Here is a 115343-nt window from a genome sequence, read left to right as displayed (position 1 = left end):
TTTATATCATTTTCTATCATGTATGCTATTCTGTGTGTAAGTACTCTAGTTTTACCAGAACCTGCTCCTGCTAATATAAGTACTTGACCATCAATTGTGGTTGCTGCTTCATATTGTTCTTTATTAAGCAAGCTTTTTAAATCCATTAGATCACTCCTCTTCCTACAATAAAACTAAACTTTATTATACCATATAAATCTATATATTATATTCTATCAAACATATTATTCTTTTACATGATTAATAAAAAATAAATGGCCACATTATAAAATGTGACCATTTATTTCAAATATAATACTCTTACTTTAAATATAATCTTTTAAATTTACCTCTTTAATTTATTTCATATATTTTTTCTTAATTAATATTAGTAAGATTATTTGAAATTTCTCCCTCTCCTAAAGATTTATTTAGCTCATTTTCATTAATATTTTCTTGCTCTAAATTTTCTTCCTTAGGTAAATTCTCTCCTTCTACAGGTGTAGTATTTTCATCTCCACTTTTTGGAGTCTCAATATTTTCAACTTCATTATTAGAATTTTCTATTGAAGATTCTTCTTTAACTTCATTATTAGGTTGATCTATAACCTCCTCTTTAATCTCACTATTAGGTTTAACCCTTTCATCTCCCTTAATCTCATTATTAGATTGACTTTCTTTATTACCATTTTGATCATTAGTTAAACTCCATGTGATGTTTCCATTAGAATCTTCATATAAGTATAAAGTTATTTCTTCTAAATCCTTACCAAATCTATCTTCAAAATTACTATTTAATTTTATACTTGGCAAATTATTTTCTATTCCAACAGGAATTAAAAATTCTCCATCCTTTTTACTTATTATAATTTCCTTTCCCTCTATTGAAATTTCAACATTATCTAAAAAAGTTTCACTTCCAACAATATCACTATTTATATTCTCTCCACTGTAGAAGACTTTTTTAGAAAACTCTAATACAAGAGAGTTTTCTCTAGTGCTTATCTTTGAAATTTCAAAAGGACTTTCCTTAGGATCTAACTCAACTATTTTAACCGTATTTTTTACTGAATACTCTCCACTAAAATAAGCATAACTTCCATAAGTAGCACTTGAAGCAAGTGAAACTCCTAAAATTAATGCTATAATTTTATTCTTACTAATCACTTAAACTCCTCCTCTACTACTTACTATTTTCCTGAGCATACCCTATATTTAAATCAAATTTAAATTCTGCATTAGAATAATTCTCTGGCATATCTCTTTGCATATTTAATGTTAATGTAGCAGTTAAAACTTCACCATCATTTAAAACTACTTCATTACCCTCTGCATCTAATAATTGAATATTTTTATTAAATAGTGAAAGTAATGTCTCTTCTCCATTTCCATACCCTTGTATATTTCTATTTTCACTACTTTCAAAACTTAAGGAATACTTTATTTTCTCTAGTCCATCATTTCCTATTGATGAATTTTTAAAATTTAATGTCATCCTTTGATCTAAAGTTCCATTATTAGTTATTATAAAAGTATCACTAACAGGAACTTCTATGTCCATTTTCTCTATTTTAACTGTTTTTGTAGCCTCAGAACTTAAGGTTCCTAAAGTTAACTTTAAATCACCGTTTACTTTTTCTTTATCTGAAAAATAGGCTACACTTCCTAAACCTCCTGTTATCCCTATAGCTAATACTAATGAAATTATTCTTCTCATCTTAAGGGTTTTCATATTAAATCTCCTCCTTTTTTTGAGGTAACTTTAATATTGATGCTCCTATACCTAAAGCTAGAACTCCAAAAACCATAAAATTGTTATTGCTAAAGCCCCCTGTATTTGGTAAGTTTCCACTTCCATTATTTATTTCATCCTCATATTCATATTGAATACTTAGACTAAATGCATTTTGTATGCCTTGTCCTCTATTATCTAAGTCATTAGAAATCTTTACTTCTAAATCTATAAGTTTACTATTATTAGACTCTACATTTATTCCATCTTTTAATTTAATATTTCCTTCTGAAAAAACCTCTTCAAGAGTTCCTTGAAAAATCAGATCACTACTGTCTTTTACAGTAATAAATGCATTTTCCAAAAAATATTTATACCTTTCATCCCCCTCATCAATATATGAAGAATTTACATAGTCTAAGAGTTTTTCATCATGAAAATTTAGAGTTTTTATAACTATATCTTCACTTAAATTATTAGATATTTTTATTGAGCTTTCTTCTAAATTTCCTGGTTCCCAAATAATTTCTTCATTAAACAAATTATTCTTTTCTTCCACTACATCAATAGTAACGCCAGCTTTTTCTTTAGCAAATATAATATTATCTTTAACTGGCATAAAAGCTAATGTTGCTAAAAGTGTACATAAAAATACGCTTTTAGTTCTCCTCATACTGTTTCCCCCCCTCTTACTAGTATTAACATAATAAATATAATTTAACTTTATATTTATATTCATCAACTATAAAAAAAATAACTCAGTTCATATTTATTTTAGAAAAATATTACATAATATTAAGAATAAACTTAATTTACTTATTGAAAGTATATTTCTAATTCTTTTGGGAACAGTTTTTAGAGCAAGCCTTTTAAATAAATACTTATATATGCTATATCAATATAACAATATTTATTTAAATCATAGTATAAAAAAAGAATTGATACTTTAAAGTATCAACTCTTCATATAAACTGAATATATTATTTCAACAACTAATTTTAAACGCATTTTTTCTTGCATTATTTTGCAAATAAAAAACGCAACCCTTGGGGCTAGGTTGCGTCTCAGCAATAAGCAATAAATAAAAAGGGGGCTATTTATTCCTTTTATTTATCCTCGCACAACTATTATATTAGATGTTTACTTAAATTGCAAGTAATCTAATATTTTTTTTGCAAGTTTTCCTACATGAATTTTCCCTTTACAATCATTACTATTTAAATTTTTAAAAATTTTTGTAAAGTACCGCTAATTCACTTTCTGAAAGCTCTTTATATTCGCCTTCTTCTAAACTTTCATCAAGTGGAAGATTTCCAAAAGAAGTTCTTTTTAAATAAACAACCTTTTTCCCTCTAGCTTCAAACATTCTTTTTACTTGATGATATTTCCCCTCTTGAACTGTAACTTCTACTCTAGATGAATCCTCTAAATTTTCTATAACCTTAAGCTTTGCACTCATACATTTATATCCATCATCTAAAGTTACACCATTTTCGAAAGCTTTAATATCTTTTTCTGTTATAGGAGCATTTATTTCTGCATAATAAACCTTATCAACATGATATTTAGGTGAAATTAATTTATGATTTAAATCTCCATCATTAGTTAATAATAATAATCCCACTGTATCTTTATCAAGTCTTCCTACTGGAAATGGTTCAAAAACTTGATCTTCCATATATAATAAGTCGATAACAGTTTCATCTCTCTTATCATAAGTTGCTGAAATTACTCCAGCTGGCTTATTCATCATTAAATATATGTACTTTTTATACTCTACTTTTTCCCCATTTATAACTATTGTATCTTTCTCAGGATCTATTTGAAGTCCACTATCTTTAACCTTCTCATCATTAACTGTTACAAATCCTTTTTTAACAACTTGCTTTATTTCTTTTCTCGTTCCGTATCCTAAGTTTGATAAAACCTTATCCAATCTTTCCACTAAATAGTCACTCCTTCGTAAAAAATCACATTTATATCTGTGGTTAGTATAAAGCAAAGTTTAACTAATTACAACTTATTATCCTTCTTAAATAATTAAATCTTTAAAAACTAGAAAATCACATTATTAATCATAAAATCCTATCAAATTTATTAAAACAATTAAATATTTAAAAAATCTATTCCAATTTCTTTTTTTAAATTTTCTCTTTTTTCCTTTTAAAAGTTTTATTAAAACTATAAAAATAAATAGGACTCTATTTTAAGTAAATATTAAATTCAAATAATTTAAAACTAATATTAGTCTTAAAAGCTTATCTTAAAATTAATATTATGTAAAACAAAGTCCTAAACATATATTAAACTTTAATATTTTATTCTACCTTAAATTCAAAAGTATCATAGTCCTCATAAGCACATTTTTTATAATAACTTTTAGTTAATACTAAAACTTTATACTTTCCTGGTACATATGGTCTAAAAGAATAATAACTCTTTCTACTATATTTTTGAACTAAAGACCAATTTCCGTTAACCATTATATAATATTCATAGCAAACTCTACTTCCACCTTCACATTTTGTAGAAAAGTTTATCTCTTCATTAATTTTAAAGACTTTATCAGAAGTACTTATTTTAGTGTCTGTAATAGGTAGAGCTTCACTAACATAAAATCTTACTTCTCTTCTTGAATCAAATCCCTCTTTACATTTAATATTTCTAGCAAATATATCAATTGTGTATTTTCCTGGACATTTTGGTGTAACTTTAAACCTCTTATTTTTTACATAATCAGTTTCTTCTACTACTTGTCCATTTACTTTAGTAACATACTTAACCTTTACTTGTCTAGTATTTTGAACTATTACCTCAATATCAATATCATCTCCAACTAAAAAATATTCCTTTGCTGGAACTAATATATGATCAATTTTCCCTTCTGCATACTCCCTAACCTTAAAATTTAAAACAGTATGCACATCATATTCCTTTGTTGAATATTTGTCTTTTACTCTTACATCAAGCTGATAATTTCCTTTTTCACTTGGAATAAACTCTACCCAATTATTACTTCCAAAATCAATACTCTCTATAGTCTTACCATCCTTAATTATTAAGAAGGAATACTTTAAGTCAGTACCACCCTCTGCACTAACCCTAAGTTTTATTACTTCATTTATTAAAGGTGTCTTATCTCTATCAAATATTAATTCTGTTATTTTTATTGGCTTTTTCACCTTTTTTTCTATTTTATAATCTAATTTAGATTCTATTTCATAATCTCCAATAAAGGATTCATCCTTAGCCCAAAGAGTTATTCTATAATTTCCTTCTTTTTTAGCATTCCATTTTAAAGTACTATTTCTTGTATAACCCGTATCCTCAGATATTTCTCCATCTATTTTAAATCTATAGAGGATATCACTTCCTCCATCAATAACAGCTTTTATCTCTATTACCTCTCCTTTTTCTTGAGGTGAGCTTAAATCTGTAGTAAAACTTCTTAATTGTAATGGTTCATATGGTTTTATATCATATACCATAACGGCTCTATCATCAAATTCCTTATTAGAATACATATCTCTTATTAAACATAAAAGCTTATATCTTCCCTCTTTAAATTCTTTAAAAGTTACTATACGGCTTGATGAAAAATCTTGAATGCAAGTTCTACTTCCATCAGGTGAAATTTTTACAAACTTATATAGTGCTGTTCTTTCATCTTCAAAATTTGCTTCCACTTCAAAGGTAAGCTCTGAGTTTACTATTAATTTTTCACTTAAATTAATAAAATTAATTATTTCAGGCTTTACAAATTCTTTTGATGTAAATATAACTGTGGCATAATCATCTGTTGTATTAGTTGAACTTGTTTTTTTGCATTCAATTAAAAACTCAAATTGACCACTTTCATTAATAGTATAATTTAATTTATTTTCTAATGTATAATCCTTTATAAGTTGCCATCCGTTCTTTCCACTTATAAAATATCTATACATAATATTTTCATTGTTACTATCAACCTTTAACTCTGCCTTCTCTCCAACATTAAATACATCTTTATTTAGATAGATTCCTTTTATTAATTTTTCTTCTTTAATTTCATCTTTATTTATTTCATCTTTATTCATTTCATCCTGAAGGCCATGAACTGTTCTTTTCACATTAACCCCCTCAGTAACTTTGTAATCAAAAGGCTTATTTGAATCCTCTTTTCTTCCTTGAACCATAATCATATACTCTCCATCTTCTTTAGGAGTCCATATAAATTCATCTTCTTTTTCAAATTCTCTTAAAGTTTCCCAAATTCCATCCTTTCCTATTAAGATTTTATATCTTAAATTGTCATTAGTGTTATTTATTATTTTTATGTTAACCGGACTATTATGTTCTATTATATCTCTCGTATCTAACTCTAAAAGTAATTCTCCCATAATCACTCCCCCTAAAACCCGAAACATTATAGATAAATAAATTATATTATACTTCTGTTTTTATGTAAATATTTTCTATTTTTCTTACCATAAAACACTCTATTTCTACATTTTTTCTACTTTTATAAAATGTATAAAAAGTTTAAAACTGTCTATAATATAGGTAGTGTTACTTAACACTGTAAATCTCCTAATTTTATTATATCCATATAATCAAACCATTAAAGAAATCTCAGCCACTCTGAGATTTCTTTTTAATATCATTTAAATATTATCTACATTATTTATTAAGTTTATCTTCTAATTCTACAAAGTTTATTTTTTAATTTTCCAAACTTATTTTTTAATTTTTCAAACCTTATTTTATTATATCTAATTTAAAATAGCCTTTACCTTTTCTATCAAAACTTCTAAATTATAATAAAGTCTATCATCATCTTCCTTATTTCTTTTATGATTTCCTTTTGATTTCCCACCAGCTCTTCTATTTTTTTGACTTAAATGTCTTTCAAAAAGTAATCTATCAATATTATCATTGTCATAAATATATCCTCTAGGGCTAATGGCTAAAGCTCCTTTTCCTAAAGCCATAGCTGCAACTCCATAATCTTGAGTTATTACAATATCATTTTCACAAGTATTATTAGCCACATACATATCTACGCTTTGAAATCCACCATCAACCATTCTCACCTCAGAGTAATCTGAATTTATCATATGATTTATTGTGCAATAAATTAATATTTTAACTGAATGCTTTTTACCAACCTCTTCAATTATATCTCTTCCTGCACATCCATCACCATCAATAATTATTTTCACCTTTATAATCCTCCCATAATATATTCTCTATTATCTTTTTTTGAATATTAAATAATTATCCATTAATAAAATTATACACATTCTTATTAATTTACTAATACTCTTAAAATAATAAATAATTTATATATTAATAAAATTATACTCTTAAAACAAAAAAGAAGCTCTAAAAAGAGCTCCTTTTTATAATTAAATTTATATTATTTTAATCTTTCTTCTAACTCAGCTTTTAAATCTTCAAAGCCTGGTTTTCCAAGTAAAGCAAACATGTTTTTCTTGTAAGCTTCAACACCTGGTTGGTCAAATGGATTTATTCCTAAAACATATCCACTGATTCCACAAGCTTTTTCGAAGAAGTAAACTAATCTTCCGAAGTAGTATGGAGTTAATTCTGGAACATTAACAACTACGTTTGGAACTTCTCCATCATTGTGAGCAAGTAAAGTTCCTCTGAATGCTTGTTTGTTAACATAGTCCATAGTTTTTCCAGCTAAGAAGTTTAATCCATCTATGTTTTCATCGTTAGCTTCGATTACTATTTCTTCTCTTGGAGATCCTACATTAATAACTGTTTCGAAGATATCTCTTCTACCTTCTTGGATGTATTGTCCCATTGAGTGTAAATCAGTTGAGAAATCAACAGCAGCTGGGAATAATCCTTTGTTGTCTTTTCCTTCTGATTCTCCATATAATTGTTTCCACCATTCATTGAAGTAATGAACTGATGGCTCATAGTTAACTAATATTTCTATAGCTTTACCTTTATTGTATAAAGCATTTCTAGCAGCTGCATATTTGTAACATTCGTTATCAGCTAATGAAGGATTGGCATATTCTTCTCTAGCATCAGCAGCTCCTTCCATCATTTCATCTATGTTTATTCCAGCTGCAGCTATTGGTAATAATCCAACTGCTGTTAATACTGAGAATCTTCCTCCAACATTATCTGGAATTACGAAAGTTTCATATCCTTCAGCATCAGCTAAAGTTTTTAAAGCACCTTTCTTAGCGTCTGTTGTAGCATATATTCTCTTCTTAGCTTCTTCTTTTCCGTATTTCTTTTCCATGTAATCTTTTAAGATTCTGAAAGCTATAGCAGGTTCTGTAGTAGTACCTGATTTTGATATAACATTTAAGCTTACATCTAATCCATCAATAGCTTTTAATAAATCAGCCATGTAGCTTGAGCTTATGTTATTTCCTGCGTAGAATATAGCTGGAGTTTTTCTCTTATCTTTAGACATAGAGTTATAGAAGTTATTAGTTAACATTTCTATAGCAGCTCTTGCTCCTAAGTAAGAACCACCTATTCCTATAACAACTAATACATCTGAATCACTTTGTATTTTCTTAGCAGCTTCTTTTATTCTAGCAAACTCATCTTTATCATAATTAACTGGTAGGTCAACCCATCCTAAAAAGTCATTTCCTGCACCTGTTCCATTATGTAACTTATTGTGTGCTTGGTTTATAGTTTCTTGCATGTAAGCAACTTCGTGAGATTTTAAATATGGAGCTGCTTTTGATAAATCAACAACTAATCCTTTTTTCATTATTACTACCTCCATTAGCGTTTATAAATTTATTTTAACCACGCCATTAATATATATAATATAATCGCAAAAATAATTAAGCCTCCAAAAACCATTGGAAGTATTATTGCGTATTGCGCTAACATTATAGCAACCAAATCCTTAAAAGTTGGCTTTTCTTTATTTTTAACTTCTTCCATTAATTTCTCATATTCTTCTTTTTCTTTTCTTCTAGTTATTTCATCTTTAAACCAAAACAAACTTAATTCCCCCTGTTTACCACACGTTAATATTTTATCATTTATTATTTATGGATTACAATACAATATAGAACTTTTTATATATTTAATGAAATTTTATTATATATAGTTATAGTGTAGGAGAATTTAATCCCCTACACTACATAAAATTTAATTTTTTAATTCAATTTTTACATTTTAATAAATAAAACCCAATTTTAATTAAACTAAGTGACATGCAACAAAGTGATCTTTTCCAACACACTTATATTCTGGCGCTTCCTTCTTACATTTATCCATAGCATATGGACATCTAGTATGGAACTTACATCCACTTGGTGGATTAGCTGGTGAAGGAATATCACCCTTTAATATTATTCTCTCCCTCTTAATTGTAGGGTCTGGTATTGGAACTGCTGATAATAATGCCTTTGTATATGGATGCAATGGATTATCATAAAGTTCATTTTTAGGAGCTAATTCAACTAAGCTACCTAAGTACATTACACCTATTTTATGACAAATATGCTTTACTATACTTAAATCATGAGATATGAAAAGATATGAAAATCCCATTTCTTCTTGTAAATCCATCATTAAGTTTACAATCTGTGATTGTATAGAAACATCTAGTGCTGAAACAGGTTCATCTGCAACTATAAAACTTGGATTTAAAATTAAGGCTCTTGCTATACCTATTCTTTGTCTTTGTCCACCTGAGAATTCATGTGGATATCTTTTCATATGATATCTAGCAAGTCCACATCTTTCTATAGTTTTAGCTACTCTTTCAGGCAATTCATCTTTACTACATAACTTATGACTTAAAAGAGCCTCTCCTACTAAAGAATCTACTGATAATCTAGGATTTAATGATGAATATGGATCTTGGAATATCATTTGCATTTTTGGTCTTAAATCTCTAAGTTCTTTCTTTTTAAGAGCAAAAATATCTTTTCCTTCAAAATATACATTTCCATCTGTTTTTTCAAATAATCTTAAAATTGCTCTTCCTGTTGTTGATTTTCCACAACCTGATTCTCCAACTAATCCTAAAGTCTCACCCTTATCTATAGTAAAACTTACTCCATCAACAGCTTTTACATTTCCAACTGTCTTAGAAAAAACTCCTGCTTTAATCGGAAAGTATTTTTTCAAATTTTCAACTTTTAAAACTGTATTATCTGCCATCTACTTTCCCTCCTTATATAACCAGCATGAAACTTTATGTCTATTTCCTACATCAACAAGAGTAGGTTGAACATCCTTACATTTTTCCATACATCTATCACATCTCTCATTGAAGTAACAATTATCTGGCATACCTACCGGATTAGGAACTTGTCCTGGTATTGAATAAAGTCTAGTTTCATTTCCATTAACTGATGGCTTAGATTTAAGTAAACCTTGTGTATATGGATGAAGAGGATTTTTAAAAAGCTCTAAAACTGGAGCTTCCTCAATAACCTTACCAGCATACATTACAACAACATAGTCAGCCATTTCAGCAACTACTCCTAAGTCATGTGTTATTAATAATATTGATGTATTTAATTTCTCTTTAATATCTCTCATAAGATCTAGAATTTGTGCTTGAATTGTAACATCAAGGGCAGTTGTAGGCTCGTCAGCTATTAAAAGCTTAGGATTACAACAAACTGCCATAGCAATCATAATTCTTTGTCTCATTCCTCCTGATAATTCGTGAGGATAAGATTTCATTATTTCTTCTGCTCTAGCTATACCAATTATTTTTAAAACTTCTATAGCTTTCTTTTCAGCTTCTTCTTTTGATAAATGCTGATGAAGAATTATTGCTTCACAAATTTGATCTCCTATTTTAAATACTGGGTTTAATGATGTCATAGGTTCTTGGAAGATAACTGATATATCATTTCCTCTCATATCCATAAGTTCTTGTTCTGTGAACTTTAAAACATCTTTTCCCTCAAAAAGAATTTCTCCTCCAACTATTTTTCCAGGAGGACTTGGTATTAATCTCATAAGAGACATGGCAGTAACAGATTTTCCGCATCCAGATTCTCCAACTACACAAACTGTCTCCCCTTCTTTTATTTTAAAACTAACGTTATTTACTGCTTTAACAATTCCCTCACCTGTATGAAAGTGAGTTTCAAGATTTTTAAATTCTACTAATGTTTTTCCCATTACACTCGCCCCCTTAGACCTTTAGCTTAGGATCTAGAGCATCTCTTAATCCATCTCCAAAAATATTTATAGATATAACAGTTAAGAATATACATACTCCTGGAGGTATCCATAACCACCATCTATTTGTTAATGTATAGTAATCTTGAGCTGTTTGTATCATATTCCCCCAAGTTGGTGTAGGAGGTGTAACTCCAAGACCTAAGAAACTTAAAGATGATTCTGTTAATATAGCTCCACCAATTCCCAATGTAGCTGAAACTATAATAACTGCTAATGTATTAGGTAATAAGTGTAAAAACATTTTTCTAGCATCTGATAGACCTAAAGCTTCTGCCGCTTGCATAAATTCTTGTTCTCTTAAAGATAAGACCATACCTCTAACCATACGACAGGTACCAGTCCAACTCAGTGCCCCTATAATAAACATAACTACAAAAATTCTATACTCTGGTGGTATTTTTAAATCTGACATTATAGCAGATACCATTATTAATAATGATAAGAATGGAAAACACATAAATACGTCAACAATTCTCATAATTAAACTATCTATAAATCCTCCATAATATCCTGCTAATATCCCCAAAGTTGTTCCTATAATTATAGAAATTCCTACCGCAACTATACCTATTGAAAGTGAATATCTTCCCCCGTACATAAGTCTAGCTAAAACATCTCTTCCAGATTCATCAGTTCCTAGCCAATGCTGTGCTGATGGTGGTTGATTAGTTCTTACTAAATCTATGGTTAAATGATCATGTGGATATAACATTGGTCCTAATATTGAAATTAAAACTAATACCAACAATATAAATAAGCCACCTAAAGCTAACTTATTTTTTTTCAATCTTTTAAAAGCTACAGTCCAAGGGCTTTCTATTTTCTCTTTTTTCACTTTAACTTCTTTATTTAATTCTGTTTGCATATAAAAAGCACCTCCTACTTAAGCCTTATTCTTGGATCTACTAATGCATATATAATATCAGCAAGTAAGTTTCCTATTAAAACTAATATAGCCAAAGTAAGGTTTATACCCATAAGTAGATAGTAATCTCTGTTATTAACTGCACTTAACTGTACTGGACCTATTCCTGGCCAGTTAAATATTTTTTCTGTTAATGTAGCACCTGAGAATAATCCTGGAATTGACATTCCTAATAGTGTTACAACTGGTATAAGTGCATTTCTTAAAGCATGTTTATATATAACTACCTTCTCTTTTAATCCTTTTGCCCTAGCAGTTCTTATATAATCTTGTCTAACTACCTCAAGCATACTTGATCTTGTGTATCTCATCCATCCACCTACACTTCCAAGAGTTAAAACTATAAGTGGTAAAATCATATGTTTTAATACATCTAGAACATATTGCATTCCTGTATATGCACTTCCTGGAGTAGTCATACCCGATATTGGAAATAAATTAAGTTGAACTCCTAAATATTTAATTAATATAAGTCCAAAGAAAAATGATGGCATTGATATTCCCATAAGGGCAAATACCGTAAAAAATTTATCAAAAAATGAATATTGCTTTGTTGCTGAAACTATACCTATTGGCACCGCAATTATAAGCCCCAAAATTAGTGATGCCGCTCCTAAAATAAAGGAATTTGGTATAAAGTCTTTCATTACTTCTGAAACTGGTCTTTTATAGTAAAAAGATTCTCCTAAAGACCCTTCTGTTACAACGCCTTTTAACCAATACATGTACTGTGTTGTTTTTGGCTCATCTAAATGATATTTTTCTCTTATTGCTTGTTTTGTTTCTACACTCATATTTGGATCCATATTTGCTGTAATAGCATCTCCTGGAGCCATAGCAAATATGAAGAAAAGTACTAATGATACACCAACAATAGTCGGTATTATTAATAGTATTCTTCTAGTGATATACTGTAGCATATTGCTGTTCCCCCCATTTTTCAAAATTAGCCTGGATTTTTTGTCCAGGCTAATTTCTTAATTTATTTTAAATTTTATTTATTGTTATCTAATTCAAGTTTATAAACATCGTGAGTCCAATCTATATAAGTTGAAGGGTTATATCCTTTAACTCTTGAATTTGATGCAAACATTTCTTGTGCATTTCCAAGAAGAATATAAGGTACATCTTCAGAGAATTTTAATTGCCATTCAGCATAAGCTTTCTTTCTTTCCTCTTGATTTGTTGTTCCTTTACCTTCTTTTAATAACTTATCTGCTTCTTCATTTCTCCATCCAATATTATTAAATCCGCCTGGTACATCTTGAGAAATTGCAAATATTCCTGATGGATCTGGATCTATTGAAAGGTTCCAAGCACCATTGAATATATCATATTCTCTGTTATTAACTTTATCCATCATTGTTCCAAATTCCATAAGTTCTGGAGTAACTTTAACACCTATTTGTTCCCAAGATTGTTGAACTATTGGGATTAAAGCATCAACATATTTAGAACCAGTATAAGTTAACCATTGAAGTTCTAATTCAACTCCATCCTTATCTCTAACTCCATTTCCATTTGTATCTTTCCAACCAGCTTCATCAAGTAATTCTTTAGCTTTTTCTGGATTGTATTCATACTTAGGAACATCTGGGTTATATGCCCATGAAGTAGGAAGAATATGTGAATTATAAACTTGACCATATCCTTGGTAGTAAGATTGCATGAATCCATCTCTATTTAATCCATAAAGTAACGCTTGTCTTACTTTAGGGTCTTTAACCTTATCACTTCCATAGTTAAGCCCTATATATCCATAACCATTTTGCATATATAAATCTAAATTTAAGAATCCAGCTTGTTTTAATGGATCTATATTTTCTGGTTTAGCACCAACTCTATCTATATCAACTGTTCCAGCCATTAATTCTTGTAATAATGTTTGTGCATTTGTAACTTTCATTACTATATAAGGAATCTTCGGCTCCCCTTTCCAGTAATCAGCATTTTTTTCAAACTTAACTTCTTGTCCTGGTTTAAAGTGAACAAATTTATAAGCACCTGAACCTACTGGCTCTAATAATTTATCCTTAACAGCTTGGAAGTTTCCTTTTTCAAATTTATAAACACTTTCAGGCATAATTCCATATTCAAAATTCCATATACCAGCTGCATCAGTATTCTTGTTAGTGAATGATATTGTATAATCATCAATAACCTTTATACCTTCAACACTACTAGCATCGCCCTTATTGTACTCTTCATATCCAACTAAATTATTTACAGCATCCATTCTTGGTCCATCATATCCTGGATCACAAATAGAAGTAAATGTAAATGCTACATCCTTTGCTGTTAATTCTTGACCATTAGTAAATTTAATACCCTTATTTAATTTAAATGTATAAGTTTTTCCATCTTCAGAAACTTCATAACTTTCTGCTACATTTGGAATTGGTTCTCCCTTTTCATTATTAGTAATCAATCCATCAAATACTAACTTGTTAACCCATGAATCATAAAGAGTAGAAGAATATATTGGAACAAATTCACCCTTTGGATCTGTAGTTCCTACTATTAAAGTATCAGTTCTATTTTTTGCAGCATCTGGAAGTGCACTAGGATTTGATGCCTCTATTCTCTCTGGCTTTGATAAATCCTTAGTAGTTCCTCCTGATTCTGAACCATTACCATTTCCTTGAGCTGTATTGTTAGCTCCTCCTCCACATGCTACAAATAACATTGAAGCTGCTAACCCTGCCGTTAATAATGCAACTAATTTTCTTTTTTTCATTTAATCTGCCCCCTTTTAATATATTTATTGCTGTTATGTAACAAAATTTAAATGCCCCATATAAAAAATATTGTTACAATAACATACATTTAATGTGATTTTTAAAATAAAATTTTATTAGGTATTTTTCTTCATTTTCATGTGAACACTTATATAGTTTGTAATTTATTTTTAAGCACATACTTAAATTAATAAATTATTAAAATAAACATTAATATATAATTACTTTATCAAAAACTCAAGTGTATATCATAGAAAAACACACGTCTTTTAAAATTATATTATTTGTATTTTAAATTATTTCCAATATTTTTGCAATATTGTAAAATTATTTTTTCATTATAAATATTTTCTCAAAAAGATTATTAATTACAATTAATGAATCTAAGGACTAAATAATAAGTTATTTTAAATATATGCCTAATATGTATTAAATTATTAATTTTAAAGATAATAATATATATAATATGAAATTCTAGTAATTTGTTACTATAAAATTATTTTTATTTTCGTGATAAAAGTTACAGTTTATTCTTTTATTTGATGATATACTTTCAAAGTATTTATTAGATAATTATAAATTTCAGAGTTAAAAAATTAACAATCAAAGAAAAAACGGAGTGAATGAGATGAAAAACTTAAATCTTAAAGGTAATCCAAATCGTGGATTAATAGGAGCTACATTAGGTTTCTTCATAGGTTTTGCAGCAGTTTCTCTTTATGGACCAACTTCTGCAGTATTTAAAGAAGCTTTCGTAAACCTTAATCCAGTATTATTAGCATTACTTATTGCAGCCCCTAACTTATCAGGTTCTTTACTTAGAATACCTTTTTCAGCATGGGTTGACACAACTGGTGGGAGAAAGCCACTTATAGTTTTACTACTTTTATCAATAATAGGTATGGGTGGTTTATACATAGTATTAGCTTTCTTTAGTGATAACTTAAATCAATATTATTATTTATTATTTGCACTTGGACTATTATCTGGATGTGGTATAGCAACATTCTCTGTTGGTGTCAGCCAAGCATCATATTGGTTCCCAAAAAGCAAACAAGGTGTAGCTTTAGGAATATATGGTGGTGTTGGTAACTTAGCACCTGGAATATTTGCATTATTAATTCCAAACTTAGCACTTCCTCTATTAGGATTACCTGGTTCTTACTTAGCTTGGTTAATATTCTTAATAGTTGGTACTGTAATTTACATAAAAATAGGTCAAAATGCTTGGTACTTCCAACTTGTTGACAAAGGAATAAATAAAGATGAAGCTAAGGAAATAGCATCAAAAGAGTATGGTCAAGAATTATTCCCTAAGGGAAAAGCAAGTGAAACACTTTTAATATCAGCTAAGTCATGGAAAACTTGGGCTTTAGTATTTATCTATTTCACAACTTTTGGTGGATTCTTAGCATTAACAGGTTGGTTCCCTAACTACTGGATGACTTATTTCGGATTAAATATGAAAGTTGCAGGTCTTTTAACAGCTTTATATTCTATATTAACTTCATTAACTAGAATATATGGTGGAAAAGTTGCTGATAAAAATGGTGGAGAAATAACTACTATAGTTTCTCTAGGAATAGCACTTATAGGTGCAATTTGTATGACTTTTGCTTCAACTATGACTTTAGCAATAATAGGTATAATCTTACTTGCTATTGGTATGGGAGTTGCAAACGCAGCAGTATTTAAAATAGTTCCTAATGCAGTTCCAGAGGCAATGGGTGGAGCTTCAGGATGGATTGGTGGATTAGGTGCTTTAGGTGGATTCTTAATACCTCCTGTAATGGCATCATTCCTAAACAGATCAGGATTTGCTGGATATTCACAAGGATTTTCAGTATTTATAGTTTTAATAATTGTAGCAATTGGAGTAATAGCTTTATTCCAAGCTTTACAAAAGAAATCAGCAAAATAAAACATTTATATAAAACAAAAGTAGCTATGAAATTTCATAGCTACTTTTTTATTTTAAATTATAAGTAATTTATAAATATAAAATTATCCACCAAAATTAAAACTCTAAATTATCCACAAAATATTATTATAATCTAATAAAAAAGCATATATTTTTATTGATTATAACAAGATAAATAGACAATCATACTAAAATGACTGCCTATTTATCCGTAATAAAAATTTATATATCTTTTGATTAGTTTGGATACTTAAATTTTATCTGATTTAGACCTATTAAGAATTTTTAACCAGATAAATTATATTAAAATTCAGATAGGATTAATACCTATCTGAATTAATTATTTATATTATTCCCACTCAATAGTTGCTGGTGGTTTTGAAGTTACATCGTAAACAATTCTGTTAACTCCCTTAACTTCATTTACAATTCTTCTTGAAACCTTATCTATAACTTCATATGGTATATGAGCCCAGTTTGAAGTCATTCCGTCTGATGATGTAACTGCTCTTAATCCTACAGTGTGGCAGTAAGTTCTTTCGTCTCCCATAACACCAACTGATTGAATGTTAGGTAATACTGCGAAGTATTGCCATATTTCACTTTCAAGACCTGCTAAAGCTATTTCTTCTCTAAATATAGCATCAGCTTCTCTAACAACTTCTAATTTATCTTCAGTTACTTCTCCTAGAACTCTTATAGCTAATCCTGGTCCTGGGAATGGCTGTCTCCATACTAAGTGGTGAGGAATTCCTAATTCTTCTCCTACAGCTCTTACTTCATCTTTGAATAATTCTCTTAATGGCTCTATTAATGAGAATTCCATATCTTCTGGAAGTCCTCCAACGTTGTGGTGACTCTTAATTACTGCTGAAGTATCTGTTCCACTTTCAACAACGTCTGGATAAATTGTTCCTTGAACTAAGAATTTAATGTCTCCTAATTTTCCAGCTTCTTCTTCAAATACTCTTATGAATTCTTCTCCGATTATCTTTCTCTTAGTTTCTGGATCTGAAACTCCTTTTAATTTACCTAAGAATCTATCTTGAGCGTTAACCCTGATAAGGTTCATATCAAAACCTTCTTTGAAGATTTTTTCTACTTGATCTCCCTCATCTTTTCTTAATAGACCGTGGTCAACAAAGATACAAGTTAATTGCTTACCTACAGCCTTGTGAACCATAACTGCTGCAACTGATGAATCAACTCCACCTGATAATGCACATATTAATTTTTTATCTCCAACTATTTTCTTGATTTCAGCTATTTTTTCTTCTGCGAAAGAAGCCATTGACCAAGAATTTTCTAATCCACATATATTGTAAAGGAAATTTCTCATCATGTTTTGACCAAATGGAGTGTGCTCAACTTCTGGATGGAATTGAACTCCATAAAGTCTTCTTTCTTCGTTTTCCATAGCCGCTACTGGACAAACATCTGTATGAGCTATTATTTTGAATCCTTCTGGTGCTTCTGCTATGTAATCAGTGTGACTCATCCAACAAGTTTCATCTGCTTCTATTCCAGCAAATAATTTTGATGAATTATCTAAAGTTACATTAGTTTTTCCATATTCTCTTACTGGAGCAGTATCAACTTTTCCACCTAAAAGATGTGCCATTAATTGATCTCCATAACATATTCCTAATACAGGAACATTTAAGTTGAATATTTCTTTATCTAATGTAGGAGTGTTTTCTCCATAAACTGAGTTTGGTCCACCAGTGAATATTATTCCCTTTGGATTCTTTTCTTTTATTTTTTCTATGCTATATGTGTAAGGTATTATTTCGCAATAAACTCCACATTCTCTAACTCTTCTAGCTATTAATTGATTATATTGTCCACCAAAGTCGACAACTAAAACTAAATCTCTCATTTGCTTTCCTCCACAATTTCATTTTCCGTTTATGTATAAAATATATTCAACAAAATGTTAAAACTTAATATATATTTTAACATTTTGCTGAAGCTTTTAATCTAATTATTGGTTAACACTGTAGTTTGGTGCTTCCTTAGTTATGTTTATATCATGAGGGTGACTTTCTCTAAATCCTGCTGAAGTTTGAACAACAAAATTAGCATTTTCATATAAATTTTCTAAAGTTGGTGCTCCTAAGTAACCCATTCCTGATTTTATTCCACCTATTAGTTGGTAGATAGTATCTGCTAAATGTCCTTTGTAAGCAATTCTTCCTTCTACACCTTCTGGAACGAATTTCTTAGTACCATTTTGGAAATATCTATCACTTGATCCTTTAGCCATAGCTCCAAGTGAACCCATTCCTCTGTAAACTTTATAGCTTCTACCTTGATATATTTCTATAGCTCCTGGTGCTTCTTCACATCCTGCAAAGATTGATCCCATCATAGCTGCACAAGCTCCAGCTGCTAAAGCCTTAACTATATCCCCTGAATATTTTAATCCACCGTCAGCTATTACTGGTATTCCTAATTTTTTACCTTCTTCAGCACAATCCATAACTGCTGTTAATTGAGGAACCCCAACACCTGCAACTATTCTTGTAGTACATATTGATCCAGGGCCTATACCTACTTTAACACAATCTGCACCTGCTTCTGCTAAATCTCTTACAGCCTCTGGTGTAGCTATGTTACCAGCTATTACTTGAAGTTCAGGATATTTAGCTTTTATTCTCTTAACTCCTTCAATAACTCCTTTTGAATGACCATGAGCTGTATCTAAAACAATAACGTCAACCTTTGCTTTAACTACTGCATCTACTCTTTCCATCATGTCATTAGTTACACCAATTGAAGCTCCACATAAAAGTCTTCCTTTTTCATCTTTAGCTGCATTTGGGAAAGCTTTAGCTTTTTCTATATCTTTTATAGTTATAAGTCCTTTTAGATTATTTTCATCATCAACTAAAGGAAGCTTTTCTATTTTATGTTGCTTTAATATTTCTAATGCTTCAGTTAATGTAGTTCCTTCCTTCGCAGTAACTAATGGACTTTTTGTCATAACTTCTGAAACTTTTTTATCGTAGTTTGTTTCAAATACTATGTCTCTGTTTGTTATGATTCCAACTAGTTTTCCTTCTCTTGTTACAGGAACTCCTGAAATTCTGTATTGAGCCATTAAATCTAAAGCTTCTCTTACTGTGTGATCTTCTGATAAGAATATTGGATCTGTTATTACTCCATTTTCTTGTCTTTTTACTCTATCAACTTCTCTTGCTTGATCTTCTATTGTCATGTTTTTATGGATTATTCCTATTCCACCTTCTCTAGCCATAGCTATTGCCATTTTAGATTCAGTAACTGTATCCATACTTGCACTCATTAATGGAATATTTAATTGAATTTTTTTAGTTAATTGAGTTTTTAAAGAAACCTCATTAGGTAGGACCTCTGATTTGTTTGGTACTAGTAATACATCATCAAATGTATATGCTGTTTTTAATATTCTTGCCATACTATCGCCTCCACACACTATCTTTAAGTTATTTACGTACAATTAAATGTTTTTCCGTATTTCTACCTTTTAAACTTCTACTTATTTTTTGAAAGCAAACTTGCAAATATACACAAAAGATGAAATTTTATTTTCAAAAAAAGCATAATAACTCCCAAGTGAAGTTAATATGCTTATAGTACACCTATAGTATATCAAATTCACTCATAGACGGAAATTTAAGGTTTCCGGTAGAAACGCCTTGCCTTATTCAAAGCTTATACGAGTTTGTTTATATTCCGTTTTGTTTAATTTTTATTTATTATAATCTATGAAAGAAAGCTTGTCAACAAAATGCATAAAATAAATTCCAAAAGTTCACAACTGATTTTTTAACATCATATTATATATTATTTGCAAGAAATAATTCACTTATTTTCATTTAATATAGTATATACTTATTAGTGGTACTTTTCATATTAATACATACATTTTTTATTTTATTATATATATCTTACATATTACTTATAATAATAAAGCTTTTCAATGAAATATTCCCTTTATTTTCCTAGTTATAAATAAATATTCACTTTTTATTAAATAATACTAAAGCATTTCTATATTAATCTTATTTTTAAGTCTTAATTAAATATATTATGCTCTAAAATTTATTAATAAATACAAAAATAAGACCACAAATTAATTTATGATCTTATTTTTCTTTTAGATTAAAATACATCTGGCATTTCTGCATAATCAAGCTTAGCTAAATGTTCTTTATCATTACTATTTTCAACTTTTGTTTTTAATAAGGCACTATTATTAATTTCTATGTTATTAGGAATTAATTCTATAACTATTACTTTTTCTCCAACATCTAAACCTGAAATTTTAATTCCACTATTTAATCCTTCAATTAAGTTTCCTTCTAATTTATCAATAGTAAATTCTTTTTCGCAATTAATTAAATTTCCTTTATTATAAATTTTAATCTTAAATTGCGGCTCTGTATCTTTAGATAATTTTATATTTTGGGAATTAAACCCTAAATCAATAATAGAATTAGGTGATTTAACATCTGCTAATATAGCGATTTTAAGAGGTATGCCATTAACAACTTGTACCCCTTCCCTAGAATCTTTTATATTATCAGATGATGAAGAATCTAAAATACCAAACTTCTCTATTTTAGTTGGTTCACTAGCACTTACTGAAGTTCCTTTAAACTCTTCAAACATAGGGTTAGTTATTTTATATTCATAATTAAGCTTAAACCCAACCTTATTTTCACTTGATTTAAATTCAAATGGTCCATTTGACTCTATATTTACATTTACATCTTTACTCAATTCTGATCCTTTATAAACCCCATTTTCTAAAGTATAAGTTATATCAGTAAGTTTATCAGTAGAGAATCTTCTTTCTCCATCACTTTCAGTTCCTAGATTTATTGAAGGATTATTATTTTCATCAAACTTCATTCCACTTGGAAGCATACCATTAATTTTTATTCCTGTTAATTTTATTTCTTTAGGAAGCGTTCTTCCATCTCTTATAATATCTTCAGCTTTTATCTCATTAGGAACCATTTTATAAATAGCCTTAGCTTTTTCATTTAAATAAATTTCTTTTTTATTGTTAGAACCAACTACACTTATACTAGTGTCTAACAAATCCTTAACTTCAAATTTTCCATATTCACCCGATTGAACATTATCATTTATAACTCGTCCAGATTTGTCACTGCCTTTTTCCCTAGTTATAATCTTATAATGCATTGTATATACACCAGCACCTGTAGGCAATTTAACTCCAGACTTTCCTTCAAAAACTTCATCAGCAATATCACCTGGATCATTACTCTTGGATGGGTACAAAGTAAAACCACCCTTTTTTGATTCTCCCATCCAATTGAATTTAATATTATTTAAATAATCATTAAATATTTCCTTTAAATAATAGTTATAGTTAGGCCAATAACCTTCCCTATAAAAAATATTATAAAAATTAGAATCCCTTTTATAATCATTATTAGCTACTATATTACTTAAATATTCTAAAATATTTTTTTCATTTTGATTCTTTTCATAATTATCTATCTTATAATAACCTAACTTAAAGGAACCACCTCCGCCCCAGTTAAAATATTCTAACTGTATAGGATAGTATTTATCTGAATCTAAATATATAGGAGTAAATGAACTATAAAACGCAGACCCATGCACTTTAAAATTGCTATAATCCTCTTTTATATACCAGTTATTATATTTATCTACATTCAATCCAAACTCACTTTTAGATAATTCATAAGTTTTCCCATCTTTAGTTATACTAAATCTTGACCCATCATCTGAATATGTAGCAAATAGATACCACCCTGATTTTTCTGGTTTTATATATCCCCAATATTTATCTGCTTCCTTATACTGAAATCCTGGATATCTATAACCACACTTATTTCCCAAGTCCATTTGTTCATAGAAAATTGTATTATGTTTAAACGTATATTTTTTATTGTTATTTACATTTATTTTATCAATATTCCATCCTCTATAGTTGTCATACCATTGATTATCTGGATAATAAAAATAAATATCTTTATTTTTATAACTCCATATAGAATATGTGTTATCCGTATATTGATAAATTAAATTATTTCCTTCATAAGTTAATTTAACATCATCATTATTTATATCTAAGTACGCTTTATCATTGTTGTTTTTAGTAAATCCTACATAAGGCTCAGTTGCTATTTTATTTGATGGTAAAATACCTTTGTTTTGCTTTTTAGCAAAAACTATATCTCTATTATTCCAAAGATCCTTATTACCCGTTGCTTGTAAATTATCAACATTATATGATTGATAAGTTAAATTATGAGAGTTATCTAAATCTATATCAGAATTTATATTATTCAATTTAAATTCCTCTTTATTTATTTCTTCATTACTATTTTCCTTAGTAAACCAAGTTTTAATCCAATACTCCTCATCACTTTTTTCTGGCATACCCTTAACAGAAATATTTGCATTTCCATCTCCAATTAATCTTTTTGTATCTTGAATAAAATTAAAGGAATTATTTTCAAGTTTTATATTATTACTATCATATTTTTCCCCAACATTTCCTATAAAATCGTTAACTGTAATTTCAACCTGAAATCCACTTTTAACATTTATGTTTAGATTAGGTAGGTCAGTTTTCTCACCATCTTCTATTGATTTAGAATAAATATCTCCAGTTATAGTGCAGTTTTGATCATGACCACTTGTATTTACTCCTTTTACAGTAATTCCGATTTCCAAAGGCTTACCATTATAAGTATAAGTAGTTTTTCCTTCATTAAGTTCATAACTTAAATTATCTATTGGTAATTCATATTTTCCATCATTTAAATCTTCTTTATTTATTTTTATTGTTTTTCCTGAATAATTTATAGATTCTATTTCTAAACCTTCAGGTATATTTATAGTTAATTTTGCATCATTAACTGAATAAGAGTCCTTTATATTCTTATCAAGATTTGTAAAAACATCATTTAATGAAGCTGTTATATCATTTGAGTAAACTGTATTTACACTAGTAACACCATCATTCTCATTATTACCGGCAAATTTTGATATTAATTTCATAGTATTCTCTCTAGTATCATTATTCTTTTTATTATTATCAATTCCATCATTATCAAAATATATTGGATAAGTTGATATCCCAAAATCTTTCATTTCTTTTGCCATCTTCAATGAATATGCATAACCAATTTCTGAACCCATGTAATAACTTATTATATTTGCTCCATCATCTTTATTAGGCAGTACATTTACAGAATATGTAGACTTACCTCTATAAATTTCATTTATATAATCTTTAGCATTATTTATTCTATACTCATAGTAAATTAAAGGATTAACTTTATCTATTCTTAATCCTCTCTTTTGAAAATTTTGTTCCCCATATTTATCCAAACCTTCTGGATTATAAAAATATTTTTCATAATCTTTTATTTTATTGTTAATTGCATTTTCTTCTTGTTGTAAAGACTCTTTTCCTAATTCCTCTTCACTTCCATTTAAACTTGTTATTTTATATAAATATTGTTCATACCAATTTAATGAAGATATTTTTTCTTTACTTAGAGTACTTTCAGGCCCTTTATAAAATTTTCCTGTATAAGCATTGGGCTTACCATTAGACATAAATATAACAATTTTTTCTTTATTGGCATTAACATCCTTACCTAACATAGATATAGCTAATCTAAAAGCATCACCAACATTAGTTCCAAGATGATTGCCACTATCAATATTGTAATTATCATAACATTTTTTTATATCACTATTAATAGAATTAGCAGAATTATCAAACCTATGTAATATCTCAGCTTTTTCATTATAGGATACTATCCCTATTTTTAAGTTTTTATATCCATTAAGTAACCCTTTAACAAAAGTTTGTGCAGCTTCTGATATCTTCTCATAACTTTTTCCTCTATTAACAGTCTGAGATGTATCTAAAACTAAAACAACATCTTTCTCTACATTATCTTTAAACTTAATTGGATTTGGGTTTATTTCATATGTAATTTCCTTTTGTTCTCCATATTTTAATTCACTAAAACTATTCTCTATTCTAACTTTAAATTGCTCTTTATTTAACGCTCCATAAACAAGCATGCTCACCATACTAACTATTAAAATTGTAACTATAACAAAAAAGCTATATTTTTTTGTACTTTTAAATTTTTTCATCTAATTCACCTCCATCCAAAATTAATTTTTATTTCTAAAGGTTAATATATTGCTTACTTTATATGGTGTATTATTTTTAGTATCAAATGTAATTTCAATTTTGATGGCATTAGCATTTTTGAAATTATTGATTACTTCTCCTTGAGATCCTCCTTCTGTTAAAGAAGTTAATTCAATGCTACTAACTAAATCTCCTATTTTAAATTCTTCTGAATCATTCTTCTTCATATATAATGATCTATCTTTTAATATAAATGTTGTATGTTCATTCTTGTTTTCACTGTTATTAAAAGTTAGTTTAAGATAGCCATCTTTTGATTTTAAAGAGTTCTTTTTTAGACTCTCAGTATAATTATTATTTGAAAGAACTTCATTTTTAACATTAGTTAAGCTTTCTATATTAGATGCTTCCATAGCTGAGTCAGTAAAATAATTCATTATGGCCTTTGCTTCCCTTTGAAAATCTATTTGATTGCTTGTCTTATCTAAAGTTACATAATTTGAAATAAAGAATGGACTGACTATCATTAATATTATTGCTATTAAGGATAGTGCCACAACTAATTCTATAAGAGAAAGTCCTCTTTTTTTTAATTTTAAACTTTTCATTTAATCACCAACCTTCTCTTAATAGCTTAATTTACTTTCCAGTTGCTTGTTTTAACTAAATTTAAAGTATTATCACTCATGTTAGTTTGTGATTTTATTGTAATGAAATTATTGCAAACCTGTCCTCTAAATAAATTTTTAAAAGAATCGTAATTTTGAGATATTATTTTTTTTATAATATTGTCATTATATACTAAGTCAATTTTATTACTTCCTTTAACATCTAGATTATCAGCTGTTATAATAGTTCCATTAAACTTTAAATTTTTAGAATCTAATATTACATTTTTCTTTGTAACTATTATTCCTGCACCAATTCCATTTCCTAGATTTATTTCATTATCCCTTACCTCTGTTGATTTTCCATCTTTAATTGTAAGAGTTCCACCCTTATCATTTTTAGAATCTATATAGATTATTGCCTTAGTTAACTTTCCATCACTCTCTTTAATATCCACAATTTTTCTTACTTCCTTATCAGGAAATTCAATTTCTGAATTATCATTATTTTTTGTATTAATTAAGCTCCCTATATAATTAATTGCCTTTTCATACTTCTCAACTTGATTTATGCTAATATCAGTTATATTGTCTAGGGTAGCATTTTTATTGTTTAGCTTTACTTCATTATTGCTTATGGTAGCTCCTATACTAGTTGTATTATCAGGTAAACTTATTCCATCTAAATGTATAGTTCCCTTTGCATTTTTAATATTATCCTTAAAATATTTTGCTTTTTCATCAACAGAATCTAACTTTGCAAGTTGTAGTGGATTATAATATTTAAATTCCACATTTCCATTATCAACTGTATAGGCAATATAATTTCCCTTAACAGAAACAGACTCCCCAGTTTGATAGGCTTCAGGTGTTGTATTTATGTAAGCTGTTCCCATTATAATGGTCTCTTGTCCTATATTTATACTTGATCCACTTCCTATATCATCTGTATTTACTATAATTGCACTAGAATTATTTATTTTACCTGTTAATTCATCTTGAGACCTATTACTATTTATCCCATAAAAACCACCATTTAAATTTATTGATGATTTCTCCCCATTTAATATTAAATCGTTCATTGCATAAACAGGATAATTAGAAATAATATTTCCATTGCTAACCTCTTTATCAAAACCAATCTTATTTCCATTTATCCCTAGATTTCCTGTGTATACACCTAAATTATTATTTAAATTACTATGAGCTTTTTTTGATTCATCATTTAAATTCAAATTACTTTTATTATTTTTATTCTCTTCTGTTTCACAACCAACTTTTAAATTGCTTCCTTCTCCACCAAGTCTTATATCATTCTTACTTACCAAAGAGCCATTATTAACACTAAGTGTTCCTCCATTAATAACAACCCCATCTCCCTCTTTTTTATTAACCATACTTCCAATTGTAAATTTTTTCTCTTTGACAACATTTGCTGATACAAAAATACCCCCATCAACATTTAATGTAGATCCTGTACCAACATTTAAGTTTTCTCCAACAACTAAACCATTTGAACATACATTATATAAAGGAAACTCTTCAATTTTATAAGCTCCATTATAATCTGGAACTTCAATATTAAAAGTTAAAGATACATCTTTATAGTTCTTATCTCCATCTGATTCTTTAACATTAAACTTAGAATCTAATCTTAAACTTATTTCTTCCTTTTTATCATTATCAGATATAGTTTTAAAATTTAAAATTCCACTTAAACTACTTCCATTAGATACTTTTTTATTATTTATATCAATAAGTGTAATATCATAATTACCCTCTTCATTTTTTTCTTTATTTTTATCTTCTTCAGCCATTTTAATTAAATTGTTATTAAACTTAACTTTATTATGTTGTAATAAAAATACTTTTTCATTTTTACTAACTTCACTATTAGGATTTAATTGCTTTATAATATATTCCTTATAAGCCTTCTTGAATATTTTATTCTGACTTTCTTCCTTTTCAGATGATATTTTTTTATAACCATCCTCTGTTTTATTACCACCTGATTTTAAATCTTCTTCTGCTGATAATGATGCATCTTCTTTTGCAACAGCATCATTTCCATAAGTTATAGCCTTAGCAGTAAGAATATCTAAGGCTTTTTGAACTTTATCAAGTCCTGATTCTGACATATATAAATTTTGAGTTTTCTTACCATGGACAATCATTGCCTTATAGTTTGTTAAAGAAAGTGAAACTATAGCAGTACCTATTACAGCAATTATTGCTAATACTACTATTACATAAGCAAGAGTTGCCCCTTTTCTTTTTTTACTATAAAACATGCTATCATCCTCCTATAAACTCAGTTGTATTAAGGTTATAAAGAACCTCATCTTTTTCCTTAACCTTTAAATTAATATTAAATAATTGCCCTCTCAAATCTTCACTATTTCCCTCTATATAATTTTTAAATACACTTATATCACCATGAGGATTTTCAGTTGAAGTATAAATGTTATATCTTATTCCACTTCCTTCATTCTTACATGTATAAATGTTCAATTGACTTCCTAAACACTTATTTGATACTTTTAAATCTATTTTTTTATTTGCATAACTCCTATAAAAATATACCATTATATCAGTTTTTTTCTCTCCATCCTCTAATTCAAAATCATCAGTATATTCATTTAATATTTTAACAAGCCTTTTTCTTTCTTCACTTGGACTATCAGGGGTTGATAGCTCTTCACCCTTATCTTCATTTTCTGCTTTTATATTTATCTCACCATTACTATTCTCATCTATAAAAAGAGTTGTAATTTCATTACCATTATTTTTTAGTTCTTTATTCTTTATAAGCAACCATTGTCTAAGCTTTATACTACTTCCTTTAAAATTTCCATTTACTATTTTAGCTTCTTCCAAGTCATTATCTTTATCATCAATTATTTTAATTGTATTGTTATCTATGTATTTTTTTAAAATATTTTCTTTTGAAACAATTTTATAAACTGTTATAAGGCTTTCTCCTATATATACCACATAATTTTTTTCCGGCTCTTTTTTATCCAAAGTATGTTCCTTATCACTTTCTCCATTATCCTCAAGCTTCCCCTGTGTTATGTCTCCATCTATCTTAAACTTCTTCTTATTATTAGGATCTAAATATTCACCTTCAACTTTATAAATTGGATCATCCTTTGTCTTTATAACATTTAAATTTCCAAGCTTTAATGTAGCTTTATGACTTTCACTATAATTAGCATCTGAGTCTATTTTCTTAAGCTGGCTTAACTTAATTGTTTTTAATTGTTCTAAGGCACCTTGTCCAGCATTTATAGCCTGCTCTTTTGTGGCACTTTTTACTGATGTTTTAACAGCTGTTAAAGTAAAGCTACCTAGGGGTATCATTATTAAAGTAAACAAAACTAAACTAATTATAGCTTCTATTACTGTAAACCCTTTTTTACTTTTTCTTTTTTTGATACCCATAGCTTCACACACCTTTTCTATTAGTTTTTAATCACTTTAACCTTGCCATCTGTGGTTACATTAACTCTTGGACTTTTTTCGTCATCCTTATTTATTATTAAATTAACTTCTTTATCTGAACTATTCACAATTTTTATGTTAGCTCCAGATTTATCATCTTTATTTACTCTCTTCTCTGAGAATATTTCAAAGTTTATATCATTTCCATTTGGTTTAAATTCTTCTCCATTGCCCTCAAATTTTGTTGGGTAACTTTTTCCTTCAACCTTGTATTTGTAATAGTACTTTCCATTGTCACCTGAAATGTACATCTCAATATTACTTACTGAGTTTTCATCATTATTTAAATATGTTTTTTTATCCTTATCATCTGATTTACCTAAAACTATTGTTGGTAAATCTGAATTTATAGGCCTAACAGTCATTAAGAAATCATTCTTAACCTTTGAATTTTCTAATTCATTTTCTATTGTTCCTGTTCCAACTGCACTTGCTCCTGAAAATGGATTTTCTTTACCATACTTCTCATCAGCTGTTGTAAACTCTTCTTTTGAAGCATCTATCTTTGGAATTGCAACAAGTTGTATATTCATATTTGCTGATACATTTCCATCAGTTTGTGCACTTAAATTAAAATTAAGTATATTTATGTGCTTTGGATTCTCTTCAATAGACTTCATAAATTTCATAACATTATCATAAGTACCATTTACACTTAATGAAACTGTCATTTGGCTTAAGTTATATATTTCTTCTTGCTTTTTATCTTTGTTATCTTCATTTTTCTTCTTATCAGTTATATTATTATAATCATTAACTATTCCCTGTATTTGATTTGGATTTTCATCATCCTCACTTTTACTAGAGGAATCTCCCTCTTGCTTGTCCATAACTGGCATAGTTTTTATTTCAGAAAAATTCATAGTTCCTTTAACATTTGCATCATTCATAAGATTATTTAATTCTAATATTATATTGGGCTGTGATATGTTTGAATAAAATCCTGATGTTAAGTTTTGAATTTCTGAATTAAAAATATTTATCTCTTCCTTATTAGGTTCTATGGAATTAACCATTTTCACATCATGATTATATTCTTCTTTTACTTTTAGTTCTTTTGATTTTAAATCCTTTAATTTGTTATATTGATAGTCCCAAACCACTTTATAGTATCCAAAACCAACAACCCCTAGAGCTAGGACAAATAATAAAGTTTTTTCTCTCTTATTAATTTTCATTATTTCCTACCTCCTTTAAAGTACAGCTTATGGAGAATGAATAGTCTCCCTGTGCATTTCTTTCTCCAATTCCACTTATGTATGTATTTTCTATAAAGCCTAAATTATTTAAGTTATATTGAAGATCACTTATAGCACTTCTTGTTTTTGATAATGCTTGTATTGTTAAAGTTTTATTATCTATACTTATTTGAGTAAATACTAAATCCTTAGGAACAGTACTATTTATTATCTTAATTCTTTGAGTAGTTACATAATTATTATCATAAACTTGTTCTGTAGCCACCTTCACATCATTGTAATACTTTTCTAAAGCATCATGCTCCTTTTCAACCTTCGTTGCTACACCTAACTTTTCTTTCATATCTGGGTTATATATTTCCCCTTCATAATAACTTATGTTTTTATCTAAAACATGCCCGTGTATAATATTTATGGAAAAATTAACTACAAATATAAAGACTAAAGCTCCAATTAATCCAAATCCTATGTATTTTCTTTTTGAATCACTTTTTCTTTCCTCAGTTATATGGGAGAAAAAGTTAAAATCTCTCATTATTTATCACCAACCTAAAGTCTTATTAAGGCTCCAATAGCGTTTATGTATTCTGAAATATTCACTTCTTCAACGCCTTTTTTAAATTCTATATTACTATTTCCCTGAACTATCTTTACTTTCATGTTTAGTTTAGTAGATACATATCTTTCTAGTCCCTTTATGTTTGAACTTCCTCCACAAATATATATCTTGTCTATATTATTTTGAGTATTTTTACTTTTATAATATTTAATTATTCTACTAGCTTCATCAAACCAAGAATCTACAACCTCTCTAACAACATGCTCTAAAGGCCCTTCTTCTCTATTCATCAAATTACAATTTTCTCTCTTTTGCATTTCTGCATTTTCTAATGAAATTTCTAATACCTTTGATATTTTACTATTTAAATAATTCCCACCAGATTTTGTAGTTTTTATAAGTATTAACTCATTGTCTTTCATTATTGTTAAAGCTATATTCTCAGCTCCCATATCAATACTTAAAATAGACTCCTTTATTTCAGGATTCATTACGCAATAAGCTTTTCTTTTAGAATTATAATTTAAATCTAAAGCATAGGGTTTTCCACCCATTTTATTAACAAGCTCTGCATAGGAATAAACCATCTTATTTGGATAAACAACAATTAAAACCTCTAGCTTTTCATTTCCCTCAATAACCTTTTCTCCTAAAACATTATATTGAATCATATGATCCTCTAAGTTTATAGGAAGATATTGCTGAACTTCGTACTTAATAACTGATTCTATTTCATCCTCATTAACCTTTGGAATAATAATTGTTCTATTTATAATAGAAGTGCTGTTTGTAGTGAAAATTACATTATCATTCTTAACATTATTAGAATCCAAAGCGTCATTAATAGCCATAGCTAAATTATCTATATCATTAATATGACCATCATCTATACTGCCTTTCGGAGTCTTAAAAGAAAAAGCCTTGTCTATACTAACCTTATTTTTATGATATCTCCCAACAACAACCTTGGTATTCTCACTTCCAACATCAATAGAAATAGCTTTTTTACATATAACAGCCTTAGCTTTTTTCTTACTACCTTTTTTATCATTCTTTTTCTCAGAATTTTTCTTCTTAAGAGACTTAAGTATATCAGAAACATCCATATGCAATATACTCTTCTTCTCTTTATTTTCTATTGCCAAAACTTTCCCTCCTTTACCTTTATAGTTGAAAAGTGTAAGGAACTATTTCCTTACACTTTTAATAATTATATAGTTAATTTAATTTATAAGCCGAATCTGCACTAGTAGCTGGATAAACCAAAATTTTATTACTTTCTGAATTTATATTTTCCTTTGTTGTTCCCTTAGGTACTAAATATACTTCTATTTTAGCTGGTTGAGATGGCTGCTCTACTTTACCTTTCTCACCTATAACCGCATCCTTACCATTTGGATCTACTACAATTGCAAAAACATCATTATTTTTTGACTGCGGAACTGGAACTGTTTGTAAATATTTTTCTACGTCATTATCAGCTTCACTATCTATTATATATGATGTATTTGATGTTATTTTTCCTTCTGCAACTAAAGCTGATGCTGCATCATATATTGTTTTAGCACTTGCTATATCTGCCTTAACTTTTGCTTTTCTTTGTATTGATAAGAAGTTTGGTATTGCTATTGCTGCTAATATTGCTATTATCGCTATTACTATAATTAATTCTATCAAAGTAAAGCCTTTTTTCTTTTTAGTTTGTTTTTTTGACTTCATTTCCTATACTCCTTACTTATTCAAATCATATTCACTATCTTTACCAGTTTCAGGATAAACTTTAATTTCGCTTCCTGTTGTTGGTTTTATATAAACTTCAATTTCAGGTTTAGCTTCCGTATTAGTTATTGAAATTGCAAATGTTGAGTTATCTACTGACTTAGGAGTAGGTATTGTTTGTAAATATCCTTGTAAATCCACAATATCTTTATTGCCTGTCTCAGTTATTGAAGTAACATTATTTAGATCTCCAAAATCAGTTGATCCTGGTACTATCTTCCCTTCTGCAATTAAAGCTGATGTTGCATCATATATTGTTTTTGCACTTGCTATATCAGCCTTAACTCTTGCTTTTCTTTGTATTGATAAGAAATTTGGTATTGCTATTGCTGCTAATATTGCTATGATTGCTATTACTATAATAAGCTCTATTAGCGTAAAACCTTTTTTCTTTTTAGTTTGTTTTTTTGTATTCATTGGTTTTCCTCCTTAAAATGATATGTAATCTATATTAAAAGTCTACTAACTTTTAATTCACTTCAAAAGCTCATTATTTGGATAAGCCTCTCCCTTAGATTTATTATCCGAATTTACAATATCTACTTTAACTATTGGCTTGGTTAAATCGTAGCCATTATTTGAATTATTATCTGAAAAATCAAATGTAACACTTACATAAAAATGACAACCTTTAAATGCCTTAGGTTTTAAATTAGTGCTATTTAATATATACTTTCTTAATTCTTTTGCTCTTTCATCACTCGAACTAGATAAGTCAATACCATATCCATAATAAGTAATCAACTTTCCATCCTTATCTTTTATAGTTGTTTTCTCAGGCATATTAAACCCTTCTTTTCCTTCAGCAATCAACGCTATAGTAGCATCATATATTGTTTTTCCTGTTGCAATATCAGCTTGAATTCGAGCTTTTCTTTGAATAGCTAAAAAGTTTGGTATAGCTATAGCTGCTAATATTCCTATTATTGCTATTACTATAATAAGTTCTATTAAAGTAAAGCCTTTTTTCTTTCTCTCACTTCTAATACTCACTTTTTTCATCTCCTAAAATTTAAACTAACTTATACTGTTATACATTTTAAACATAGGTGTTAATATTGAAATTAGTAGGAATCCTATAATTATTCCCATAAGAACTATCATTGATGGCTCTATTAAGGCTGTTGCTGTTTTTATTTCTCTTTCTAGTTCATCATCATAAAAGTCTGCGGTTTTATCTAATATGCTATCTAGTGAACCAGCTTCCTCTCCAATCTTAACCATGGAAGCAAGCATTGGCGGGAAGATTTTTATATTCATTATTGAATCTCCTAACCCTTCCCCTTTTAAGACCTTTTCTTTTACTTTTAATAATTCATTTTCTGCAATTTTATTTCCAACTACAGAGGCAACTATTTCTATAGAGGTTACTAAAGACATTCCACTTGATGATACTATTCCCATAGTTCTTGTAAATCTAGAAACTATTATTTTTTGAGTTAATTTTTTTATTACTGGAATTTTTAAGTTTATTGAACTTAATTTATATTGACCCTCTTCACTCTTTAAATATTTGCCAAGTAATATAATTGCTGTTGCTAAAATTAAAAAAATTATAATTCCATACTTACCTAACATTTTGCTTGTCCCAAGAACCATCTTAGTCGATATTGGAAGGTCTACATTATTTTCTTCAAACATCTGCACAAAGGTTGGCATTACAAAGGTAAGAATAAAAGTAATAGCAATAATAGCTACCACTCCAAGAACTATAGGATAAATCATAGCACTTTTTATCTTTCCTCTTATCTTTGTCTCTTTTTCGTAGTAATCAGCCATTCTTTTTAAGATTATATCTAAGTTACCACTTCTCTCCCCAGCATCAATCATACTAGTAAGTAAGTTTGGAAAAACATCTTTTCTTTTTCTCATGGAACTTGCTAGGGTTTCTCCTCTTTTCAACTCTCCATTTACTCCAATTAAGGCTTCCCTAAGCTTTGGTTTCTCACATTGTTCTATTAATATATTTAAAGCCTTACCAATAGACAATCCAGAATCTAACATAACATAAAACTGTCTACAAAATACTCCTATATCCTTAAGCTTCACTTTACTATTAAAAGAAAAACTCTTTTTACTTTTACTATTTTCCTTTTCTATACTTAGAGGATAATATTGATTTGATAAAAGCATTTCCCTGATTTGACTTTCAGAATCAGCACTTTGAGAACCTTCTATTCTTTGTCCTTCTGAATTAATAGCTTTATATTTAAAAATTGCCATAATTCATCTCCTTTTCTTTTAGCAAATTACATATCATAAGTTATATTTAACATTTCTTCAACTGTGGTATTTCCCTCTAAGACTAAACTTCTACATGCTTGTCCAAGAGTTCTCATGCCATTTTTAATTGAAATCTCCTTAAGAATATCCGCACTTTTATTTTCTAAAATAGCCTCTCTATGTTCTTTAGTCACTTCCATAATTTCATAAATACCCATTCTACCTACATAACCAGTATTATTACAATAAGCACAACCTTTACCTTTATGAAGTATAAGCTCTTCATTTTTATCTATATTTAATATTTCTTTTTCATATGGTGTAGCATCATATTGTAATTTACACTTTGGACAAATTTTTCTAACAAGTCTTTGAGCTATAACTCCTTTAATAGCATTTGCAATTAAATATCTTTGAACCCCCATATCCTCAAGTCTTAAAATACTAGATGGAGCATTATTAGTATGTAAAGTTGATAAAACTAAATGACCTGTAATAGCAGATCTTATTGCTATTTGAGCCGTTTCAGAATCTCTTATTTCTCCAATCATTATTATATCTGGATCCTGTCTTAATATAGATCTTAATCCCGTTGCAAAAGTTAACCCCACTTTATTATTAACATTAACTTGGTTAATTCCTTCAATTGATACTTCAACAGGATCTTCTATAGTAATAATATTTTTACTATCTGTATTTAGCTCATTTAAAATAGTATAGAGCGTTGTTGTTTTACCACTTCCTGTAGGACCTGTAACAAGAATTATTCCATTAGAATGCTTTGTTATTTTTTCTAATAAATTAAGTTCATAGTCCTTTATTCCAAGCCCTTCCTTAGAAATTATAAAATTTTCCTTGTTTATTATTCTTATAACTATCTTTTCTCCTGTTATCATTGGAAGAATAGATACTCTTAAATCAATTTGTTTATCTCCAAATCTAGTAAGAATTCTTCCATCTTGAGGAAGTCTTTTCTCTGATATGTCTAAGTTTGCTAAAATTTTAATACGAGTAACTAAGGGAGCTAGGGTATCTACTGGCAAAGTAGATATTGTATGTAATTTACCATCTATTCTATATCTAATTCTTAATATATTTTCATAGCTTTCAATATGTATATCACTAGCTCTTTCCTCTACTGCATTTTTCATTACATATTCAATCATTTTTATAATTGGAGCATTATCTAAGTTATCAACTTCTTCAATATTATCTAAAATAAGATTATTTCCTTCATCAACTTCCTTAGTTAATTCTTCCGCTGCTGATAAAACCTTTTGGTTTGAATAATATATATCTATAGCTCTTTGAATAGATTGTTTTACTGCTATATAAGGACGCACATTTAAACCTGTAGAAATCTCAACATCATCTATTGCAACTATATCTAAGGGATCTGCCATTGCAACTTTTATGGTATTATCATCTATTTCATATGGAACTATTAAATGCTTTCTACAAACATTTTCTGAAATCATCTTTATAGCTCTTCTATCTATTCTTATAATTTCAAGATTTACTCTTTCAATATTTAATTGTTTTTCTAAAACTTCTATTATATCCTCTTCAGTAACAAAGTTTTGTTCAACTAAAATTTCTCCAAGCCTCTTTCCAACCTGCTTCTGAATAATCAATGCTTCTTTAAGCTTATCCTCTGTAAGCTTTCCTGATTCAATTAGTATATCTCCTAAACGCTTTTTCTGATAACTAATCAAAGAAAATGCCTCCTTTTCAAGTTAAAAATTTAACTATAAAACTTAATCTAAACTAGTATATTAAATTTTTTACACCCCAAAATATATTGGTATTATTATGTTTCCAAAAAATATTAAAATAATAGTAGATATTCCTATAGCTGGTCCAAAGGCTATATAATCACCTTTTTTCTTTTGTTTAAACAAAATAGCTAATACTGCTATTATTCCCCCAATAATAAATGATAAAAATATATTTATTATTGCTAATTTCCACCCTAAAAAAATTCCTGCTATGGCATGTATCTCTATATCTCCACTCCCCATAGCTCCAGTTAATTTACTAATTAAAAATATTACTAAAGCTGATATTACTAATCCCATAAAATAATTTAATAAGTTTTCTCCAAAATAAAACTTTTCTATTAGGGCAAAAATAATCCCAAGTATTACAGCTGGGTAAGTAGTAACCGCATAAACATCTTGGGTATCGTAATCTATAAATGAAATTACTATGAGAAATGTAATTAAGACTATGTACTTAACTGTCAAAAAAGATATACCATAATATTTATATACACAAAAATATAAAAAACCTGTAAGCAATTCTATTAGTGGATATCTTATAGATATTTTACTCTTACAATATCTACACTTTCCACCTAAAAACAAATAACTAAAAACAGGTACTAAATCTATAGGCTTTAATTGTTTTTTGCATGTACCACAATGTGAAGGCGGAAATGCTATAGATTCCCCTGCAGGAATTCTAAAAATACACACATTTAAAAAACTTCCAATTATTAATCCAAATAAAAAAAATATTATAGACACATTTCCTCCAAAATCATTCAAAAATGAATTATTTATTAATATTTCATAATTATTATAAACATCTTGAAATTTTTTGTAAACATTTTTGATTAAGCTTTTTTTACTCATTATACGAATAATTTAATTTTTTCATTTATTTAATGTTTTGTTAAATATTATTTAATAAATAATTAAATATCATCTTTTTAAATCCTAAAAAATAAGGGCATGTAGTAAAATAAGTTTTATTATTATATTTTATACAGCCCCTATGAAATTACTTTAATTAAAATATATTTATACTATAGACACCGTAACTTTTCTTCCATTTTCTATATCTACATTATAAGATTCTCCACTTTGAGGCTTATCTAAATCTTCAAGTAAATCTTGTAACTTACTTTTACCCATATCATCACTTATTCCTGAAATTTGTACATTTCCATTACTTGAAGTTATTTTTATATTTGTAACACTACTTGAAATAGCATCTTCTGCCAATAACATTTCCACAGATCTTTCAATAGCAGCACAATTTTGTTTATCTACTTTTGCCTTAGCACTATCCTTAACAGATGAAAAATTTGGAGCTATAACCGTTAAAATTATAGCCATAATAGCTAAAACAACAGTTAATTCTATTAATGTGAATCCCCCTTTCTTATTTCTTTTCCCTTCATTTCCTTTTCCACATATTGCACTTGCTTTCAGTAATAACATTTATGGTCCTCCTTTTATATTTTTTAAAGTTAAATATTTTTTAACTTTAGATTTATATTAGGATTATGGACATTTTTACCATTTATATACACAAAAAAAGAGATTCTTTTAAAGAATCTCTTTTAATATATCATTTGTATATTTAATCTCTTATGTTATTTCAAGTCTTAAGTTATTTTAAATCTTTAGTTTTTTTAAATCTTTTGTTTATTCTAACTTATTTAAGTACTCTATAAATTCTTTCGTATCTCTCTAATGTCTTTTGTTTTAATAGCAAAAACTATTTTTAAACTTAACTCATATGTAACTTTAATATCTTTCGTTCTATGAATTCATTTGTTAGTCATTATTTTATCTTTAGTATTTATAATTCTTTTGTTTTTCAAAAATCATTTGTAACTTATGTATTTATAATAACACAGTTTTTCCCAGTTGTCTACAAAATAATACAATATTTCTTATTTTTTTTAATATATATTTTTTATACCAATTAAAAACTTAAAATTAATACTTTTAATTACAATTAATTTCTAAATAACCTGTTTTCATAAACTTTTCAATCACTTTTTCGACATTTAAACCATTTTAATCATATTATGTAATTATTTTCAATAAGAATTACATAAAAAAAGGATGACTTAACTGTCATCCTTTTTATTCTTTTATTAATACATTCCGTCCATTCCCATACCTGCACCTTGAGGCATTTCTTTTTCTGGAATATCTGCTACAGCAGCCTCTGTTGTTAAGAATGTTGATGCTACTGATGCTGCATTTTGAAGAGCTGATCTTGTAACCTTAGTTGGATCAACTATTCCAGCTTTAATCATATCTTTATATTCTCCTCTTAAAGCATCAAATCCTACACCTGCATCACTATTTTTAACTTTCTCTATTATAACTGAACCTTCTAGTCCTGCGTTATGAGCTATTTGTCTCATAGGTTCTTCTAAAGATCTTACAATTATATTTATACCAACTTGTTCATCTTGAATATCAGAAGTTAATTTTGCCACTTCATTTATTACATTTACGTAAGCTGTTCCACCACCTGGAACTATTCCTTCTTCAACAGCTGCCTTTGTAGCTGCTAAAGCATCCTCTATTCTTAACTTACTTTCCTTAAGCTCTGTTTCAGTGGCAGCTCCAACCTTAACTACTGCAACCCCACCTGCTAATTTAGCTAATCTTTCTTGTAATTTTTCTTTATCAAATTCAGAAGTAGTAGCTTCTAATTGTAATTTTATTTGGTTAATTCTATTTTTAATCTCTTCTGAGTTTCCTCTTCCATTAACTATTGTAGTACTTTCTTTAGTTACCTTAACACTTTCAGCTTCTCCAAGCATATCTAATGTAGCTTCTTTTAAATCTCCGCCTACTTCATCAGATATAACAACGCCTCCTGTTAAAGTGGCTATATCTTGTAACATTTCTTTTCTTCTATCACCAAATCCAGGTGCTTTAACTCCAACACAAGTAAATGTTCCTCTTAATTTATTAACAACTAATGTTGTCATAGCTTCGCCTTCTATATCATCAGCTATTATTAAAAGTTTTTTACCTGCTTGAACTATTTGCTCAAGTAATGGTAATAAATCTTGTATATTGCTTATTTTCTTATCTGTTATTAATACTAATGGATTATCTAAAACAGCTTCCATTTTTTCAGTATCAGTAACCATATAAGCTGATACATATCCTCTATCAAATTGCATACCTTCAACAACATCTAACTCAGTTCCCATTGATTTAGATTCTTCTACAGTTATAACGCCTTCATTTCCTACCTTTTCCATAGCATCTGCAATTAGCTTACCAATTTTTTCATCAGCCGCTGAAATTGCAGCAACTCTAGCTATGTCTTCTTTTCCATTTACAGGCTTAGAAATTTTTTGTATTTCCTCTACAGCTTTTTCAACTGCAGTTTTAATTCCATTTCTTATTAATATAGGATTTGCCCCTGCTGTTACATTTTTTAATCCTTCTCTTATAATTGCTTGTGCTAATAAGGTAGCTGTAGTAGTTCCATCTCCTGCCACATCATTAGTCTTTGTAGCTACTTCTTTTACAAGTTGAGCTCCCATATTTTCATAAGCATCTTCAAGTTCAATTTCTCTTGCTATTGTAACCCCATCATTTGTTATTAATGGTGATCCAAATTTTTTATCTAAAATAACATTTCTTCCTTTTGGTCCTAATGTAACCTTAACAGTGTTAGCTAATTTATCTACACCCGCTTGCATAGATCTTCTTGCTTCTTCACCGAATAATAATGTTTTAGCCATATTAATTTACCTCCCAAATATATTATGAATATCTAAATCACTTATATTTTAAAACTATTCAACTATTGCTAGTATATCGTCTTGTCTTAAAATAGTATATTCTTCCCCCTCGAACTTAACTTCTGTTCCTGCATATTTAGAATATAATACTTTATCTCCTATTTTAACTTCCATCTCTGTTCTTTTTCCATCAACTATTGCTCCTGGTCCCACAGCAACAACCTCTGCTTCTTGTGGTCTTTCCTTAGCAGTTCCAGTAACTATTATACCGCTTTTAGTAGTTTCTTCTGCTTCTAATCTTTTAATAACAACCCTGTCTCCAAGTGGTTTAATACTCATTAAAAAACCCTCCTTAAAAATGCTAATTAATTTTTGTTTAGCACTCATTAATATAGAGTGCTAATTCTTACTATTATCATATAATTTACCAGTTGTAAATTCAATAACTAAATTTATTTATTTAGAATATATTATTATTATTTTCCATGTTTAAGGTAATTTATCTTAAGTTTTCTGCTATTCTTTTGAAATTTCTTCAATTTACTTTTTTCATATATATACATCTATTTATTACTTATTTCCATATTATTATCTCTTAATACATTACATACTATAAATTAATACTAAAATTTTTCTTAAAATATGTATTTTTGTTTAATATTTAATAAAAAAGTCTAGAATAAATAAAAATAATTATTTTAAGGAGACATAATGATTAAGATTTTAAAAGATATATTATTTTCATTTTACCTTCTAATAAGTTCAGTAGTATTTTCTGTTATTTTAACATTAAATATTTCTCCTGTGCTCTATTCCCTATTTATTAAACTTAATATAATCCCTAAGTATAAAAACCTTAGCAGTGAAGAAATTTTAAATGACTATAATAATATAATTCATTATTTAAATTCTCCCCAAGAAGAAGTTCTTAAATTTAAAAACTTTAAAATAAGTCCTATAGGAGAATTTCACTTTCTAGAAGTTAAAGAAATTTTTTCTTCAATATATTTAATAGGATTAGCTTGCTTAATTTTAGGAATAATTTTATTTATAATATCAAAAAAATTCAAACTAAAAATATCATTTAAAGCTTTTAATATTTTCTTCTATGAAGTTTTATTTATATTTCTTAGTTTAATCTTAAGTTTTTACTTAAACTTTTCAAAAGTCTTTACCCTATTTCATAAAATATTTTTCAATAATGATTACTGGATATTTGATCCTAAAAAAGATCCAATAATAAATGTTTTGCCTGAATCTTATTTTTTATTTTTAGCAATTTTCATTTTATCTCTAGTAATGATACTTTCAATAATATCTAAAATATTTTATACTCTAAAAAACATAAACATTTAAAATAAAAATAATATTTAAAATAAAATAAAATTTAGCATAAATTCTCTTAAATTTTCAAACTATTAAAGTAACGGCTTTTTTAATTTTAAATACATATATTATAATATTTATAAGTATTTTAATTATTTAAGGTGTGATGAATATGAATAAAGAAACTCATATATGTGCTCTTTGTGAAAGAAAAGTTCCTAAAATCACAGAACATCATCTCATTCCTCGTGAAAAAGGTGGAAGATTTGATGAAACAACCTGGCTTTGTGTTCCTTGTCATAAACAAGTACATGCTTTATATAGTAACTATGAATTGGCTGTTAGGCTTAATTCTCTCCCAAGACTTAAAGATGATGAAAAAATTAAGCGTTACTTAAAATTCATAAAAAAACAACCTGGCGATGCTAATGTTACTATAAAAAAATCAAAAGCTATTCGTAAAAAAGGCCGTTATTAACAAAATGTACTATATCAAAATAAAACTTACAAACAATATAAAGAGAATATCTAAATAAGCTTTAGAACTTTAATCCTTAGCTTAATCTAGTAATCCTCTAAATATGTTTGTAAGTTTTTTTATTAGATCTTTATTCCATTTTCTCTAGCATAATAGAATAGATATTGTTGAGCAAATCCAGAATACTCTCCAAATCTCTCTCTTGCAAAAATTCTTATTTTATTTAATGAAGCATCATCAGCTCCATAAAAATGCATCATTGCTCTCTTAACCCAAACATCTACTGGGAATGCAGAACTTTTTTTCATAGAAAATAGCATTATACAGTCTGCTACCTTTGCTCCTACTCCCATAAATTCTTGAAGTCCTTTATGACATCCATCAGCATCCATATTAGTTATCTTTTCTAAATCATATTTTTCTAATATTTCAACTATATCTTCTTCTGGTGCATCTAGTATTCCCTTTTTAGCTAACTCACAGTTATATATATTTTTAGTTGTATCCCATATATACTTACTTCTAAATGAAGCTCCTGTCTCTCTTATATCATCTATTGAAGCCTTAGATAGACTTTCTGGAGTTGGGAATGAATAATAAGTATTTCCCTTATACTCTATTGGTTCTCCCCATCTTTCACTGATTTTCTTTATTGTCTTTGAAATTACAGGAATACTATTTCTTGCTGATATTATAAATGAAATAACAAGTTCAAAGGGATCTTGATTTAATATTCTTATTCCATATCCAAATTCAACAGCACTCTTTAATGTTTCATCCCAAGATAAAGCTTCTTTTACTTTTGAATAATCTCTTTCTAAATCGAAATAATCAACCCAAATATTTTCAAAATCCTCTTTGTTAGTATTGTATATTATTACATCATGGCCTTCTTGAGCTAACTCTATAACCTTTCCAAAGGCAACTCCTATGTATGAACCACTTTCTGTTCTTTCCCATCTAAAACATTGACCACATTCAAAAACTTGTTTTATATTAAAATTTTTTGCATCTTTTAATATTACTTTGTTCTCTCCATATTCTACACTTTTAAAATCCATTCTTTTCACCTATCTTTCTCTTCTTACGATTTCATCTAAAACCTCAGCTGCAGTCTCTATCATAACTATGCATCTTCTGTCATCATCTTTTTTGTACTTAGCTTTTAAGTCAGTACAATTATAGTATCCCAATTTATCATAAAACTTTTCCATAAATTCCTGTGTTAATGCTCTAGTTTGTGGACTCTGATGACCTCTATCCTCTGTAAACATAAGGCCTAAAACACCTGCTGCCCCAGTTGCTGCTCCACATACATTTCCTATTGCTAATCCTCCACCAAAAGAAGACATTACTTTTAAAGTTTCCTTTGATAAATTTAAATTATATTCTTCATTTGCAGCGTACATTATGCACTCTGCACAATTTAAATCATGTTTCTTATCCCACTTTTCTCTTGCTTTTTCAACTAACATATTATCCTCCTAAATAAAGTTTTATTACTATAAACTTCTATCTTTTAGCTATTATAAATAAAAACTTTATTTTTAAAAATACATATAAATAAGATTAAACTTAAAACATTAATATTTTAAATAATAACCTTATACTAATAATATTATACTAATAAAAGTTATTAATAAATAGTCTTTTCATATAATATAAAAAGAAAAACATGGATAGGTGTTCTTTCGAATCACCCTCCATGTTATTAAGCTAAGCCTTTATTGTTTTTTTCTTATCAACTTTAAAAGTATCCCAAAGTATGCTTATTGCAATTAGGACCATAAGTCCTGATATTACTATTGGCTTTGATAAAAATACTGTAACATATCCTAAGAAAGGCATATGAAATAAAACTTTTCCTATTAAGTCTTCTCCTCTAACTATTTCAGTATCATTAGCATTATTATTATCACCCTTTGTTATAAATCCCTCTTCATTTTTTTCAACAACTCTATGGGTAACTACTTTCCCCTCATATTTAAATGTTATTATATCTCCAACTTTAACATCATCAGCATCAATACTCTTAACAATAGCTAAATCTCCAGTATTAATCTCTGGTTCCATACTTCCACTTAATATTGAATATGTTCTAAATCCAACAGCTTTAAATATTGAATCTGACTTACTCATAAAATTATTTACTAATATTATAACTAACATAGAAATAACTATGTAATATATAGTATTAACAATCTTTTTACTATTCATAAATTCACCCTTGCTAAATATAAAATATAATTCTCCTATTATATGTATATTCAAAGATTATGTAAAGTATTCCTATATAAAAATAAAAACTGTACTAAAAGCAAATAAAATTACTCTTAATACAGTTTTAATTAAACTAAATTATAAATTATGAAGATTACTATAAACACCACCAAGCTTAATAAGCTCTTCATGTGTTCCCCTCTCTTCTATGCCTTTATCCGTTAATACAACTATCTCATCAGAATTTTTAACAGTTGAAAGTCTATGAGCAACTACAAGGGTTGTTCTATCTTTACTTAATTCTTCTAAAGCTTTTTGTATTTCATATTCTGTAACATTATCTAAGGCTGATGTAGCTTCATCTAATATTAATATTGCTGGGTTCTTTAAGAATACTCTAGCTATTGAAATTCTTTGCTTTTGTCCTCCAGAAAGCTTAACCCCTCTTTCACCTATAAATGTATCATATCCATCTTCTAAGCCCATAATAAAATCATGTAGACATGCATTCTTAGCTGCCTCTATAACTTCCTCATCTGTAGCATTAGGATTTCCATACATTATATTTTCTTTTATAGTTCCTGTAAATAAAAATACATCTTGTTGAACTATACCAATATTTTCTCTTAAAGATTTTAAAGTAACAGTACTTATATCCACATCATCAATAAAGATTTGACCACTTTCATAGTCATAGAATCTAGGTATAAGATTACATATTGTTGTCTTTCCTCCACCTGATGGACCAACTAAAGCAACCATTTTGCCTGCTTCAATATCTAAATTGAAATTTTCTAAAATACTCTCTTTATTATCATATCTAAAAGTAACATCTTTTATTGTAATCTTTCCTTTTACATCCTTAAGATCCTTTGCATTAGGAATTTCTTTTTCATTTTCCTCATTCATTATCTCTTCATATCTTTCAAAACCAGACATTCCATTTTGGAACATTTCATTGAAATTTATAAGTTTTCTAATAGGCTGTAAGAACATCTTTATATATAGTAAGTATGCTGCAAAATCCCCTACATTTATTTTTCCTAAGTAAGTAAAATATCCAGCTGCTATTAAAACTATAAGTTCAAGCATATCTACAAGGAAAAACATCCCTGAAAAATATTCAGCCATTGCCTTATAAGCATGTTCTCTAGCTTTCTTAAATATACCATTACTCTTATCAAACTTTTCCATTTCATAAGCCTTATTACCGAAAGATTTAGTTACTCTAACTCCTGAAATACTATTTTCTATAGTAGCATTTACTTCACCAGTTTTAACTCTTGTCTCTTTAAATGCTTTTTTCATTTTATTTCTCTTATGAATAGTATAAAAAAGTAAAAAAGGTATTATAGCAAAAGTAATAATTGTTAAAGGTACATTTATTGTACATAAAATTATAAAGGATCCTACTAACATAACTAATGATATAAATAAATCCTCTGGACCATGGTGAGCTAATTCTGATATATCTAGAAGGTCATTTATAATTCTAGACATAATAACTCCAGTTTTATTATTGTCAAAATACTTATTAGGCATATCCTGTAGTTTATCAAATAAGTCTCTTCTCATATCAGCTTGCATTCTAACTCCAACTACATGTCCCCAATATTGCATAAAATAGTTCAATCCTGCCTTAATTAAGAATATTAGAGTAAGTACAATTGCGAAAACAAACAATAATTTTATCTGTTTATTTGGAATAACATCATTAATTATATTTCTTGTAATCATAGGATAAAATAAGTCACAAGCTGAAACTAAAAATGCCGCTAATAAATCTAAAATAAATAATTTTTTATATGGTTTATAATAACGTATAAATCTTTTTAACATACTACCTCCTTTTAATGATAAAAATTATTAATTAACACCAATTTTCATTCTTTTAATTATAATGAACTTTCTAAATTAAATCAACCTGATAAAATTATTTAAATAAAAAGCTTTTTATAAAAGAAAAAAGAGATTGATAAAATATCAATCTCTTACTTTACTTCAATCTCTTCCTATAATATATACTTTAAAATATTTAATAATATCAGATTTATACTATAGAAAATTTATACCTTATAAACTTTTTAAACTTTCAATATTATGCGTTGTAGTTGTAGAATCCTCTACCAGTTTTTCTACCTAACCATCCTGCTCTAACATATTTTCTTAAAAGACTGTGAGCTCTGTATTTACTGTCTCCAGTTTCTTTAAATAATACGTCCATTATAGCTAAGCAAACATCTAATCCTATTAAATCTCCTAAAGCTAAAGGTCCCATTGGATGATTAGCTCCTAATTTCATTGAAGTATCTATATCTTCAACGGAAGCTATTCCTTCTGCATATATTCCAATAGCTTCGTTTATCATAGGGATAAGTATTCTATTAACTACAAATCCTGGTGCTTCAGCAACTTCTACTGGAGTCTTTCCTATAGCTTCTGACATAGCTTTTACTTTGTCAAAAGTTTCTTGTGAAGTAGCCATACCTCTTATTACTTCAACAAGTTTCATTATTGTTGCAGGGTTAAAGAAATGCATTCCTATAACTCTATCAGGTCTGTTTGTAGCTGATGCTACTTCTGTTATTGATAATGAAGATGTATTTGAAGCTAATATAGTTTCTTCTTTACAGATTTTATCTAATTCAGCGAAAATTTGTTTTTTGATTTCCATATTTTCAACTGCAGCTTCTATAACTAAATCACAGTCAGCAGCTAATCCTAAATCAGTAGTTCCAGTGATTTTTGATAATACTGCTTCTTTATCTTCTTCAGTTATTTTTCCTTTAGAAACTAATTTAGTAAGACCTTTGTTGATTCCAGCTATTCCTCTATCAACAAACTCGTCTTTGATATCTCTAACGATAACTTCATATCCTTTTTGTGCAAATGCTTGAACTATTCCAGCACCCATTGTACCTGCACCAATTACAAAAATCTTTTCCATATTAAGTTCCTCCTAAATACTCTCTTTAATTGGACTTTTCTGACTTAACAGAAAAGTCCTACACCATTAATTGAAAAATTTTATAAGTTTACCCTTGTTATATTATTTATTAATTAAGCTTCTTCCTTCATAGCTTTTAATTGAGCTATGAATTCTGGAACAACTTTATTTACATCCCCAACTATTGCATAATCAGCAATCTTCATTATTGGAGCATTAGCATCTTTATTTATAGCTATTATCATATCTGAATCTTGCATACCAGCGGCATGTTGAATAGCTCCTGATATACCACAAGCTACATATATATTTGGTCTAACAGTTTTTCCTGTTTGTCCAACTTGGTAATCTTTATCTACCCATCCTTTTTCTACTGCTGCTCTTGAAGCTGCTATTGATCCATTCATAACTTCTGCTAATTCCTTAAGCATTTTGAAGTTTTCTTCTGAACCAATACCTCTACCACCTGCAACTAATACGTTAGCTTCTGATATATCAACAATATCTTTATGTTCTTTAATTATTTCAACAATTTTTGTTCTTATATCATTAGAGTTGAATTTTATTTCAACATTTTCTACAGTTGCATCATTTTCTCCTAGTGGAAGTTTTTCAAAAACTCCAGGTCTTACTGTAGCCATTTGTGGTCTATGATCTGGACATACTATTGTAGCCATTAAGTTACCACCAAATGCTGGTCTTGTTGCTAATAAATCCCCACTTTCAACATCAACATCTAAAGATGTACAGTCAGCAGTTAAACCAGTTTCTAATCTTGCAGCAACTCTTGGACCTAAGTCTCTTCCTATGAATGTTGCTCCTATGAAAATTATATTTGGTTTTTTAGCATTAGCTAATTCACATATAGCTTTTGTATATCCATCAGTTGTGTAATGTTCTAATTCTGGAGCATCAACAACTAGTACTTCATCAGCACCATGTCTTGATAAATCTTCAACTAAATTTTGAACTTTATTTCCTATTAATAACGCTGTTAATTTTGATCCTAATTTATCAGCGATTTTTCTACCTTCACCTAATAATTCTAATGAAACTTTTTGTAATTGACCTTCTCTTTGCTCTGCAAAAACCCAAACGCCATTGAAATCTGCTTTATTCATCTTAAATACCTCCCATAATCCTTAGATGTAGTGTTTTTCTTTTAATTTGCCTAGTACATAAGTAACTGAATCTTTAGGTGATTCTTTAACTATTTCTCCTGCACCTTTAGCTTCTTTAGTCATTGATCTCTTAACTTTTGTTGGAGATCCTTTTAACCCTAATTCAGCTTTATCTACATCTATGTCATCAGCTGACCATACTAAGATTTCATCATCAGATGTTTCAAATATATTTTTAACATTCATGTATCTTGGCTCATTTAACTCTTTTATAGCAGTTAAAAGTACTGGAGCCTCAACTTTTATTAATTCATATCCATCTTCTAAAGCTCTATTTACTAATAATCCATCTTCTTCAACTTTAACGCCTTGAACATAAGTTACTTGAGGAATATTTAAATGTTCAGCTATTTCTGGACCAACCTGTGCAGTATCTCCATCGATAGCTTGTCTTCCTGCGAATATTATGTCATATTCTAATTTCTTTAATGCTCCAGCTAAAGCCTTTGAAGTAGCTAATGTATCTGCACCTGCAAATGCTCTATCAGTTATAAGAATTGCTTTATCAGCTCCCATGCATAAAGCTTCTCTTAAAGCTGATTTAGCTTGAGGTGGTCCCATACTTAATACAGTTACTTCTGCTCCATTATTATCTTTTAATTGTAATGCAGCTTCTAAAGCATGTTTATCCTCTGGGTTTATTATTGATGGAACTCCATCTCTTATAAGAGTTCCTGTTTTTGGATCTATTTTAACAGCTGTTGTATCTGGCACTTGTTTTAAGCAAACTACTATTTTCATCTCAAAGCCCTCCTAAAATTATCTTAATATGCTTCCTGCGATAACCATTTTTTGAACTTCTGAAGTTCCTTCGTAAATCTCAGTTATCTTAGCATCTCTCATCATTCTTTCTACTGGGTATTCCTTAGTATATCCATATCCACCGAATAATTGAACTGCCTTAGTTGTAACTTCCATAGCTACATCTGCAGCGAATAATTTAGCTCTTGCAGCATCTATAGAATATGGTTTACCCTCTTCTTTTAAACAAGCTGCTTTATATACTAAAAATCTTGCAGCTTCTATTTTAGTATCCATTTCTGCTACCATCCATTGTAATCCTTGGAATGCAGATAATGATCTACCAAATTGTTTTCTTTCTTTCATGTAAGCAACAGCTTCTTCTAAAGCTCCTTCTGCTATACCTAATGCTTGAGCAGCGATACCTATTCTACCACCGTCTAAAGTTTTCATTGCTATTCCAAATCCTTTTCCTTCTCTTCCGATTAAGTTTTCTTTTGGAACAACACAGTTTTCCATGATTAACTCAGTTGTTGAAGAAGCTCTTATACCCATTTTTTCTTCTAACTTGCCAATTGAGAATCCTGGGAAATTCTTTTCAACTATGAAAGCTGAAATTCCTCTTGTACCTTGACTCTTATCAGTCATAGCAAAGATTATGAAAGTATCTGCAACTCCACCATTAGTTATGAAGATTTTACTTCCGTTTAAGATATAATTATCTCCTTCTAATACAGCTGTAGTTTGTTGTCCTGCAGCATCTGTACCTGCTCCTGGTTCAGTTAATCCAAAAGCACCTAATTTTTCACCTTTTGCAAGTGGAGTTAAATATTTTTCTTTTTGAGCTGGAGTACCAAATTGATCTATTAATGAAGCACATAATGAAGTATGAGCTGAAACTATAACTCCTGTAGTAGCACAAACTTTTGATAATTCTTCAACAGTTAAGATGTAAGATAAAGTATCTCCACCAGCTCCGCCATATTCTTTGCTAAAAGGAATTCCCATCATTCCTAGTTTAGCCATTTTCTTAACATTTTCCATAGGGAATCTTTCTGTTACATCTATTTCTGCAGCTATAGGCTTAACTTCATTTTGAGCAAATTCTCTAACCATTTGCTTAACTAATTCTTGTTCTCTTGTTAATTGAAAGTTCATTTTTAATTACCCTCCTTAAATCCACACAACCATTTTGTTTAAAACATTACTTGTTTTTAAAGTTCTTTTCTCTTCTTTCTACAAAAGCACTCATACCTTCTGTTTGATCTTCTGTAGCAAAACATTTTCCAAAATCTTCAGCTTCTATAACTACTGCTGAATCTATATCAACTTGAATTCCTCTATTGATTGCATCTTTACATAACTTAACAGCTATTGGTGCATTATTAGATATCTTCTTAGCTAATGACATTGCTTCTTCCATTAAATTCTCTGGTTCAACAACCTTATTTACTAAACCAATTCTTAAAGCTTCATCAGCTTTTATCATGTCTCCTGTGTAAATAAGTTCTTTAGCCTTACCAGGTCCAACTATTCTTGGTAATCTTTGAGTTCCACCAAATCCTGGAGTTATTCCTAATCCAACCTCAGGTTGAGCAAACTTAGCCTTTGTAGTTGCTATTCTTATATCACAAGCCATAGAAATTTCACATCCACCACCTAAAGCGAAACCGTTTATAGCAGCGATTACAGGCTTGTCTAAATTTTCTAATCTTCTAAACACTTTATTACCTAAAAGTCCAAATTCTTTACCCTCTTCTTCATTTAGATCTTTCATTTCTGCTATATCAGCGCCTGCAACAAATGCTTTATCTCCAGCACCTGTTAAAATAACAACATATATATCATCTTGTTTTTCTATATGATCTATAGCAGTATCTAAGTCTTTTAAAGTTTCTGAGTTTAGTGCATTTAATGCCTTAGGTCTGTTAATTGTTAAAACCCCAATGTTTCCCTCTTTTTCAAAGATTACATTATTTAATTCCATTGTATTTCCTCCCTCATATACCATAGCGAATATATGGTTTTAAATAACTTAACAACTAATAACTAACAACTTAATATTTTTTATCCTATGCTTTTTCCAGAATTTATTGTTAATTTTGTAACAAGCAAAGACAAAAAAATAATTGAAGTACTCGGTACTTCAATTAAATTATAAAACTTAAAAGTAAATTTTTCAATATATTTTTTTGAAAATCTAATACTATTTTTCCATATTAAACAAATTTTTATAAAATAAATCCAATTTATTTTACATCATTGTGATTTAAAAGATATACTAAAGTCATCATACTTTCACTTAAATGTACATTCTCTACTCTTATATCTTTTGGCACCTCAAGATCTATAGGCGCAAAGTTCCATATACCTTTGATTCCACCTTCAACAAGGTCATTACATACCTTTTGAGCATTTGTTCTTGGAACACAGATTATACCTATTTCAATATCATTTTCTTTTACGAAATCTTTTAATTTTTCAACATCTTGTATCTCAACATCTCTTATTTTTATTCCAAACATTCTTGGATTAGCATCAAAAATACCTTTTAATTTAAAGCCTAATCTATTGAAACTATTGTAGTTTGCAATAGCCTGCCCTATGTTACCAGCTCCGATTATAACTGTGTTATAGTCTCTTGTAAGTCCTAATATACTCCCTATGTTATTGTATAACTCTTTTACATTATATCCATATCCCTGTTGCCCAAAATCTCCAAAACAATTAAGATCCTGTCTTATTTGAGAAGCAGTGAAGCCTATTTTTTCACTTAACTCTTTTGAAGATATTCTATCAACATCATTTTCCATTAATTCTTGTAAATATCTATGGTATTTAGGCAATCTTTTTATAACAGCCATAGATATGCCTTTTTTCTTTTCCATTTTAATAGCACCTCTTTCTAAAATTGTTCTTTTTTTAAAAAGCAATTACTTTTTAGACTGTATTCTAAAATCAAATGATAAAATTACAAATTTAACCTTCTAAAATATTACCATACCCTAAAAAGTTTGTCTATATTTTAACATTCTTTTGGTTTCACTATCAAAAATATATGTATTAAAGTGTATTTTTTACATTTAATTGCATTTTTTATATCATTAATTAATATTATTAAATTTATGTGATTCTATTATAAACTATCTTTCTAATAAATTTCTACAAAAAAAATAAGGCTTGCGTGGCTAAAACCCTACGTGCACACAAGCCTATTTAAACATTTCATAATGTTTAATATAAAAGTTTAAGGGAATTATTTACAATCTATACCCTATGCCTGAAAGTATTCTTACCATATTAAGATAGCAAAAAAACTAGCTCTTGTCAACAACATTAGACAAATTTCACGCCTATAAATTTTTATTTTTTAATATCCTACTTGAATTTATTACTGCTATTAATGTTACACCTACATCTCCAAATACAGCTTCCCACATATTAGCCATTCCTAAAGCACCAAATATTAATATTATAATTTTAACACCTAAAGCAAAGATTATATTTTGCCATACAATTTTATTTGTTTTCTTAGCTATTTTTATTGCTTTTATTATCTTACTTGGCTTATCATCCATTATTACCACATCTGCAGCTTCTATGGCTGCATCTGATCCAACTCCACCCATAGCTATTCCTATGTCTGCCCTAGCTAGTACAGGTGCATCGTTAATTCCATCTCCAACAAAAGCAACTTTTTTACCTTTACTCTTATCTTCAAAAATTTGCTCTAATTTTTCAACTTTATTTTGTGGTAATAAACTACAATATGCTTTGTCTAAGCCTAATTCTTTGGCAACACTATCTCCAACCTTCTCATTATCTCCAGTTAGCATAATTGTTTGCTTAACTCCTATTTCTTTTAATCCACTTATGGCTTCTTTAGAGTCCTCTTTTATTTCATCTGAAATAACTATATATCCTAGCTCACTCTTTTCATTTGCTAAATAAACAACAGTACCTATTTCATGAATTGGAGTAATTTTTATATTAAACATATCCATTAATTTTGAATTACCTGCTAAGAATGTTTCTCCATCAATGTCTACTTTTATTCCTTTTCCTGAAATTTCTTCATAATTTGAAATTAAGCCTTTGTTGATTTCCTCATTAAACTCACTTACTATAGATTTAGCAATTGGATGATTTGAGTAATATTCTGCATAAGCTCCTAATTTTAATAATTCTTCATTAGTTAACTTGCTTGTGCTCTCTGATTTTCTAACTTTAAATGTACCTTTTGTTAGTGTTCCCGTTTTATCAAAAACTATACTCTCTACATTATTTAGTGCCTCTAAATAGTTGCTTCCTTTTATTAAAATACCATTTTTAGAAGCTAAACCAATTCCAGCAAAATATCCAAGTGGTATTGATACTACTAAAGCACAAGGACATGAAACAACTAAGAATATTAAAGCTCTTGAAATCCATGGGGAAAAACTTTCTCCACTTATTACTAAAGGTGGAATAATTGCAAGGGCTAAGGCAGAGAATACAACTACTGGTGTATAATATCTTGCAAACTTAGTTATAAATTTCTCTGTTGGTGATTTTTTATTTCCTGCATTCTCAACTAAATCTAATATTTTAGAAACTGTAGATTCTCCAAAACTTTTTGTTACTTTTATTTTTAATAATCCACTTTTGTTTATTGATCCTGCTAATACATCATCTTTTGCCTCAACTTCTTTTGGTAAAGATTCTCCTGTTAATGCAGATACATCAAGAGTTGCCTCTCCTGATAAAACTACTCCATCTAGAGGAACTTTTTCTCCTGCTCTTACCACTATGATTGATCCAACATTAACGCTTTCTGGAGATACTCTTTTTTCCTCTCCATTAAGATCAATTAAATTTGCAAAGTCTGGTCTTATATTCATTAAATCAGATATTGATTTTCTTGATTTATTTACAGCATAGTCTTGGAACATTTCTCCTACTTCATAGAAAAGCATTACTGCTACCCCTTCTGGGAATTCTCCTATAGCAAAAGCTCCAATTGTGGCTATAGCCATCAAGAAGTTTTCATCAAATACTTGTCCTCTTAAAATATTCTTAAATGCCCTTAAAAGAACTTTTCCACCTGCTATAATATAAGCTACACCAAATATAATAAATTCATACATTTTATCTAAATTAACTATCATTCCTATTATAAATAAGGCTAAAGCTATTCCTAGTCTAAAAAGTTCCTTCTTTTCTATACCTGAATTTCCTCCATGACTATGTGAATGTCCATGTTCATGAGAATGTGAGTGACTCTCTACATTATTGTGTTTATGAGATTCTCCTTCTCCACAGCATCCATCATTACATGTATTAACTGAAGATTTTATTTTATTTTTATCCTTTAAAACTTTCACATCTGGCTCTAAATCTAAAACTATTTTTTCAACTTTCTCTTCTAATTCTTCTTCTGAAATCCCTTCTTTAGGAGTTATAAGTAAAAGTTTTGTTGAAAAATTAAGGACAGCTTCATCAACATCAGTAAGTTTATTAACTTTATCTTCAATTTTCCCAGCACAGTTTGCACAGTTTAAGCCGTCTAAATAAAGCTTTATATCTTTCATGTCTAAATACCTCCTTTACTCTAAAACGTGATTTAAACCTTCATTGAATATGTGTTTAACATGATCATCATCTAAAGAGTAATAAACTATCTTACCTTCTCTTCTAAACTTAACTAGCCTAGCTTGTTTTAAAACTCTCAATTGATGAGACACTGCTGATTGACTTACACCTAATAGTTCAGCCATATCACATACACACATTTCTCCTTCAAAAAGGGCACATAAAATTTTTATTCTTGTTGAATCTCCAAAAACTTTAAATATTTCTGCTAATTCATAAAGTACTTCTTCCTTTGGCAAATGTTCTTTTACCCTACTTAATATATCTTCATGGATATAAGAACAGTTACAACTTTCTATTTTATTATTATCCATATTCTTAACTCCTATTATTCATTTTTACATATGAGCATCTGTTCATATGTTCACTTTTATTATATGTCTCTTTTACAAAAAATGCAACTAAAAAAAGACCGCACCAAAAATTTTATTGATACAGCCTTTTTTCATTATTTATTTAAAAACATTTCTATCTTTTTTAATATGTCTTCTTCTCCAACTACAAGGAGATTATCATCTTTTTCAAACTTTAAATATGGTCCTGGAGATATTATAAGCTCTCCTTTTCTTCTTATGGCAACAATAGTAGCTTGTGTATTTTGCCAAAACTTAGACTCTGAAACACTCTTACCTATAAGAGTACAATCCTTTGGTAATTCTATTTCTATAGGTGTTAAAGGATTTGTATATCTAAGTCTGTTAGAGTAATCCACTATTTTATCTATCATTTCACCTATATTTTTTTCTATAGCCTTTTTTTCTTCCATTAAGGATTCTATATCATGTTTTAAAGATGTTACACTTTCAATTGAATGAAACCTATTTATGAAATTATAAGCATTATCTTTTGAAATAATTGTTACTCCGCTACCCTTGCTTGATGATACTACTTTCATGTCTTCTAATAATTTAACAGCTTTTCTAACTGTTTCTGGTGATACATTGTAACTACTTGCTAAAGTTGATCTACCATGCATCTTTTGTCCTACCTTTATGTCATTATTATATATTCTACCTGCAATATCTAAAGCAATTTGCTTATATATAGGTTCATTTACCTTACTCTCCATCTCATTTCCTTTCTATTATAAAAATTACTTTAATCAATATATATATAATTGATTTTAACATATTTTATCATCTAAAGGAAATATTTGTATTAAGCTATAGCTTCAGAATAGACTGCCTTTGTATTTCTAGCTATGCAATCACTTATATATTTAACTATACTTCTACATGCAAAGTATGCATATTGCATATCATTCTCATAACTTTCTCTTTTTCTATATAGCTTATGAGCTTCTTCTAAGAAAAACTTCACAGACATATTACCCCATATTTTAAAATCATCCTGTGATGGAGTATATGTTTTAGCAAAACTAGCTAACTCTTTTTCGTATTTAACATGTTTATTCATACTATGCTTAAATTCCCATCTTTCACTATGAGGAATACAGAAAAAATCACATATAAAGTGACATATAACTCCTAACTCCTGACTAAATCTACTAACTGAAAATTTCTTTTTAAAATCATACATACTAAGTGATGCTAATTTTTTTATCTTATTAACTATCATATCAAAAGATTCATCTAAATAATGCTTCTTTAATTTATATTTTGAAACCATATCAGGTTTTACATTTCCATATATAAAGTTTTTATCACTTATTTTAAAATCTACGTCAACATCTCTCAATATATTTTGTGCAATAAGAATATGAGTGTTCATTAACATAATTTATTACCTCTAATCTCTTTAAAAAAGTTTCTTATTAATATGATATTTCATATCAATTAAAAGTATATTACAAAAACAACTTAAATTTATTAATTAATTATTAATAAACGGTTTATTTATTGTATGAAATGCTTCCTCCTCTACAGTTTTAACCCAATTTACCTATTTAATTCTTAAAATTATTACATTTTAAAGATAATTATTATTTATATTCCAATTTTGCTTTTTTATATCGTAATGCTTAAGAGAAGATTTCTTTTAATATTTACTCTATTTAAAATAAATTTTAATTTTAATAAAACATTATAGATTTATATAAAAGTTCCTAAAATTAAAAAGCTAGGAATGAAAAACTTCAATTCCTAGCTTATAAAATACAAATTAATAATTATATTGTCCTACATTTTCACAAATTCTTATATCTAAAAGATCATCTGAAAGAGTTTTTTTGTATGAACATAAGAACTCATTTAATTCACTATCCTGAAGATCTATATTTTTAGGACTAGTTATAAGAACTTTATTATTTTCTAAAATTAACTCAATATCATTTTTTTCGTTTTTAATAAAATATGTAGTAACAGTAGATGTTTTTACTTTTCCCTTATACTTCTCTTGAAAACTCAAAGTTTTTCTTAAATTCTCATAATCTCCACCTTGAATTCCTAAGTTACTCATATCTATACCTAAGTTTTTCATTTGCCCTTCAATATCACCCATATCAAAGCCATATCTCTTAAGCATTTCTGTTTGAATATTTAAAAACTTTTCTTGAGAAATATTATTTTCATTCATATATTTAGTTATCTCTCTAGAAAGCTCCATCATACTCATTTTTCCTTGAGCTACTGAATAATATAAATCATAAATATATGACTCAAATTTATCTATATCTTTATCTCTTGCCTTATTTTTTAACTCATTAAAATCTACAATTCTATCACTCATAAAACAATACCTCCGTAAAGTTCAAACTTATATTATTACTATAATAACATAAAAATATCTTTATAACATATTTTAAGGATTAAAATTAGTTATATTTTAATTAAATTTAAATTTTAAATAATTTTATGTCTTTTTAACTAAATTATAGATATTAAAAGTAACTAAAAAGTCCTATATCATACACCTAAAGTATATGATATAGGACTTTTTTTACATAAGTTTATAAACTTATAGATATTCTTTAAATTCCTTCTTACCACTAATAGAATTTAATAGATGCTTAATCTCTTGGTCCCTACCTTTGTCCATGACCAAAATAACATCTCCTGCATCAACTAATACTAGATCTTTTATTCCAAATCCTATTATTAATTTTTCCTTTCCAAAAACGGAACAATTCTCACATTCCTCTAAAAAAACATTATCTGAAGTTCTATTATTTCCATTAGGTCCTAAAAATCTACTTAGAGCTGAGAAAGTACCTATATCATCCCAAGAAAAATCACATTTTATAACAAAGGATCTTCTTGTTTTTTGCATTACTCCAAAATCTATAGATATTCCATCAATTAAAGAATACTGCTCTTTTATTATTTCTTCCTCATCATCTTCTCCAATGTGTTGATATATCTCCATTAAACATTTATACATCTTAGGAATATATTTTTCAATTTCTCTCAATATAACATCAGTACTCTTAATAAAAGTGCAATGCAACAGCCAGTAATTGGAAACATAGAATTTAACTTATATCAAGAGAAATTAAAGCAATCAATGAAAGAAAAATATTATAAACTTGTAACTGATTATAATATTAGCGAAGAAGAATATATGGAAAATATAGATATATTTATATATGTTCATTATCCATTTACTTTAGATGAGGGGTATCTTTCTCCTAAACATTTTAAAACCTTTTGTGGGCTATTTATGATTCCTTACACACTAATAGCAGATGAATATTATTTATTTGTTTTAGGTGACTACGCAAATGATATTTTAAATATACGAAAAGCTTTCAAATACACTCAAAAAGATTTATCAAAAGAACTTAATATTAGTCCTGTTGATATTTATAAGTTCGAATCTTACTTAAAATATCCTACAAGATTACAATATAGAAAAATAAGCGAAATAATGTAGAAAGCTAGTGGCAAATGCCACTAGCTTTTATAATCTTTTCATCAATAAAATCTAAATTTAATAGATAATATTTTTATTTTAAATTTAGGTAATTAAATGGTTGTAGTATACTGCATCCATTTAATTGCCTAATAAATTTAACTTTTCTTATAAATTATCTCACACTTTTTTTTCAAATCATCAAAAGTTAAATTATTTATATCTTCTTTATTTTTTACGACACCAATAAAATTTATATTTTCCATTAAAGATGTATTAAAGCCTTTCATGTAAAACCTTAGTCTATCTCTTTCCAATATTGGAGTTGGTGCAGTTTCACCTACTCCATCTAATATTAAAATCATATTTTTATTTAATTCACTAACTACATTTATGAATTGACATAATTCACCTATATGCACCTTTCTATCTCCAGTTTTTGAATGTTCTATCCAAATAGCTTCATCATTATTTTTAAAATATAAATCTGGATTATAAAACTTGCTATTAAATTTTTCTTTTTTAAAATCGCTTATATCAAATTTTTCTTTGAATTCATTATCATTCATTTAGTTTCTCCCATTAAATATCCATTCGTATTCCATAATCTCTAAGCCACTCTTTTCTAACTTCATAATCACTCATTACTGAAGATAATAATTGCCAAAACTCATGAGAATGGTTCATATAATACATATGGCACATTTCATGGACAATTATATAGTCTAGAGCTGTTGATTTAGCCATTACACATCTCCAGTTAAATAGTAATTCGTCTTTACTTGTACAACTAGCCCATCTTTTCTTTTGTTCTTTAACTTTTATATCTGTTGGTTTCTTATTAAAAAATTTTTGATAGTATTTTATTCTTTTAGCAACTTGTTCCTCAGTTTTTTCTCTATACCATTCTTCCATAGCCTTTTTTATTATTTCATCATTTTTTTCCTTTACGTAGACATGAAACTTTCCTCTAAATAATTTTACAAATGAATTATTCTGTAAAGTTTTATCCACATGAATTTGTAATGAATAGTTTCTTCCTAGGTACATGAATGATTCGCCATTAACGAATTCTCTTTTAACTTTCTTCTCTTCTATATGTCTAAATTCAAAAAGCTTTTGTACTATCCAAGCTCCTTTTGACTTAACTATCTCCTTAATTTCATCTTCAGAAGTATTCATAGGAGCAACTACTAAAATATTTTTAGGTGGCTCCACTGAAACACTTATAGTTCTTCTATTTCTAAATTCAATTCTGAATTCTATTTCTTTTGTTCCAAATTGTATTTTACTTTTCATATTCTACCTCAGATTTTAATTATTCTGCTTAGAATTATATAATAATTAAACTATATTAAAATGTATCTTGGCTAAATTTAGAAGTGGTTCCATTAATTTTTCTCTAATATTTCTAGGAATTTTCTTAGCATATTTTCTAATTAGCATTAACTTTATTTCTCTTTCAACATTATTAGTTTTATACGGAGTTGTAACCCAATCAATTCCTGCATTTTCAGCAATTTCTTTAACTTCTTTAGCAATTTGCTTTGAAAGTTCTACTGTTTCATCCGATATATAGCAAGCTTTTTCTTCTTTGGCTATGAATTCTTCGCCACCATCTTCTAAGTATTTTTTTACTACTTTAAAGAACGCAAACTCTTTCTCATCTAGCCCTAAATCACTCGCTTCATTAGCAGCTCCATCTTCAACATGATTCTTAATAAACTTATTTAATCTTATTTTTCTTTCAATCCAATCATTTTTTGTTTCATCTAATATCTTTTGAAGTCTTTCCAATAGAGAAGCATAATAAACTGGATTTTCTTTTCTTCTAATATTAATTGTATGCTTAATTGCATGTTCCATAGCAGATGCTTGAGCTTCATCTGATTTTAGAGTGTTTATCTTCTCTTTAAAATCTTTTTCAAATAATGTTATTGGTTCAATCCAACTTCTAACTCCTAATGATTTTAAATGAGTTTCTATTATTTCTCTAACTTTTTCTCCACAATCAGCTATATCTATTGATTCACTTGGACTAAACTTAGCTTTAGCAGCCGCTCTAATATATGATAGCCATTTCAAATCATTTAATATTTCTGTATCAACATGTGATGGTAAAAGACTTTCCACTGCCCCCGAGAATTTTCTATACATTAATTCGAATTCAGCTCTTTTATCTTCTGGCTCAATTTTATTCACAAGAGCATCTAAATTATTTTTATCCACACCTCTAAACATAGACATTATAGATTCTCTATAAGATAACATTTCATTATATAAATCATCTAAAGATTCCATAGGTTTACCTAATTCTTCTTTATCAAATATAGCTAAAGCATCTTCTAAGTAATTTGAAATCCCATAATAATCTACTATATATCCACATTGCTTTGTAATATTTTCTTTTACTATTTCTCCATTTTCAAGTTGTCTCTCAACTTCTCTTGTTGATGTTCTATTAACCCTTGCAATAGCTTGAAGTAAAGTATGTTCTTTTAATGGTCTATCAAGATACATAACCTGTTCAATAGGTGCATCAAATCCTGTTAATAACATATCTTTAACTATTAAAAATGTTAACTTGTCCTTATTTATAGGTTTCTTAAATCTTTTTATTAACTTTTCTTGCTCTGATTTTGTAGTAAAATGCTTTTTTAAGTGAGGTTTATCATTATTATCTCCTGAGAATATTACTTGAGCTTCAAATCCTTCACCTAATATTTCTTTCATATGTCTATTTAAAGCATCATAATATTTTACACAAGCTTCTCTTGATACACATACAATCTGTGCTTTAAACCCATTAGGAAGTATTTGTTCTTTATAGTGTTTTAATAAATCTTTAGCAATTTCATCAATCCTATCTTCTGATTCAACAATAGTTTTTTTATTTGCATATTTTTGTTTAATAGCTTCTTTTTCTTCATCAGTTCTATCTGAAAAAGCTTCCTCAAATAATTCTTCTAAAGATTCTCCTATTACCTGTAAGTCTGGTCTTCTACCTTCATAAACAATCTTAACAGTAGCACCATCATCTACGGCTTGTTTAATAGAGTATTTATCTATATATCCTCCAAAAGTTCTTGGTGTTGATTTATCATCTTTATCTATTGGAGTACCTGTAAATCCAATAAAAACAGCATTAGGTAATGCCTTTCTCATATTAGCTGCGGTGTCCTTATATTGACTTCTATGAGCCTCATCAGCCAATACAATAATATTTTGTTTTGTGCTTAAAACAGGGTACTCAACAGCATATTTTTGAGTTAATTTTTCTCCATAAAGCATAACTTCCTTTTCTTCATTTTCACTTTGAAATTTCTGAATAGTAGTCATTATAATTTGTGGTTGAGGATTTGATAATAATTTTTTCATTTTATCAATTTTATCAGCTCTAACAGGAGTAGTTATTTTACCTAAAGTTCTTTCAAAAGTTCCTGCTATTTGCTTATCAAGGTCAATTCTATCTGTCACTACAACTATTGTAGAATCTGTTAATCCTTGTGTTCTCTTAATTTTTCTAGCTAAGAAAACCATAGTTAAAGATTTACCTGACCCCTGAGTATGCCAAACAACTCCTCCTCTTGAAATCTTATCTTTTCCATTTTTAATTTTTTTAAGAGCTTTGTTCACAGCTCTAAATTGTTGATATCTACAAACCTTTTTAATTACAACTCCATCTTCTGCCTCAAAAACTATGAAGTTTCTCATTAAATCTAAAAGATTTTTCTTTTCTAAAAATCCTTGTAAGAATATATTTTGTCCACAATTTCTATAATCTTCAACTTCTTCAAGCTTAAATGGATATGGGTCTTTCCATTCTAAATAGTAATTATAACTTGAACTTATAGTGCCAACATAAGCATTATATCTATTTAAAATTCCAGTAAAAAAATTAGTATAGAATAGCTTTGGAGCTCCTTCTCCTAAAGACTCATCTCTAGCATTCATATATCTTCTTAACTGTTCATAAGCTTGTTTCTTTCCAATACATTCATTATTTCCCTTTTCTAAAAAAGGAGATTTAGCTTCTAAAACAACTATTGGAATACCATTAATAAAAATAACTATGTCAGGAAATATAGACTTTCCAGAAAGAGTTTGAACTTCAAACTGCCTAACAACTAAAAAATCATTATTATCAACATCATCCCAATCTATAAAATGAACTGTCTGTGGCTTTTTCTGTCCGTTCCCAAACAAATCCTGTTCAACAGTAAAAGTTAAATCTACTAATGCATCATATATCTTTTCATTTATCTCTAACAAACCACTTCCTAGATTATCCGCCCTATAAATATGTCTAATTGCTCTATCTAAATTTTCTTCATTTATCCATGGATTTAACCTTCTTAAAGCCTCTCTTAATCTATCAACCAAAACAACATCAGATAAAGAATCTCTCTCCCCGCTTTCAGGAGTTAAATCTTTGCCATGAATAAAAGAATATTTTAAATTCTTTTCTAAATACTCAACAGCTGGTAATTCAACTAAAGTTTCTTCATTACCTAAGTATGCCATTTTCATCCTCCTTTAATGCTAAAATTATAAATCTTATTAATATATCTCTATAATTTTAGTCATAAATATCACTATAAAATTCATATTATATATTTGCTTATATAATGTAAACTTAATTTCTTGCTTTACGCGCAATATTTTTTCTTTCAGAATCATTCAAATCTAAAATTAAATGATATAAATTCATTGTTCTACATTTATCCTCTGGAATACTGTGTATACTCTTAATTAAATATTTATAATTTTCTCCAAATGGTAATTTAATAATATTTTTAATTTTAAATTCCTCATCATCTTTTTCCATTAAATTTTTAATAATATAATCATAAGCATCTCTAATAGTTTTTTTCTTGCTTATTGATATTGTAAATCCAAAATTAAAATTATAATTTAAATATCCAAGTACTTGTCCATACGCTTTACTAAATCCTTCTAAAAGCTTATTTTCCCCAATAGCAATATTAATATAATCCTCATCATTCTGATATATATATAAATCGGTTTCTCCTAACTTCTCTTTTGAATGTCCTATCTCTGCTTCTCTTTCTAACTCTAAACCATATTTACATTTTAATAACCTCTTATTCATTCTAAAAATTTCATTACTTATTTCAACTTCACTTTTCCCTTTAATTTCAATTATATGCTCACTCAATAAACTTAAAGAATTGTACAATTCCTTTATTATTAGTTCTTCAGACCATTTTGATATAACATTAGTATTAGTATTCGCTTCTTTTTTTCTTTCAATATATAATTCTCTTAAATCAGCTGACATAAAATCTACATATTCATCTAAGTCAACATGTAAAGCATCAGAAACTAGTTCAGGATACTTTATATATAAATTTACCATCGAATCTAATGAATCCTGTCTAAAGTCATAATCCCAAAAACAAAAATCAAGATAATTTTTAATATTATTTAATTGATTTAAAATCATATTATCTCCATCTTCATTTAAATAATATTTATTACCTATAATTTCATTTTTTAAGTTTTCTGGAAGCTTTAATGGAATATATTCTTCTTCATAATCACGTGTTTCAATCCACCATATTATTATATAATATAATGCATATTCATACTTTGGCTTTATATAATCCCTAATACTTCTTGAAATTATAAGTTCATATAATTCATCAATTATATCAATACACTTAGTCTTATTTCTTTTTATGAAGTCTCTCGGAAAAACATCTTCTAATATTTCCATTACCACATTTCCGTTATAATCATATAAATAATCTCTATATACTTCTACCATTACTCTTAAATTTTCATTAATATATTTTATAACTTCATTGTCAATATAACTTCTTTTGTCTTGAAATAAATTAATATCAATCATTCTATTCTCCTATAATTAATAATCCAAACGATATAAATATTTTTCCAGGTCTTAACTTATCCCACAATATAATATACTTTCTACTTTATGTGCTAAAAGATAAGGTTTTAGCCAGTTTGTTTCAACCTCATTTTTTTGCAATACTTCATTTATTATTAATAATTTTTCAATATCATTTTCATTCAATGTACCTATATATTTTGCAATTTCTTCTCCAATATAAAATCTGTTATGATTATATGCCAGCCTTACTAAAACATCCATAATATTTTCATATATATCAAAATCATCTATAATGTCTAATATTTTAATTGAAAATTCAGCTATTTTATCTGTAAAACTAAATGTATGTAAGGTATCTATATTCTTTATATAAGCTTCTATAATTTCATTAAATTCTGGTTTAAATTTACTATTCATAACCTGTAAAATAGTACTATCTAATTTCATGAAATTTTCTGTATATAGTTTATAATCATTTTGATTTTCTAATAATATTTCTATAATGTCTTTTATTATATTTTCATCTTTATTTTCTAAATATTTTTTATATAGTTCAGTAAAGTTTCTTTCTGAGCTTCTAAAACTTACATTTCCTACTTTAAGTAAATCAAACATCTTTCTCATTTCAGCTATATTGCTAAATCTTTTTTCTTTGTCATATTTTGTTGCTTTATTAATCAATAACTTAAATTTTGAATTTCCTAATTTTTCATTATCTATAGCTATTGGTAAATTAAATGTTATTATTTCATACAATATTTTTCCTAAAGAATATATATCTGCTCTCTCATCAACATTTTTAGCATCAGCTTCTTGATATTGCTCTGGTGCTGAGTAACATTCAGTTCCAACACTAACTCTAGTTTTTGTTAAGCTTGTAGTATCTCTATCTATAAACTTTCCCAGTCCAAAATCTCCTATTTTTAAACTTTCATTTTCAAATATAAATATATTTTGTGGTTTTAAATCTCTATGTATTACGCCTTCGTTATGTGCATATTCTACAGCATCTAATATTTTTTCAAAATAATAAGCTGCATTATCATCATCCATATTACCTAAATTATCTTTTCTATATTCTACTAATTCCTCAGAAAAATTTCTTATAGCTAATGGCATTGTATAATAAATTATATCCTCATCCTCATCAGTATTAAAATCTAATATAGGAACTATATTTTCATGATTTAACATATTATGAATTTTAATTTCTCTTTTAAACCTTTCTATGCTGACCCCTTTTATCTTAGATGCATCAAGAATTTTTATAGCTACTTCATTATCATTAAAAGTAGTAGCTTTTATAACTTTAGCAAATCCGCCATTTCCAATTGTTTCAATATATTTATAACCTTTTGGTAACATCAATCTTTCTGTTATCAAATTACTCCCTCCAACTCTATAAAGTTTATATATTAATAATAACATCATTGCATAAAATTTCAATTAATTATAATAATATACATTATTTCCACAAAAAAAATAAGAAGCAATATTCTAATTGCTTCTTTAAATAACATATAATCTAAATAACTCTTATTTTACCTGTTAACAATTGTTCCATTAATCCTTTTTTTAATTCTTCCAAACTTTCTTTTTTTATTTTATAGTTTTCAATTTTTCCATCTATCACTTCTAAAATTGAAACAATTCTTTTTTGTTCCAGTAATGTTGGTAATTGAACTAAATAGTTTTTTAATGCATCCATATCAATTCCCGTTTGTCCTGATGTTCTTTGTGATAAAGAATCTATTAAGTTGAATAATTTTTCATTTTTTAAGAAATAAAATAAATAATCCTTTATCATCTTTTCTTCATCTGGTATAGCTTTTATTAAAGCTACATTATATGCTCCATCTAATCCTCTTAATATTTGAAAAATTGGTGGTCCATACCTTCCTATCATTACATCATTTTTATCACAAAATTTCCTACATAAATCCTTAGGAGCATAAATTTTAAAATTATCTGTTTTATAATCTCTAATTTGTATTAATCTCACCATTCCATCAGAATAGTCATTAGAAAAATATTTTTTAGGTGGTTGACTTCCACCTTCAAACTTAACAATATCACCTAATTTAAATAATTTCCAATTATTGGGTATTACCCCAATTTCCGTTTCTTTAAATTCCTTATGTCCTATTCCTTTTGTTAATAATTGTTGCATTAATCCTTTTTTAAGGTCTTCATTTTTTTGTATTAATTTTTCTGTATTATCTATTTGTTTATCTACAGTTGAAAGTATTTCTGCTATTTTTTCTTGTTCTTTTAATGATGGAGTAATTACTTTTATGTTATTTAAATTATTAACACTAAGACTAGGAACACCTGTAGCCTCATTATATTTTTTTAAATCTATATTATTTAGATAATAATATATCCACTTTACATTATTCTCATTATTTATTTTAGTATAAAATAAAGTATCTACAGTCCAAAAAGGCTCTTCTATATACATGGGTTTATCAATAGTACCTTTTCTCCCTATTAATACAGATGGCTTATTCCACAAATATTCATTTGTATATCCTATTACACCACCAGTACCTAGAATTTTATATATACCATTCTCAGTTTCTACTTCTTTTTGAGATTTACCATAACAAATTTCTAATATATTTTTCAATTTATTAACTTTCCATCCACTAGGTATCTCTCCTAACTCAGTCATTTTATATCCTTCTCTTGCTTCTTTTTTCACTTCTCAACTCACCACCTTACAGAACATCAAATCCTAATTCTTTTAGGTATCCATTAAGTTTCTCTTTTGTTTTCTCTTCTTCTTTTTCTAATTCTTTTATTTCATTTATTACTTTTTGTATGTCTACTGGTTCTTCTTCTTCAGTTGTGTCTACATATCTGCTTATGTTTAAATTATAGTCATTTTCTTTTATTGTTTCTAAATCTATTACATTTGCATATTTTTCTACATCTTCAAACTTATCAAATGCAGTTATTATTTTTTCTATGTCTTCTTCTCTTAATTTATTTTTGTTTCCTTCTTTTACAAAATCATTACTTCCATCTATAAATAATATTTTATTTTTTCTTTCTTCTGATTTTGCCTTATTAAGTACTAATATAGCTGCTGGTATTCCTGTTCCATAGAATAAGTTTTGTGGAAGCCCTATTACCGCCTCTATTAAATCATCTTCTATGAATCCTTTTCTTATCTTACCTTCAGCTGACCCTCTAAATAAAACTCCATGAGGAACTACTGATGCCATTTTACCTTTCATATTTAAACTTGCTAACATGTGTTCAACAAAAGCTAAATCTCCATATGATTTTGGTGGAATTCCATAAGTAAATCTATGAAAAGCATCATGTGAAGCTTCTTCTGCTCCCCAGTTTTTAAGTGAGAATGGTGGGTTTGCTAATACCTTATCAAATACCTTTAATGTTCCACCTTCTGTATGTTTTGGTTCTCTTATAGTATCACCTTTTTGAATATCTGCTCCCTTTGCCCCATGAAATAGCATATTCATTTTACAAATTGCCCAAGTTGAAAGGTTTATTTCTTGACCAAATAAACTTAAGTTCTTAGGATTTCCACCATGCTTTTTAACATACTCTATACTTTGAATAAGCATACCACCTGAACCACAAGTTGGGTCATATATTCTATCCCCTTCTTGTGGTTTTAAAATATTTGTAATAACCTTAACAACTTCAGTAGGAGTATAGAATTCTCCCCCTTTTTTACCACCTTGGTCTGCAAATTGTTTTATTAAATACTGATAAGCATCCCCTAGAATATCTTCTGATTCTAAGTTTGAGTTTGCTAAGTTTACTGTACTAAATAAAACTAAAAGTTGTGCTAATTTTTTATCTGGCACTTTTTCCTTATCATTGTAGTTAGTTGTGCTTAAAACTCCCACAAGTTCTGAGTTTTTAGGTTCGTCTTCTAAAGCTTTAAATGCTTTATCTAATTCTGGTCCTATGTTTAAAGTTAAATTTCTAAGTTTTTCCCATCTTGCTTGCTCTGGAACAAAGAAAGTCTCATAAATACTAGGGTCTTCTAAAAGTTCTCTTACCTCCTCTTTATCTAATCCATCTTCTAAAAACTCTTTTCTTCTCTCTTCTCTTTCTTCATCAAACTCATCATTTAATCTTTTTAAAAATAACATTCCAAATATATAATCTTTGTACTCAGCAGCTGATAATTCTCCTCTAAGAATATCAGCACATTGCCAAAGTGTTGATTCTAATTCTTGTAGTGTAAGCTTTGCCATAAATTAATCTCCTTTATTTGTAATCTTATATTAATTTTATCATAATAATATTAAATATTGTTTTAATAGACATAACAATTTTAAACATTTATGTTTTTATATACTATTTATTAAACACTAAACATATATATTATAGATATTACTATTATAAAGGAAAGTTTAATGAGTAAAAATCCATATCTTGATTCAGTAATAAAATATTTAAAATACAAAAAGTTTTCAGAAATTATTAATTTAAAACCAAATGAAATAAACAAATTTATTAGAGAAAATAAATCTGATATTATTTCATCTTTAAATTTATCTGAAGATAACTTTAATTCTTGTAGAAGCTATATATCTATTTGCTTAAAAGCCATAATAATTATAAATTTTCTTTCAAATGAAGAAGTTAATATATACAATAAATTGTTAAATTGTAAAAGCACTAAAGAAGTAACCTATTTATTAAGAGACAAAATAGAACTTCCTTTCTATCTTTCTGATAATATTTCTATGCAAATTAAAAAGGAAATTAATTCAATAAAAGAATCGAAAACACCAAACATTTACAACAAAGAAAACTTAGAAGAAGTAAAACTTGAACAAACTACTCTTGAAACTTTTAAAGAAAAGAAAAAGCTTAATATAGATTCACTCATCACTTTAATAAAAAATGATAACTCTCTAAATAAAAAATTAACTAATTGTACTGACAAAGAAATTTATTCTTTGATAAAAGAAAATTTCAATGAAACCTATGAAATTTCTGATGAATTAATCGATGAATATATTGATATTAAAAACTCTTCTGAATCTATAGAAATTGATGAAACTATCAATATTGAGAAAGTTAATTTAATCAACAAAGAGCTTACAGACCGATTAGCTGTTCTTCAAGAAAACTTTAATCAAGTCTCTTTAGAAAATCAAAACCTACTTAATGAAAAAGAATCTTTTCTTGCTGAAATAGACCGTCTTAATAAGGATATAGATAAATATAAAAACAAGGCAGAAAATCAAAAAGTTGAAAACTTAATTTCAATGAAATTAAACACTTTTAATTCTTTATTAAATAGTAATTCTCCTGAAAGACAAATAACTATAAAGGATTTTATTCTAGTTAACATATCTAAGTTTATTGATAAACATAATCTAATTAAGACTGAAAATCTAATATCACAAAATCGTGATTTGTACTCAGAAATGGTCCAAATATGCTTATTATCTTTTATGCATGAAAATTTACTTTTTTAAGTTATACAATTCATAATACTTGTCCATAATGTAAATGTATATTTGTTGTGGGGAGTGTATTTAATGAGTAAATTAATAAATAATGCTGGAAATTTAATAAGGTCAAAACGTAAAGAAAAAGGCTATTCTACTCAAGAATTAGCCAAACTCTTAAATGTATCGCCAGGTTTAATAAATAACATAGAAAATGGTAAGACAGATACCTTTAACTTAGAATTACTTCATAAAATCAGCGATATTTTAAACATATCATCTTCTCATATAATTTCTGATAATATTAAAGATATAACTTTAGAAAACATAAATATATCTCTATCTTTTGTACCTTTACTAAAATCATTAAATTTAATATCCAATAATCCTAATTGGGATTCTAAAAAAATTCAATTATTACTAGACAAGCTACTTGATGATATAAATTTTTACAACAAAATACTTTCAAATTAAGTAAGTAATTATATATAAAATTACTTACTTTTTTTATTTTAAGAAATTTATATAAAATATTGAATTTTTTATATAATTTATTGAATACTTTAGGTAAATTTGTCAAGAATTCTATTTGAGATGACAAATACAGTGAAATTTTTACTTATTATTAACCTAATACCCATTATAAAAAATCAAATATACTTTTAAAAAAAGAGGTGATATAAATTGACTATCCAAAAAAATGATAAATTTAAAGTGAAAATATCATATATAGACAAATCATCAACCTGGAATAAGTTAAATAATTTTCTAATATCATATATTATAGAGAATTATGATATTATGGAGGATTTAAAGAATGGAGAATCTAAAAATGTTAAATAAAGTTATAAATGATTCACAAAATTATGCTGTTATATATGCAAGAATATCTTCTAAAAATGAAAACAACTCTATAAATGCACAAATTAAACTTGGAGAAGATGTTATAAATAAAAACAACCTACTACTTTATGACACTTATATAGATAAAATATCTGGAAAAACCACATCTCCTAAAGAAAGAAAAGGATTTTCTAGACTTTTAGAAGATGCTAAAGCAGGTTTATTTAAGACAATAATTATATACAGACTAGATAGATTAGTTAGAAGATATGATGATTGGATTGAAACAAAAAAAATCCTTAATAAACTAGGCATTAAAATATTGTTTTCTGATACAAACCAAGCATTATTAGAGAATTCTCCACAATCTGAATTCTTTCAAAACTTTTCTGTAATGATAGCAGAAATGGAGCCAGATACAATAAGCTTACGCGCAAGTCAAGGTAGAATATTTAGAAGAAAGAGCGGTGCATATACTTCTCCTAAAGCTCCATTTGGATATATAAAACAAGAATCTAATGACAGAAGAAAATCAAAATCTATATTTATTCAAGAGCCTATAAAATTAGCATTTATTAAATATATATTTTTTGTTTTTCACCGTTTAATTATTGAAGAAAAAAGAAGTGATAGTTCTAACCCCCAAGCTTCTATTAATACACTCTATAATTCACTACAAAATACATTGGAGTATATAGAAGCAAATATTAATTTAAGAGATATTCCTCTTAAAAACAATACTAAATATGCATCTTTAGAAGCCGAACTTTTTGGTGTAATTAATAAATATATTGAAAACACTGATTTAAAATCTGTCAAAAAAGAAATAAGTGAAGTTAAATTTTATTATTTATTTTCTAAAGGAAATACTACTAAAAAAAATTCTGCTTATTTAAGTGCCTGTTTAAGAAACCCTGTATATGCAGGTTGTATTTTACTAGACTCTAATCATCCCTTCAAAGGTTTGTCATACTCAACTGATGAAAAGACTGGCATTACTAGTTTTAAAGAGCGTTTGGATTCTGAAGCCTTTGTTAATACAAACAATTTAGTAGGCATAATTCCTTCATCTATTTTTAAAACAGTATATTCTTATTTAACTTATAAAAGTTTAATTAAAATTGATAGAACTCCTAACTTTTTGCTTAAAGGAAGCCTAATATGTTCTAAATGTAATAAAAAGCTAAAATTAATTGATGATAACTATCTATCATGCAAAGGAACTAGATGTCATCCATTCCTAAAATATGACTTATTAAAATTTATTATTGATAAAATTATAGATAATTGTTTATCTATAAGTCAAACACCACTAGAACAATTTATTAATAAACTCTCTAGGAAGATTGAAATTAAAAATCAAAATATTAAATATCAAACTTTAAATAAATATGAAGCTATTTATAACTATCTATCTTCAAACGATTCATCTTATGTTGATAAGATACATCAAAAGGATATTGCAATAAAATCCTATGTTAGTTCATGTAATAAATATAGAACTAAGCTTTCTTATTTAAATCAATTATTTGATGAAGTTAACAAAATAAATAAAAAGTGTAGTTCTAAACCTCAATTAGAAAATAATAGTGTTCTATTAAAACAAGTAAAAGAAAAGATAGTTAATCATATTATGAATAATGAAGAATTTTTTATTCCTATATTTAGTGAAATTATTAAAGAAATAAAGGTGGATATTAACTATGAACAATCTCCAATTGAAGGAAAGCTCAATATCAGATATGAATTCACTCCCTAAAAATATAGCTATATATACTAGAGTATCTACTGAAAAGCAAGATAGCAATAACTCTAAAGCTAATCAACTTGAAAGTATAAAACAGTATATAAACAATCAAGGATGGAGTGATGTTCCCTATGAAATATATTCTGATACTCAATCTGCTTCAATAACATCTAATTCTCTTAATATGTATAATGATTCAGATACAATGAATCCTAGCATATTTTTAAGAGATGGATTAAGACGATTAATTTATGATGCTAACTATAAAAAATTTGATAAATTAATAGTTTATTCTCATGATAGGTTATCTCGTGATATATATGAGGGCTTATTAATTAAACATACTTTAAAAAAACTAAACATCGATATATTATATTCTAAAGCTGGTGAACAGATAAATTCTGAAAACCAATCTATTAATAACTTTTTTGAAAATATGCTAAGTAATATAGCAGCTCTTGAATCTAGTATTATTGGTGGAAGGGTACTTATTGGAAATAGACATAATATATTAAATAACATATGGGCTGGAGGTCCAGCCCCCTATGGTTATAAATTAATTGCTCTGCCATCTAACCGTAAAAAAAGTAAACTTTCAATATATGCTCCAGAAGCTAGAGTCGTTAAGAAAATTTTTGAATTATATACAACAGGGTACACCCCTAAAGATATAGTTCAATTTATTAAATCAGAATATAGCTACAATAAAGATAGACTTTGGACAATAAATAGTATTAAAAGTATATTAAATAATCCAGTATATACAGGAACTATGGTTTGGAATAAAAAAGGTGGTAAAAGAAATCCAAGAAAACATCCAATTGATGAATATGTTTATTCTAAGTTTGATGAAAACATAAGAATAATAGATGAAAAGTTGTGGAAAAAATCTTTAAACATACGAAAGCTTCAAGATGAGAACCCTAAATTTTTATCAACAGCCTTTTTACTTCAAGGAATGCTTGTGTGTAAAAGTTGTGGAAATTATTTAACTAGTAAAAATCATGGAAATTCATCTGGTAGAGTCTACTTTTGCTCTCATAATAAAGATAAATTTTCTAAAAAAATAAATGCTCCAACAATTACAATGAAAGCATCACTAATTCACAATATTGTTTTTAAAGAACTACTAAATCTTTATAAATCAATATTAAGTATTCCTGCATTTTTTGATGAGTTTTATTCTAACTATTTAAATAAATTAAAAGAAAAAAATAACAACCTATTAGTTCAGAAAGATGAAATTGAAAGTAATATAAACCATTGTGATGATATATTAATGAAATGCTCATCTGAAATTTCAAGATTGCTAGAACTAACTAATGTTATGAGTAAAGATATTGCTGATATTGACTATCATGAAAAAAATTTATTGTTACTTGATTCAATTAAAGAATTTAAAACTAGCCTTATTTTATCTAAGTCTCAATTAAACGATGATTTAAATAAAATAAATAGAAAGCTTTCAAAATCTATACCTAGTAAAGCTTGTTTTAAAGACTATGTAGTAAACACTTTAAATCCTATTGAAGATATACTTAGCCAAGAAAATTCAAAGATTAAAAACAGATGTTTAAGGCTATTGCTACATGAAATTATTGATAAAATAATAATTTCTGAAACATTTGAAATAGAAATAATATTTAAATAGTCACTATTATTTTTCCCAAATTAAATGAATATATATTAAAAGTATATCACTATATTTTGGGGGAAAAATGGCTAATCAACATGATAAAGTACAATTGTTTATAGCCGAAGATTCCATTGAAGATGAATCTTTACTTATAAAAAAGCTTAGTATTGCAACCATTGATTCAATTAAAGATATTCTTCCTAAAGATATTGAAACAATGAACTGTTTAATTAATAAAGTAAAATCTGATATATGAGGAGGTATTTAGTTGAAAACTGCTGCAATTTATGCTCGTCGTTCAAAAGTTGTTGAAACTGGTGATTCTATAGAAAATCAAATTCAACTTTGCACTAATTACCTTAAAAATATAGGTATAAATAATACTCTTATCTATTCAGATGAAGGCTTTTCTGGTAAAAACACAGAAAGACCTGGATTTGTTAGATTAATGAACGATGCCAAGCAAAAGAAATTTGATACTCTTGTATGTTATAAAGTTGATAGACTTAGTCGTAATATTGGTGATTTCTCAAATCTAATAAATGAACTTGAAAAAAATGAAATTTCATTTATATCAGTAATAGAACAATTTGATACTAGAGCTGCAATGGGCAAAGCCATGATGTATATTTGCTCCGTATTTAGTCAACTTGAAAGAGAAACTATATCTCAAAGGGTTTGTGATAACATGTACTCTCTTGCTACAAATGGATATTGGCTAGGTGGTGAATTTCCATTTGGTTTCAGTAGCTCTAGAAAAAATTTTACTGATTCTTCTGGTAAGAATAGAAGTTACTCTGAGTTAATACCAATTGAAAAAGAAATAAATTTAGTTAAATTAATATTTAATAAATATATTGAATTAGGTAGCCTTTCTCAAGTTGAAAAATATCTACTTCAAAATAACATTAAAACTCGCCGAGGAAAAGATTGGAGTAAGGCAAGCATAAAAAATATTATTTCTAATCCTGTATATGTTAAGGCAAATGATAAAACAATAGAGTATTTTAAGTCCCAAGGAATAAAAACATATGGTGAACCTGATGACATACACGGCATATTAATTTATAAAAAACGAAAAGGTAAAAGTGGAAAAATACGTAATCCAGATGAATGGATTTATGCCGTATCTACTCATGAAGGAATTATTGATTCAGATTCTTGGTTAGAAGTACAAAAAATAGCTGAGATTAATAAATATAAAGCTCCTGCTTTAGGTAGTAGTCATAAAGCTTTACTAAGTGGAATAATTCGCTGTGCACAATGTGGAAGCTCTATGAGAGTATCATATGGGGTTCCAAATAAACTAACTAAAAAAAGAAAGCATTACTATATGTGTACTTTAAAACACAATTCAGGAAAAGTAAGGTGTGCAAGTAAAAATGTTGACGGTCCAGAAGTTGATAAATTAGTAATTAATAAGTTAAAAGAACTGTCTTTAGATAAAAGCTATCTAGTTCAAAGATTAAAAGATTATAAAGAGTCTTTTGCTACTTCATCAGAAAATATTTTATCTAAAAATATTCAAAATGAAATATCTAAAAATAAAGAGCAAATAGATAACTTAGTAAATAATATTACTCTTACAGAAGACCCTCAACTTGTTCAAATATTACTTGATAAATTAACAAAATTAAAAAGTAAAAGTGTAGAGCTAACAAATTCATTAAATAAATTAAATGATGAATTAGCCAAACAAGATATTTTGATAAATAACTGTGATAATATCATACAAAAATTAAAAAACTTATCAACTCTAATTGATGATTTAGACGTTCCACAAAAAAGAAGTTTATTATCATCAGTAATTGATAAAGTTTTTGTTGATGGTGATACTGGAGCAGTAAAAATAAAATTTAAAACAAAATAAAAGCCTGTAGTTATTAACTACAAGCTAAATACTATGGAGGATAAAAATGAAAACAGATGAATCTAAAAAATTAAATTCTGCATCGCATTTTTGTGATGAGAGCATCAGCTCTAAATATGAACATTCCACTATTCCATAAATAAGTCCCCTTTAATAAGAAGTCCTTTGCTACTTCTAAATTAGGTTTCTCTGTAAACCTTGCTATCTTGAAGGTAGGAATGTGTCCATTGACTCTATCGCCCATTTCTATATAGCCATAACCTGTCTCTGGTCTAGTTGGCTCTATTCCTATGGTAACAATAGCTCTCTTCTTATCCGCAATCTCTACGGCTTGTTCCAGAGTTTGAAGATAACTTTTATCTCCTTCTATATAATGGTCTGAAGGCAATACAATCATAACTGCATCCTTATCTTTCTTTAAAAGCTTAGCTGCTGAAAGACCTATACAGGTTGCAGTTTCTTTATTAGCAGGTTCAGTAAAGATATTTTCCTCTCTTATGTCTTTAAGTTCATCTCTTATTTTGTCTTCATACTCCTGGTTTGTCACTACATAAATATTATCTTTATGGATTATAGGTCTAATTCTATCCACAGTATTACTTAAAAAACTCTTCCCATTATTGTGTATGCTAAGAAATTGTTTAGGGTTTGAACTTCTTGAAAGTGGATAAAGTCTAGTACCCTTTCCTCCTGCTAAAATTAATGAGTAAAGCATGTTGCCTTCAACTCCGTTAATTGTTATAGTGTATTTTATGTGAAAATATTCCATTATGTGAGTATTAAAAAAATTTAAGGCTTTAGTTTAAGTAAAAATACCATAACTAAAGCCTTTCCTCATTTATTCATATTAATTTATTTTATTTATAATTTTATAATAAAAAACTTTTTGCGTAGTCATATTAACTTAGAAAATTTATTTTAGAACTCATCTAAGCTAAGTAAATTCAAAGTTTTAAAAACCATTATTCTTAGAAACTTCTTTTATCCATCTTCCTGATTTTTTAATAGTTTTCTTTTGAGTTTCTAAATCTAATGATATAAATCCATATCTATTTTTATATGAATTTAACCATGACCAACAATCTATTGGAGTCCATAAATGATATCCCACACAATTTGAACCCTCTTCAATAGCCTTATGAAGCCATTCTAAATGCTCTATTATGAATTCAATTCTATAATCATCTTCAATTATACCTTCAGCATTTTTGAATTTTTCTTCGCCTTCAACACCCATTCCATTCTCTGAAATGAACCATTTTATGTTGCCATAGTTATCTTGCACATTTTTAGCTATATCATAAATTGCCTTAGGATATATTTCCCATCCTCTATGAGGATTCATTCTCTTTCCTGGCATATCATAATTATCAAAATATTTTTCTGGAGCCCATGTTTCTCCACCATATTCCTCTTCTCTAGCTTTAACTCTTCTTGGTTGATAGTAGTTTACCCCTAAGAAATCCACAGTATTATTTTTTATAACCTGTAATTCTTCCTTAGTAGAATTCCACATTACTCCATCTTTTTCTAAAACCTCAACTAAGTTCTTAGGAAATTCTCCTTTAGTTGCTGGATCTAAGAATAACTCATTGAAGAAAGCATTGGCAATTTCAGCAGCTCTTAAATCTTCTTTTGACTCACTTCTTGGATATGCTGGCGTTAAGTTAACTATTATTCCTATTTCTCCATCTTGTCCTAATTTTCTATACTCTTCTATGGCTCTAGCAGAAGCTAATGCTATATTATAGGCAGCTTGAAGCCCTCTTTTTCCATCAACTATACAAGGATAATGCCATTTATATAAAAACTGTCCTTCAATAATAACTATAGGTTCATTAAACGTAGCCCACTTCTTAACCCTATCACCAAATAAACTAAAGGCAGTCTTAGCAAATTTCGAAAATAATTCTACAACATGCTTTGATTCCCATCCACCATATTTATCATATAATTCAACAGGAAGATCAAAGTGATGTAAATTCATGATTATATCTATTCCATTTGCTAAACATTCATCTATTACACCATTATAAAATCTCACTCCATCTTCATCTGGTTCACCAGTTTCAAAATCTTTAATTAACCTTGTCCATTGAATTGAAGTTCTAAATGAATTTAACCCAATTTCTTTTAGCATTGCTAAATCTTCTTTGTAACTATTATAAAAATTTGATGCTATATTTGGTCCTATACCATTGTGAAATAACTCTGGATTTATATCGAACCAGTGATCAAATACATTATCATGTTTTTTATTAAACCTACCTTCTGACTGAGGTCCTGAAGTTGCAGCTCCCCACCAAAAGTTTTCTGGGAAAGTATATTTCATGTGAAAACCCCCTATACCTTTGTAAACTTTTTCTCTACTTAATTGTATATTTTAAAAAAACTTTTTTCTAGGGTTCTTATGTGGCTTAATTCCAAAAAAAGTGGTTAATTTCAAGAAAAAAAGATCTAAGTATAACTTAGACCTTTTTTCGCAAACCAATATTATAAATATAACTGTATAAATTTTAATTTAAACTCATAACGTCCCCTTTAAATGACCATACTTAATAAATTCTCTCAAAATTCAATAATAAAAATAATTTCTCAATATAAATACCCTAATATCTATTCATAAGTCGAAAGATATTCTAGCTTCTTCCCCGTCGAAGCTTATAAAATTCATGTAAGAACAATTTCTTATTCTTAAGTTTAAAATAAAATTTACTCATATTTTCAATAGTAATTGTACTAAAAGGCTCCCCCAAACCTTAAAGCTTAAAAACTTAATCTTAAATATGCTTATCATACCCTTATTGGCTTGTCAGAAGTTCATCTATAAATAACAGGCATTAGTACATAGACGTAACTTTCAAAGATTGTATTCCTAATTTAGTTATATGTTTTTAGTATAAATTGAACACTTTATTTTAAATACTTTTTATCCGCTCATTGAAAACATATACAATCTTTAAGTATATTATACATAACTTTTTTAATCATTTCCATACAAATCCACTCATATTCATTCATTTTTTATTTATTTCATGATTTTTTTAACAATTGTTAACTTATTTTGGAAAGGAGCATACCTGATTTTTAAATCTAAGAATGTTTTTCTATTCATAACGCCCTTTTTATTGGAAAATAAGTCAAAACTATACTTACCATGATATTCTCCCATACCACTATTTCCAACTCCACCAAAAGGTAGATATGAGGATGATACATGAACTAAGGTATCATTTATTGTTACTCCTCCTGATGATGTACTATTAAGAACTTTTTCAATTTTATTTTTATCCTCTGAAAAATAATATATGGCTAAAGGCTTATCCTTACTATTTACTAATCTTATTACTTCATCTAAATCTTCAAAAGGTAAAATTGGGAATATAGGCCCAAAAATTTCTCTTTCCATAACAGGATCATTCCAAGTTACATTTTTTAATATAGTTGGTTCTATTTGAAAAGTTTTTCTATTATAATTCCCTCCAAAAACTAATTTTTCTTTATCTATATATGAAAGTACTCTATTAAATTCTCTTTCATTTACCATTTTAGAATAATCTTCAGATTCTAAAGGATTATCTCCAAATTGATTTTTTATTTCTTCCTCTAATTTTTTTATAAATTCTTCTTCAATATCCTTATGAACATATAAATAATCTGGTGCAACACAGGTTTGTCCTGAATTCAATAATTTTCCCCAGACTATTCTTCTAGCTGCTAATTCTAACTTACAATCCTTATCAATAATACAAGGACTTTTTCCTCCAAGTTCTAAAGTTACAGGGGTTAAATATTGAGAAGCTGCCTTCATTACTATTTTTCCTACAGTAGCACTTCCAGTAAAGAAAATATAATCAAATTTTTCTTTTAAAAGTTCTTCTACAACTTCTTTTCCTCTTTCTGGATTAATATGAAGAACATACTTTTCATCAAATACTTTTTCTAATATTTCTTTAAGAATTTTAGATGTCTCTGGTGCTGATTCAGAAGGCTTTATAACCGCTGTGTTCCCAGCTGCTATTGCTCCAATTAAAGGATCCATTGTAAGCATAAAAGGATAATTAAAAGGACCTATTATTAAAACAACTCCATAAGGTTCTAACTGTATAAAACTTTTTGCTGGGAATTGTACTAATGGAGTTTTTACTCTTCTTTTTTTGCTCCATTTTTTTATATTTTTAATGTGCATATTTATTTCATCATATACCATTGCCACTTCTGTAACATAGGATTCAAAGCTAGATTTCATTAAGTCTTTTTTTAAGGCTTCAAAGACTTTCTCTTCCTCACTTTTTAAAACATCTCTTAACTTCTTTAGTTTTTCTATTCTAAAATTTATATCCTTAGTTTCACCTGTACTAAAATATTCTCTCTGTTTATTTATTTTTTCTCTTAAGGTTTCCATAGAATTTCCCCTCCCTCATTATTCCAATTCCTTTTTTAATTTATTATAGACCTATTTTATTTAATAATAAAATATATTCTTTTAAATTTAATCACAAAAAGCGTGTATCAAAATTTAATAATAAATATACTTTGATACACGCTCTTAATATTAATTTCCTAATTTATAAATTAATCCTTCCTTTAATTCTCCATAAGGAATTTTAAATTCTCTAATACCTGAAGAGTATGGAGCTATTTCATACTGCTGAAAATACACTATAATTCCATCTCTATTTAAATAATAGGCTTGATTTTCATTAACTCCCTTAAACAAAGCTCCATTATCAAAATAAAGCTCCTTCTCTTTTTCAATATCCTCTCTTACCTTTTTATCAATTATACTTTTATAGTCAAATCCTTCTTTAAATAAATCTTTTAGTCTAAGCTCTTTTCCTGTTTTAAGATTATAATTATAACTTACTTTAGTCGTTAATCCATGAGCTCCACCAGTATATTGATAATATGAAACAGGTAAACTAATTACTTCATCTGTATTAAATGCTTCAAAAAGACTATATGCCTCCATTTTAGGCATTTCTTTTCCTGCCTTCTCATATTCTTTGCTGTACTCTTCTCCTAATAACTTAATGTCATTTATCCAATTTAAAGTATAATCCTCTATAGTTTTATTTATTTTATCTGTAACCTCTTTTTCTCCACCTTGAATTGATGGATATTTAACTTTAATTTCATACTTGTCAGTATTTTCTTCTATAGATTTTTCTATAACTTCTATTTTATTTATTTCTTCTCCTAAAACTACAGTAGAAAAAATAAGAAGTAATGACATAAGGCATAAAAAAATTTTTTTAAATTTCATAAAATAAACCTCCACTTTATATTTGGCTAATTTTATTTTTCTCTTAAGTGTTATAATTATGTATAATGTATAAATAAAATCTATTAAAAGCTGATTGGAGTGATATAAGTGACCTATCTTATTATATTGATAATTATTGCTATTTTAGTTATTGTCTTTTTTTTAGCAACAGGTCTATATATATTTAAATCTACTGTAACTAGAGAACTTCACGATATAGAGAAAAGTTATACTAGATATGTAGAAAATAATCTTTTTGACGAAGCCTTATATAATTCTGCTTCTAAGGAAGATATTACTTTAAAATCCTTTGATGGTCTTAATCTAACCTCAACACTTATAATGAATGAAAATCCTACAAATAAATTTATAGTATTAGTCCATGGAGTTTCTATTTGTTATGTTGGTTCTTTAAAATACTTTGATATATTTTATAGAAATGGCTTTAATGTTCTTATAGTGAATCAAAGAAGACATGGAAAAAGTGAAGGAAAATATTCCACATATGGTTTTTACGAAAAATATGATGTAAACATGTGGATAGAATACTTAAAATCTAGATTTGGCAATGATATAATTTTAGGTCTTCATGGTGAATCAATGGGAGCTGGAACAGTTATGGAGACTATTCCTCTAAATGATTCCATAAAATTTGTAATTGAAGATTGTGGTTACTCTAACTTTCACGAACTTATAGGATTTCAAATAACACATGCATATAAAAATAGACTTGTTAGAAAAATTCTTCGTCCAAGCCTTATATTTGCAAACTTCTTTATGAAAACTAAAGCTAAATTTTCTATGAAAAAAATAGTTCCTATAGATATAGTAGCTTCAACATCACTACCAATGATGTTTATACATGGAAAAGAGGATTATTTTGTACCATGGTATATGGCAGTAGATTTATACAAAGCTAAAACTAAAGGCTATAAAGAACTTTACCTAGTAGAAGGTGCCAAACATGCTGAAGCCTTAGAAGTTAATAAAATTCTATACGAAAAAAAGATAATGACCTTTATCGAAAAAGCATTATCTTTGTATAAGTAAATTATAAAAACAAATTCTATTTAAATTATTTTGAACTGTATTAATTACTAGATATAGATGAAAGGCCATCTTAATGAGCTATTAGAGTTTCATTGTTTATGTAAGAATAATAGCGTTAAGAGGCTTTTACTGTTTGAGCATAGCGAGTTTAAAAGCCTTAGCTATTATTCTGGAATAAACAATAGAAACTCTTTGCGAAATTAAGTTAGGCCTGAATATATATCTAGTAATTAACATTCAATTAAATTGAGGCCTCTTCAGTCTTTGAAGAGTTTTCTGTTAATCTGTTTATTTCAGCTAACTCTTTCTTAGTTAAGTATCTCCAAGATCCTATCTTTAGGTTTCCTAGGCTAACATTCATTATTCTTATTCTCTCTAATTTTTTGACCTCATATCCAAAATACTCACACATTCTTCTTATCTGTCTATTTAACCCTTGAGTTAGTATTATTCTAAATGAGTTTTTGCTTTCTTTCTTAACTAAGCATTTCTTAGTAACTGTTCCTAGTATAGGCACTCCATTGCTCATTCCTTTTATAAACTCATCAGTTATAGACTTATTTACAGTGACAATATATTCTTTTTCATGATTATTCCCAGCTCTTAATATCTTATTAACTATATCACCATCATTAGTCATAAATATTAATCCTTGAGAATCCTTATCTAGTCTTCCTATTGGGAAAATTCTTTTTTCATGATTTATAAAGTCAACTATATTACCTTTTATCTTGCTCTCAGTAGTACAAGTTATTCCAACAGGCTTATTTAAAGCTATATAAACTAGTTCATTTTCAACCTTTAGAGGTTTTCCATCAATAGATACACTTTGCCCCTTAGAAACCTTCATACCAGTTGTAGCCTTTAGCCCATCTATCTTAACTCTTCCTTGTTCTATAAGCTTATCAGCCTCTCTCCTTGAGCAAAATCCTGTTTCACTTATATATTTATTTAATCTAACTTTATCTCTTATTTCATTTTTATTTGATACTATAATAGTATTTTTTACTGAAGCCTTTTTAGCTACTTTTTGTTTATTATTTTTATTAGTTTTATTTAAATTTTTATCTTCACTCTTAAACTTTTTATTAGATAAACTCTTATCTCTTCTATTGTTATTTTTTGATGCTTTTCTCACTATAAATAATCCTTTCCTTAATTAATTTTTCTTCTCATATCCTGAATTATTTATTTTTATTCTAAAATTATTCTTTGCATTATCATCCTTATTTACACTCTCAACATATTCTGTAACCTTATTTAAATCTACAGTGTCTACCATTTTTCCAGTTATATAAACATCCACAATTCTATTAGGAGGAAGCATATCCTCTTCTTCAAAACCTTTTAAAATTGAGATCATACCATCTTCAAATTTCTTGTTTTCTAATTTTAGTTCTGTTATTAATATAGTTCCCTTTTCTGTTGGAGAATAACTATAAACTATTCTATCAAACCTATTCAATCCAATTTTAACCTTTGATGTTCCTTGAATTAATATGGTAGTTTCCTGTTGTTTATAAAGAAAAGTAACACTTCCTATAAGGACAAATGCAATTAAAGCCACGCTAACTATTAAGGTCTTGTAATGTCTTAAAGTTTTCTTCTCTTTTCCTGATAATTCTTCTCCAACTTTATTTTCACATCTTGTTTTTATTCTTATAAATTGTCCTTCTTTAGTTAATATTATGGTACTCTTTTTACCTTCTAACATAACTAATCCTTTATGAACAACCTCTTCCCCTTTTGTACCCTTTATAACAGCTAAGTTTTCTAAGTCCTTAAAATTTATATTTAAATACATAGCTAAATTTGTATAATCTGCATTATATAATAAAATTAAATACGCTATTAAATAATTTGACCAACTTATAATCTTTTCATTACTAAATCCTGTTTTTTTAGCTATGACCTTTGTTTTTAACTCTCTTCTATTTATTATCTTTCTTAATAACACTTCTTCATCTACTAGAAAATAGGCTATATTAAGAATTAAATTTCTTTCCTCAAGATTAAATTCTTCACTTGAAAGACTTTTTAAATCAACTTTAAATTTTCTAAGCTCTTTTATGAAAGTACTTATTTCTTTTTTCAATATGTTTTTATCTAGATTTTTCTTTATATTTCTAGTAGAAAACATATATTTATCTTTTCTAAAAGTTACTTCACTCACTCAAGCGACACTCCTTTATGTATATTTTATAAAAAATAAGACTAAGGCAAAAACCCAGTCTTATTCCACTAACTTTCCTTTTACTATAACCCTATTTTTAGCGTCAGTTGTACATGTAACTATAGTTATAGTAGCATCTTTTGTTGGATTTAAAGCCTCAGTTTCATTTGGAGTAACCTCATACATATCAGTTATTTCATAAGTATATTCTTTTCCATTGTAAGTAACTTTGACTTTATCCCCTTTTTCAAGCTTATCAATATCCTTAAAAGCTTGTCCAAAATATGATATTCTATGTCCTGCTATGGAGAAATTACCTTTTTCCCCTGGCATTGGTGACCCAGGAAAATGACCTACTACATACTTTATATCTTCATAGCTAACGCCTTCTATTATACCTATTTCTAAGTTTATCTTTGGAATATTTAAAATACCTATTCCTTTTCCCTCTTCAAGTTGTGCTTTTTCTGGCTTTTTGTCTTTTTCAACTTCAACCTTATCAGCTTTATTCTTTTCATCGCTATTTTCTTTAGTATTTTCCTTAGTATTTTCTTCTTCTAACACATCAGCATCTTTCTTTTCACCCTCTGGAACATCAAACTGTAAATTTCTAAAACTATCTAAAACAGCTTGCTGCTGTCTATAAGTATCATATTTCATCCAAATAGTTACTCCAATAAGTGATACTCCTGCCACTATTAAAAGAATACCTAATACATTTCTAATTTTTCCCCACACTTCTCAATTCACCCTTTCTATTTAAATCCCTTTTACATAAAGCTTCTAATAATATTACTACAGACTAAAATTATTTCTAATCAATTATTATAAGCTATTCTCTTTAATTAAATCTCAATTTATTATACCATAGCCCCCATGATATCTATATAAAATTTTATATTATAAATACATCTTTTACATAATTAAAACATATAAAGATTTTAATCTTATAAAGCTATATTTTTGTTACAATTAAGTTTAATTTTCTTTAATAGCTATTGATGCTTTGATAACATAACAGAATTATATATAATTAAACCATAAAAATAAATTTTCATTGAAAAAATAAATCTAAGAGGTGATAAAAATGAGAATAGGAATGGGATATGATGTTCATAAATTAGTTGAAAATAGAGATTTAATATTAGGTGGAGTAAAAATTCCTTATGAAAAAGGACTTTTAGGCCATTCAGATGCTGATGTATTATTACACGCAATAATGGATTCACTATTAGGAGCAGCGGCTTTAGGAGATATAGGAAAGCATTTTCCAGATACAGACCCTAAATACAAAGGTGCTGATAGCATAAAACTTCTAGAATTTGTAGGTGAACTTTTAAATAAAAATAACTATAAAATATCAAATATAGATGCAACTATAATAGCTCAAAGACCAAAAATGGCTCCTCATATACCTACTATGAGAGAAAATATAGCTAAAGCATTAAATATAGACTTAGATCAAATAAATGTTAAAGCAACTACTGAGGAAGGACTTGGTTTTACTGGTTCTGGAGAAGGAATCTCATCTCAAAGTATTTGTCTTTTAGTAAAATAAAAAAATAGGCCCAATTAATAAAACTTACAAACATATCTTGAGAATTATTAAATATCCTCTTCATATTGTTTGTAAGTTTTATTTTCTATAGCCTATCTTTTTTTACTTTATACTAAAATTTATTAAACCCCTTTTATATAAATCCCCTTTTTAACGCTTATTGCTTTTTAATATTTTATTCAACTGCTATAGCATTTAACTCCCCACTTTTTTCAGCACTTTCTTTCTTTTGGAAAAATGCTATGAATGCTATTGCACTTATACCCATTAAATATGGATAGAATAAAAATTTCATTATTTCAAATGAACTTAATCCAGTTAAAGCCGCCGCTGACATTAATTGTGCTCCATATGGAATTATTCCCTGAACTGCACAAGAGAACATATCTAATATTCCTGCAATTCTTTTTGAATCTAAGTTATATTCATCTGAAATATCCTTTGCTAAAGGTCCAACTGTAACTATAGCAATAGTATTATTTGCAGTACATGCATCAACTAAGCTTACTAATAATCCAATACCAAATTCAGCCCCTTTTTTGCCATTGATTCTCTTAGTAACTAAGTTTAATACATAGTCTATACCACCATTTTCTTTTATTATTTCAACAATTCCCCCAATTATTATTGAAATTAATATAAGTTCACTCATTCCCCCTATACCAGTTGATATTGAAGTAAAGAAAGTCTTTAAATCTAAAGATCCTGTAAAGAATCCAATTGCTCCAGCTAATACTATCCCACCTGATAATATAGCAATTACATTAGCCCCCATTAATGCAGCTATTAAAATACCTAAGTAAGGAATAATCTTAATAAAATTATAATCGTATTGGCCTACTGATGTATTAGCCCCACTTCCTAAGAATGTATATATTACAATTACTAAGATAGCAGCTGGTAATATAACCTTAAAGTTTATTTTAAACTTATCCTTCATTTCACATCCTTGAGTTTTTGTTGCTGCTATTGTTGTATCAGAAATCATTGATAGATTGTCCCCAAACATAGCTCCACCTACTACTGCCCCAACTATAAGTGGTAATGCGATATTAGTCTTATCTGAAATTCCCATTGCTATTGGAACTATAGCAGCTATTGTTCCCATTGACGTTCCTAAAGATATAGCTATAAATGATGATATTATAAATATTCCTGCTACTAATATATTTTTAGGTAATATTGTTAGCCCTAAATTTACTGTAGATTCTACAGCCCCCATATTTTTAGCAACCTCTGCAAAGGCACCAGCTAATATAAAGATTAAGCACATTAAAATTATATTGCTATTACCAGCCCCCTTACAAAATATCTCTATGTTCTTTTCAAGTCCTCTTTTTCTATTTGTAAATATTCCAAATAAAACTGCAATTATTCCTGGAACTAAAACAGATACAGAGTAGAAATCTTTCATTACTAATGAAGTTCCCAAATAAATCGATACAAAAATTATTAATGGTAATAATGCTGAAAACTTTCCTTTTTTCATTTTCTCTCCTCCTAATCTATTTAATAAATCTATCCTTTATCCTACAAAATAAAAAAACTCCTATCCTAGGATAGAAGTTATTATTCTTACAGACTCTCTTTCTTATCTCTCAGTTTCTACCGCAGGATTTAGCACCGCTATAAATCTTTGCATGGGAAATTACTACTGATTTTTCTCATTTTAAAATTAGCATTGTTTTAACCGCAAAGAATTACCGGTTGCTGGGTTTCACAGGGCCAGTCCCTCCACCTCTCTTGATAAGATTTATTAAATTTTGTTTTTTTAATAGTATCATTCTAAAATTACTTTGTCAATTTATTTTTTTGACTTTAATAATTTATTTACTTATTAATTTATATAACAAACTTTCAAGTAATATTCCTTCATTTGGAGGATAATCAAACTTTTCGCTATATTCTATAGCTTCTGCAATAAAATTACATGACTTCTCCAATGCTTTTTCAATACTTTCCCCTCTTAATATCCATCCTATTAGCAATGAGGCAAAAGCATCACCTGTTCCACAATAAAAAGCATTTATTCTTTTATGAGAATAGGTGTAAAACATTTTTTCTTCTCTATCATAGAGTACAGTATCAATATATTCATTTCCTCTTGAACTTGTTACACTTGTTATTATACTTATTTTAGGTCCTAAATTCCCTAGACCTACTAAATATTCTTTTATCTCATCTTCATTTAGAGATTCTTTATATTCTTTTCCTAAAAGAAAAGAAGCTTCTGTAATATTTGGAGTGATTATATCTGCACTTTTTATTAAAGTTCTCATTTCTTCAATCATTTTTTCACTCATACCATCATAAAGCTTACCATTATCAGCCATAACAGGATCTATAACTACTAAAGTATTCTCTTCCTTAAAATCTTCTATAAATCTTTCAACAAATTTAACTTGATTAGGATCAGCTAAATATCCACTATATATGCATTGAAAATTTAAGTTAAGTCTTTTCCAATGATCTTTGGTTTCATATATAAAATCACTTAAATCTCTAATTGCTGGTTTTCCAAATCCATCTGTATGTGTTGACAATACTGCTGTTGGAAGTGGACATACTTGATTTCCCATTGAAGATAATATAGGTATTATTGTTGCTAATGCTGCCCTCCCATAGCATGAAATATCATGAATAGCAGCAATCTTATTCATAGGTTTCATTTCTATCTCCCCTTAAAAATCTGCTTTTAAATAAAATTCTTATTAACTAGTATTATATTAATTTAATTTTTTTATATCAAATGTACCCATACTTTTATGTAAAATAAAAAAAGCATCGCTTATAAAACGATGCTTGGTGCACCATCAGGGATTCGAACCCTGGACTCCCTGATTAAGAGTCAGGTGCTCTACCAACTGAGCTAATGGTGCATATTGTATTTTTTAAAATAATTTTACAGTAAAACTTTAAAAAATGGAGCGGGTACCGGGAATCGAACCCGGGTATCCAGCTTGGAAGGCTGGTGTTCTACCATTGAACTACACCCGCTTAGTATGTTTATATATTAACATACTGTTAATATGCTGTCAAGTTTTTAAACCAAGTTAAAAAACTGGCTGGGATAGCAGGATTCGAACCTGCGAATGACGGAGTCAAAGTCCGTTGCCTTACCGCTTGGCGATATCCCAGTATGGTGTACCTTAAGGGATTCGAACCCCTGACCCACGGCTTAGAAGGCCGTTGCTCTATCCAGCTGAGCTAAAGATACAAACTTGAATCAACAAAAATTATTATACATAGTTATTTAAAAAATGTCAACATTTTTTTCAATTTATTTTATATTTTTATTAATACTAAGCGATTTCAATTTTAAAATATCAAGAAAATTTAATTTTATACAATATCTTCTAAGTGTTTAAATAAAACTTTTTTAAATTTTTCCTCATCTTCTTTATTCTTATGAGCATTTTCACAAACTTTAAACCATTCTTCTGTAGTCATTCCTATAGTTTTTTCATATGAATCCTCACTATCTGTTTGAAGATTAGTTTCTACTACAAACTTTCCTAGCTCTTCAGCACTGCCAAAAGCTTTTAAGTATAAAAACTCATCATCATTTCCAAGCCAGTTATTATTAAATCTACTACAGAATATTTTTATTTTCCTCATTCCATTATCAGCACTTAACCCTTTTAATTTTCTTAATGCTACAATGTCATTTTTCATTTTTTCTTTTTCTTCTTCTGTTGATTTTCTATTTATCATAGAAATTATTTTTTCTACATCAATTGAAGGTATATGAGTTATTAATTTCTTTTTCCCTTCAACCCACTTATAGTATGCTTCTGGCATAAATACATACTCTATAAATTCTATTAATCTGTTAAAGTTAGGTACCATAACCCAAACATTTTGAAATCCAACTTTTCTATTGAATATTACATAATGTAGGTATTTCGTATCTTCAGTTATAGGTTCATCCTTAAACATTCTTCCTTTTAGGGTTTCATTTTTTGTTATTAATTCCCTCCAAAATTTCTCGGGATTTTCTTCTATCTTTGATCTTCTATGAAATAAGTTATGCATCTCAAAACCCCCTCATATCCTTTATATTTTAATTATATTGCTAACTTTTTTTAACAGCAAAGTGTAAAAAATACTAAATTCCTTTGTATACCTTAATCTTTATCTGAAAAGCTCCGTTATATTGATTAAACTGTTTTTTTATGCTATTTTATTACTATAAATGGGTATTAAAATGTTAAGGAGGATTATATGTCTTATTATTGTGAAATTTGTGGTGATTATGCAGATGTTCATCACATAGTTCATAGGTCAGAAGGCGGTTTAGATTTTAAACTTAATTACAAGTATTTGTGTAAAAAACATCACAGGTCTAAAATAGGCCCCCATAGAGACAAAGTTATAGATTTAAATTATAAACTTGAAATGCAAAACAACCTAAGAGAACTCTTTATAAAAAGTTTTTACACTGGTAATGACATAAAAATTATGTTAGGTCTTACCCCTGGTTCTTTAAAAAAATTAACTAAGAACCTAAAACTTTATAAAGAAGGATACTCTAGTGATGATTTAATATTTAATCTCATGGGAAGAAAAGTTTATTCAGAAGAATATATAGAAGATTTCATATTGCAAAAAGCAATAAGTTGTATATAGAAAGCTGTATCAAAGCTACTTCAATTTTGATGCAGCTTTATTTTTATTAATTAATATACTAAAATTTTTCTATGGTAAAACCACATATTAAACTATTATGATCATATATTCTTAAATCCTTAAAAATTTTCTTAGCTATTTCTAAATGTCCCCTATGATTTGCTCTTCCTTCTACTAACCATGATTCTATAAGCTCTTTTTGAACTTTGCTTAACCTATCCCAATACTCATAATTATCTATTAAGAATATTTCCTCTTCCTTAGAAACCTCTCTTATAACTTTTACATACCCTTCTATATCTCTTCCATTTTTTATTGGACTTTGTAATATAGGTATTGAGTTTATATTTTTAACCTTGCTTACTATATTAACTAAATTATGTTTAAATTCCTCTGGATTAATTTTTTCATTTCCTCCAATCATAATAAAAACAGCTTTAGGATTATATTTTGATACTAAATCTTCGAAGTTATTCATTAAATATTCTGAATTAACTTTTTCTGTACCAAAATTAATCATAAATTTTTCCCTTTTATTTATGCTTCCATCATTTAATTCCCATCTAATTCTCTCTTCCACATATTCAACATAATTTTTATAACCAAAGGTATCTCCTGTACCATTTGTATATCCATCCCCTAAAAACACCCATATACCCTTTTCATCTTCATTTATTAAATTTGTTATAGCTTCTAAATTATCATTTAAATTTTCTTTAGTATATTTAATTAATTCTTCTTGTGAAGGATTTTTATTACTTATGGTATTAAGAATTTCTTTGTTACACTTATTATCAACTTTTCTTTGAAGATAATTTTCTGCTTTTATTGGATAACTTAAATTACAGGTATAACTTTCTTCTTCAAAAATATCTAACTCCTTAAAAATAAATTTAACTATTTCTAAATGCCCCTTTTCATTAGGATGTATCAAATCACTAAGAAGCTCATTTTTAATATTAGAATTTTCTTTTTCTAAGTCCTCCCAATGACTATAATGATCTATTAACATTACATCATTTCCTCTAGCAACCTCTCTAAGAATATCCATATAAAATTTAAGACTTTTCCTACTTAAATCCATTTTTATTATGTTACTTGTTTGAAGGATTGGTATTGCTCCAATTCCTCTAACTTTATTAATAAGTTCTAATATATTTTTTCTATATTCTTCTAAAGGAACAATTTCATTTGATGAATCATTCATTCCAAGCATTATAAAAACAATATCAGGGTCACATATATCTACACAGATATTAAAATCTCTTATTATATCTCTAGTTGTAGCTCCTGAAACACCTGTATTAAAAATTATAATATTCTCTTTAACAATATTGTTTTTAAACTTTTCTTTTAATCTTTCTCTAAAGTGTTCTGTATAACTTCTATATCCTTTAGTATGAAGTGGCCCATGAGTTATGCTATCTCCAGTAAAAACAATATTTAGCCCCTTATCTCCTTCAATCATTATAATACCCTCTTTCTTATTTCCTTCTAACTTTAGTTTATATACCTTTTTACCTAAAAAATTAATATTTATTAAAAACTAAATTTTTATAAAATACTTAAATCTTTTGTAGGTTACTATTTAATTAATAATATCCCCCTATATGTTTATTAATTAAAGAATATTAATATGTTTAGAATTTAAGAGTTATAAAAGAAATACTTCTTTATTTAATTTTAATAAAAAAAAGACTTCAATAAAATTATGAAGTCTTCCAAAAAAATCTCTAAAAACAAAAAAGCATCGATTATAAATCGATGCTTGGTGCACCATCAGGGATTCGAACCCTGGACTCCCTGATTAAGAGTCAGGTGCTCTACCAACTGAGCTAATGGTGCATATTATATTTTTTAAAATGGAGCGGGTACCGGGAATCGAACCCGGGTATCCAGCTTGGAAGGCTGGTGTTCTACCATTGAACTACACCCGCATAAATGGAGCGGAAGACGGGACTCGAACCCGCAACTTTCACCTTGGCAAGGTGACACTCTACCATTGAGTCACTCCCGCATATTTTTATATTAATTTGGAGCGGGTACCGGGAATCGAACCCGGGTATCCAGCTTGGAAGGCTGGTGTTCTACCATTGAACTACACCCGCATAAGTGGTGCAGGTGAAGGGAGTCGAACCCCCACGCCGTAGGCGCTAGATCCTAAGTCTAGTGCGTCTGCCAATTCCGCCACACCTGCAAAACTATGTTTTTATTATAATATTTTTCAAATTCTATTTCAAGATTTTTTTGCAAATTATTTTCTAAAAACTTTAATTAACTTAATAACTTTTTTGAATTAAAATTTATAATATTGAGAACTTATTTCCACCTAAACCCTTATAATATCTTATATTCCAATTAGAATTTATTTTTATTTTATCCATTGACATACAAAAATAATAAACTTATAATCTAAAGTAAATATTATAAATTTATTAACACAATGAAGAGACGAGTAAACTTTGGTACATTTTCAGAGAGAAGGTACAGTAGCTGTAAGTACTTTTAAATGGAATTAGTTGAAGACTACCTCTGAGTGACTCTAATCCAGTCCGTCATAATCACGTTACGATTAATTTTAAGTGGTACTTTATTTTTAATTATTAAAGTACAAATTGGGTGGAACCACGGGAATATACACTCTCGTCCCTTTTCTATATTTAGAAGAGGGATGAGAGTTTTTATTTTATATGAATGAAAATTAAAAGAAATTTATTTTGAAAGGAGAAATTAATATGATAAAAATTACACTTAAAGATGGTTCAATAAAAGAAGTTGAAGCTGGACTATCAATTTTTGAAATAGCTCAAAGCATAAGCCAAGGACTAGCTAGAAATGCTTGTTGTGGTATATTAAACGGAAAAGTTGAGGACTTAAGATTTATAGTTAATGAAGATTCTTCATTAGAAATCTGTACTTTTGATTCTAAAGAAGGTCAACATGCTTTTAACCACACTGCTTCTCATGTATTAGCAGCTGCAGTTAAAAGATTATTCCCTCAAGATAAATTAGCTATAGGACCATCAATAGATAATGGTTTCTATTATGATTTTGATACTGAAAAACCATTCTCTGCTGACCAATTAAACAAATTAGAAGAAGAGATGAAAAAAATAATAAAAGAAAATCCTGAAATAAAAAGATTTGAACTTCCTAGAAACGAAGCTTTAGAACTTATGAAGGATGAACCTTACAAAGTTGAACTTATAAATGATCTTCCAGAAGGTGAAGTAATTTCATTCTACCAAATAGGTGATTTTGTTGACCTTTGTGCAGGACCTCACTTAATGGCTGTTAAACCAATAAAAGCAGTTAAATTATTAAGATCTACTGGTGCTTACTGGAAAGGTGACGAAAAGAACAAAATGCTTTCAAGAGTATATGGAACTGCTTTCCCTAAGAAATCAGAATTAGATGCTTATTTAGAAGCTTTAGAAGAAGCTAAGAAAAGAGACCATAATAAATTAGGTAGAGAGCTTGGAATCTTTACTACTGATGAAAATGTAGGTCAAGGTCTTCCATTATTAATGCCAAAGGGAGCTAGAATAATCCAAACTCTTCAAAGATGGATAGAAGATGAAGAGCAAAGAAGAGGATATGTTTTAACTAAAACTCCTTTAATGGCTAAAAGCGACCTTTACAAAATTTCAGGACACTGGGATCACTATAAAGATGGTATGTTCGTTTTAGGTGATGAGGAAAAAGATAGTGAAGTATTTGCTTTAAGACCAATGACTTGCCCATTCCAATACGCAATATATAACTCAACTCAACACAGTTATAGAGACTTACCAGTAAGATTTGCTGAAACTTCTACTCTATTTAGAAATGAATCTTCAGGAGAAATGCACGGTCTTATAAGAGTAAGACAATTCACTCTTGCTGATGGACACATAGTATGTACTCCAGAGCAATTAGAAGATGAATTCAAAAATACTGTTGACTTAGTTAAATACGTTATGGAAACTTTAGGAATAGCTGATGATATTACTTACAGATTCTCAAAATGGGATCCAAACAATACTGAGAAATACATCAATGATCCTGAAGCTTGGGAAAATACTCAAAATATAATGAGAGAAATATTAAACCACTTAAATATAGACTTTACTGAAGCTGATGATGAAGCTGCTTTCTATGGTCCAAAACTTGATATCCAATTCAAGAATGTTCATGGAAAAGAAGATACAATCATCACTATCCAAATAGACTTCGCTTTAGCTGAAAGATTTGGAATGTACTACATCGATAAAGATGGAGAAAAGAAACGTCCTTACATCATTCACAGAAGCTCAATTGGATGTTATGAAAGAACACTAGCAATGCTTATAGAAAAATATGCAGGTGCTCTTCCAACTTGGATAGCTCCAGTTCAAGCTAAAGTTCTTCCTTTATCAGATAAATATGCTGATTATGCAAATGAAGTTGTTGAAGAATTAAGAAGAAGAGGAGTTAGAGTTGAAGCTGACCACAGAGCTGAAAAAATCGGTTATAAAATAAGAGAAGCTAGATTAGAAAGAACTCCTTACATCTTAGTTGTTGGAGAAAAAGAAGCTGAAAACAAAGAAGTTTCTGTAAGAAGCAGAAAGAACGGTGAAGAAGGTGCTATGCCTTTAGCTGACTTCGTAAACAGAATAGTTCTTGAAATAGCTAACAGAGAAAACTAAGAAAATACAAAGTCTAATTAACTAAAAATATAAATATATTCTGAGGATTAATGTATTTCACTAAGAATTTATAGTAATCATTCCAAGAAATTTACTAAAGATTGAAAACTAGCTTCGCGTCGAACATTCAATCTTCTTAACGCAAATTTCTTTCCATGATTACTTAAATTCTAAAGTTCATACATATATCCTCTTCATACTATTTATATTTTTAATAAGCTTATATTAATAACATTTTAATTTATAATCAAAAAAGAACTTGGAAGTATTCCTATGAAATCCATAAGGAATACTCCAAGTTTTTTTATTTTAAAAGAAATATTAATTTAAAATATTAAGCAAACAAATCTATACTAAATAAGATTAATAATATTTTATAGTTATTATTAATTTTGATAAATTTAATCTATATTCATAATAAACTTACTTAATCATACTCTAAATAAATCATAAATTTTGTTTTAAAAACTAAAATTTGCTGTCGTCTATGCTTTCTAAGTATTCATCCACTACTCCTACTACACTTTCAACACATCCATTTTCAAATGGTGATTTTAAGTTAGCATATTTTAATAAGCCTAAGAATGTCTTAGTTCCACCTATGTTACATAGATTTAAATAATCTTCCCATGCTTTTTCATGATTTTCTCTATCTTTTTTCCAGAATTGAAGTGCACATATTTGAGCTAAAGTATAATCAATGTAATAGAATGGTGATAAGAATATATGGTTTTGTTGGAACCACCAACCACCTCTTTCTAGGAAATCACATTCATCGTAGTTTTTATGTGGAAGATATTTTTTCTCTATTCTTCTCCATGCATCTTTTCTTTCCTTTGGTGTACATTCTGGATTTTCATATACAAAGTGTTGGAATTCATCAACTGTTACTCCATAAGGAATAAATTTAATGGCATCTCCTAAGTGATAGAATTTATATTTATCTGTATCTTCTTTAAAGAATAAATACATCCAAGGCCAAGTAAAGAATTCCATACTCATTGAGTGTATTTCACAACTTTCCATAGTTGGCCATTGACACTCTTGCATTTCTATCCAAGAACTTCTAAAGTTTTGGAATGCATGGCCAGCCTCGTGAGTTAATACATCTACATCCCCAGCTGTTCCATTAAAGTTTGAGAATATAAATGGAGCTTTATAGTTAGGGAAATTAGTACAATATCCTCCAGCTGCCTTTCCTTTCTTAGCAACTAAGTCCATTAAATCATTCTCAACCATAAAGTCAAAGAATTCTTTGGTTTCCTTTGAAAGCTCTGAATACATTACCTTTGCATTTTCAACTATCCACTTTGAATCTCCCTTTGGAGTTGGATTCCCACTTAAGAATTCAAATTTTTCATCATAATATTTTAAAGTTTCAAGTCCTAATCTCTTAGCTTGTCTTTCATATAATTTACTATCTATAGGAACTATAAACTCTTCAACTTGTTTTCTGAAGTTTTCAACCATTTCCTTATTATAGTCATATCTTCTCATTCTTACATAGCCTAATTCCACAAAGTTATTAAAACCAAGCTTTTTAGCTATTTTTGTTCTTACCTTTACAAGTTTATCAAAGATATCATCTATTTCATCTTCATGCTTCACAAAGAAGTTATATTTAGCTTCTGATGCTCTTTTTCTAACTTCTCTATCCTCTGATGTTACAAAAGGAACTAATTGTGCTAAGGTTCTTTCCTCTCCATCAAATTCAATTTTAGCTGAAGCAATAAGTTTTTGATATTGACTACCTAATTTATTTTCAAGTTGCATATCCTCTATTACTTCTTTTGAAAAACTCTTTTGAGAATACTCTGCCTCTTTTATTATAGTTTCACCATAATAATCACCTATTTGATCCTTAAATGGTGAACTTAATAATGCTTTATAGAATTCATTATTAACTTCTTCAATAAGAGGAGAATTTTCATCCCAGAAATCACTTTCTTCATTATAGAATTCATCCTCAGTATTTATTGTGTGTCTAACTTCTGATAAGGCCATCATAGTTGATGTATTATTTCTTATCTTATTTATTTTTCCTATTACTTCTTTAGCCCCATTAAAGTCCTTTGCTTCTTCTAACTCTTTTATAAAAGATCTAATATCTTCTCTATCTTTTTCTATATTAGGTCTTTCATATTTAAAATCTTCAAATTTCATTGTTTACCCCACCTCACAATTATATTTTATATAATTCTGACATAAGTAAAATTTATTATCAATAAAGTAAAATTATCAAAAATATTATTTTACTATTATGATTTTTTTAAACTAATAATTTTCTCTTCACTTATTATTAAATCAACCTTCTCATCAAAGAATTCATGTGGAATTTCATCAAAAACTTGAAAATCATAACATAAAGCAACTCTCTTACTATTAGGGTATTTACTTAAAAATCTATCGTAAAATCCTCCCCCATATCCTAATCTATTTCCCTTTAAATCAAAGGCTAAACCAGGTATTATAATTAAATCAACTTCCTCACTTATATCTTCACATTCAATGCTTGGTTCTAATATTCCAAAGGCACCACTTTCATTTAATTGAAGTAAAGATTCTATTTTCAAAGCCTTCATTTGTCTTTCTTTTAAACTAACAGGAATAACTTTAGGAACTGCAACTTTTTTATCTGAAACTAATAATTCTTTTATTATCTCAACTGTATTTACTTCAGAGTCCATATTTACATATATAAATACAACCTTACTATTCTTATATATATCACTTTCCAAAAGAGTTTTTCTTATTTTTTCATCAGCCCTTAACTTAGTATCTCTATCTATATTTTCTCTTTTTAGCTTAATTTCTTTTCTTAACTCTCCCTTATCCATATGAAATTCCTCCTCATAGACTTTTAATAATTTTACCATATTCTGTATTGCAATACTATATAAATACACTTAATATTCTTTTCGTATAAATGCATCATAATAAAAAATAATGTGCTGTATCAAAATATAATAATAAAACTTACAAACATATTCCGAGAATTACTTCTTCATACTGTTTGTAAGTTTTATAAAAATCTATTTTGATACACGACCAAGTCTATTAAATTATTTTCTAGCTACTATTGTAAAAGTCTTTGGAATCCCTTTATCAAAAACATCACTTGATAAATTAGGCTCCTCTGTTAAACTTTCTATCTTAAGTCCAGTATTAGCAACGGCAGTTACTATTTCTCCTAAATTCCACTTACGTAAAAATACTTTTTCTACTTCTCCTTCTTCTAAGTATTTTGAGTAAGCAACTTCTTTTTCCTCTAATGAAGTATCAAAGTAATCTCCTGTAACCTTATGTTTTCTTACCTTTGCTGTAGAACCCCTTGAAGTTATTAGTTTAGTTGATACTGGATGAAAATCTCTTAATACAGCTTTCCCTCCATCCTTTAATAAACTATGTATAACATTCATAAAAGGAGATAAATCTGAGAAATAATGAAGTATTCCCATCTCTGCAAATACTATATCATAATCTCCACTCATAACTTCTTTAGGCATTTTTAAAACATCACTTAGAATGAAGTTAATCTTTACTCCGCAAGCCTCAGCTAAATCTAAAGCATATCTTCTATTTCCTTCTGAGAAATCCACTACAGTAACATCTGCCCCTAATAAAGCTAATGCAACAGCCTTATTTCCATTAGAGCCCATAAGATTAAATATCTTCTTTCCTTTAACATCTCCAAATTTATCTAACAAAACATTTAATTTTTTCTCAGGCATAGATTTAATTTTCTCTGCTGCTTCCTTAGCAGTTCCAAATCTCTTTACCCAAGCATTGTATGTCTCTTTATTCCAAGCCTCTTCATTTTCATTTATACATACTTTTTTATCTTCTAAAATATTATTTTCTTGAAATTTTTCCACTGTAAATACCTCATTAATTAATATTAGCTTATTCCTCAGAATTATGAGGTTTTAGCGAAAGTATTATACTTCAATAAAAATCATTTTTCAATATATTTTTCACTAAAAATAAGGAGTGTTTAAAATCACTTTATAGCATTTTAAATACTATTTTAATGATTTAAACACCCCTAACACATATAAATAAGGTTAAAATTTTAAGCTAATTTTATATTAAATTCTTTCAGCACCAATTGCTGCTTCTAAATCTCTTATTATTACATTTACTATATCTAACTTACCCTTAGCATAGTCTTTCTCTTCTAACCAGTTTAACCCTGTTTCAAGGCACTTTTTAGTTTCCTTATACTCTGCTAATAATTTTAATAAACTCTCATTATTCATATTCAAAATCCCCCTTTTTTTATTCAACAGTTACTGATTTAGCTAAGTTACGTGGTTTATCAACATCAAATCCTTTAGCTTTAGCTACATAGTATGAGAATAATTGTAATGGTACAACACTTAAAACTGGTGATAATAAGCTTAATGTTTCTGGTATTTCTATTAATCCTTCAAACATTTTTCTCTTACTTTCTTCCATGTCACCTTTAAAGCAAACACCTAAAACGTTAGCTCCTCTTGTAACAACTTCTTGAACATTACTTATCATTTTATCCATAAGCTCTCTTTGAGTTAATAATGATACTACTGGAATATCTTTTTCTATAAGAGCTATTGGTCCATGTTTAAGTTCTCCACCTGCATAAGCCTCTGAGTGAATGTAAGAGATCTCTTTAAGTTTTAATGATCCTTCCATTGCAACTCCATAATCCATACCTCTTCCTAAGAAGTATAAATCTTTTTCTGTAGATGCTTTAACTGCAAACTCTTTTATTAAATCTGTATTTTTAAGGATTTCTTCAACTTTTTCTGGTAATTCAAGCATTGCTTTTTTGATTTCCTCAATTTCTTCTACTGATTTGCTTCCTTTTAATTCAGCAAAGTGTAATGCTAATGTGTACATAGCAATTAATTGAGTTACATATGCTTTTGTTGATGCAACAGCTATCTCTGGACCAGCCCATGTATATAATACATCGTTAGCTTCTCTTGAAACTGAGCTTCCTACTACGTTAGTTACAGCTAACACTCTTGCACCTTTTGCTTGTCCATCTCTTAAAACTGCTAAAGTATCTGCAGTTTCTCCTGATTGGCTTAATACTATTATTAAAGTTTTATCTGTAATAACAGCATCTCTATATCTAAATTCTGAAGCTATATCCACTTCTACTGGTATTCTAACTAATTTTTCTATAGCGTATTTTCCAATAACTCCAGCATGGTAAGCTGTTCCACAAGCAACTATATATACTCTATCAACATTATCTAAATATTCTTTAGTTATTGATATATCATCTAAAGTTACTTCTTTTCCTTCCATTATTCTTGAAGTCATTGTATCTTTTATAGCTTTTGGTTGCTCGTTAATTTCTTTTAACATGAAATCTTCATATCCACCTTTTTCAGCAGCATCAACATTCCATGTTATATGATAAACTTCTTTTTCCACTGGATTTTTTTCTTCATCAAAAAGAGTAACTCCATCATTTGTTAATACTACAAACTCTTTATCTTCTAAAAGATAAACTTCTCTTGTATGATTTAAAACTGCTGGGATATCAGAAGCTATGAAATATTCTTTTTCTCCTAATCCAACTATTAATGGACTATCTTTTCTTACAGCTACTAATTTTTCTGGCTCATCATTACATATAACTCCAATAGCATATGAACCTTCCATGTGTTTAGTAGCTTCCATAACTGCATCTAATAAATCACCTTTATAGTAGAAATCTACTAAGTTTGGAATAACTTCTGTATCAGTTTCTGATTTGAATTCATATCCTTTTTCCATTAACCAGTTTCTTAATTCATTGTAGTTTTCAATGATTCCATTGTGAACTACAGCTATTGTTTCTTTATTATTTAAATGAGGATGTGAGTTAACATCTGATGGTTCTCCATGTGTAGCCCATCTAGTATGTCCTATTCCGATTCCACCCTCTATTGGATTTTCATTTAACATTCCTTCTAGGTTTGCTAATCTTCCTTTATGCTTTTCAGCCTTTATCTTATTATCTTCTAAAACTGCAACTCCTGCTGAATCATATCCTCTATACTCTAATTTTGATAATCCTTCAACTAATATATCTGTTGCCTTTTTCTGTCCTACGTATCCAACTATTCCGCACATATTATTTTCTTCCTTCCCTTTTGTAAAATTATATTCTAACTTTCAAAATAAGCTTTATATAACTTCTTACTGCATAGAAGGTTTGAAACACCCAATTGGCTTTGTCCTTAAAATCACTTTTAAGCTTTAACCAATCTTTTACGGTAGTGCTTTACCGTGGGGCATCCGCCGAAAATTCGATACTCCCCAACCTCGTCAACTTAAATTTATTAAGAATCTTAATAATCATTTTAATCTACTAAAGTTAAATTACTTATTAGTCTATCAATAAAACTTTAAGTTCTGGCGCTTTAATCTATTATTTTGAAAGTTAATATATTCTATGCATCATCTTTCTAAAAAGCCACAAACTTATTCTAACACTTTTTTAAAAAAATTCAAGCTTTTAAAGCTTATTTTAGTTCATTTTTAGTTATTTTCATTTATTTTTAAGAAATATTTTTAATTATCTGTCTATACCTCTATATTTCTTTCGTTTAATATATTAATGTATAGTTGTATAGACATCTATAGTATTTGATTTTAAAATTAACTTTTTAAACTCCATATTATAAAAGAAATTTTTATATTTATTTCTTTCATTTTCAACTTCAAAGTATAATTAATTTATAAATTCTTTCCATTATTTAAAATTTCTCAGTAAAAAAGCTTACTTATTTATAGTAATTAATTTTTATGCTTTAATTTCTTATAAAAAAATCTTGGAATAAGTAAATATCTATCTTTAACTGTTCCTTTTCCTAGGAAAAATCATATTATAAATACTATAAAAATAATTTAGGAGATTTTTTATGAGCTATACTACAGAAAAGCAACCTCAAGGAAAAGCCTTGGATATAAAAGGATTTTTAAGGGAAGCTTTAATCTCAGAAATAGTTGCCATCAATGGTTATAGTAAACATATAGATGAAATTGCTTTAGTAGAGATAAAAGAATTATTACATCACATAATGGAAGATGAAAAAAGACACTATGGTCAATTTTTAGAAGCTCTTAGAAGATATGATAAAGAAGAATTTGAAGTATATGTAGAATCAGTTGATCATGTAGAAATAAAAGACAAACCTTTAAAGAAAATATATCACGAAAATAAAAAATTAACTGCTTATAGTATTTTAAATAAAATTCGAGATGATATTAAAGGAGAATACGAGGCCATATTACTCTATGATGATTTAATAAATAAAATAGAAGATAAATGCCTTGTTAAAATGATAAGAGATATAACTAAGGATGAAAAGGAACATGTTGAAGAACTTACCCTTGCCTTAATGAGACTTGATTCAGATAAATATGGACCAATTGAAGAAAATTAATATAATTTTTAATAATAAAATAAATAAAAATATTTTAAATCATAAAAAGCTATAAATAACATGAATAGTTTTAAATAAAATTATCATGTATTTATAGCTTTTATAATTCTATGGTTTTATATAATATTTTTATAATTTAATATAATATATTAATTACATTTAGCTTCTATCATTCTTGCTAAGTTATGAGCCATTTCATCTATCTCAGCTTGATTTTCACCTTCAAGCATAACTCTTACTAATGGTTCTGTACCTGATGGTCTTATTAATACTCTTCCGCAACCATCTAAAGCAGCTTCCATTTTCTTGATTTCAGCTATTATTTCTTCATCTTCTTCATGAATATTTTTCATGTTATTAGGTACTTTTGCGTTAACTAAAACTTGTGGTAATACCTTCATTACATTTTTTAATTCAAATAAAGATTTTCCAGTTCTCTTAACTATGCTAGCTACTTGAAGTGCAGTAACAAGTCCATCTCCAGTTGAGTTATGATCTAAGAATATGATATGACCTGATTGTTCTCCACCTAAAGAATATCCTTTAGCTAACATTTCTTCTAATACATATCTATCTCCAACTTTTGTAACTGCAGTATTTATTTTTTCATTCTTACAAGCTATCATTAGTCCTAAGTTACTCATTACAGTTACAACTAGAGTATCATCTTTTAATCTACCTAATTCTTTTAAGTATTTAGCACATATTGTTAAGATGAAATCTCCATCAACTAAGTTTCCTTGCTCATCAACAGCTAAGCATCTATCTGCATCTCCATCAAAAGCAAATCCCATATGACATTTTTTCTTAACAACATACTCCATTAATTCTTCTGGATGAGTTGATCCACAATTTTCATTTATATTAGTTCCATCTGGATTATCATTTATTACAAATATTTCTGCTCCTAATTCTCTGAAGGCTCTAACAGCAGCTTCGTGAGATGCACCATTTGCACAATCTAAAGCTACTCTTAATCCTTCTAAAGATATTCCTATTGTATCTTTAGCAAAGCTTATATAATCTTCTAAAGCAGCTTTTTCTATTATTTCTCTTCCTAAATTAGCTCCTGTTGGTGAAGGTACATTTTCAAAACCACTTTCTATAACTCTTTGTATTTCATCTTCTAAATCATCTGATAATTTATATCCCTTATCATCAAAGAATTTTATTCCATTATATTCAACTGGATTGTGTGAAGCTGATATCATAACTCCAGCGTCTGCTCCATATACTCTTGTTAAGTGAGCTACCGCTGGTGTTGGAACTACTCCTAAGCATACTGCTTCTGCTCCAACTGATAATATACCTGCAACTAAAGCAGCCTCTAGCATATCTCCTGATATTCTAGTATCTTTTGCTACTAATATCTTAGGTTTATGAGTTCCCTCTGTTAAAACATAAGCTCCAGCTCTACCTAAGTTATATGCTAATTCTGCTGTTAATTCAGTATTTGCTATTCCTCTAACTCCATCTGTTCCAAATAATCTTGACAATTTATGTCACCCCTCTAATAAATTTATATTATACTTATATTTAATTAAAATACCTATAATTTTGCTACTTAATTAATACTTTTTACACTTTCAAAGAATACTGTATGTAATGCTATTTGTCAAATATTAGTTATTAAAAATTAAAATTTTCTTTATATTTTATAGTCATTTTTTATGTTACCACATGAATAAAATATATTTATTACTAAAATATTATTTTTAGCTTGTTTTAGTTAACATTATTTTCACTAATTATTGCATAGATTTATTTATATTAATATAATATCTCATCAATATTAGCATATACTTGAAACTATAAAGGTAATAAATTTATGTCTATTTAAAGAGCTATAAATTTTATATTTCTATATATCCTACATAAATATTGGTGAAAACATTTTAATTATGGACATAAGTCTCATTACGCCTTAAAATATTAATTGAGTGATATAAAAGAAAGGGGATAATTTACATGACAACTAATGAATCTAATTACATAGATGAAAATAAAAATCCTATAGAAACTGAAGATTTTGCTAAAGCTTTAGCTGCTGAAGAAGAAAATTCTTGTAAGAGAAAAAAAGAAGTAATTGAGAAAATAAGAAGCTTAGCAAAAAGTGCTCAAAATTGGAAAGAAGCTAATAAAGAATTCAACGCTCTTCTTGAAGAGTTTAACAATATTTATTACTATGACCAAGAAACTGAGAATACCCTAAAAAGTGAATTAAGAGAAGCTAAAAATGAATTCTATACTGCTAGAAAAGAATTCTTTGAAAAAGCAAATGAAGGTTTCAAAGAAAATGCTGAAAAGAAAGAAGATGTTATAAAAAGACTTGAAGCTTTAGTATATACAAGTGATATAAAAGCTTGCGATATGTTAGCTAAATCTTTATCTGAAGAATTCTATGCTATAGGCTTTGCAGGTAAAGAATTAAACACTGAATTATATGATAGATTTAAAAAGGCTAGAAATGCAGCTCAAGAAACTAGAAAAGCTGCTATGGAAGGCTTAAGAGAAGAATTCGGAAATAAAGCTGATAGAAAAAGAGAAATTATCTCAGAACTTAAAGCTTTAGTTAATAATGAAAACTGGAAAGAAGCTACTGAAAAGTTCAATGCTCTTTGCGATGAATTCAAAGGTATAGGTTTCTCTGGAAAAGAAGGAAATGAAGAAATTTCTCTAGGATATAAAGAAGCTAAGGATGCTTTCTTTGCTAAGAGACAAGAATTTTTTGATGCCCTAAAAGCTGAGAACAAAGTTAATATAGAAAAAAGAAAAGCTCTTATAGAAGAATTAAAGAAACTATATGAAAATGATAGTTGGAAAGAAGCTTCTGCTAAGGTTAAAGAAATAAGTGATGAATTCTTTAAAATAGGATTCTGCGGAAAAGAAGAAAATGAAAAACTTATAAACGAGTTTAAAGAAATAAGAGATGGTTTCTACGCTGCTAGACAAGAATATTTTGATAAGATAAATGCTGCTAGAGCTAATAAACAAAAAGATTTCTTAAACTCTTTACTTAAAAATAAAGATGAGTTTGTTAAAAAGCTAAAAAAATATATTAGCCAAGATGAAGAAAGACTTTCTGACTTTACTAACAGATTATTTAATGTTAGACCTGGAAACAATTCTTTAGAAACTATTGAAAAATACCAAGAAATAGTTGAAGATATCAAAGGTAGAATTGAAAGCAATAAAGCTAAAGTTAAAGAAGTTCAAAATGAAATGCATGAAATAAGAAATGAACTAAACAATTTAAAATAAAAATATAGGTTATTATATAGAAAAATATATTTTTTATATTATTCTATATTTTATTAACTTATAAATATTTAAAATACCCCTTAAGTAGATTTAAGAAAACCACCTTTTAAAATCTACTTAAGGGGTATATTTTTTACTAAACTATATAATTTAAACTTTTATAATCATATAATTCAAACTTTCGTATTAAATTATATAGTTTCTAAGTATCTTACTTATTTATATAGCATTATAAATAAAATTACTTTTCCATAAAATAATCATATATCTTCTTTAGGTAATATTATAGTAAACTTACTTCCTTCACCTAGTTTACTCTCTAACTTAACTTCTCCTCCATGAGAAGATACTATGGATTTAACTATGGTTAGTCCTATTCCTGTTCCTCCAGTAGCTCTAGTTCTAGATTTATCTGCCCTATAGAATCTTTCAAAGACATATTTTAAATCCTCTTCTGAAATACCTATACCTTGATCTTCTATTGATATTATAACCTTATTATCTTTTAATTTTTCTTCTATAAAAATAGTACTTCCCTCATTTGAATACCTAATAGCATTTGAAAGAATATTTACTAAAGCCTGTGTTATTTTATCCTTATCACAATATAAATTAATATTCTTTTTTTCATATTCTATCTTTATATTTTTGCTTTTTGCTAAATTAGAAAATTGAAATATTACAAAGCAAATTATATCACTTATATTCACATTATCCTTTTTAAGCTTAATAGAAGACTCATCATACTTATTTAACTTTTGCATATCACTTACTAAGGACGATAATCTTTCTGCCTCTTCCTTAACACTTAGTAACCTTTCCTCTGTAGGTTCCCATATGCCATCTATCATTGCCTCTAAGTGAGACTGTATATTTGTTAAAGGAGTTTTTAACTCATGAGAAATATCCCCAGTAAGTCTTTTTCTTATATTCTCTTGCTCTTTTATACTCTGTGAAAGATTATTTATGGAATTTATCAAATCATTTATCTCTAAAATATCTGTATTTATCTCAATTTTCTTGTCATACTCTCCTTTAGAGATATACTTCGCCTTTGTCATGAGCTTATTTATTGGTCTTGTTATGGATCTTGAAATTATAAATCCCATTATTGTAGATGCTAAAATAAGTAAAACTCCAATACCTAATATTATCTTATTTACTATATCCAGAAAAACTAATTCATTCTGCATATAAAATATAGGACCATAAAATTTTACCCTAACCTCTCCAATTTTTTCTCCACTCTTTATTAAAGGATAATACACAGGTTCAAATTGACTTGTTGTAGAGCCATATTTCCCTTCCATAGAACTTTTTATAAAATTCATAATTCTATTGCATTTATCCTTAGAGTTTTTTTCTATGTTCATTATTTCCTTATCTTCTTTATCATATAAAGCAACTATAATCCCTTTATCTAAGGAATTATAAGTTATCTTCTCTATATTCTTATAATTCCACTCATTATCGGAATATTGTTCACTTAGCTCCATCAAAATGTTTTGTACTGTATTCTGATTTTTAATCATAATATAGTCACCAAATTTTTTATCAAAATAAAATTTAGATATGACCACAGTAAGTAAAGTTACAATTATTATGATAACTATAGATGGAACTATAACCTTAAAATTTAAACTTTTATATTTTCTTACCTTCAAATTTATATCCCACCCCATATACAGTTACTATGAACTTAGGTTTTCTAGTATTTTCTTCTATTTTACCTCTTAAATTTTTTATGTGAGAATCTATAACCCTATCAAAGCTATCACTTTTATCCCCTAATACTAACTCTATTATTTCGTCTCTAGTAAAGATTTTCTTTGGATAGCTACTTAGGCAAAGAAGTATATTAAACTCTGTTGATGTTAGAGTGATTAATTCATCTCTAACCCATACTTCTCTTGTATCTACATTAATTTTTAACTCTCCATTATTAAAGACTAAAATATCACTTCCCTCATTAGGACATGGTGTGCTTCTTCTAATAATAGCTTTTATTCTAGCAATCAGTTGTTTCACACTAAAAGGTTTTGTAACATAATCATCAGCTCCAATGTCAAAGCCTTCTAATAAATCCTCTTCCTCAGTCTTAGCTGTTATCATTATTATTGGAACACAACTCTTTGCCCTAATAACCTTACAAACCTCTTCTCCACTTAAATCTGGAAGCATAAGATCTAAAAGAATCAAATCTATTTTATTGTTATCAAATATTTTTAAAGCCTCTTCTCCATTACTACAAGAAAAAACACTGAAACCTTCTTTTTTCAAATAAGCTTCTAATACCTCAATGATTTTTTCTTCATCATCAACTAATAATATATTCAAACTTTCCACCTCTTATAAATAATTAGAATTTTCATTAGTTATATTTAAACTAAAAACTATATAAATAATATGTAGAATTATAAGCTTGTCCAATAAAATAAATAAATTTATTTAAAAAGAAGACTAAATATATAGTCTTCCTTCTAAATTAGTAAAATCAATATTTTATTATTCTTGTCTAAAAGTTGAACATTCTGTATTGTCTTGGTGTTGTGCATAATCACCTGAAATATCTATGCTTTCAGCATGACATTTACAGTTTTTATTGTAGCAGCATTTCTCAGCTTCACATGCAACGCTAGTTGCTGGCTCTGCAGGGCCCATATCAACAGCAGCGTTAGTAAATCCACCTTTCTCAACAAAGCTTCCACAACAAGTAGCTTCTGAATGATTAGCAAATGAACCATTTACTTTTATTGAATTTAATGAACACATATCATTTTGATTATATGCACAGTTATCTACACCACAGCTTAAATTTGGCATACTATATCCCTCCTTAAGTATTAATGATAGTAGTATGCCTCTTTTTAAAATAATTATTCTTCTAATTATTTCTCATCTAATCTATTTAAGATATTATTGTAACCATCTGCTCCATAGTTTAAACATCTATTTACTCTACTTATAGTAGCTGTTGAAGCCTTAGTCTCTTCTGCAATTTCAGTATATGTTTTTTTCTCCCTAAGCATTTTTGCAACATGTAATCTTTGCGCTAATGCTTTTAGCTCTGAAATAGTGCATATATCTTCAAAAAAATTATAACATTCATTTATATCTTCTAACTTTAATATAGCCTCAAATAAAAAATCTAAATCCTTACCTTTTAGTTTAGATTGTACTCCATTCATATAATCTTCTCCTTCAACTACTGGTATATTAATATAACTCTATAATAGTTAAATATTTTTTCTTTATTAAGTTAATTATATCTCTTTATCATAATAAATAAAATAATACTTGTATTAGAACTAATTTAATCTTGATAAATTATACCTTAGTATTAGAGCTACCCTTTGGATCTGTTAATGGTCTTAAGGAATTCCATCCCTTCTCAAGCTTTTCATAAACAGATTTAGTTGGTATTAGCCATACTTCTCCAGTCCCCCTAAATACATTTAAAAGCCCTTCTCCTCCAGTAGCTGTAGATACTAGTGATTTTGATGACTTTTCAACTGTAAACTCAATATCTCCAGTTCTCAATATGGCAAAATTTCCATCAACCTTTAACACATCATTATTTATTTTACATTTAAATACCTCTTCCTCAGGTACTGGTATTTCTAAAACCACTATTCCATTTCCTGAAAGCTTAGTTTGAAATACTCCCTCATTTCCTAAAACCATAGAGGATAAAGATTTATTCATGTGGGCAGTTATTTCTACACTACTTTCACAAGCGTAAAATAATCCATCATCAACTATTATTTCATCATCTTCTAATTCAATTAAGGCATAATGACCAAAGGAAGGTTCTAAAAATATATCCCCTGTTCCTTCATATTTAGGTTTAAATGTACTCTCTCCTGTAACTTTACTAGAAAAAAGTTTTTTACCTAATCCTATTGGCCCACCAATCTTATTTTTCATAGATATTGGACCTCTCATATAGCTTAAGGCTCCCTTTTCTATATTTACAGAGCTATCTTCTAAAATAATTCTTACCTGTCTAAGCTTTATATTAGCTTCCTTCATTTGATTTAGTTTAACTGCAAGCTCTAAGGAATTTCCTCCCTTTAAACTATCATACTCTAAAACCTGAAATACAGAATCTCCTCTCATTTCAGTTATCATATTAATTTTATTTTCTATATTCAATGATGTTCTCATGTAAATCGCCCCTTTACGCTAAGTTCTTCCTTTAATTATATCCTAAAATTACAAACTTAATAATTACAAAAATTAAAAAAAGCTAGAGATCATTAAATTAATCTCTAGCAAAACATTTATATAAATATATCTTTGTGGACTTTTTTTAATTTTTTATGGTTTCCTAGAATATCCTCATAATAAACTCTAAGCATTTCTCCAACACTCCAAGCTTGAGCATAGCATCCCCTAGCTTTATAAGGATTATCACCATCAAAAATTTCAGCAATACTTCCTAAGCATTGATCTTTAATATGATCTTCCATATCTCTCATTAAAGAATCAACTAACTCTACAGCTTCTTTAGAATAATCATTTACCTTACAATAAGCTGTGAAAAATCCTCCAAGAGGAAATGCCCATGTTGTTCCTTGATGATAGGCCATATCTCTATCAAAAAGCTTTCCTATATAAATTCCATGATAATCCTTATGGTCTCTACTTAGACTTCTTAATCCATAGGGAGTATATAATTCTTCAAAAACCTTTTGAACAATATACTTTTCTTTTTCTCTATCTAACATTGTAAAAGGTAATGATACTGCCCAAATCTGATTAGGTCTTAAGCTATGATCCTTCTCATTATGATTTACAACATCGTAAAGATACTTTCCATCCTCATTCCAAAAAGCCTTATTAAATGAATCTTTAACCTTTTGCGCTAGCTCTTCGTACTCATTCTTTTCATCTTTTTCAAACTTATCTTTTAATAAGCCTGCTATTTTTAAGGCATTATACCATAAAGCATTTATTTCAACTGGTTTACCATGTCTAGGAGTAACCACTATACCATTTACTCTAACATCCATCCAAGTTACCTGATCTAATCCTGATCCAGCATTTATTAAAGAATCCTCTTCATCCATTTTTATTGAGAACTTAGTACCTTCTTTATAAGCCTTTATTATATTTTTTATAGTTTTATAAACTTCTTTCTCAACAAACTCTAAAGCTTCGTAACTATTAGCATAAAGCAAATAATTATAAACTGCATTTATAAACCATAAGGAAGCATCTACTGTATTATAAAGTGGCTCTTGTCCTTTTCCTGGGAACATATTTGGGATTAATCCATCTTTCTCATAAAGGCTAAAACTTCTTATAATATCTTTAGCATCTTCTAATCTTCCAGTTGACAAAGTTAATCCATTAATAGCAATCATAGCATCTCTTCCCCAATCTAAAAACCAAGGGTAGCCAGCTAAAATTGTTTTTCCCTTTATAGATTCTCTATTTACTATAAATTGATCCCCTGCAATAGGAAGATATTTAGCTAAAATTCTTGAATCATTAAAGGTATTTTTAAGATTATTTATTCTTTTCTCTTCATTTTCTATTATTTTTTCACAGTCAAAATTCTCTTCATTTTCTATAGTACAAAGTAAATAAATCTTTTTTCTTTCCTTAGGATTTAAATTTATTTCAACAGTTCCTGGAATGTAACATTTATCCACAAACTTATCACCTGTACTTTTATCCACATCATAATAAATTTTATCCACAATTTTATCAGTTTTATCTACTATTTTTCCACCATAAGTAAAAAATCTTATATTTATGTCCTCATTTAGCTGTGGAGTAAGTTGAATTTTATTTTTATCCACAGATTTTGAAAACTTTAAATTTTCTTCTCCACTACATACTCCTGGATTTCTAAAAGTAAATAATGGTTCAATATTTATTTTTGATTCTTTACTTCCGTTTAATATGTCATATTCTATTACTACAGTATTCTTTCCATATTCCATAGCAATCTTTTTATTTATAACTACTCCATCTACAAAAAATCTAAAATAAGGTAGTCCATCATAATAAAATCCTTGAAGATTTTTAAAGCCATCCACTATTTTATCTGTATATTTACAAGAACTCAACTGGTGAAGCTTTCCATTAATATTTATTTCCTCATTTAAATTTGAAAGAATCATGTATCTCTCTTCTGGAGAATTAGTACATGCTAATAATAACCCCTGATATTTTCTGCAGTTTGCTCCTATAGCAGTTCCTCCACAAAATCCACTTATGCCATTAGTAAGCATCCACTCTTTTTCTATCCCTCTGTCATAACTAATCCAATCTTTTTTTCCAAACTTCATAAATTGACACCCCTTAATTCAATATCTAAAGTACCCTTTTAACTATTTAACTATTTAACTATAAATTTCACAAATTTTAATTCTTTATATAAATTTAGAAAAGGCCTTGCACAAAACTCAAAAACAAACTTTAAATTTACACTTTAATAAAAACATAAATTCCTAACATCCAAATATAATTTGGATTTATACTAAGTTTTCAAGTTTTAGCAAAACCATTCCTCTGATTACTTATATTTCCTAGTTATATATAAAAACAACTTTTCATAAAACTTACAAAGAATATAAAGAAAATATCTAGCAATTTTCTCAATATGTTTGTAAGTTTTATTATGTTTTTATAAAGTTATTTTCCCTATTATTTATTAGTACATTTTTTAATTCCCCAGATGTCATCACAATATTCTTGTATTGTTCTGTCACTTGAGAACATACCTGCATTACAAGTATTTTCAAAGGCTTTTTTAGCCCATCCTAATTTATCTTTATAAGCTTCAAAGACCTTATCTTCAGTATCTTTAAATGCTTTGAAGTCTGCTAATAAGAAGTATTGATCTCCTTCTTCTAATAATGAATTATAAAGATCTTCAAAGTCACCAGTACCACCATCATCAAAAGTACCATCTACTAATGAATCTAAAACTCTCTTTAAATCTGCATCTGCTTCATAGTAAGCAACTGGATCATATTTTCCTTTTAGTTCTTCTATCTCTTCTACTTCTAATCCAAAGATAAAGTTATTATCTACTCCACTTTCTCTAACAATTTCTACATTAGCTCCATCATTAGTTCCGAAAGTTGGTGCACCATTTAACATGAATTTCATGTTTCCTGTTCCTGATGCCTCTTTACCAGCTGTTGATATTTGTTTTGATACATCTGCTGCTGGGAATAATTTTTCTGCATAAGAAACTCTGTAGTTTTCTACAAATACAACCTTTATTTTTCCTTTTATAGATTCATCATTATTTATAAGTTTAGCAACTTCATTTGTCAACTTAACTATTGATTTAGCTCTCTTATATCCTGGGAAAGCCTTTGCTCCATATATAAATGTTACCTTTGGTATATCCATATCTGGATTTTCTTTTAATCTATAATATAAATCTAAGATATATAGAGTATTTAATAATTGTCTCTTATACTCATGTAATCTCTTAATTTGTATATCAAATATTGAATCTGGATCTAACTGAACGCCTTCATGTTCTTTAATATAAGCAGCTAATTGTTCTTTCTTAGTGTGCTTAATATCCATGAATCTTTTTAAAACTTCTTCATCATCTTTATATTTTTCTAATCCTTTTAATAAGTCTAGATTTTTAACCCAATCTTCGTTTCCTAAAAGTTCAGTAATTAAAGCTGATAACTCTTGGTTACATAGTCTTAACCATCTTCTTGGAGTTATTCCATTTGTTTTGTTTTGGAACTTCTCTGGATATAATTCATACCAGTTTTTAAGCTCAATATTTTTTAATATATCTGTGTGTAATTTAGCAACACCATTAACAGCAAACCCTACATGTATTGCTAAGTTAGCCATTCTAACTTTTCCATCATTAACTATTCTAAACTCTTCTATCTCTTCCTCTGAGTATCCTTTTTCTTCAAGGCTAACTATGAACTCTGCATCTATCTTTTCAATTATTTCTAATATTCTTGGGAATAATTCCTCTATTAAGTCAACATCCCATTTTTCTAAAGCTTCTGCTAATATAGTATGGTTTGTATAAGCAAAAGTTTTTGAAGCTACATTGTAAGCTTCTTCAAAAGTAAATCCTTCTTCATCTACAAGAAGTCTTATAAGCTCTGGAATTGCTAAAACTGGATGAGTATCATTTAATTGAACAGCATGCATCTTTGCAAAATCTTCAGTAACGTTTCCAAAAACCTCTTTATGCTTTCTTATTATATCTTTTAGTGAAGCACTTACTAAGAAATATTGTTGTCTTAATCTTAATAATTTACCTTCTCTATTTGAGTCATTTGGATATAAAACTCTTGATATGTCTTCTGCTCTATTTTTAAGTTCTAATGCCTCATCATATTTTTGTTCATTGAATAATTTAAAATCAAATTCTTTTACAGGCTCACACTTCCATAGTCTTAAAGTATTTATATTTTTACTAGCGTATCCTATAATTGGGGTATCATATGGAATTGCTTTAACTGTCATATCTTCAAAATCAACAGTTACAAATTCATCCTCTTTTCTTATGCTCCAAGGTTCTCCATATTTTAGCCAGCTATCCACATCTTCTTTTTGGAATCCATCCTCAAAATATTGAGAGAATAAACCATTATTATATCTAATTCCATAACCTTTTAAAGGTACTTCTAATGAAGCTCCTGAATCCATAAAACAAGCTGCTAATCTACCTAATCCACCATTTCCTAAACCAGCATCCTCTTCTATTTCCTCAATTCTATTTAAATCAAAGCCAAGTTCATCTAAAACTTCTTTTACTTCATTATAAAGTCCTAAACTTATTAAGTTATTTCCTAAAGCTCTACCCATTAAATATTCAGCTGAAAAATAATATGCATTCTTTTCTTTCTCATAAAGTTCTTCTGTATGATTCCAGTCATCAACAATTCCCTCTAAAAGAGTTAGTGATAATGCATTGAAAATTTCAAAATCCTTAGCATCTTTAATTGAACTTTTACCATACTTTACTTTTAGATATCTCTCGATTCCTCTCTTTATTTGTTCTTTATTCATTAATATTCACCCTTCCATATAATTTTGTTATATCATATATTTTCTCTGCTAATTCATCAGTTAGAGCATCATATTTAACTCTCCATTGCCAATTGCCACCAAGAGTAGATGGATAGTTTATTCTTGCCTCATTTCCTAAGTTTAAGAAATCTTGCATTAGAGCTATAGCTGTATGTGATACACTGCTCCAAACTCCTCTGATAAACCCCCAGTTATACCCTTCCTCTTCAGTAAGTTTTAAATATTTTTTAGAATATTCCACATCTTCTCTATTTCCTGTAACTTCAAACCAACCTCTAAATGTATCATTATCATGAGTACCTGTATAAGCTATTGAGTTAACTGGATAATTATGTGGAAGATAATCACTTTCTTCTCTAGAATCAAAGGCAAATTGTAAAACCTTCATTCCTGGGAATCCAGTTTCATTTCTAAAATCTATAACCTCTTGAGTTAAATAACCAAGGTCTTCTGCTATTACATTAA

General features: G+C 28.0%; 94 protein-coding genes, 9 tRNA genes, 2 pseudogenes, 2 riboswitches and 1 other annotated feature (2 of these 108 cut by a window edge). Of the genes and pseudogenes, 16 read left to right on the top strand and 89 right to left on the bottom strand.

What is annotated here, in order from left to right; genetic code table 11:
* From pcrA to I6G60_RS03845, 14 genes are all read right to left on the bottom strand, one after another.
* Nucleotides 1–146 carry the 5' end (the start) of a DNA helicase PcrA gene (pcrA, locus tag I6G60_RS03910; RefSeq protein ID WP_110035044.1) on the bottom strand. Its footprint begins 2110 nt before the window's first position, so only the first 146 of its 2256 coding nucleotides appear in the window; the start codon lies at nucleotides 144–146; its stop codon lies beyond the left edge, outside the window.
* Nucleotides 147–357: 211 nt separating this feature from the next.
* Entirely contained in the window at nucleotides 358–1146 is a 789-nt protein-coding gene (locus I6G60_RS03905; protein ID WP_110035045.1) for a hypothetical protein, read from the bottom strand.
* 16 nt (nucleotides 1147–1162) lie between these two features.
* Nucleotides 1163–1711, bottom strand: coding sequence for a TasA family protein (locus tag I6G60_RS03900; protein WP_061415957.1), 549 nt, complete (start codon nucleotides 1709–1711; stop codon nucleotides 1163–1165).
* Nucleotide 1712: 1 nt separating this feature from the next.
* Nucleotides 1713–2384, bottom strand: coding sequence for an LPXTG cell wall anchor domain-containing protein (locus I6G60_RS03895; protein ID WP_003475059.1), 672 nt, complete (start codon nucleotides 2382–2384; stop codon nucleotides 1713–1715).
* 552 nt (nucleotides 2385–2936) lie between these two features.
* On the bottom strand, nucleotides 2937–3656 hold the full coding sequence (locus I6G60_RS03890) for a pseudouridine synthase (protein ID WP_003462288.1): 720 nt from the start codon (nucleotides 3654–3656) through the stop codon (nucleotides 2937–2939).
* Nucleotides 3657–4029: 373 nt separating this feature from the next.
* A complete protein-coding gene (locus I6G60_RS03885) occupies nucleotides 4030–6090 on the bottom strand; it encodes a triple tyrosine motif-containing protein (protein WP_110077514.1) in 2061 nt (686 codons plus the stop codon).
* 372 nt (nucleotides 6091–6462) lie between these two features.
* A complete protein-coding gene (locus I6G60_RS03880; RefSeq protein WP_003479144.1) occupies nucleotides 6463–6912 on the bottom strand; it encodes a YaiI/YqxD family protein in 450 nt (149 codons plus the stop codon).
* A gap of 197 nt (nucleotides 6913–7109) precedes the next feature.
* Nucleotides 7110–8462 carry a glucose-6-phosphate isomerase gene (locus I6G60_RS03875; protein ID WP_003459531.1) on the bottom strand — a complete coding sequence of 451 codons (1353 nt, stop codon included), beginning with the start codon at nucleotides 8460–8462 and terminating at the stop codon, nucleotides 7110–7112.
* Nucleotides 8463–8491: 29 nt separating this feature from the next.
* Nucleotides 8492–8701, bottom strand: coding sequence for a hypothetical protein (locus tag I6G60_RS03870; protein ID WP_003454512.1), 210 nt, complete (start codon nucleotides 8699–8701; stop codon nucleotides 8492–8494).
* A gap of 201 nt (nucleotides 8702–8902) precedes the next feature.
* Nucleotides 8903–9871 (bottom strand): ABC transporter ATP-binding protein, encoded by a 969-nt coding sequence (locus tag I6G60_RS03865; protein WP_003454313.1) that lies wholly within the window; start codon nucleotides 9869–9871, stop codon nucleotides 8903–8905.
* Nucleotides 9872–10849 carry an ABC transporter ATP-binding protein gene (locus tag I6G60_RS03860; RefSeq protein ID WP_003454477.1) on the bottom strand — a complete coding sequence of 326 codons (978 nt, stop codon included), beginning with the start codon at nucleotides 10847–10849 and terminating at the stop codon, nucleotides 9872–9874.
* A gap of 13 nt (nucleotides 10850–10862) precedes the next feature.
* Nucleotides 10863–11777, bottom strand: coding sequence for an oligopeptide ABC transporter permease (gene opp4C / locus I6G60_RS03855; RefSeq protein ID WP_003454342.1), 915 nt, complete (start codon nucleotides 11775–11777; stop codon nucleotides 10863–10865).
* Nucleotides 11778–11791: 14 nt separating this feature from the next.
* The gene (locus I6G60_RS03850) at nucleotides 11792–12757 is read right to left on the bottom strand and encodes an ABC transporter permease (RefSeq protein ID WP_003454494.1); all 966 of its coding nucleotides are present in this window, start codon (nucleotides 12755–12757) and stop codon (nucleotides 11792–11794) included.
* 74 nt (nucleotides 12758–12831) lie between these two features.
* The gene (locus I6G60_RS03845) at nucleotides 12832–14574 is read right to left on the bottom strand and encodes an ABC transporter substrate-binding protein (RefSeq protein WP_049039196.1); all 1743 of its coding nucleotides are present in this window, start codon (nucleotides 14572–14574) and stop codon (nucleotides 12832–12834) included.
* Between the two features lie 629 nt (nucleotides 14575–15203).
* On the opposite strand from I6G60_RS03845, the gene I6G60_RS03840 reads away from it, so the two are divergent.
* Nucleotides 15204–16496 carry an MFS transporter gene (locus I6G60_RS03840; protein ID WP_003459498.1) on the top strand — a complete coding sequence of 431 codons (1293 nt, stop codon included), beginning with the start codon at nucleotides 15204–15206 and terminating at the stop codon, nucleotides 16494–16496.
* 349 nt (nucleotides 16497–16845) lie between these two features.
* Here I6G60_RS03840 and guaA read toward each other — a convergent pair whose 3' ends face one another.
* The 18 genes from guaA to groES form a co-directional block, all read right to left on the bottom strand.
* On the bottom strand, nucleotides 16846–18375 hold the full coding sequence (guaA, locus tag I6G60_RS03835; RefSeq protein WP_003460104.1) for a glutamine-hydrolyzing GMP synthase: 1530 nt from the start codon (nucleotides 18373–18375) through the stop codon (nucleotides 16846–16848).
* A gap of 105 nt (nucleotides 18376–18480) precedes the next feature.
* Nucleotides 18481–19935, bottom strand: a complete 1455-nt coding sequence (gene guaB, locus I6G60_RS03830) for an IMP dehydrogenase (protein WP_003454518.1) — start codon at nucleotides 19933–19935, stop codon at nucleotides 18481–18483.
* Nucleotides 19936–20122: 187 nt separating this feature from the next.
* Nucleotides 20123–20220: riboswitch (purine riboswitch) on the bottom strand.
* A 422-nt stretch (nucleotides 20221–20642) separates the two neighbouring features.
* Nucleotides 20643–24662, bottom strand: a complete 4020-nt coding sequence (locus I6G60_RS03825; protein ID WP_197925607.1) for a VWA domain-containing protein — start codon at nucleotides 24660–24662, stop codon at nucleotides 20643–20645.
* A 21-nt stretch (nucleotides 24663–24683) separates the two neighbouring features.
* On the bottom strand, nucleotides 24684–25271 hold the full coding sequence (locus I6G60_RS03820; RefSeq protein WP_197925605.1) for a PilW family protein: 588 nt from the start codon (nucleotides 25269–25271) through the stop codon (nucleotides 24684–24686).
* A gap of 26 nt (nucleotides 25272–25297) precedes the next feature.
* Nucleotides 25298–27562, bottom strand: a complete 2265-nt coding sequence (locus I6G60_RS03815; protein ID WP_197925603.1) for a hypothetical protein — start codon at nucleotides 27560–27562, stop codon at nucleotides 25298–25300.
* Nucleotides 27563–27566: 4 nt separating this feature from the next.
* Complete coding sequence (locus I6G60_RS03810; protein ID WP_197925602.1) at nucleotides 27567–28715, bottom strand: type IV pilus modification PilV family protein; 1149 nt, start codon at nucleotides 28713–28715, stop codon at nucleotides 27567–27569.
* Nucleotides 28716–28735: 20 nt separating this feature from the next.
* Nucleotides 28736–29953, bottom strand: coding sequence for a hypothetical protein (locus I6G60_RS03805; RefSeq protein ID WP_197925600.1), 1218 nt, complete (start codon nucleotides 29951–29953; stop codon nucleotides 28736–28738).
* Nucleotides 29943–30509: a PilN domain-containing protein gene (locus I6G60_RS03800; RefSeq protein ID WP_197925598.1), complete on the bottom strand. Its 567-nt coding sequence runs from the start codon at nucleotides 30507–30509 to the stop codon at nucleotides 29943–29945. Before I6G60_RS03800 ends, I6G60_RS03805 begins: the two co-directional genes overlap by 11 nt.
* Nucleotides 30510–30523: 14 nt before the next feature.
* Nucleotides 30524–31678 (bottom strand): type IV pilus assembly protein PilM, encoded by a 1155-nt coding sequence (gene pilM / locus I6G60_RS03795; RefSeq protein WP_110016083.1) that lies wholly within the window; start codon nucleotides 31676–31678, stop codon nucleotides 30524–30526.
* Nucleotides 31679–31751: 73 nt separating this feature from the next.
* Nucleotides 31752–32252 (bottom strand): prepilin-type N-terminal cleavage/methylation domain-containing protein, encoded by a 501-nt coding sequence (locus tag I6G60_RS03790; protein ID WP_003460093.1) that lies wholly within the window; start codon nucleotides 32250–32252, stop codon nucleotides 31752–31754.
* Between the two features lie 12 nt (nucleotides 32253–32264).
* Nucleotides 32265–32729 carry a prepilin-type N-terminal cleavage/methylation domain-containing protein gene (locus tag I6G60_RS03785; RefSeq protein WP_003460106.1) on the bottom strand — a complete coding sequence of 155 codons (465 nt, stop codon included), beginning with the start codon at nucleotides 32727–32729 and terminating at the stop codon, nucleotides 32265–32267.
* A gap of 57 nt (nucleotides 32730–32786) precedes the next feature.
* Nucleotides 32787–33314 carry a prepilin-type N-terminal cleavage/methylation domain-containing protein gene (locus I6G60_RS03780; RefSeq protein ID WP_171021822.1) on the bottom strand — a complete coding sequence of 176 codons (528 nt, stop codon included), beginning with the start codon at nucleotides 33312–33314 and terminating at the stop codon, nucleotides 32787–32789.
* Nucleotides 33315–33329: 15 nt separating this feature from the next.
* Nucleotides 33330–34535, bottom strand: coding sequence for a type II secretion system F family protein (locus I6G60_RS03775; protein WP_138329946.1), 1206 nt, complete (start codon nucleotides 34533–34535; stop codon nucleotides 33330–33332).
* A 26-nt stretch (nucleotides 34536–34561) separates the two neighbouring features.
* Nucleotides 34562–36250: a GspE/PulE family protein gene (locus I6G60_RS03770; RefSeq protein WP_003462253.1), complete on the bottom strand. Its 1689-nt coding sequence runs from the start codon at nucleotides 36248–36250 to the stop codon at nucleotides 34562–34564.
* 69 nt (nucleotides 36251–36319) lie between these two features.
* A complete protein-coding gene (locus tag I6G60_RS03765; RefSeq protein WP_003454467.1) occupies nucleotides 36320–37063 on the bottom strand; it encodes a prepilin peptidase in 744 nt (247 codons plus the stop codon).
* Nucleotides 37064–37339: 276 nt separating this feature from the next.
* Nucleotides 37340–37762, bottom strand: a complete 423-nt coding sequence (locus I6G60_RS03760; protein WP_004459222.1) for a type II secretion system protein — start codon at nucleotides 37760–37762, stop codon at nucleotides 37340–37342.
* A gap of 665 nt (nucleotides 37763–38427) precedes the next feature.
* A complete protein-coding gene (gene groL, locus I6G60_RS03755; RefSeq protein ID WP_003454479.1) occupies nucleotides 38428–40047 on the bottom strand; it encodes a chaperonin GroEL in 1620 nt (539 codons plus the stop codon).
* Between the two features lie 54 nt (nucleotides 40048–40101).
* Nucleotides 40102–40386: a co-chaperone GroES gene (gene groES / locus I6G60_RS03750; RefSeq protein ID WP_003454296.1), complete on the bottom strand. Its 285-nt coding sequence runs from the start codon at nucleotides 40384–40386 to the stop codon at nucleotides 40102–40104.
* Nucleotides 40387–40758: 372 nt separating this feature from the next.
* Here groES and I6G60_RS03745 point away from each other — a divergent pair, with 372 nt between their 5' ends.
* Both I6G60_RS03745 and I6G60_RS03740 read left to right on the top strand, forming a co-directional pair.
* Complete coding sequence (locus I6G60_RS03745) at nucleotides 40759–41403, top strand: TIGR01906 family membrane protein (RefSeq protein ID WP_111744318.1); 645 nt, start codon at nucleotides 40759–40761, stop codon at nucleotides 41401–41403.
* A gap of 142 nt (nucleotides 41404–41545) precedes the next feature.
* Nucleotides 41546–41851, top strand: a complete 306-nt coding sequence (locus I6G60_RS03740) for an HNH endonuclease (RefSeq protein ID WP_003454503.1) — start codon at nucleotides 41546–41548, stop codon at nucleotides 41849–41851.
* A gap of 122 nt (nucleotides 41852–41973) precedes the next feature.
* On the opposite strand, the gene I6G60_RS03735 is transcribed toward I6G60_RS03740, so the two are convergent.
* The 16 genes and pseudogenes from I6G60_RS03735 to I6G60_RS03660 all read right to left on the bottom strand — a co-directional run.
* Entirely contained in the window at nucleotides 41974–42912 is a 939-nt protein-coding gene (locus I6G60_RS03735) for a DNA-3-methyladenine glycosylase family protein (RefSeq protein WP_003454265.1), read from the bottom strand.
* A gap of 9 nt (nucleotides 42913–42921) precedes the next feature.
* On the bottom strand, nucleotides 42922–43326 hold the full coding sequence (locus I6G60_RS03730) for a C-GCAxxG-C-C family protein (RefSeq protein ID WP_003460091.1): 405 nt from the start codon (nucleotides 43324–43326) through the stop codon (nucleotides 42922–42924).
* 241 nt (nucleotides 43327–43567) lie between these two features.
* Nucleotides 43568–44068 (bottom strand): signal peptidase I, encoded by a 501-nt coding sequence (locus I6G60_RS03725; protein WP_003460107.1) that lies wholly within the window; start codon nucleotides 44066–44068, stop codon nucleotides 43568–43570.
* A 141-nt stretch (nucleotides 44069–44209) separates the two neighbouring features.
* A complete protein-coding gene (locus I6G60_RS03720) occupies nucleotides 44210–45910 on the bottom strand; it encodes an ABC transporter ATP-binding protein (protein WP_003460100.1) in 1701 nt (566 codons plus the stop codon).
* Between the two features lie 259 nt (nucleotides 45911–46169).
* Nucleotides 46170–47018 carry a 3-hydroxybutyryl-CoA dehydrogenase gene (locus I6G60_RS03715; RefSeq protein WP_003454476.1) on the bottom strand — a complete coding sequence of 283 codons (849 nt, stop codon included), beginning with the start codon at nucleotides 47016–47018 and terminating at the stop codon, nucleotides 46170–46172.
* Between the two features lie 113 nt (nucleotides 47019–47131).
* Nucleotides 47132–48139 (bottom strand): electron transfer flavoprotein subunit alpha/FixB family protein, encoded by a 1008-nt coding sequence (locus I6G60_RS03710; protein WP_003454260.1) that lies wholly within the window; start codon nucleotides 48137–48139, stop codon nucleotides 47132–47134.
* 21 nt (nucleotides 48140–48160) lie between these two features.
* The gene (locus I6G60_RS03705) at nucleotides 48161–48940 is read right to left on the bottom strand and encodes an electron transfer flavoprotein subunit beta/FixA family protein (protein WP_003460115.1); all 780 of its coding nucleotides are present in this window, start codon (nucleotides 48938–48940) and stop codon (nucleotides 48161–48163) included.
* Nucleotides 48941–48958: 18 nt separating this feature from the next.
* Nucleotides 48959–50098 (bottom strand): acyl-CoA dehydrogenase, encoded by a 1140-nt coding sequence (locus I6G60_RS03700; protein WP_003454427.1) that lies wholly within the window; start codon nucleotides 50096–50098, stop codon nucleotides 48959–48961.
* Between the two features lie 46 nt (nucleotides 50099–50144).
* Entirely contained in the window at nucleotides 50145–50927 is a 783-nt protein-coding gene (locus tag I6G60_RS03695) for a short-chain-enoyl-CoA hydratase (protein ID WP_003467423.1), read from the bottom strand.
* 262 nt (nucleotides 50928–51189) lie between these two features.
* Nucleotides 51190–51828, bottom strand: a complete 639-nt coding sequence (locus I6G60_RS03690) for a redox-sensing transcriptional repressor Rex (RefSeq protein ID WP_003454253.1) — start codon at nucleotides 51826–51828, stop codon at nucleotides 51190–51192.
* A 465-nt stretch (nucleotides 51829–52293) separates the two neighbouring features.
* The gene (locus I6G60_RS03685) at nucleotides 52294–54510 is read right to left on the bottom strand and encodes a heavy metal translocating P-type ATPase (RefSeq protein ID WP_011591103.1); all 2217 of its coding nucleotides are present in this window, start codon (nucleotides 54508–54510) and stop codon (nucleotides 52294–52296) included.
* 15 nt (nucleotides 54511–54525) lie between these two features.
* Nucleotides 54526–54885 carry an ArsR/SmtB family transcription factor gene (locus tag I6G60_RS03680; protein ID WP_003454170.1) on the bottom strand — a complete coding sequence of 120 codons (360 nt, stop codon included), beginning with the start codon at nucleotides 54883–54885 and terminating at the stop codon, nucleotides 54526–54528.
* A gap of 134 nt (nucleotides 54886–55019) precedes the next feature.
* Nucleotides 55020–55640: a TrkA C-terminal domain-containing protein gene (locus I6G60_RS03675; protein WP_197925596.1), complete on the bottom strand. Its 621-nt coding sequence runs from the start codon at nucleotides 55638–55640 to the stop codon at nucleotides 55020–55022.
* An 89-nt stretch (nucleotides 55641–55729) separates the two neighbouring features.
* Complete coding sequence (locus I6G60_RS03670) at nucleotides 55730–56308, bottom strand: zinc dependent phospholipase C family protein (protein WP_003457835.1); 579 nt, start codon at nucleotides 56306–56308, stop codon at nucleotides 55730–55732.
* A gap of 384 nt (nucleotides 56309–56692) precedes the next feature.
* Complete coding sequence (locus I6G60_RS03665; RefSeq protein WP_003454445.1) at nucleotides 56693–57259, bottom strand: DUF3867 domain-containing protein; 567 nt, start codon at nucleotides 57257–57259, stop codon at nucleotides 56693–56695.
* Between the two features lie 228 nt (nucleotides 57260–57487).
* Nucleotides 57488–57964 (bottom strand): annotated as a pseudogene (locus tag I6G60_RS03660) (mannose-1-phosphate guanylyltransferase); the annotation flags it as partial.
* A gap of 6 nt (nucleotides 57965–57970) precedes the next feature.
* Between I6G60_RS03660 and I6G60_RS03655 the strand changes: the two are divergent.
* On the top strand, nucleotides 57971–58402 hold the full coding sequence (locus tag I6G60_RS03655; RefSeq protein WP_011591106.1) for a helix-turn-helix domain-containing protein: 432 nt from the start codon (nucleotides 57971–57973) through the stop codon (nucleotides 58400–58402).
* Between the two features lie 137 nt (nucleotides 58403–58539).
* On the opposite strand, the gene I6G60_RS03650 is transcribed toward I6G60_RS03655, so the two are convergent.
* The 7 genes from I6G60_RS03650 to I6G60_RS03620 all read right to left on the bottom strand — a co-directional run bounded on the left by I6G60_RS03650 (nucleotide 58540) and on the right by I6G60_RS03620 (nucleotide 68497).
* Nucleotides 58540–58950 carry a hypothetical protein gene (locus tag I6G60_RS03650; RefSeq protein WP_124229250.1) on the bottom strand — a complete coding sequence of 137 codons (411 nt, stop codon included), beginning with the start codon at nucleotides 58948–58950 and terminating at the stop codon, nucleotides 58540–58542.
* 13 nt (nucleotides 58951–58963) lie between these two features.
* A complete protein-coding gene (locus tag I6G60_RS03645; protein ID WP_197925595.1) occupies nucleotides 58964–59680 on the bottom strand; it encodes a M48 family metallopeptidase in 717 nt (238 codons plus the stop codon).
* A 45-nt stretch (nucleotides 59681–59725) separates the two neighbouring features.
* Nucleotides 59726–62905 (bottom strand): type I restriction endonuclease subunit R, encoded by a 3180-nt coding sequence (locus I6G60_RS03640; protein WP_197925593.1) that lies wholly within the window; start codon nucleotides 62903–62905, stop codon nucleotides 59726–59728.
* A gap of 112 nt (nucleotides 62906–63017) precedes the next feature.
* Nucleotides 63018–64256: a hypothetical protein gene (locus tag I6G60_RS03635; RefSeq protein WP_197925591.1), complete on the bottom strand. Its 1239-nt coding sequence runs from the start codon at nucleotides 64254–64256 to the stop codon at nucleotides 63018–63020.
* A gap of 51 nt (nucleotides 64257–64307) precedes the next feature.
* On the bottom strand, nucleotides 64308–65642 hold the full coding sequence (locus I6G60_RS03630) for a serine/threonine-protein kinase (protein ID WP_197925589.1): 1335 nt from the start codon (nucleotides 65640–65642) through the stop codon (nucleotides 64308–64310).
* Between the two features lie 142 nt (nucleotides 65643–65784).
* Nucleotides 65785–66963, bottom strand: coding sequence for a restriction endonuclease subunit S (locus I6G60_RS03625; RefSeq protein ID WP_197925587.1), 1179 nt, complete (start codon nucleotides 66961–66963; stop codon nucleotides 65785–65787).
* Nucleotides 66964–66979: 16 nt separating this feature from the next.
* Nucleotides 66980–68497, bottom strand: a complete 1518-nt coding sequence (locus tag I6G60_RS03620; protein WP_197925586.1) for a type I restriction-modification system subunit M — start codon at nucleotides 68495–68497, stop codon at nucleotides 66980–66982.
* 162 nt (nucleotides 68498–68659) lie between these two features.
* Here I6G60_RS03620 and I6G60_RS03615 point away from each other — a divergent pair, with 162 nt between their 5' ends.
* The 6 genes from I6G60_RS03615 (at nucleotide 68660) to I6G60_RS03590 (ending at nucleotide 75802) form a co-directional block, all read left to right on the top strand.
* The gene (locus I6G60_RS03615; RefSeq protein WP_197925584.1) at nucleotides 68660–69733 is read left to right on the top strand and encodes a coiled-coil domain-containing protein; all 1074 of its coding nucleotides are present in this window, start codon (nucleotides 68660–68662) and stop codon (nucleotides 69731–69733) included.
* A gap of 63 nt (nucleotides 69734–69796) precedes the next feature.
* Nucleotides 69797–70180 carry a helix-turn-helix domain-containing protein gene (locus I6G60_RS03610; RefSeq protein WP_197925582.1) on the top strand — a complete coding sequence of 128 codons (384 nt, stop codon included), beginning with the start codon at nucleotides 69797–69799 and terminating at the stop codon, nucleotides 70178–70180.
* A gap of 343 nt (nucleotides 70181–70523) precedes the next feature.
* Entirely contained in the window at nucleotides 70524–72308 is a 1785-nt protein-coding gene (locus I6G60_RS03605; protein ID WP_197925580.1) for a recombinase family protein, read from the top strand.
* Nucleotides 72253–73947 carry a recombinase family protein gene (locus I6G60_RS03600; RefSeq protein ID WP_197925578.1) on the top strand — a complete coding sequence of 565 codons (1695 nt, stop codon included), beginning with the start codon at nucleotides 72253–72255 and terminating at the stop codon, nucleotides 73945–73947. Before I6G60_RS03605 ends, I6G60_RS03600 begins: the two co-directional genes overlap by 56 nt.
* Before the next feature lie 67 nt (nucleotides 73948–74014).
* A complete protein-coding gene (locus I6G60_RS03595; protein ID WP_011591118.1) occupies nucleotides 74015–74188 on the top strand; it encodes a hypothetical protein in 174 nt (57 codons plus the stop codon).
* 12 nt (nucleotides 74189–74200) lie between these two features.
* Nucleotides 74201–75802 carry a recombinase family protein gene (locus tag I6G60_RS03590; RefSeq protein ID WP_164786227.1) on the top strand — a complete coding sequence of 534 codons (1602 nt, stop codon included), beginning with the start codon at nucleotides 74201–74203 and terminating at the stop codon, nucleotides 75800–75802.
* Nucleotides 75803–75887: 85 nt separating this feature from the next.
* Here the strand turns inward: I6G60_RS03590 and I6G60_RS03585 are convergent.
* The 4 genes and pseudogenes from I6G60_RS03585 to I6G60_RS03570 form a co-directional block, all read right to left on the bottom strand.
* A pseudogene (locus I6G60_RS03585) lies at nucleotides 75888–76517 on the bottom strand (mannose-1-phosphate guanylyltransferase); the annotation flags it as partial.
* A gap of 237 nt (nucleotides 76518–76754) precedes the next feature.
* Nucleotides 76755–78134: a glycoside hydrolase family 1 protein gene (locus I6G60_RS03580; protein WP_003467493.1), complete on the bottom strand. Its 1380-nt coding sequence runs from the start codon at nucleotides 78132–78134 to the stop codon at nucleotides 76755–76757.
* 696 nt (nucleotides 78135–78830) lie between these two features.
* The gene (locus I6G60_RS03575; protein ID WP_003475090.1) at nucleotides 78831–80207 is read right to left on the bottom strand and encodes an aldehyde dehydrogenase; all 1377 of its coding nucleotides are present in this window, start codon (nucleotides 80205–80207) and stop codon (nucleotides 78831–78833) included.
* A gap of 150 nt (nucleotides 80208–80357) precedes the next feature.
* Complete coding sequence (locus I6G60_RS03570; protein ID WP_011591123.1) at nucleotides 80358–81068, bottom strand: DUF3298 and DUF4163 domain-containing protein; 711 nt, start codon at nucleotides 81066–81068, stop codon at nucleotides 80358–80360.
* A 108-nt stretch (nucleotides 81069–81176) separates the two neighbouring features.
* Between I6G60_RS03570 and I6G60_RS03565 the strand changes: the two genes are divergently transcribed.
* Entirely contained in the window at nucleotides 81177–82118 is a 942-nt protein-coding gene (locus I6G60_RS03565; protein ID WP_070957216.1) for an alpha/beta hydrolase, read from the top strand.
* Between the two features lie 241 nt (nucleotides 82119–82359).
* Here the strand turns inward: I6G60_RS03565 and rluF are convergent, their stop codons facing one another.
* Genes rluF through I6G60_RS03550 form a run of 3 tightly spaced genes read right to left on the bottom strand, consistent with a single transcriptional unit; the run spans nucleotide 82360 to nucleotide 85029 of the window.
* A complete protein-coding gene (rluF, locus tag I6G60_RS03560) occupies nucleotides 82360–83256 on the bottom strand; it encodes a 23S rRNA pseudouridine(2604) synthase RluF (RefSeq protein ID WP_003467491.1) in 897 nt (298 codons plus the stop codon).
* Between the two features lie 21 nt (nucleotides 83257–83277).
* On the bottom strand, nucleotides 83278–84291 hold the full coding sequence (locus I6G60_RS03555; protein WP_003467523.1) for an anti-sigma factor domain-containing protein: 1014 nt from the start codon (nucleotides 84289–84291) through the stop codon (nucleotides 83278–83280).
* Nucleotides 84292–84351: 60 nt separating this feature from the next.
* Nucleotides 84352–85029, bottom strand: coding sequence for a class D sortase (locus I6G60_RS03550; protein WP_003467492.1), 678 nt, complete (start codon nucleotides 85027–85029; stop codon nucleotides 84352–84354).
* 349 nt (nucleotides 85030–85378) lie between these two features.
* On the opposite strand from I6G60_RS03550, the gene ispF reads away from it, so the two are divergent.
* On the top strand, nucleotides 85379–85849 hold the full coding sequence (ispF, locus tag I6G60_RS03545) for a 2-C-methyl-D-erythritol 2,4-cyclodiphosphate synthase (protein WP_003457926.1): 471 nt from the start codon (nucleotides 85379–85381) through the stop codon (nucleotides 85847–85849).
* Between the two features lie 175 nt (nucleotides 85850–86024).
* Here the strand turns inward: ispF and I6G60_RS03540 are convergent, their stop codons facing one another.
* The 7 genes from I6G60_RS03540 to I6G60_RS03510 all read right to left on the bottom strand — a co-directional run bounded on the left by I6G60_RS03540 (nucleotide 86025) and on the right by I6G60_RS03510 (nucleotide 89884).
* Nucleotides 86025–87338 (bottom strand): Na+/H+ antiporter NhaC family protein, encoded by a 1314-nt coding sequence (locus I6G60_RS03540; RefSeq protein ID WP_003457854.1) that lies wholly within the window; start codon nucleotides 87336–87338, stop codon nucleotides 86025–86027.
* A 99-nt stretch (nucleotides 87339–87437) separates the two neighbouring features.
* A riboswitch (SAM riboswitch) is annotated at nucleotides 87438–87602 on the bottom strand.
* Between the two features lie 73 nt (nucleotides 87603–87675).
* A complete protein-coding gene (locus I6G60_RS03535) occupies nucleotides 87676–88518 on the bottom strand; it encodes a pyridoxamine kinase (RefSeq protein ID WP_003457860.1) in 843 nt (280 codons plus the stop codon).
* A gap of 134 nt (nucleotides 88519–88652) precedes the next feature.
* Nucleotides 88653–88728: transfer RNA gene (locus I6G60_RS03530), tRNA-Lys, on the bottom strand.
* Between the two features lie 44 nt (nucleotides 88729–88772).
* A tRNA-Gly gene (locus tag I6G60_RS03525) sits at nucleotides 88773–88846 on the bottom strand.
* A 65-nt stretch (nucleotides 88847–88911) separates the two neighbouring features.
* Nucleotides 88912–88986 (bottom strand) — tRNA-Gln (locus tag I6G60_RS03520).
* Between the two features lie 3 nt (nucleotides 88987–88989).
* A tRNA-Arg gene (locus I6G60_RS03515) sits at nucleotides 88990–89066 on the bottom strand.
* A 125-nt stretch (nucleotides 89067–89191) separates the two neighbouring features.
* Nucleotides 89192–89884: a hypothetical protein gene (locus tag I6G60_RS03510; RefSeq protein WP_003454455.1), complete on the bottom strand. Its 693-nt coding sequence runs from the start codon at nucleotides 89882–89884 to the stop codon at nucleotides 89192–89194.
* A 189-nt stretch (nucleotides 89885–90073) separates the two neighbouring features.
* Between I6G60_RS03510 and I6G60_RS03505 the strand changes: the two genes are divergently transcribed.
* Nucleotides 90074–90478 carry an HNH endonuclease signature motif containing protein gene (locus tag I6G60_RS03505; protein ID WP_003454383.1) on the top strand — a complete coding sequence of 135 codons (405 nt, stop codon included), beginning with the start codon at nucleotides 90074–90076 and terminating at the stop codon, nucleotides 90476–90478.
* A gap of 58 nt (nucleotides 90479–90536) precedes the next feature.
* Here the strand turns inward: I6G60_RS03505 and I6G60_RS03500 are convergent, their stop codons facing one another.
* From I6G60_RS03500 to I6G60_RS03475, 6 genes are all read right to left on the bottom strand, one after another.
* Nucleotides 90537–91946: an SGNH/GDSL hydrolase family protein gene (locus I6G60_RS03500; protein ID WP_003467540.1), complete on the bottom strand. Its 1410-nt coding sequence runs from the start codon at nucleotides 91944–91946 to the stop codon at nucleotides 90537–90539.
* A gap of 301 nt (nucleotides 91947–92247) precedes the next feature.
* Nucleotides 92248–92323 (bottom strand) — tRNA-Lys (locus I6G60_RS03495).
* 18 nt (nucleotides 92324–92341) lie between these two features.
* A tRNA-Gly gene (locus I6G60_RS03490) sits at nucleotides 92342–92415 on the bottom strand.
* A gap of 5 nt (nucleotides 92416–92420) precedes the next feature.
* Nucleotides 92421–92495: transfer RNA gene (locus tag I6G60_RS03485), tRNA-Gly, on the bottom strand.
* 17 nt (nucleotides 92496–92512) lie between these two features.
* Nucleotides 92513–92586, bottom strand: a tRNA-Gly gene (locus I6G60_RS03480).
* A 5-nt stretch (nucleotides 92587–92591) separates the two neighbouring features.
* Nucleotides 92592–92675 (bottom strand) — tRNA-Leu (locus I6G60_RS03475).
* A gap of 237 nt (nucleotides 92676–92912) precedes the next feature.
* Nucleotides 92913–93132, top strand: a binding site (T-box leader).
* 81 nt (nucleotides 93133–93213) lie between these two features.
* Here I6G60_RS03475 and thrS point away from each other — a divergent pair.
* On the top strand, nucleotides 93214–95145 hold the full coding sequence (thrS, locus tag I6G60_RS03470) for a threonine--tRNA ligase (RefSeq protein WP_003457830.1): 1932 nt from the start codon (nucleotides 93214–93216) through the stop codon (nucleotides 95143–95145).
* A gap of 468 nt (nucleotides 95146–95613) precedes the next feature.
* Here the strand turns inward: thrS and I6G60_RS03465 are convergent, their stop codons facing one another.
* From I6G60_RS03465 to glmS, 5 genes are all read right to left on the bottom strand, one after another.
* On the bottom strand, nucleotides 95614–97308 hold the full coding sequence (locus I6G60_RS03465) for a M3 family oligoendopeptidase (protein ID WP_003457828.1): 1695 nt from the start codon (nucleotides 97306–97308) through the stop codon (nucleotides 95614–95616).
* Nucleotides 97309–97403: 95 nt separating this feature from the next.
* Nucleotides 97404–97982 (bottom strand): 5-formyltetrahydrofolate cyclo-ligase, encoded by a 579-nt coding sequence (locus tag I6G60_RS03460; RefSeq protein WP_004459316.1) that lies wholly within the window; start codon nucleotides 97980–97982, stop codon nucleotides 97404–97406.
* 225 nt (nucleotides 97983–98207) lie between these two features.
* Entirely contained in the window at nucleotides 98208–99020 is an 813-nt protein-coding gene (locus I6G60_RS03455) for a class I SAM-dependent methyltransferase (protein WP_003462312.1), read from the bottom strand.
* A gap of 213 nt (nucleotides 99021–99233) precedes the next feature.
* Nucleotides 99234–99404 carry a hypothetical protein gene (locus I6G60_RS03450; RefSeq protein ID WP_003454473.1) on the bottom strand — a complete coding sequence of 57 codons (171 nt, stop codon included), beginning with the start codon at nucleotides 99402–99404 and terminating at the stop codon, nucleotides 99234–99236.
* A 19-nt stretch (nucleotides 99405–99423) separates the two neighbouring features.
* A complete protein-coding gene (glmS, locus tag I6G60_RS03445) occupies nucleotides 99424–101256 on the bottom strand; it encodes a glutamine--fructose-6-phosphate transaminase (isomerizing) (protein WP_003457837.1) in 1833 nt (610 codons plus the stop codon).
* A 791-nt stretch (nucleotides 101257–102047) separates the two neighbouring features.
* Here glmS and I6G60_RS03440 point away from each other — a divergent pair.
* Nucleotides 102048–102572 carry a ferritin family protein gene (locus I6G60_RS03440; RefSeq protein ID WP_197925576.1) on the top strand — a complete coding sequence of 175 codons (525 nt, stop codon included), beginning with the start codon at nucleotides 102048–102050 and terminating at the stop codon, nucleotides 102570–102572.
* A 149-nt stretch (nucleotides 102573–102721) separates the two neighbouring features.
* On the opposite strand, the gene glmM is transcribed toward I6G60_RS03440, so the two are convergent.
* On the bottom strand, nucleotides 102722–104068 hold the full coding sequence (gene glmM, locus I6G60_RS03435) for a phosphoglucosamine mutase (RefSeq protein WP_164816149.1): 1347 nt from the start codon (nucleotides 104066–104068) through the stop codon (nucleotides 102722–102724).
* A gap of 472 nt (nucleotides 104069–104540) precedes the next feature.
* On the opposite strand from glmM, the gene I6G60_RS03430 reads away from it, so the two are divergent.
* Nucleotides 104541–105833 carry a DUF349 domain-containing protein gene (locus tag I6G60_RS03430; protein WP_003457833.1) on the top strand — a complete coding sequence of 431 codons (1293 nt, stop codon included), beginning with the start codon at nucleotides 104541–104543 and terminating at the stop codon, nucleotides 105831–105833.
* Between the two features lie 260 nt (nucleotides 105834–106093).
* On the opposite strand, the gene I6G60_RS03425 is transcribed toward I6G60_RS03430, so the two are convergent.
* The 8 genes from I6G60_RS03425 to malQ form a co-directional block, all read right to left on the bottom strand.
* Nucleotides 106094–107497: a sensor histidine kinase gene (locus I6G60_RS03425; protein WP_003457838.1), complete on the bottom strand. Its 1404-nt coding sequence runs from the start codon at nucleotides 107495–107497 to the stop codon at nucleotides 106094–106096.
* Complete coding sequence (locus tag I6G60_RS03420; protein ID WP_003457897.1) at nucleotides 107478–108170, bottom strand: response regulator transcription factor; 693 nt, start codon at nucleotides 108168–108170, stop codon at nucleotides 107478–107480. Before I6G60_RS03420 ends, I6G60_RS03425 begins: the two co-directional genes overlap by 20 nt.
* Nucleotides 108171–108338: 168 nt before the next feature.
* Nucleotides 108339–108656 (bottom strand): DUF1540 domain-containing protein, encoded by a 318-nt coding sequence (locus I6G60_RS03415; protein ID WP_003454391.1) that lies wholly within the window; start codon nucleotides 108654–108656, stop codon nucleotides 108339–108341.
* Nucleotides 108657–108721: 65 nt separating this feature from the next.
* A complete protein-coding gene (locus I6G60_RS03410; RefSeq protein ID WP_003454163.1) occupies nucleotides 108722–109021 on the bottom strand; it encodes a YerC/YecD family TrpR-related protein in 300 nt (99 codons plus the stop codon).
* Between the two features lie 139 nt (nucleotides 109022–109160).
* Nucleotides 109161–110000, bottom strand: coding sequence for an AIM24 family protein (locus I6G60_RS03405; RefSeq protein WP_003454256.1), 840 nt, complete (start codon nucleotides 109998–110000; stop codon nucleotides 109161–109163).
* A gap of 116 nt (nucleotides 110001–110116) precedes the next feature.
* A complete protein-coding gene (locus I6G60_RS03400; protein WP_003467507.1) occupies nucleotides 110117–112135 on the bottom strand; it encodes an amylo-alpha-1,6-glucosidase in 2019 nt (672 codons plus the stop codon).
* 358 nt (nucleotides 112136–112493) lie between these two features.
* Nucleotides 112494–114857: a glycogen/starch/alpha-glucan phosphorylase gene (locus I6G60_RS03395; RefSeq protein WP_003457876.1), complete on the bottom strand. Its 2364-nt coding sequence runs from the start codon at nucleotides 114855–114857 to the stop codon at nucleotides 112494–112496.
* Nucleotides 114850–115343: the end of a 4-alpha-glucanotransferase gene (gene malQ / locus I6G60_RS03390; protein WP_011591126.1), read on the bottom strand. It continues 1000 nt past the right edge of the window; 494 of the gene's 1494 nt are visible here — the last part of the coding sequence; its start codon lies beyond the right edge, outside the window; the stop codon is at nucleotides 114850–114852. Before malQ ends, I6G60_RS03395 begins: the two co-directional genes overlap by 8 nt.

This window comes from Clostridium perfringens (assembly GCF_016027375.1).
Classification (GTDB): domain Bacteria; phylum Bacillota; class Clostridia; order Clostridiales; family Clostridiaceae; genus Sarcina; species Sarcina perfringens.
Note: the sequence above shows the minus strand (reverse complement) of the source record. Positions and strands in the feature narration are given on the sequence as shown.

Coding starts and splice junctions, on each gene's coding strand:
- I6G60_RS03640 (WP_197925593.1), bottom strand. CDS start 62,905: ATGGCATACTTAGGTAATGAAGAAACTTTAGTTGAATTACCAGCTGTT.
- I6G60_RS03700 (WP_003454427.1), bottom strand. CDS start 50,098: ATGAACTTTCAATTAACAAGAGAACAAGAATTAGTTAAGCAAATGGTT.
- I6G60_RS03505 (WP_003454383.1), top strand. CDS start 90,074: ATGTCTTATTATTGTGAAATTTGTGGTGATTATGCAGATGTTCATCAC.
- I6G60_RS03825 (WP_197925607.1), bottom strand. CDS start 24,662: ATGAAAAAATTTAAAAGTACAAAAAAATATAGCTTTTTTGTTATAGTT.
- I6G60_RS03860 (WP_003454477.1), bottom strand. CDS start 10,849: ATGGGAAAAACATTAGTAGAATTTAAAAATCTTGAAACTCACTTTCAT.
- I6G60_RS03680 (WP_003454170.1), bottom strand. CDS start 54,885: ATGGATAATAATAAAATAGAAAGTTGTAACTGTTCTTATATCCATGAA.
- I6G60_RS03790 (WP_003460093.1), bottom strand. CDS start 32,252: ATGAAGTCAAAAAAACAAACTAAAAAGAAAAAAGGCTTTACTTTGATA.
- I6G60_RS03535 (WP_003457860.1), bottom strand. CDS start 88,518: ATGAAACCTATGAATAAGATTGCTGCTATTCATGATATTTCATGCTAT.
- I6G60_RS03865 (WP_003454313.1), bottom strand. CDS start 9,871: ATGGCAGATAATACAGTTTTAAAAGTTGAAAATTTGAAAAAATACTTT.
- I6G60_RS03410 (WP_003454163.1), bottom strand. CDS start 109,021: ATGAATGGAGTACAATCTAAACTAAAAGGTAAGGATTTAGATTTTTTA.
- I6G60_RS03805 (WP_197925600.1), bottom strand. CDS start 29,953: ATGAAAATTAATAAGAGAGAAAAAACTTTATTATTTGTCCTAGCTCTA.
- I6G60_RS03820 (WP_197925605.1), bottom strand. CDS start 25,271: ATGAAAAGTTTAAAATTAAAAAAAAGAGGACTTTCTCTTATAGAATTA.
- I6G60_RS03705 (WP_003460115.1), bottom strand. CDS start 48,940: ATGAAAATAGTAGTTTGCTTAAAACAAGTGCCAGATACAACAGCTGTT.
- I6G60_RS03620 (WP_197925586.1), bottom strand. CDS start 68,497: ATGGCAAAGCTTACACTACAAGAATTAGAATCAACACTTTGGCAATGT.
- ispF (WP_003457926.1), top strand. CDS start 85,379: ATGAGAATAGGAATGGGATATGATGTTCATAAATTAGTTGAAAATAGA.
- I6G60_RS03840 (WP_003459498.1), top strand. CDS start 15,204: ATGAAAAACTTAAATCTTAAAGGTAATCCAAATCGTGGATTAATAGGA.
- I6G60_RS03710 (WP_003454260.1), bottom strand. CDS start 48,139: ATGAATAAAGCAGATTTCAATGGCGTTTGGGTTTTTGCAGAGCAAAGA.
- glmS (WP_003457837.1), bottom strand. CDS start 101,256: ATGTGCGGAATAGTTGGATACGTAGGACAGAAAAAGGCAACAGATATA.
- I6G60_RS03655 (WP_011591106.1), top strand. CDS start 57,971: ATGCAACAGCCAGTAATTGGAAACATAGAATTTAACTTATATCAAGAG.
- I6G60_RS03900 (WP_061415957.1), bottom strand. CDS start 1,711: ATGAAAACCCTTAAGATGAGAAGAATAATTTCATTAGTATTAGCTATA.
- I6G60_RS03785 (WP_003460106.1), bottom strand. CDS start 32,729: ATGAATACAAAAAAACAAACTAAAAAGAAAAAAGGTTTTACGCTAATA.
- I6G60_RS03405 (WP_003454256.1), bottom strand. CDS start 110,000: ATGAGAACATCATTGAATATAGAAAATAAAATTAATATGATAACTGAA.
- I6G60_RS03810 (WP_197925602.1), bottom strand. CDS start 28,715: ATGGGTATCAAAAAAAGAAAAAGTAAAAAAGGGTTTACAGTAATAGAA.
- I6G60_RS03605 (WP_197925580.1), top strand. CDS start 70,524: ATGGAGAATCTAAAAATGTTAAATAAAGTTATAAATGATTCACAAAAT.
- I6G60_RS03610 (WP_197925582.1), top strand. CDS start 69,797: ATGAGTAAATTAATAAATAATGCTGGAAATTTAATAAGGTCAAAACGT.
- I6G60_RS03665 (WP_003454445.1), bottom strand. CDS start 57,259: ATGAGTGATAGAATTGTAGATTTTAATGAGTTAAAAAATAAGGCAAGA.
- I6G60_RS03690 (WP_003454253.1), bottom strand. CDS start 51,828: ATGGAAAAGAAAAAAGGCATATCTATGGCTGTTATAAAAAGATTGCCT.
- I6G60_RS03645 (WP_197925595.1), bottom strand. CDS start 59,680: ATGAAAAGTAAAATACAATTTGGAACAAAAGAAATAGAATTCAGAATT.
- I6G60_RS03510 (WP_003454455.1), bottom strand. CDS start 89,884: ATGCATAACTTATTTCATAGAAGATCAAAGATAGAAGAAAATCCCGAG.
- I6G60_RS03615 (WP_197925584.1), top strand. CDS start 68,660: ATGAGTAAAAATCCATATCTTGATTCAGTAATAAAATATTTAAAATAC.
- groL (WP_003454479.1), bottom strand. CDS start 40,047: ATGGCTAAAACATTATTATTCGGTGAAGAAGCAAGAAGATCTATGCAA.
- I6G60_RS03460 (WP_004459316.1), bottom strand. CDS start 97,982: ATGGATAAGGGAGAGTTAAGAAAAGAAATTAAGCTAAAAAGAGAAAAT.
- guaA (WP_003460104.1), bottom strand. CDS start 18,375: ATGAGAGATTTAGTTTTAGTTGTCGACTTTGGTGGACAATATAATCAA.
- I6G60_RS03845 (WP_049039196.1), bottom strand. CDS start 14,574: ATGAAAAAAAGAAAATTAGTTGCATTATTAACGGCAGGGTTAGCAGCT.
- I6G60_RS03395 (WP_003457876.1), bottom strand. CDS start 114,857: ATGAATAAAGAACAAATAAAGAGAGGAATCGAGAGATATCTAAAAGTA.
- I6G60_RS03850 (WP_003454494.1), bottom strand. CDS start 12,757: ATGCTACAGTATATCACTAGAAGAATACTATTAATAATACCGACTATT.
- I6G60_RS03595 (WP_011591118.1), top strand. CDS start 74,015: ATGGCTAATCAACATGATAAAGTACAATTGTTTATAGCCGAAGATTCC.
- I6G60_RS03740 (WP_003454503.1), top strand. CDS start 41,546: ATGAATAAAGAAACTCATATATGTGCTCTTTGTGAAAGAAAAGTTCCT.
- I6G60_RS03600 (WP_197925578.1), top strand. CDS start 72,253: ATGAACAATCTCCAATTGAAGGAAAGCTCAATATCAGATATGAATTCA.
- opp4C (WP_003454342.1), bottom strand. CDS start 11,777: ATGCAAACAGAATTAAATAAAGAAGTTAAAGTGAAAAAAGAGAAAATA.
- I6G60_RS03440 (WP_197925576.1), top strand. CDS start 102,048: ATGAGCTATACTACAGAAAAGCAACCTCAAGGAAAAGCCTTGGATATA.
- I6G60_RS03720 (WP_003460100.1), bottom strand. CDS start 45,910: ATGTTAAAAAGATTTATACGTTATTATAAACCATATAAAAAATTATTT.
- I6G60_RS03775 (WP_138329946.1), bottom strand. CDS start 34,535: ATGGCAATTTTTAAATATAAAGCTATTAATTCAGAAGGACAAAGAATA.
- I6G60_RS03875 (WP_003459531.1), bottom strand. CDS start 8,462: ATGAAAAAAGGATTAGTTGTTGATTTATCAAAAGCAGCTCCATATTTA.
- I6G60_RS03725 (WP_003460107.1), bottom strand. CDS start 44,068: ATGAATAGTAAAAAGATTGTTAATACTATATATTACATAGTTATTTCT.
- I6G60_RS03400 (WP_003467507.1), bottom strand. CDS start 112,135: ATGAAGTTTGGAAAAAAAGATTGGATTAGTTATGACAGAGGGATAGAA.
- I6G60_RS03570 (WP_011591123.1), bottom strand. CDS start 81,068: ATGAAATTTAAAAAAATTTTTTTATGCCTTATGTCATTACTTCTTATT.
- I6G60_RS03540 (WP_003457854.1), bottom strand. CDS start 87,338: ATGAAAAAAGGAAAGTTTTCAGCATTATTACCATTAATAATTTTTGTA.
- I6G60_RS03415 (WP_003454391.1), bottom strand. CDS start 108,656: ATGCCAAATTTAAGCTGTGGTGTAGATAACTGTGCATATAATCAAAAT.
- I6G60_RS03695 (WP_003467423.1), bottom strand. CDS start 50,927: ATGGAATTAAATAATGTAATCTTTGAAAAAGAGGGAAACATTGGGGTT.
- I6G60_RS03800 (WP_197925598.1), bottom strand. CDS start 30,509: ATGAGAGATTTTAACTTTTTCTCCCATATAACTGAGGAAAGAAAAAGT.
- I6G60_RS03465 (WP_003457828.1), bottom strand. CDS start 97,308: ATGAAATTTGAAGATTTTAAATATGAAAGACCTAATATAGAAAAAGAT.
- guaB (WP_003454518.1), bottom strand. CDS start 19,935: ATGGCAAGAATATTAAAAACAGCATATACATTTGATGATGTATTACTA.
- I6G60_RS03650 (WP_124229250.1), bottom strand. CDS start 58,950: ATGAATGATAATGAATTCAAAGAAAAATTTGATATAAGCGATTTTAAA.
- I6G60_RS03685 (WP_011591103.1), bottom strand. CDS start 54,510: ATGAAAGATATAAAGCTTTATTTAGACGGCTTAAACTGTGCAAACTGT.
- I6G60_RS03745 (WP_111744318.1), top strand. CDS start 40,759: ATGATTAAGATTTTAAAAGATATATTATTTTCATTTTACCTTCTAATA.
- I6G60_RS03730 (WP_003460091.1), bottom strand. CDS start 43,326: ATGTTAGTTGAAAAAGCAAGAGAAAAGTGGGATAAGAAACATGATTTA.
- I6G60_RS03450 (WP_003454473.1), bottom strand. CDS start 99,404: ATGAATAATGAGAGTTTATTAAAATTATTAGCAGAGTATAAGGAAACT.
- I6G60_RS03575 (WP_003475090.1), bottom strand. CDS start 80,207: ATGGAAACCTTAAGAGAAAAAATAAATAAACAGAGAGAATATTTTAGT.
- I6G60_RS03780 (WP_171021822.1), bottom strand. CDS start 33,314: ATGAAAAAAGTGAGTATTAGAAGTGAGAGAAAGAAAAAAGGCTTTACT.
- I6G60_RS03500 (WP_003467540.1), bottom strand. CDS start 91,946: ATGATTGAAGGAGATAAGGGGCTAAATATTGTTTTTACTGGAGATAGC.
- I6G60_RS03675 (WP_197925596.1), bottom strand. CDS start 55,640: ATGGAGAGTAAGGTAAATGAACCTATATATAAGCAAATTGCTTTAGAT.
- I6G60_RS03735 (WP_003454265.1), bottom strand. CDS start 42,912: ATGGATTTTAAAAGTGTAGAATATGGAGAGAACAAAGTAATATTAAAA.
- I6G60_RS03580 (WP_003467493.1), bottom strand. CDS start 78,134: ATGAAATATACTTTCCCAGAAAACTTTTGGTGGGGAGCTGCAACTTCA.
- I6G60_RS03635 (WP_197925591.1), bottom strand. CDS start 64,256: ATGATTGATATTAATTTATTTCAAGACAAAAGAAGTTATATTGACAAT.
- groES (WP_003454296.1), bottom strand. CDS start 40,386: ATGAGTATTAAACCACTTGGAGACAGGGTTGTTATTAAAAGATTAGAA.
- I6G60_RS03815 (WP_197925603.1), bottom strand. CDS start 27,562: ATGTTTTATAGTAAAAAAAGAAAAGGGGCAACTCTTGCTTATGTAATA.
- I6G60_RS03430 (WP_003457833.1), top strand. CDS start 104,541: ATGACAACTAATGAATCTAATTACATAGATGAAAATAAAAATCCTATA.
- I6G60_RS03885 (WP_110077514.1), bottom strand. CDS start 6,090: ATGGGAGAATTACTTTTAGAGTTAGATACGAGAGATATAATAGAACAT.
- I6G60_RS03670 (WP_003457835.1), bottom strand. CDS start 56,308: ATGTTAATGAACACTCATATTCTTATTGCACAAAATATATTGAGAGAT.
- thrS (WP_003457830.1), top strand. CDS start 93,214: ATGATAAAAATTACACTTAAAGATGGTTCAATAAAAGAAGTTGAAGCT.
- I6G60_RS03760 (WP_004459222.1), bottom strand. CDS start 37,762: ATGTTATTACTGAAAGCAAGTGCAATATGTGGAAAAGGAAATGAAGGG.
- I6G60_RS03715 (WP_003454476.1), bottom strand. CDS start 47,018: ATGGAAAAGATTTTTGTAATTGGTGCAGGTACAATGGGTGCTGGAATA.
- I6G60_RS03895 (WP_003475059.1), bottom strand. CDS start 2,384: ATGAGGAGAACTAAAAGCGTATTTTTATGTACACTTTTAGCAACATTA.